Source organism: Hyphomicrobium sp. CS1GBMeth3 (assembly GCF_900117455.1).
Classification (GTDB): domain Bacteria; phylum Pseudomonadota; class Alphaproteobacteria; order Rhizobiales; family Hyphomicrobiaceae; genus Hyphomicrobium_C.
The window spans coordinates 1,118,667-1,228,910 of the sequence record NZ_FPHO01000002.1 but is presented as its reverse complement, the minus strand read 5'-3'; the positions used below and the strand labels follow the sequence as shown (position 1 = coordinate 1,228,910).

The window sequence follows — 110,244 nt, the reverse complement described above, 5'->3', positions numbered from 1 at the left end:
CGAGCCAATCGCTGGTCCCGGGCAAAGGGGCTACCGGCCGTTGAGTAGGTGGGCTGTGCTCCCCGCCGTCTTCAGTGGCCGGCGGTCCGGGGAGGAATGGTTGCGCGGTAGAGCACCCGAGCCTGGGAGTCCAGGAAGGTGACCAGGATTGCGGACGGCGTCATCTTTACAACCATAAAGCCAGGGACGGCTGCGGAGAACGTGGACTCGGCCGAATGTGCAGCGGGGTGCGCTTCGGCTCCCGATCCGCATGTTAAATAGCTAACGCCGTCGACAATGATGTGCTGCAAGTTGTGGTCGTGTCCGTTGACATACGCGGCGACATGATAGCGGTCGAAGAGGGGTTTCAAGGAGGCGATGAGGGCCGGCGTATTGCCGTGAGGTCCTGTGGAGAATACTGGATGATGGCCCACCACGATTTTCCACGTGGCTTTGCTTTCAGCGAGCGCAGCACTCAGCCACGATAGCTGCGTAGCTGCGCTCGGCTCGAAAAGTCGCGTTATGAAGCCGTCGCCTGCCCTCGAGAGGGGAAGCGTATCTAGAAAGAAGAGTTCGACAACGTTGCCACTGCCTAGCACCTCAGTGTGCCGATAATAGTCTGCGGGCATCGACCAACGAGAACTCGCTGCTGAATAGTCCCTCTCCGCGGCAACATTACCCTTGTGATCATGATTCCCGAGAACTGGATACCACGGGCCTTGAAGGGCGTTGTCGACATAGACACTTTCGAAGGCTTTCCTCCACAAGGGGTCTGTCACTCCAGTAACACCCCTGGGGTAGAAGTTGTCTCCAGTCGAGACGACGAACCTAGCTTGATCTCGCCGCGCCGCCATCCCCATTGCGCGCGCGACCTTGCGTTGCCCCTCCGAATGGGCGTGACCCCAATCGCCGACCACAAGAAAAGAAAACGATGCCTCGTCCGGGACGGCCGAGCCGGAGGGTAGCACCGCCGCCGAAGCAGCCGCCAGACCCTTGGCCAGAAGTGCACGTCGTGTCAGCCAAGTATTGATGGGCATAGGGTAAAGCTTTCTCCTGTCTCGCCGCAGGAAGGCCCGCGACGGCTTCACGAGCTAGGTGCGAAGCTTACTTTCGGCCGGCGCCCATGCCCCGCCCAGGGCCGGTATTATCGAGGGCAGTCTTGCACGCAGCCGAGAGCTTATCCTTGTTGGACTCGAGGCAGCCGCGAACGTCACCTCGACCATGCTCCTTGCCAGCGCAGAATTTCGAGATGTCGTCTTTGCACGCAGTGGCGACCAAGCCTTCCTGTGCAATTGCGGTCGTCACCAGGGCTGCCGCACACGCTGCTGCAGCAATCGATCTGACAATGATCCTACGCATGAAGTATCTCCTATGTGGTTGCCTTCCGAGGGCGACGGACCGTCTTTCAAAAAGTGCCCACACGGGCGCGGACTTCCTTCTGTGTGATCAAATCACCTCGGCTTAGAGCAGCTACCGTGTATCAGCGTTGTGGGACCAATCTGCACGAACGACTGCGACGGTGAAAATCAGAGCTCTGTGAATTCAGGCTGACGCACGCCAGCACGGGCAAATAAGCGCAACACGGGCGGCCGGGCTGCGGATGCGATCAGCGAGCACTGCGATCTCCTTCGTTGTCGTTCTCGTTGTCGATCGTGCATGTGTCGTTGGGCGGCGCTGAAGCTGGCCCATGCCCGTTCGTACCTGTTGGTTGCTTCAATCTCTGAAGGAACTCGATCCGCGGGCCGTCCTGCCTCAGCGCCCAAACGGCGATCGCCCATGCGGCGCCAGAGGTGAGCAGCGGCAGGATCAGCGCAGTGAGGGGGAAAGTGCTGCCTGTGATGGTCACGTCGCAGCTCCAGCCGGTTCTGCCTGCTGGGCGCTGCTCTCGACTAGGCGGCCAACCTCTAGGACAGGCTCGAGCCAGTAGGCCATGTGAGGCACCGGCAGAGCCTTGCGGATGGTTTCGAGCAGGAGGGAGGCGTGCCCTCGCGGCATCACGGCTACAAGCACGCCTCGCTCGACGCGACCGCGAACACGCTCGCTGATGCTGGCATGCGAGAAATCAAACCCGTGGCCTTCCGCGTTGAAGGTCGTGAAACCGCCGATCGCCGGATTTGACGACATGATCAGCTCGATGAGGTCGGCTGCAGCGCTTGTTGGATAGACGAGCGTGAGCTTGCAAAGGGATTGGTCCATTGGAGGTTCCGGATTTCGTTGCTGTCCCTGTCGGCACTCAGACCGAAGCGACGGAAGAGGATGGGCAGGAGCAGTAGGGTGAGGGCGGTCGAAGTGACGAGGCCGCCGATGACGACGATCGCAAGCGGGCGCTGGATCTCCGATCCGGGTCCTGTTGCAAACAGGAGCGGCACAAGACCGAACGCGGCAATGCTCGCGGTCATCATCACCGGACGCAGACGCCGGACGGCACCATCAAACACGACTTGCCCGATGGGCATGCCGCTCGCGGCCAACTGGTTGAAGTGGGTGACGAGAACGAGTCCGTTCAGCACCGCGATGCCGAGCAACGCGATGAAGCCGACAGAGGCCGGAACCGACAGATATTCTCCAGAGATCCAGAGCGAGAGGACGCCGCCCACTAACGCGAAAGGCACGTTGGCAAGAATGAGCAGAGATTGCCGGATCGAACGTAGCGTCGCGAACAGAACGCCGAAGATCAGAAGGAGGGCGACGGGAACGACGATCGACAGCCGCGTCGCGGCCCGGCGCTGATTCTCGAACTGCCCGCCCCAGACGAGCCGATAGCCCGGGGGCAGCTCCACTTTCTCAGCGACGACACGCTGAGCGTCCTCGACGAAGCCCACGAGGTCCCGGCCCGTCACATACGCCTGCACGATGGCGAAGCGGGAGGCATTCTCGCGCTCGATCTTGACCGGTCCACTTACACGCTCGAGTTTTGCGATGTCGCCCGCACGCACCACGCCGCCGTCGCCCGCCGCGATCTGGGTCGCCGTGAACGCTTGCGGATCGTCGCGAACATCCTGCGCGCCGCGCACGACGATCTCCGTGCGCCGGCCCGGCTCCGAGACGAGACCGGCAGGCGCCCCTTCGAGCATCGCCCGGAGCTCGTCCTCGACACGCGTGACAGAGAGGCTCGTTCGGCCCGCGGCAAGGCGATCGATATCGATCTGGAGGTATTCGACATTGTCGTTGGCGACAGTCGAGACTTCGGACGCGCCGGCCACCGTCTCAAGCGCGCTTTGGATTTTGCCGGCGAGGTTGGATAGTGTCGGAAGATCGGGGCCGAAGATCTTGATGGCGAGATCGCCCCGTGCGCCGGTCAGCATCTCGGCCGTCCGCATTTCTATCGGCTGGGTGAAGGCGAACTCGACACCAGGCATGTCGGCCATGGCTTGGCGCAACTCATCGACCAGCCATTCTTTGCTCCGCACGCGCCATTGCTCTTTGGGCTTCAAGACGAGGAATGTGTCAGTCTCGTTTAGACCCATAGGGTCGAGGCCCAGTTCGTCCGATCCCACCCGGGCGACGATGCGCTCGACCTCAGGCACCTTCTCCTTCAAGAGCTGTTGGATGCGAAGATCGCCCTCGATGCTGGCCTTGAGATTAATGGAGGGAAGCTTAGTGATCTGCATGATCACGGAGCCTTCGTCCATGGTGGGCATGAACGATTTGCCAACGGCGCCATAGGCGAAGACGACCGCGACGAGGCCGGCAGCGGCCACCAGATACGCCACCGGCGGAAAGGCGAGGCAGGCCTTGAGGAGGGCCTTGTAGCCGCGCGTGAGAAGGCGCATCAGCAGCGGCTCCCCGTGGCTGCCACCGCCTAGGAGATATGAGGACAACACGGGAATGAGCGTGAGCGAAAGAACGAGCGAGCCGCCGAGCGCGAAAATTATGGTGAGAGCGACCGGCGCGAACAACTTGCCCTCAAGGCCCTGGAGCGACAGCAGCGGCAGGAACACGAGGCAGATGATCAGAATGCCCGACGCCACAGGCACCGCCACCTCGCTGGCCGCGCGATAGACGTTGTGTAAGAGGGGGACGTCGTTGGTTCCCGGGTGCTGGAGCCGTTCGACCGTGTTCTCGACGACCACGACCGCGGCATCCACGATAAGCCCGATTGCGATGGCCAGTCCCCCGAGCGACATGAGGTTCGCCGACATGCCGAAAACCTTCATCATAACGAAGGTAACGAGCGCAGCGAACGGCAGCGTCAGCGCGACGACGGAGGCAGCCCGCAGGTTGCCGAGAAAGAGAAGCAGAAGAACCACAACGAGCGCGGTCGCCTCGATCAGCGCCTTGCTCACCGTGCCGACGGCCTTTTCGATCAGGTCCGAGCGGTCGTAGAAGGCGTTGATCCTGACGCCCTCGGGCAAGCTCGACTTGAGCCCCTCGAGGCGTGCGCGCACGGCGGTCACGATCGCGCTGGCATCGGCACCCCGTAAAGAAAGCACCAGCCCCTGTACAGCCTCGCCTTGGCCGTCCATGGTGACGGCGCCATAGCGGGTGAGGCTTCCGATCCGGACGCTCGCAACGTCGCCGAGACGCAGGACCTGCTCGCCCTCTGTTTTGAGAACGATCTGTTCCAGATCCTGCGGCTTTTGGATGGCACCGGCGGTACGCACGACGAGCGCCTTTTCTCCCTCGCTCAGCCGCCCCGCGCCGTCATTGCGGTTGGCCTCGTCGATGGCCTTCAAGATGTCTTCGACGCCGAGGCGGGCACCTGCGAGGGCCTTTGCGTCCGGAATGACCTCGAACGTGCGGACCACGCCGCCGAGCGCATTCACGTCAGCAACGCCAGGGATGGTGCGCAACGCCGGGCGGATGGTCCAGTCGAGCAGACTGCGCCGCTCCTCCAGAGAAAGATCGCCCCCGTCGATGGTGAACATGAAGACATCGGAGAGCGGCGTCGACACCGGTGCGAGGCCACCCGAAATGTTGGCTGGCAACTGGTCCCGCACCCCATTGAGGCGCTCGGCGACCTGCTGGCGCGCCCAATAGATGTCGGTGCCATCCTCGAAGTCGAGTGTGATGTCGGCGATGGCGTACTTGGCGGCCGAACGCAGGATTGTTTGGTTTGGTATGCCAAGCAACTCCATTTCGATGGGGGTTATGACGCGTGTCTCGACCTCCTCCGGCGTCATGCCGGGCGCCTTCAGGATCATCTTCACCTGAACCGGTGAGATGTTGGGAAAGGCGTCGATCGGAATGGAGCGAAAGGCCCACGCGCCGGCCGCAGCAGCGGCCCCGGCTAGCAGCAGCGTGAAGACGCGTTGCGTCAGCGAAAAACTGATGATGCGGTCAAGCATGGGCTATTCCGCCCCCAGCATCTGCTCTAGCTGCGGCAGTCCGCTCGCTGCGACCAAAGCGCCCTCGGGAAAGTGGCCGACTACCGTGGCCGCCGCGGGCGAGCGCCCTGCGACCTCGACCGGAACGAGCGTGAAGCCGGTCTCGTTGCGCACGAACACGCCTTCGACCGCGTTGATACGAGAAACCGCACTCGCGGGCACCGAGCGCGCGCCTGTCACGGCCTTCTGGATGATACTGAGCGTCACCATCTGGCCCGGCAAAAGCCCGCTATCGAGGGGGACGCTGACGATCAGCTTGGCGGAGCGCGTTAGCTTGTCGAGAGAGCCGCCCACCGACACGACTTTGCCCTCGGGGCCGTCCGTCACCTTGATGCGATCGCCCGGCGTAATCCGGCTGACCAAGTGCGCCGGGAGTTGCGCCTCGATCCAGAGTTCATCGTTCGTATCGATAGTTACGGCGGGGGCCATGGTCTCGATCTTGTCGCCGGGCAAAACGCTCGCCTCGACGACGCGTCCTGCCTCGGGTGCGTTGATCGTATAGTTGCCCACATCTGTGCTGCTGATCCCGCCGAGAACCAGCGTGCGTCGATGCTGCTCGATGACGGCCTGGATCTTGCCAACCTGCGCCTCGGCCTCTTCGGCCATTGTGGGGCTCTGGATGTTCTTCTTGGCAAGGTCCCGCCGACGGCGAGCGACGGCTTCGGCAGCCTGAAGCTCGGCTTCTGCCTGAGCCAGGTTTGACGCCGCCTCCAGCAGTTCACGGCTCGAGATTGTCGCGAGGGCCTGCCCCTTGGCTATGCGTTGTCCAGGAAGGACGTGTATCTGGGTGACCGTCCCCCCGAACGGAGCGGCGGCGACAATCCGGGCGTTGAGCGCCGGTACGACCGTTCCAGGCATGAGCGCGATGATCTGCTCTGCCGTCGGAACCGCGGGCTCGATCTTGATTGCCATGCGCTCGATTTGGGTTGGCGAGAGCGCAAGATCGCGCGCCCACACGTGCGAGGTGGCGCCCACCGCGGCAGGGAGCGAGACTGCCGCTGCCAAGATCCATGCTCTGCGCATTCAAAACTCCCGATCCGACCGACAACTTCAGACCGGGGATGTGCGACTCAAAGCTGAATTGGATCTGAACCGGAGCTGCGATCTTCCTTAAACGTTGATCTTTTAAGCGCCGTTTCAGGAGCGTGTGATATCAACTCTCGCAGGAAGGATCGCTAAAGGAGCTCGCCAATTCGCGTTCTGCTCATCGAAGATGACCCCGAAATCGCCAATCGCCTATCCGAAGGACTTGACGCTGCGGGCTTTACTGTCGAGCGGGCCGACAACGGCGCCGATGGCTACGTCATGGGAACTGAGGAACAGTACGACGCCGTTGTGCTCGATCTCGGATTGCCGCAAATGAGCGGGCTTGACGCGCTGCGCAAATGGCGCGCCGGGAGCTTCAAAATGCCGGTCCTCATCCTGACGGCGCGCGGTTCCTGGGCAGAGAAGGTCGACGGGCTCAATGCAGGTGCCGACGACTACATCACCAAGCCCTTCCACATCCCCGAGGTGGTTGCGCGACTCAACGCGCTCATACGGCGCTCCGCCGGCCTCGCAAGCCCTACGCTTACTCACAAAGGGATTACGCTCGATGCGACCGCCGGCAAAGCCATGCTCGACGGCCAGCCGATTGAACTCACGGCCAAGGAGCTGCGCATGCTGAACTACTTCATGCATCGCATCGGCCGGATCGTCTCTCAGGCCGAGCTCACCGAGCATCTCTACAGCCTGGAAGGTACCCGAGAGTCGAACACCATCGAAGTCTACGTCAGCCGTCTCCGCCGAAAATTCGGCGCCGACGTCATCAAGACGATCCGTGGTCTGGGCTATCGGATGGACTAGGCAATGAAAGAACCTGCCAGCCTCCGAAACCGGCTCATCGTTGCCGCCACCGCGTGGATCGCGTTTGGCATGGTTCTCGCGTGGCTGATCCTCTCCAATGTCTTCCGAGTACATGTGACGCAGCAGTTCTACGACGAGCTGTTTGTTCATATCGCCGAGCTGCAGCGGCTGGCGCATGTCGAAAACGGCCGTGCCGTGTTGAGCGCCGACCTGAGCGATCCGCGCTACGATGTCGAGAACTCAGGTTTCTACTGGGAGATCCAGCAGCAGGGCAACGTGCTCGCGCGTTCCCCCTCCATGAAGGCAGCCCCCCTCAAGACCCCTCCCGATGAGCGCTCGGACGTCGGTATCCACACCCATCGTATCGCAGGTCCGACTGGGGAACTGCTCGTAGCTGAGAGCCTCGAATGGAAGGACCCGGGCAAACCACCCGTCCAGTTCATAATCGGGACAGACAAGCGTCACCTCGATGACGTAGTGGCTAGTTTCAATAATGCGCTGTCCTGGTCGCTGACGGGCCTCGGACTGTCCATGGTGGTCGCCGCTGCCTTGTTGATCCTTTACGCGATGAGACCGCTCGGTCAGCTCAATACCTCTCTCTATGACGTGCGCTCCGGAAAATTAAAGCGCATGCCCGGAAGCTTCCCATCCGAAGTGCAGCCTCTTGTCGACAACCTCAACGCGATGCTTTCCTCGGTGACCGAACTCATCCAGAGGGCACGGACGCAGGCGGGGAATATTGCGCACGGCCTAAAGACCCCGCTCGCCATTCTCACCGACGAGGCCTACCGCTTGCAGCAGCAGGGACTTGACACAAGCGCTTGCACGATCCTGGATCAGTGCCGAAAGATGCAGACGCAAATCGACTACCAGACGACGCGTGCGCGTGTGGTCGCAAGCCGCCTATCGCCCGGCGCGGCCGCCGATGTCGGCCGTGTCGCCTCCGATGTCGTGGCGGCCCTGTCACGCATCTACGCACATAGGGGACTGCAGTTCGAGGTGGACGTGTCGGATTCGCTCCACGTTGCTTGCGAGGTGCAAGATCTCCAGGAAATTCTAGGAAATCTGATCGACAACGCCGGCAAGCACGCGAAGTCGCGCGTGCGCGTCGCCGCAGGTGCAGTGGCGGGTAGTTTGATCGACATTTCCATCTCAGACGACGGTCCGGGACTGCCGCCCGAGGCTCACGAGGTCGTGTTCAACGTCGGAGAACGCTGGGACACTCAGAGCGCTGGATCGGGGCTTGGGCTTAGCATCGCCCGCGATCTGGTTACGCTTTATGGCGGAACGATCAACCTCGCTCAGTCTTCTCTTGGCGGGCTTAAGGCATCGATCCACTTGCCTGCGGCCCGTTAGGCCACCTTATGTAATCAGAGGAATCAGCAAGCCCTCTGGGCCACAAGCCGTCCCTCGATCACAGGGCCGTAACCCGTCATCATGCCGGGCCTACCCCAATGTCCATCATTCCCTGACCCATCGCTCCGGGTCTCATCTTTGGCATCTGCTGTTGACCTTGGTCTTGCGCTGACGCCGTCGAGCCGTTCGTTGATGTCCCGACGGAGGCCAGCGAGACAAGTCTCGAAACAAAATGATTTAGCTTCGCTCGCTAAGGGCTTGAAAGATAGGGAACCAATATATTCCGTAAACGAATTAAAAATGTTAGGCCAAATGTTAGTCCCAAAATCGCATCTAACCTATGGAGTTGCGCAACTATTTATAAATGAACGAAGGTCATGGTGGGCGGTACTGGGATTGAACCAGTGACCCCACGCGTGTGAAGCGTGTGCTCTACCGCTGAGCTAACCGCCCGAGACCCTCGGAAGACCGTACCGGCCACCGTCGATGGGTGCGACGCCGGCACCGGATGCCCGCGCAGGCAGCCCTTATGGGGGCGGCTCCCCCGTCATGTCAAGCCGCGACAACCGGCTCCGGCCGGCGCTCTCGTCGCATCCCTTAGTCGCGCGCCGACGCCTTCTCGATCAGGAACCGGTGCACGCCCGAGGCCATGCTCTGCCCCACGAGACGATGCCCGGTCGCCCGGCAGAACGCCTCGAAGTCCTGGACCGCGCCGGGGTCGCTTGCGAGAACCTCCAACACCGCGCCAGGCGCCAATCCGGCAAGGGCTTTCCGCGCCTTGAGCACCGGCAGCGGACACTTGAGGTCGACGACATCGAGCAATGTGACCGGCAGCCCAGCGGCCATGGTGTAGCTTTCTCCTGTATGCGGGAAGCCCGGAGATTACGGCCTTCGATACCGTCCGGCAACGGCTGGTCGAATTGCGCGGCCCGGGGCAGGGGGAGCCCTTGCGCGGCAAACTGGCCGATGCCACCGTTGCGAGCAAAAGCGATTCCGGACCGGATCAGGGAACGGAGAATGCCGGCCACGAGCCGGGACGACGCATGACCAACACCGGGACGACGCGCCGATCGTTTCTGTTTTCATTTGGATTGGATCGCCTTGGGCTCGTAGCGCTCAGGGCTCCATACGTCACGGCCGCGCTGATTGCTCTGTTGACGGCACTGGCGCTGCTCGGCATCTCGAAGCTTCGGGTCGATGACAGTCTGTCCGAGCTGTTCCGCACCGATACCGCTGAATTCCGCAAATACGAAGAGATCGACCGCCGCTTCCCGTCGAGCGAATATGACGTGCTGGTCGTGGTCGAGGGGCGCGCCCTTCTCGCACGCGAGCGTCTCGAGGTGTTCCGCAACGCCGTCATCGAGCTGCAGCTCACTGACGGCGTTGGCGGGCTCGTTTCGATGCTGTCGGCGCGCAACCCGCCCGATGCTAGCGGCTACGCGTCGCCCGTCGTGCCCGACGAGTTGCCGGAGGATCCCGCAGCCTACGCGGACATGATCCACGCGCTGGGCCACAATGACATCGTCAAAGGCAAGTTCCTGTCCGAGGATGGCGACTTGGCGCTGATCGTCATCGCGCTCGACCGCGTCATGGTGGAGGAGCGCACGGCGCGCGCCGTTATCGGCGGCATCAAGGAGGTCGTGGACCGCGAGCTTGCGGGATCGGGGCTGACGGCCAAGCTGACCGGTGCGCCGGTCATGCAACTCGAGATCCGCAACGCGGTGGAGCGCGACCGGCTCGTCTACAACGGCCTCGGCTTCGCCGTCGGATTTGCCATCGCGTATCTCTTCTTCCGCCGCCTGTCGCTGACGGTCATTGCGGTGCTCGGCCCCACCATCGCCATCCTGTGGACGCTCGGCGTGCTCGGCGGTCTCGATTTCCGGCTGAACCTGTTCATCAACGTCATCACGCCTCTGATCCTCGTCTCGGGCTTCTCGGATTCGATGCATCTCGTGATGGCCATCCGCCGCGACATCCTCGCGGGCGTCGACCGCATCGAGGCCGCGCGTAATGCCGTGCGCGATGTGGCGCCCGCCTGCCTGCTGACCGCCATGAATCAGGCCATCGCGCTGGTCTCGTTTGCCTTCGCCGAGTCGGCGCTGATCCGAACCTTCGGCGTGGCGGCGCTGATGGCCGTGTTCATTTCCTACACTGCCGTCGCCGTCGTCGTGCCGACGCTCGCTGCGCTGCTGGTGCGCCGTGCGCCGGCATCTGCAGTCGACCCGCACGTGCGCGAGGAAGGCGGCGTCGGCTTTCTGCAGCGCCTGAGCGACCGTGTCGTCGGCTTTGTCGCTGACCGACCGCTGGCATTCGTAGCCGCCGGCATTCTGGCGGTGCTTCTGACGGGGCACGCCTTCTTCAGCCTGAAGCCCATGTACCGGCTCGCCGATCAGGTGCCCGACAAGGAGCAGGCGCTGGCAGCCACCGGCAGCCTCGACACGAAACTCACCGGCGCCAACCCCGTGCACGTGATGATCGAATGGCCGGCTGCCGTCAAATCGGATGGCGCTGGTCCTCCGCCGATCGGGCTATATGACGTCCGCACCTTGGCCGTGATCGCCGAAGCGCATGAGATCCTGGAGCGGCAGGCCGGGCTCGGCAACGTCTGGTCTCTCGATAGCCTGCGCAAATGGCTTGCCGCCACTGGCGACACGTCCATCGACACCGTGCGCAAATATGTCGGGATCCTGCCTGGGCACCTCGTCCGCCGCTTCATCACGGCCGATGAGACGGCCGTCCTTGTGACGGCGCGCCTGCCCGATATCGATGCGAGCGAGATCCTGCCCGTGGTGCAGAACATCGACCACGCACTTGATGCCGTTCGCACGAAATATCCAGGCTACGAAATCTCGGTCACCGGGCTGCCGGCGATCGCCGCACGCAACTCGGCCACGCTGATCAGCGAGCTGACATGGGGCCTCGTGGGCGACATCTTCCTCGTCTTCATTTTCCTAGGTATCGCGCTGCGCTCTCTGCTGGTCGGCGTGTCGAGCATTCTGCCGTCGCTGTTCCCGATCTTCGTCACCGGCGCCATCCTGTTCTACACGGGGCAGGGTTTGCAGTTCGCTTCCATCGTCGCCATCACGGTAGCGTTCTCGCTTGCCATCGACTCGACGATCCACTTCCTGAACCGCTACCGGCTTGAGGAGCTACGCCTCAGGGACGAGGTCGCGGCCGCCTTTGATGACGAGGCCGACAGTGGAAAATATCGCTTGAGCGCGGCCATTGGCGATGAATCGGAGACCCTTCACGATCCGGCCCGCGAGGCGCTGGCGCGCACGGCCCATCATGTCGGCCCGGCCGTGATCCTGACCACGATCGTTCTGGCACTGGGCCTCGGCGTTACAATGCTGTCGCACCTGCCGTCTCTGCGTCAATTCGGCGAGCTGGCCGCTATCTGCCTGTTCGCTTCTCTCGTTGGCCAACTCGTGATCCTGCCGGCAACTATCGCGCTCTATCGCCATTATTTCCCTGAGCGCGCCGCATCGCGGCAAACAGCAAAACCACAGCTTGTGACGTAAGCCCTGCCGTTGCTTTCGCCACGTCCCAAGCGACGCCGCGAGCGCCAACGGAATGCAAAGGCGGTGCCCGCGTGCTGACGCATTAAGATGGCAGACGCGGACATGCGGAGACAGCAATCGAGGAAACGCTAATGCCCTACGTCGATGGTTTCGTACTTGCCGTTCCTGAGAAAAATCTGGCGGCCTACAAGAAGCTCTCAACCAAGGCGGGAAAGATATGGCGCGAGCACGGCGCCCTCTCCTACGTCGAGTGCGTCGCCGATGATGTGCCCGTCGGCAAGCTGACGTCCTTTCCACGTGCCGTGAAGCTCAAAGAAGGCGAGGTAGTCGTGTTCTCTTGGATTACGTACAAATCCCGCGCGCATCGGGACGCGGTGCTGAAAAAAGTGATGTCCGATGAGCGGCTGAAACCTAGCTTCGAGCAAATGCCGTTCGACAGTAAGCGCATGATCTTCGGTGGGTTTAAAACGCTGCTCGAACTCTAGCAGATTATGCTGGTCACCAGTCCTCGCGCCAGAGCGGATAAGCCATGGCGCCGCGGGGAATGGTGATCTTCCCCGCGCGGTCGATTTCGCCGGAGCCGCCGAGCTCTGCGGCCAGCTTGTTGACGATGTCGACCTTGAGATTGGCGCTCGCTGCCTGTGTGTACTTGATCTGATACTCGAAACGCCCGACGGCCTGACGCACGATCTGGAACTGAAATCGGCCCTGGTCGCCCTTCGGATTGGCCGAGCCAAGGCACCGCCTGCGCAACGCCGCGAGCTTGTCTTCCGTGTACTCGTAAATCGTGCCCGTAAAGGTGAGCGTGACATCCTCGACGTAGGTGCCCTTGAAGCTCGCGTTGAGCAATGTCGCCCATCCTGCGGAAAGACCGAACGTCTTCTGATCACGCACAGCGAACGCCGCGTTGTCGAGGTTTTCCTCGATGCCGTCCTTGTCGAACGGCGCGCGGCACCGCACCACGTTGAGCTTGAGCAGCTTCTCGCCCGTCCGCTGGAAGGTGCGCTTGTCGAAGTGGCCGCGCGCATTGGTTCCCGGCGTATAAGCGGCGAGCGGCGGGCTCATGCGATAGACGTTGAGATTGTCAGCGATGGGATCGGCTTGTGCGCCGAGCGAAGCAACGCAACTAAAACCAAGCGCAAAAGCGCACCGCAGCGCACCACGCATAACACCCCCGCTGAACTCCAAACCGCGGTGGCGATATTAAGCAGCGTGCCGGATACGGAGCAATCGGCAGCAAATGAAATAGAAGCGGTGTGCTGCGCCGGCCACGACACCGCCGCCAGCCCTCCGCCCCTACTTCTCGACGAATGCTTTCTCGATGACGAACTCGCCCGGCTCGCCGAGGCTGCCTTCGCTGAACCCTTGCGCGAGATAGAACGCCTTGAGATCACGCAGCATATCCGGCCCGCCGCAGATCATGACGCGGTCGTGCTCGGCAGCAAGCGGCGGCAGGCCGAGGTCGGCGTAGAACGGCTCCGACACCACGAGATCGGTGATGCGGCCCGTCACCTTGAACGGCTCGCGCGTGACCGTCGGGCTGTAGATTAGCTTCTCGCGGATCGCCTCGCCGATGTATTCGTCGGTCGGAAGTTCGTGCATGATGCGGTCGCCATAGGCGAGCTCCGAGACGAGCCGGCAACCGTGCACAAGAACGACCTTCTCGAAACGTTCATAGAGCGCCGGGTCTCGGATCAGGCTCATGAACGGCGCCAGCCCCGTACCCGTGCCAAGAAGATACAGCACGCGCCCGGGCTTGAGATTGTCGACGATCAGTGTGCCGGTCGGCTTGCGCCCGACGAGGATCTTGTCGCCCTCGCGGATGTGCTGCAGACGCGAGGTCAGCGGTCCGTCCTGCACTTTGATGCTGAGGAACTCGAGGTAATCATCGTAAGAGGCGCTGGCGATGCTGTAGGCGCGTGTCAGCGGCCGCCCTTCGACCTCGAGCCCGATCATGACGAACTGGCCGGAATCGAAGCGCAGGCTGGGGCTGCGCGTCGCGGTGAAGCTGAAGACGGTATCGGTCCAGTGCCTGACGGCGAGCACGGATTCGGTCGTGAAGGCTGTCATGATGACGTGTCCGTTTGCGCAAACTTTCCTAGGCCGCAGCGCCTGAGCGCCGCGGCCGCTCGATCCTTCCGATGGGACAGGTGCCCAGCCCCCTTACTTAGAGGGAAGCAAGGCGGTGCCTTCTGCGGTCAGTTGACGCGTGAAACCTCGACCAGGTTGTCCGAATAGGTCGGCGCCCGGCCGAGCCCGGACCACGCATCCGACGAGATCGAGTTCACCGACCCGTCCGACCTGTTGAGCGAGCGCCAGTAGCCCAATGTGGCAACAATAACGCCGGTGGGCACGTCGTCTGTCACCCGCGCGACACCCTCGAAGCTTCCCCGTGAATTTGCGACCCGTACGGGATCTCCGTGCCGGATGCTCCGCGTCTCGGCATCCGTCGGCGAGATCATCACGAACTGTTCGCCCTGACCTTTGATTTTGTGCGGCTCGTTCGCGTAGCACGAGTTGAGGAAGCCGTGGCTCTTGGGCGTGATGATGTTGAGAGGATACTTCTTGGCAAGTTCGGGGTCCGCTTCCGCCGTCTCGCGCGGCGCGACGTACCCCGGCAGCGGATCGACGGGCGACCCATCCTGCTCACCGTCGTACATGGCGCGGAACGGGCCTGCGACGAAGTTCTTCGTGTCCTCGGGCAGAAGAATTTCCACCTTGCCGGACGGCGTCGGGAAGTTGCCTTCCGCGTGCGGTGCGCGCGTATCGGCGGAGCCGACGTCGATCTTATAGAAGCCGTGCTCCTTGAAGTAGTCCATGCCGATGCCACCCATCTTGGGGTCGTCCCAATTGATGTAAGCGGCACAAAGCTCGCTGTCGGTCATTTTGAAGACGGGGTCGTCGAAGCCCATCTCGGCCGCGAGCAGGCGCCACAGATCGCTCGTCGGCTTGCACTCGCCAGGCGGATCGACGGCCTTCTGATTGTACGTGAGGTAGAATGTGCCCCACGACCACATCATGTCCTCGGCTTCGCCCGCCATCGCGGACGGCAGGATGATGTCGGCATATTTCGCCGTGTCAGTAATGAAGTGTTCGGCGACGACCGTGAACAGGTCCTCCCGCTGCAGCCCCTGGACGATCTTGTTCGTCTCCGGCGACTGGCTGACGGGATTGGTGCAGAACACGAACAGGCTCTTGATCGGCGGATCGAGCTGCATCTCGCCCGTCAGTGCCTGGCCGAGCCTGAGATTGTTCACCACGCGTGTGCCCGGCTTGATGAAGTCCGGCCGCGCCGCCTTCGCCCAATCGACCGGGAAATCCCACAGCGGCAATTGCAGCATGCCGCCGCCGACATGGCGCCATGAGCCCGCGAGAGCCGGCAGCGCATAGATCGCCCGGGAGGCTTGCGCGCCGCCCGCGGAGCGCTCGATGGCGACGCCGATGCGGATCGCAGACGGCTGCGACGTCGCGAACTCGTAAGCGAATGTTTTGATGTCGTCCGCTTTGACGCCCGTGACACGCTCGACGTACTCGGGCGTGAAGTCGGCCGCGCGCGCTTTCAATTCCGCAAAGCCGTGAACATGCTTGTCGACATAATCCTGATCGACCACGCCCTGCTCGATCATCGAATTGATGATGCCGAGCGCGAGCGCGCCGTCCGTGCCGGGCTTCGGCATGATGTGCCAGTCGGCGCCCTTCGCTGTGCGAGACCGATAGGGATCGACCACGACGATCTTCGCGCCGCGCTTTTGCGCCTCGAGAACGAAGGGCCAGTGATGCAAGTTGGTCGAGATCGTATTGCAGGCCCAGATCACGATAAACTTCGAATGCACGAAGCTTTCGGGATCGACGCCGCCTGTCGGCCCATGCGTCATCAGCCACGCCGTCGAGGAGCCAGACGTGCAGAACGTCTTCTCGTTCACCGTCGAGCCGAGCCTGTTGAAGAACGGGTCGCCCGAGTTGATCCCCTGCACGAGGCCCATGTTGCCCAGGTAGCTGTAGGGCATGATCGCCTGCGCGCCGTACTCGCTAATGATTTCGCGCCACTTGTTGCCGATCGTGCGGATCGCCTCGTCCCAGGTAATGCGCTCGAAGGTGTTACCGCCGTTCGGCCCCGTGCCTTTCGCGCCGACCCGGCGCAGCGGATACATCAGCCGGTCCGGATTGGCGTGATGGTCGTGGAAGTCCTTGAGCTTCACGCAGAGACCGCCGCGCGTGAAGGGATGGTTCTTCTTGCCGCGCACTTCGACGAGCTTGCCGTCGCGTACGTGATAGTCCATGGCGCAGGTGTCGGGGCAGTCGTGAGGGCAGGCGCCGTGGAAGGTTTCGGGTTTGATCTGCTCGTTCATAGGTGCGCTCCTCCATCGCGTGGTGTCGTTTGCGAGCCTTTGGTGGCGCACCTCTTCCGCGGCACGCCGGCTTCTGTCTTGTTATTGTGCGACACTCTGACACCGCGAGGGCAAATCATCAACCATATTGTTGAGGGTTTTCGCGGCGGAGGAAACGGCCGGACCGTCTTGGAGGCGAAAAAGCAATGTCGTCCGCGCTATTTCCTCGCCGTTGAGCGCAGCTACGGCGCGCAGGCGCCATCCGTGCGGTGCAGGCCGCCGCGCGGATCTGACACGACCTCGCCGTCGAGGTAGCCGGGCCCAACGGGCACCTTGCCATGCCCGCCCGGAATATCGAGCACGTACGTCGGCATGGCGAGGCCGGAGAGGCGTTGCCGCAGCGCGCGCATCAGCGCCTCACCTTGGGCGAGCGTCGTGCGGAAGTGCGCGGTGCCGGGTGCCAGATCACCATGATGCAAGTAGTACGGCTTGACGCGCGCCTCGACGAAAGCGCGCATCAGCGCGTCCAAGGTCTCGACGTCATCGTTGACGCCCCGCAGCAGCACCGTCTGGCTGACAAGCGGAATGCCCGCGTCGACGAGCCGGCGAATGGCCATGCGCGCTGCCGCGGTCAGCTCGCGCGGATGGTTGGCGTGCAGCGCCACATAGACCGTTTTGGCCGTTGCGCTGAGCGCTTGTGCGAACTCGTTCGTCACACGCTCGGGCGCCACCACCGGCACGCGTGTGTGCCAACGTACGATCTTCACATGCGGGATGGCGTCGAGGGCTTCCGTGATTTCGCGCACGCGCCGCGGGCTCAGGATGAAAGGATCGCCGCCGGTCAGGATCACCTCCCAGATTTCGGCATGCGCGCGGATGTAGTCGAGCGCCGCGTCTATCTCGTCCGCCGTCAGGTTGGCCTCAGCCGCAGGCCCGATCATCTCGCGCCGGAAGCAGAAGCGGCAGTACACCGGACACACGCCGACGATCTTGAGCAGCACCCGATCCGGGTAGCGGTGTACGATGCCTTTGACCGGGCTCTTTACGATGTCGCCGATCGGATCGCCGCGCTCCTCCGGCATCCGGTCGAGCTCGCGCACATCCGGCACGAATTGCCGCGCGATCGGATCGTTGGCATCCTTCGTGTCGATGAGCGCCGCCATCGCCGGCGTGACCGCAACTGCATAGCGCTCGGCAACAGCCGCCACATCCGCCTCTTTCGCGGCAGGCACGAGCCCGGCGTCGACGAGATCGGTCGCGGATTTCAGCGTCTGGCGCAGATGGGTCATGCCGGCGGCCACTGCTCCGTGTCGTGGTCAGGGTGCTGGTAGGAGACGAGGTCGACCAGAAACGGCGCCGCCTCCGGATCGGAGAGCGTGTGCTCCTGCGGCAGCTCGTGGATGTGATCGACGTAGGGAAGCTTGCCTTCCACGCCCCACTGGATCTTAGGCGCAATCTCTTGCGGCTTGTCGAATGCGCCGATCGCGAGCGCAACGCCATCCGGCGCTTCGTACGTGAGCGGCGTGCCGCAGTCCGCGCAGAACCCGCGCTGTGCCGCGTTGGAGGATTGAAATCTCTTCGGCGCGCCGCGCGTCCACACGAGCTTAGCGTCGCGCACCGAGACGAGCGGCGCATAGAAGCCGCCGAATGCTTTCTGGCACATGCGGCAATGGCAGACGGACGCGTCTCCGAGCGGACCCTCGACTCTAAAGCGCACCGCACCGCATTGGCATCCGCCCGTATGAACTTCGCTCATGCTCGTCTCCAGCTCCCGAGCCATGTCTGCGAGGGCAGGGAGTGCGCCTTACTTGCTCTCATCGGCGAGCGGTGTCCAGATCACCTGGTCGACGTTGCTCGCGCCCGACGCCAGCATCACCAGCCGGTCGAAGCCGAGCGCGCAGCCAGAGGCAGGCGGCATCTGACGCAGCGCGGCCAGGAAATCCTCATCCAGCGGATAGCGCTCGCCATAGATGCGCGCTTTCTCATCCATCTCATGCGCGAGCCGGCGGCGCTGCTCCTCTGCATCGGTAAGCTCGCCAAAGCCGTTGGCGAGCTCCACACCCGCTGCATAAAGCTCGAACCGCTCCGCCACCTCGGGCCGGCCGGGAACCCGCCGCGCCAGCGCTGCCTCGGGCGAGGGGTATTCGTAGAGGATTGTCGGCTTTGGGTGCCCGAGCTTCGGTTCGATCCGCTCCACGAGCGCACGCGAAAAGATGTCCGACCAGGTGTCGTCATCCGCCGTGCGGATGCCGGCCGCGTTCGCACGCTGACGTAGAGCGTCCGTATCTGCAACACCATCCGGGCACGTGTCCAACAGTGAGAAACCCGCATGAATGCGAAACGCTTCTTCAAGCGTCAGCCGCTCAGCCACGCCATCGATCGCAACCGCACGATCGCGGAACGTCCAGCGCGTCCGCCCGCCGATCTCGGCCGCGAGCGCGAGCATCGCCAGGCAGTCGTCCCACAGCACGGTGTAGTCCGCGCCGGCGCGATACCATTCGAGCATCGTGAATTCCGGAGCGTGCAGTGCCCCGCGCTCCCGGTTGCGATAGACGGGTGCGAAACAGAAGATCTTCTGCTCGCCCGCTGCGATGAGCTTCTTCATCGCGAACTCGGGCGAGGTGTGGAGATAGAGGCGACGCCGATCGAGCGCTGTCCCGATGCGCTCCGTCGCGAAGGCGTGCAGGTGCGTCTCGTTCCCCGGCGAGACGACGAGCGCACCGGCGTCGATCTCGACGAAGCCCTGCGCCTCGAACCACGCACGGATCGCCGCCTTGATGCGGTTGCGCAGCAGCAGCGCCGGTCGGCGGTCCCGATGGCGGTCCTTGTCCCACCAGGGGGAGGGAGCAGGCATAGATAAATAATCCTCGTAGGCGGAAGTGGAACAGGCACCGAGCGTCATCGCGGCGTTGCGGCTGCACATTAACGAGGTAGCGAGCCGCGGCTCAAGACGGATCATGCGGAGAGGCGCGAAGCCGCTCTTGCGGACGCACCTGCCGCGGGATTAACCTTTTGTGGACTGACGAAGGGGGGCGAGCATGACCGCTGCCGAGGCCGACACGGCGACGCTGGATACGCCGACACTAACCGCTGCCGTCTTCACTTTGGGATTTGCAGTGATCGTCGGTATCGCGCTGAGCTCGGTGCCCGAAGGCGGCACGCTCGGCGGCGCGGCGGACGCATTGAAGAATCTCGCCTATGTGCTGACGGTCCCGGTCTTCGACCTCTCGCGGCGCGTGCTGTCGCGCAGGAAGCTGCGGATCGCCGATGCGCCTAGCTCGCCGGAAACAGGAGGCGCGAACCTGCTCGGCACGGCCTTCGTCACGGCCCTTGTTCTGTTCATCCTGATCGAGCTTTTGAGCTGGCTGACCGGCTTTGGCATGGGAAGCGTGTGCGCGCTCTTCGGTCAGCAGGGACAGATCACCGACTTCGGCCAGTGCCTGACGATTGGTGTCAGCGTCTTCGGCACGGTCTTGATTGCGCCCGTTATGATCGCGCTTGGCGCCAGCGCAGGCTGGATGTGGAAAGGCATGCTGCACGGCGGCCTTCTAACCACGCTGTTAATCTTCGCCGTCGTCGTCGCGGCCTTGTTTGCGCTCGACTTTTTCATCCTATTGCAGCGGGATGCTGGGCAGGCCCAGGCGCTCCAGGATCACTTCAACGCCATCGGCCCGGTGCGTCAGATCGGCCTGCAGGTCGTCATCCTGAGCATCGGCATCCTGCTGGGCTACGGGGTCCGGCGGCTTTGGCAAGGCGTGGCCCGGATCTTCGGTTAGCCTGCACGCCTTCGTTTTTCGTTTGACGGGGTCGGGGCCGCCGCTGCGGCCGTTTCGCCACGCCCGCGTCATCGGCCCTTGGCCTTGCGGGCGATCCAGAGTAAGAGAGCGCCCATATTTCCTGCCCGGACGGACGGATGTATCGCGAGGCGGCCTCAACGGTTGCTGTCGGGCACGGCTGGAATTTATGGGAGAAGACCGTGGTCAAAGTGATCGCTAGCTCGATCCGCAAGGGCAATGTGCTCGATCTCGACGGCAAGCTCGCCGTCGTCATCTCTGCAGAGAACATCCATCCCGGCAAGGGCACGCCGGTGACGCATCTCGAGATGCGCCGCATCTCTGACGGCGTGAAGGTGACCGAGCGCTATCGCACGACCGATCAGGTCGAGCGCGCCTACCTCGAGGAGAAGGATTACAACTACCTCTACGAGGACGAGATGGGCTTCAACTTCATGCAGCCCGAGACCTTCGACCAGATCACGGTCTCGAAGGACGTCGTCGGCGACCAGGCCGTCTGGTTGCAGGAAGGCATGACCTGCTCGGTGTCCCTGTTCGAGGGTAACCCGATCTCCATCGAGTTGCCCGCGCGCGTGATCTTCGAGATCGTCGAGGCGGATCCCGTCGTGAAGGGACAGACGGCGTCGTCGTCCTATAAGCCCGCGAAGCTCGAAAACGGCGCCCGTATCATGGTGCCGCCGCACATCGGTACGGGCACACGCGTCGTCGTCATGACGGCTGACGGCTCCTACGTCGAGCGCGCCAAGGACTGATCCACCTGGTGGCCGGGTGGGCCGGAATACGGCTCCCCACCACCGACGTGTCAGCGCCGGTCGGATGCGGCAAGCTTATGCGCGCTCGGTGCGCCCGTATTCCTCGATATCCCAGCCGTCCTCGTCGTCGTCCGGCCGACGTGCGGAATCGCCGTCCTCGTCGTCGCCATCACCGTAGAGGTTGAAGTTGCGATCATCGTCGGGCTGGGCGCGTTGATCGCTCTGCCCATCGTCGCCATAGCCCTGCGGCTCGTCATCGGACATGGGAACGACTTTGGCTGACGAAGTCATGTCGACGGTGGGATTCTTGCCGTCATCGGCAAGCGCGCCTGCGGCGAACGGGCCTGCCAGCAGCAGCGCGGCAACTAACGCACGAAAAGGCATGACAACCTCCTGAATGGCCCGAGACTTATCTCATGATGAGACCCGAATGGGGCCATGGGAAGGTATGTTGCGCACATCTTGAAAATCCGCCGCAAATCCTTGGCGAAATCAGCTGGTTGTTACGCCGCCATGCGTAGCTAGAACTTGGCCAGCACACCCGGCGCGACCTTGCCGCCAAGCTCGGCATAGAGCTCGGTGACGCGCGGCAGGATCTGCGCTGCCTCCGAAACCACACCGAACCGCACCTCGAGCCCGCGCCGGATGAAGGCCTCGTTGCGCATATGCTCAAGCAGCGCCAGGAAAGGGTCCCAAAAGTTCGCGATGTTGGCAACGACGATCGGCTTGGTGTGCTGGCCGAGCTGCGCCCACGTCAGCTGCTCGACGAGCTCCTCCAGCGTGCCGATGCCGCCAGGTAGCGCGACGAAGGCGTCCGAGCGGTCGAACATCAGCTTCTTGCGCTCGTGCATGTCGGTCGTGACCATAAGGTCCGTGACCTCACGCAGCATATGCTCGCGCTCGACGAGAAACGACGGGATGATGCCGGTGACCTCGCCGCCCGCATCCAGCGCCGCACGCGCAACCTCGCCCATGAGTCCGAGCCCGCCGCCTCCATAGACGAGACGTACGCCGTTCTCGCCGAGCGAACGCCCGAGCGTTCGGGCGGCTTCGGCGTAGGCTGGGCCCTCGCCAGCGCCGGATCCACAATAGACACAGACGCTGCGTACGCCGTGCGCGGGCGCATGGAGAGTGGGCGCCCCGTTCATATGCTGCGGTGCGGTAATCTGCGGACGGCCTTTTTTGCTCATGGACTTGGCGGAAGGTAACGGATCGGATTGTGTGCGCTGCAATGAGTAGTCCTTAGCGGACTTCGAAGGGGAAACTATGACAGGTTTCATGTTTCATTAGATGGGGCCGGGGAGCCATTCTGCCAATGGCGGCTCTCGAAATGGCCTCAGCGGTACGGCGCAACCATATGGCCTGCTTAAGAAAGATCGGGAAGTCGTTTGCTCCGTCGCATGAAAATATTCTAACCTGTAATCGGGATCGCCGGAAACGGCAGGTGGGGTGGGGCGTAAGACAGTGAGCGTTGCGTCGTCGTTTCGAAACGGGCTGCGAAACCCAGCCGCCGCGGTATGTGCATCCGCGCTGCTCATCGTGCCTCTCATGCTGGGCGTCGCGGGGGCCCACGCACAAACGTCTGCTCCAGACAAATCCGAGCGCGTGGCGGGCGACAGCGCGACTGCACCGCCGCCGACAGGTCAATTGCCGTCCGCGGTCACCGATTGGCTTGAGCAGGCCGCTTCCACCTACCAGTCGGACGTCGCGAGCAAGCTGTCCGTGCCGCGCAGCGACGACGCGGGCAAAACAACCGATCCTCTAACGCACGTCATCGAGGCGCTGCGCACCGCCGGCACCGCCACGGCCGGCTACGTCGTCTACTGGATCGAGCGCAGCTACGAGGCGGTCGGCTTCCAACTCCCGGGGTATTCACAGGCCTCCGTCACCGTCCTCGCCGATAAGACCGCTGCGGAAGCGAGAGCGTTTGTCGAGGCGCGCAGCAAGGCCGAGGCGGACTGGCGCGAAGCGGCTGCGCGGGCGGAAGAGGCGGCAGCGGAAGCCGCGCGCGAGGTCGAGAAACGCAAAAGCACTCCTGAGGACGCCGCGGCGGAGGCCGAGCGCAAGCGGGCCGAGGCCCGCAAGGAGGAGCTACGCAAAATCAAGGAGGATCTCGACCGGCGCATTGAGGAGGGCCTGAAGAAGCTCGAGGAGTTGGAGAAGCTCGACAAGACGCGCAAGACCGAAACGACGCGCAAGGCGCTGCAGGCCGACGTTGCCCGCGGCGCCGAGGAAGCCGTGAAAGCAATGGCGGACCAGGCGCGCCGTCTCGCGGCCGAGCGCAAGGCTGCGAGGGAGGTCGAACAAAGCGCCGCCGAAGAAAAGCGGATAGCAGAAGCAAGGGCGGAAGAGGCGCGTAAGGCGGCGGAAGCGGAGGCAGCCCGAAAAGCCGAGGCAGAGCGCAAAGCCGCGGAGGAGAAGCGCAGAACCGAGGCGAAGGCCGAAGAGGCGCGCAAGGCAGCGGAAGTGGAAGCCGCACGCAAGGCCGAAGCGGAGCGGAAGGCGTCGGACGAGAAGCGACTGGCGGACGCCAAGGCCGCCGAGGAGACCAAGGCCGTCGAGGAGAAACGTCTGGCCGAAGCGAAAGCCGAGCAGGACAAGCAGCTGGCCGGAGCAGAGCCGGCATCAAAGCCTGAGCCGAAAGCCGCCGAGACGCCCGAGACAGATGCAAGAGCTGCGGAGAAAACGCAGCCCGCCGAGGCCGAGACGGCCGACAAGCCCTCTGAAGCACGTCCGGACAACGCGCAGCCGCGAGATGCTGCCGCAGCGGTTCAGATCAAGCCGCGCGTAAAGCGTCTCGCGGAGGCAAAGCCGCGCGCTTCTGCATCACGCAAGAATCACCTCGGTGCCAAGCGTAAGGACGCGAAGAAGGTCAAAGCCAACAAGCGCCGCAGCTATGCCGCCGCGAAGCTCCGCGACAGGCCGAAGCGCCAACTGCGGGCCCGAGGCACACGGGTGCACGTTGTAAAGCGCGGCGATACGCTCTGGGATATCTCGCGCCGCTACCTCGGCAAGGGCGCGGATTACAAGAAGATCTACCGCATCAACCGCAAGACCATCCGCAACCCGCACCGCATCTATCCCGGACAAGTCGTGCGCTTGCCGAAGCGCCGTTGAGGTTGCCGCTCAGGCGCGCTAAAGGTCCCGCTGCTCCAACGCGACAATTCTTGCGTATTGAATGCGCAAGGTCGAGCACGCGCACGGGATTTCCGGACAGGGTATGAGGCAAACCAACATCGCGACATCGTCGGCGAGCCGCAGCGAGCGGCCGGATCTGCTCGGCCTTTCGTCTGACGTCAGCCATTGGACGGTCCTGAAAAGCCTGCTGCCGTTCATCTGGCCCGAGGGCCGCCGCGATCTGCGTATCGAGGTGGCGGGCGCGTTCGTCGTGCTCATCGTCGCCAAGCTCGTCACCGTTGCTGTCCCGATCGCCTTCAAGTGGGCGACCGACTGGCTCGCCTCCGATCTTGCTCGTCCCGAAATCGCTGCTGCCAAAGGTCTGGCGCTCGGCATTGCCATGTTGATCGTCGCCTATGGCGTCGGGCGCGTGCTGATGATGGCGCTGAACCAGATTCGAGACGTTCTGTTCACGCGCGTCGGCCAGCACGCCATCCGCGAACTCAACAACCGCACGTTCCGCCACCTGCATAAGCTGTCGCTGCGCTTTCATCTCGAGCGGCGAACCGGCGGTCTCTCGCGCGTCATCGAGCGCGGCACGCGCGGCATCGACCTGATCATACGCATGGGCGTCATGCAGCTCGCGCCAACTATCGTCGAGATGGTGCTCGTTGCCGCCCTGCTGATCTTCTACTTCAATTGGTTCTACGTCCTGATCCTCGTTGCGACCATCGCGGCCTACATGTGGTTCACTTTCTGGGCTTCCGAGCGGCGCATCGCCATCCGCCGCGAGATGAACGAGAGCGACACCGAGGCCAACACCAAGGCCGTCGACAGCCTGTTGAACTACGAAACGGTCAAATATTTCGGCAACGACGAGGCGGAAGCACGTCGCTTCGACGCGTCCATGGCCCGCTACGAGCGCGCCGCCGTCAAGACCTATTACTCGCTCGGCGTCTTGAACTCCGGCCAGGCCGCGATCTTCACCGTCGGCATGACGCTTGTCATGTGGCTTGCCGCGCGCGGCGTCATGGAAGGTACGCACACAGTCGGCGACTTCGTGCTGATCAACGCTGTGATGATCCAGCTCTACCAGCCCCTGAATTTCATGGGCATGGTCTATCGCGAGATCAAGCAGGGCCTTGTCGACCTCGAGACCATGTTCGCGCTTTTGGGCGAGAAGCCGGAGGTCGAGGACAAGCTCGGCGCCAAGCCGCTCATCGTCAGCGAAGGTACGGTGCGCTTCGAGAACGTGTCGTTCTCCTATGACGCTGCACGCCCGATCCTGCACGACATCTCGTTCGAGGTGCCCGCGGGCAAGATGGTGGCCCTCGTCGGCCCGTCGGGCGCCGGCAAGTCCACGATCTCGCGCATCCTGTTCCGCTTCTACGACATCGACGCTGGACGCGTGACCATCGACGGCCAGGACATTCGCGACGTGACGCAGCATTCGCTGCGCCAGGCCATCGGCGTGGTGCCGCAGGACACCGTGCTGTTCAACGACACGATCCTCTACAACATTCGCTACGGCCGCCCCGATGCCACTGACGCCGAAGTGCATGAGGCCGCGCGTCTCGCGCAGATCGACCGCTTCATCGCCGCACTGCCCGAGGGCTATAGGACGATGGTTGGCGAGCGGGGCTTGAAGCTTTCGGGCGGCGAGAAGCAGCGCGTCGCCATTGCACGCACGATCCTCAAGGGGCCGCCGATCCTGATGCTCGACGAGGCGACGAGCGCTCTCGACAGCCACACCGAGAAGGAGATCCAGGACGCGCTTGACGGCGTTGCCGCCAACCGCACGACCCTCGTCATCGCACATCGGCTCTCGACTATCGTGCACGCCGACAGCATCATCGTGCTCGACAAGGGCCGGCTCGTGGAGCAGGGCACGCACGCCGAGCTGATCGCCAAGGGCGGGCTCTACGCCAGCCTCTGGAGCCGTCAGCGCCAAGCCGAGAAGGCCCGCGAGGAGCTGGCCGCCGCGCTCGAAGCAGGCTCCGGCGCCTCGCCCGTCGAGCCGAAGGATGGCGTGCTCGCCGTAGAGGAGCGCCAAGCGAGCGCGCCCGGCGAGCCCCCGCAGTCGTTCTAGGACGCGCCGCTCACCAAGAAAGCTGACGCATGGCCGCGATCGGCGGCGCGGCAATGTCGGTAAAAAGCTCTTTGAGCGCCGCGCTCGTAAGCTCGCCTGAGACGTGTACGCCGCTGGCGATGAATACGCTGTCGAGCCCCGCGGCCGCCGCTCCCTTTATGTCGGTTCGCACGCCGTCGCCGATGCAGAGCACACGTTCGCGCGCGACCGGCGTGCCTCTCAGCGTCTCCAGCATCTCGAAGGCCATGTCGTAGACTGGAAGATACGGCTTGCCCGCATAGGCAACGCTGCCACCGAGCTCCACGTACTCGGCCGCGAGCGCGCCGGCGCAGTAGACGATTTTGTCGCCGCGCTCGACGGTGATGTCCGGATTGGCGCACGTCATCGGCACCTGACGGTCCGCGAGCTCCGCGAGCAGCGTCGCGTAATCATCCGGCGTCTCGATCTCATCGTCGAACAGGCCCGTGCACGAGGCAACATCGGCCTCGCGCGCCGCCCCGACAAGCGTGACGTCGAGCCCCTCGTAAAGGGGGAGGTCGCGCTCCGGGCCAAGGTGAAAGACACGCTGTCCTGCATAGGCGCCAATGAGCGCGCGTGCCGCATCGCCGGAAGTGAGGATCGCGTCCCACGCGAAACGCGGCACGCCGATGCGGTCGAGCTGAGCGGCAACGCTGGCCGCCGGACGCGGTGCGTTGGAGAGCAGAAGCACCGTGCCGCCTGACAGGCGAAAGCGCGTGCAGGCTTCGCAAGCCTCCGTGAACGGCTCGACGCCGTTGTGCATCACGCCCCAGATGTCGGTCAGCCACACCTCACGCCCCGGCGCGAGGTCGGCAATCGAGTTTAGGATGGGGATAGGCTGCGGAGAGGCTTGAGGCGAGGTCATGCCGCCATGCGTACTGGCTCGGCGGCGGGAGGGCAAGCGCCGGCGCCGGCGCTTGCCCGAAGCGATACCTTAAGCCGCGACCGTGGTGCCGCGCGAGGTTCGGCTGTTCACTACGTCGGCGCGGACAGGGCGCGCGCCGCCGAAGAGCTGCCCCTGGCCGAGCAGCACGCCGAAGCCAAACACGCGCGCCAGTTGCTCGTCGTTGTCGATGCGCTCGACCACCAGCGTCAGCCCGTGACGGGCTAGGTGGCGGCACACGTCGCTCGAAGGCAGGAAGCCACTCGGCGCCCTTAGCCCATCGAGGAACACGGCCGCGTCGAGCTTCGCGAACACGAAGCCCTGCTCTGCCAGCGCCTCGAAATCCATGTCGAGGTCGGTGAGGTGCGTGATGGCGAAACGGAAACCGAGTGCGCGCATGTCGGCGAGCGAGTCCCACTCCGGCGTCGAGAAGCCGCGCACGTCGCTCTGCGTGAACGAGAGCACGAGCTGCGAGGCGAGCTGTGCACGCTGATGCAGCGTCTCGGCCAGCTCGCCGAGGAAGTGCTCGTCGGCCACAGACTCGCCGCTGAAGGCCGAGAACACCGAGCCGCCCTTGCCGCGCTCCTCGAGGCGCCGCGCAACCGCTGCTGTCCGCGTCACGCGCACGCCGTCGAACAGCGGAAGTAGGCCGGTGCCGCGCAGATCCGGGCCGTTGGCCGAGACCTCGAGCGGGTTGCCGTCGGCGTCGCGCAGGCGGACGCTGACCTCATAATGGCGTGTCTGCTGGTCCTCAAGGCCGAGGATCGGCTCGAGCGACACGTCGATGCGACCGGCGGAGATGGCATCGGCCATGAGACGCGCGCGCGCATCCGCAGCCGAGCGGGCCTGCTGAGGCGAGGCCCCGCGCACGAACGGCGGCAGCGGCGGCGGCTCGGGCGCGGCCTGCGGAGTGGGCACTGCGACATCCGTCGCGCCGCCGAACGCCGCGCGCATGCTGCCGGCGGTCATGCGCAGCGCGTCGATTGAACGCTCAATCGAGGCTTCGTGCGCAGGAGCACCGGTGGGCTCGGGAAGCGGCGGCGGCACGGCGCCAGCCTTCGCCGGTCCCGTATTCTGCGAGCTCTGGCCCTGCGTGCGGCCCTGCTCGGCGGCGTTGACCTCTTCTAGGAGGCGCTTGATGGCATCCTGGATCACTTCCACGTCGGCCTCGCGCGGAGCCGAAGACTTGGGTGGCGCCGGAGGACGGGCCGCCGGTGCGGCGCCACGCGGCGCTCCCGGGCCGGGCAGCGCCGGCTCGATGGGTGGCGTCGGCGTGGATGCCCGGCCGGCCACGAACGGAGGCAGCTTCTGGCCAACGGCAGGAGGAGGTGCGCCAGCGGGCGGATTGGCGTTCGGCGCCGGGCGGAACGACCAGAGATCCTGCAGGTCCTCCTGCGGCGGAGGTGCCTTGGCTGCACGCGGAGGCGCGCCGGAGGGAAGCGGCGGCGGGGCCGCACGCTCATGATGCGGCGGAGCCGCACGTTCAGGTTGACGCGAAGCAGTCGGCGGCTGAGCGCGTTCGCCCTGCCGCGGGCCGGCCTGCGGCGGATGAGGTGGCATGGGCGGCAGGCCGGGGTTCGGCCGCGTCCCGAACGGTGGCGCCGGAGGAGCCCCTGCGGCGGGTGCCTTGGCTGGAATCGGCGGAGGCATCGGGGAGGCCGCTTTCCTTACGTCCTGCGTGCGCGTGGCCAGAGCCGGGCCAGATGCCCGCGCCTCACGTGCCGTCGCCGGCTTGAGAGCGTTGCGTTCGCGGCGCCAGAGGAACGTATGAACCGTCAGCAGCAAGAGGTATGCTGAAAGCGCCGCCGTTGCGGCCACCGGCCCTGGCATCCCCGCATGCTGGTGCAGTGCAACCGCGCTGGCGGCGGCGACCAAGCCCATGGCCACCACCACGACGGTTTGCGAGGTTGTCTGATTTCGCGTCATCTTCCGCTATTCCCCCAAGTACTTCTGCGAGACGCACAACACCGACTCCGAATCGCTAGGCTGAGAGTCAGCTTGTTCCCCCCGCAAGGCAATGTGAGCGGCCCGCGCTATCACCAGCATTTCGTGAGGCGGCCTGCAGGCTTAGTCGGGAGCGTGGCTGAGATGCATCGGACAGGGTCGCCCGATGGCCACGATAATCACAGGGGAGAGCCGCAAATCGGCCATTGGCGAGCCCCGAGCCCACCCGAATCGGAGCGCCGTTTAGAGGTCGTTAGGCGAATCGGCGTGCTATCGTCATGTCCGGGCCGCCTCACTGTCCGGCGTACCAAGGAGACTTGCCCGATGTTGATGAGCGTGATTGCGCGCCAGTGCGAATCTGTTGCGTTGCCCGAGCTTGCGGGCGCCCGCGTTCTCATGACCGGTCTGACGTCTGCGTTTGGCTTCGACATCGCCCGCACCTTTGCCGACCGCGGTGCGCACCTCATCCTTCAGTCGCCGGAGGAAAGCCCGGAGATGACCGAGCTCGCGGCGGTGCTCGCCGAGAGCCCTGCGGAGATCCGGCTCTACAACACGCCGCTCGAGACGGAGGAGCAGGCTACGCGTCTCGTTCAGTCCGTGGCGCAGGAGGTGGGCGGCTTCGACGCCGTCATCAATCTGGCGCTGGTGCACGCGGAAGCGGTTGGGCGCCTCGAGACGTCGGGCGATGTCGAGACGCTGATCTCCGACACGCTGCGCTTGCCGCTGCGTCTCACCGAGGTCGCCGCCAACCGCATGCGACTGGTGTGGGTCGAGGGCTCGATCCTCAACGTGGTGCGCGTCGAGGAGGCCGCCGGCGGGCGCGCCATGATGTTCGCTGACATCCTGCGGGCCGAGCTTGCTGCGCTGACACGCGGACTGGCAGCTCAGTGGGCAAACGACGGCATTCGCGTCAACGCCGTCGCGCCGCCGTCCTCGATCGCCGCCATGGGCGGAGACGCGCAGGCCTCCGACGCGGATCTTGCAACGGTCGCGCTGGAGCTCGCAAGCAACAAAGGCCGCAGCATCTCGGGTTATATCCTCGACGCTGCGGGTGCTGCACGGACTTGGTGCTGAGGCGAAAGCTTACTGCCCGACCTGAGCCTTGAGCTCTTCGTAGCGCTTCTGCGCCGTGCCGGCCGGCTTGTAGCTCTCGAGCTGATCCTTGTTGGGCAGCTCGTCGCCGGCCACGATGAGCGCGATCATGCCCATCGGATAGTGTGGCATGCATTTGATGCCGTAGACGCCAGGCTTCTCGATCTTGAGCACGATCTCTTCGTTGAGCTTGCCCTTGAACTCTTCAGCGCCTTCCGGCCAAAGCTTCGGGATCGCCTCGGCATTATGTCCCTTGGCTGTCGGGATGAACTTCACCGTGTCACCGACCTTCGCCTTGATGAACCCCGGCTCGAACAGCATGAACTTGCCCTTGCCGTTGGTATTGAGCATCTTGACTTCGTGCTCCTCGGCGGACGCGGGGCTCGCGAATACGGCGGCAAGCAGAAGAGCAGCGGCGGCGCGGCCGAAACGTGAGGTCATGATTCCTCCTTACAGGTTTCTGAAAAATTCTTGATCATGGAAGTATAGAATTAGCGGTGCGCTGTCAAACGCTGTTGTGACGCGCTGTGACGATCCGCGCGCGGCTGCCTCACTGACAACGGTGAATGACGCGTAGGGGCCTGCCGTGTAGTCTTTTGCAAGGACAGTATCGGGAAGGTGCGGCAATGGCAGAGCGGTTGCGCGACCAGATCCGAGCCGCGTGGCAGGCAATGGCGCCGCGTCTCAGGCGTGTGGTCGTACACGGCCTCGTGGCGCTGCGCGCGCTATGGTATCTGATCCGCCCGCCGTTGAGCTTTGCGCTTCAGGTCGTGGCCGCGCTTATCCTCCTCTTCGAGGAGTGGGGCTGGCGGCCACTGGTCCAGGCGCTCGCCTATCTCACGCGCTTTAAGCTCTGGCAGCGGATCGAGCTGTTCATTGCCGGCTTGCCGCCTTATGGCGCGTTGGCCGCGCTCGCATTGCCGACCTCGCTTCTGTTTCCGCTGAAGTTCGTCGCGGTCTATCTCCTCGCCACCGGTCAGGTGGCGGCCGCGAGCCTTCTGTTCATCGGCGCCAAGATCGCGTCCACCGCGCTCATCGCACGCATCTTCCTGCTGACGCGTCCTGCGTTGATGCAGATCGGCTGGTTCAGGACCGCCTATGACATCATCATGCCGTGGAAGGAAGCGCTGTTCGAATGGATCCGCGCGTCGTGGGTCTGGCGTTACGGCCGGATGCTCAAGACACGCGTGCGCATCGAGATCGCGCGCGCATGGATGCGCCTGAAACCGCGGCTCGAGCAGGCGGCTGGCCGCATCCGGCTCGCGCTTGCGCGCGCCATTGGGCGCGCGTAAGGCGGTCGCATGGTCCGCGGGCCTTCTGGGGCGTCTAGGAAGGCAGGCGTGTCACGAACTCATGCCGGCCATAGCCCTGCAGGTAGAGTAGTGCAGTGAGATCGCCGTGCGCGATCACCGCGCCATTGGCGGAAGCACGCGCCTGCGCGGCGAGAACCGGCTTGGCATGGAACGCAACGCCGAGCCCGGCAGCCGCCAGCATCGCGACGTCGTTGGCACCGTCGCCGACGGCCACCACTTGCGAAGCATCGATGCCGCCCTCGTCGATGAGCCGTTGCGTGGTCTCGGCCTTGCCTTGTGGGCCGAGGATGGGCTCGCGCACGAGGCCCATGAGCTGCCCGCCCTCGATTTCGAGCACGTTGGCGTGCACGGCATGGAAGCCGAGCGAAGCCGCGATCCGCTCGGCGAAAACCGTGAAGCCGCCCGAGACCAGCGCCGTCCAGGCTCCGTTCGCGCGCATGGTCGCAAGCAGCGTCTCCGCGCCCGGCGTAAGAGTGACGCGCTCCAGGATCTCCTCGAGCCGGTGCGCCTCGAGCCCCGCAAACAGAGAAACGCGCTGCACGAGCGAGCCTTCGAAATCGAGCTCTCCGCGCATGGCCGCTTCCGTAACGGCAGCGACCTCCGCGCGCCGTCCCGTGAGATCCGCGATCTCGTCGACGAGCTCCTGCTCGATGATCGTGCTTTCCATGTCGGCGACGAGCAGTCGCTTGCGCCGCAGCGCGGCGTTGCCTCTGACGACGTTGACGTCGATCGGCGCCGGGCCGATCGCGGCCTCGATCGCCTCGCGCCGGCTGGTCACGTCATCGGTGGCGAGATCGATGCGCGCTTCCCACGCCTCGCCGGGCGAAAGCCAGCGCGCATCTGCCGGCACACCGCCGAGAACGCTGAGGGCCGCCTCCGTCACGGCGTCGGTGATCGCAGCCGATGCCGGCGCGGCCGTCAGAACGAGCGTGTAGGGATCGTGCATCGAAAATCGGGTACTCGGCAGATAATGCGGAAGGGAGCCGGCTCGGCTAGAAAGCGGGCATGACGTATCCTGCCCCCATACTGATTGCAGGGCCGACGGCCTCGGGCAAGTCTGCGCTCGCTCTGAGCCTTGCCGAGCGCCTCGGTGGTATTGTGATTAACGCCGATGCCATGCAGGTTTATCGCGAGCTGCGCGTCTTGACCGCGCGGCCGAGCGAGGACGATGAGCGCCGTGCGCCGCACCGCCTCTACGGCCACGTGCCAGGGCGAGAGGCCTATTCTGCGGCGCGATATGCAACTGAAGCGCGCGCGACCATCGCCGAAGCCGAAGCGGCGGGCCGCATCCCGATCGTGGTTGGCGGCACAGGCCTTTACTTCAAGGCCTTGGTTGAAGGGCTTTCGCCAGTCCCGTCCATTCCGGAGTCCATTCGCGCACACTGGCGTGCCCGTGCGAGCGAGGAGGGAGCCGCCGCGCTGCACGAGATGCTGAAAGCCCGCGACCCCGAGATGGCGGCGCGCCTCCTGCCGACCGATCCGCAGCGCATCGTGCGCGCGCTCGAAGTCCTTGACGCGACGGGCATCTCGCTCGCGCGGTGGCAGGAGCAGCCGGGCGAGCCGGTCGTCGCCGTGCGCGAGGGGCACGCGATCGTCGTGTCGCCCGAGCGAGACGAACTGCGCCGGCGCTGCGATGCACGCTTCGACGCCATGATGGACGCCGGCGCGCTCGATGAGGTTCGCGCGCTCCTGGACCAGAAATTGAGTCCCGAGCTGCCCGTCATGCGCGCCCTCGGCGTGAAACCCTTGGCCGAGCTTTTGGTGGGGAGGCTGGACTTGGAGGCGGCGGCCGAGGCCGCCAAGGCGGAGACGCGCCAATACGCAAAACGGCAGCTCACCTGGTTGCGCAGAAATATGATTACGTGGAAATGGATAGATACGCAAGAAACGGAAAGTTTTGCCGCAAGTTTAGTAGATTTTATTAAATCTAAAGCTTGACCCTGCATCTTCCGCCCCCTAGGTTCCCGGCTTCCAGACACCCTAGGGAACGGCCGTCCGGCAGTGATGCGCGGGGAGCGGCTAACGCAATTTGTGCGGCATGCGGAGACTTCAATGGCACGGACGATGACGGGCGCCGAAATGGTGATCAAGGCGCTCCAGGATCAGGGCGTCGAGCACGTTTTCGGCTATCCGGGCGGCGCCGTGCTGCCGATCTACGACGAGCTGTTCCAGCAGGATAAGGTGAACCACATCCTGGTCCGCCAGGAGGGCGGTGCACTGCACGCTGCGGAAGGCTATGCGCGTTCGACGGGCAAGGTCGGCGTCGCGCTCGTCACCTCCGGCCCCGGCGCCACTAATGCCGTCACCGGGCTCGCAGATGCGCTCATGGATTCCATCCCACTGGTGTGCATCACCGGCCAGGTGCCGACGCACCTGATCGGCAACGACGCGTTCCAGGAATGCGACACGGTCGGCATTACCCGCCCGTGCACGAAGCACAATTGGCTGGTCAAGAACATCAACGACCTCGCGCGCATCCTGCACGAGGCGTTCTATATCGCCAAAGCCGGCCGCCCTGGCCCGGTCGTGATCGACATCCCGAAGGACGTGCAGTTTTCGACCGGCAACTACGTCGGCCCGTCGAACATCGCGCACAAGACCTATAAGCCGCGCGTCAAGCCGGAGCCGACCGCCGTGCGCGATGCCGTGGAGCTGATGGCCTCCGCCAAGCGCCCCGTATTCTACACCGGCGGCGGTATCATCAATTCGGGCCCCAAGGCCAGCCAGCTGCTGCGCGAGATCGTGCGGCTCTCCGGCTTCCCCATCACCTCAACGCTGATGGGCCTCGGCGCGTATCCTGCGTCCGACAAGCAGTGGCTCGGCATGCTCGGCATGCACGGCACCTATGAGGCCAACATGGCCATGCACGACTGCGACGTGATGATCAACATCGGCGCCCGCTTCGACGACCGCATCACGGGCCGCGTCGATGCCTTCTCGCCGGGCTCGCGCAAGATCCACGTCGATATCGACCCGTCGTCGATCAACAAGAACATTCACGTCGATCTGCCGATCGTCGGCGATTGCGCCTACGTGCTCGAGGAGATGTTGCGCGTCTGGAAAGCCAAGGCGCCGCAACTCGACAAGGCCGCGCTGAAGTCGTGGTGGAAGGACATCGACGGCTGGCGCGCCAGGAAGTCGCTTTCCTACAAGAACTCGACCGACTTCATCATGCCGCAGTATGCATGTCAGCGGCTGAACGAGCTGACCAAGGATCGCGACGTCTACTTCACCACCGAGGTCGGCCAGCATCAGATGTGGGCTGCCCAGTTCCTCCACTTCGAGGAGCCGAACCGCTGGATGACCTCCGGCGGCCTCGGAACGATGGGGTATGGCCTGCCCGCCGCGATCGGCGTGCAGATGGCGCATCCGAAGTCGCTCGTCGTCGATGTGGCAGGCGACGCCTCGATCCTGATGAACATCCAGGAATGCTCGACGGCCGTTCAGTATGATCTGCCGGTGAAGGTGTTCATTTTGAACAACGAGTACATGGGCATGGTGCGTCAGTGGCAGCAGCTGCTGCATGGCAATCGTCTGTCGCACAGCTACACCGAGGCGCTTCCCGACTTCGTGAAGCTCGCCGACGCCTACGGCTGGACCGGCATGCGCTGCGACCACCCCGCTGATCTCGACGACGCCATCCGCGAGATGATCAACACCAAGGGGCCGGTGATTTTCGATTGCCGTGTCGCAAAGCTGGCCAACTGCTTCCCCATGATCCCGTCCGGAAAAGCGCACAACGAGATGCTGCTCGGCGAGGACGTCTCCGACGAGGAGGTGTCGAAGGCGATCGGCAAAGAAGGAAAGGTACTCGTGTGAGGAAAACCGGCCGCCTCCGTTCATCCGCAGTTTCGCTCTCCGCCGCTGCTTTCTGTGCAGCCGGCAGCATGGCAGCGTGGGCAGCGGGCGAGGCGCCGGCGATAGATCAGCCCGAGACGGCCGGCTGGGATCAGGTTGCGAGCATTCGCGGCGCGGCGGAGCGGCTTGGCCGCCTGCATCGCGCGAAGGGCGCCAAGGCGGCCTACGAGCTGATCGACAACTGCTACAAGACCCATAGCCTCTCGTCGAAGTATGGCGAAGGTTTCGAGTCCTGCATCGCGCAAGACTACCTGGAGACGCGCACGTTGGTGCAGGTCTACTCCCGCATGCCGCCAGAGATGCTCGAAAAGCACGGCGTGCCCTCGCCGCAGATGCTGGCCGAGAGCATGGGCAAGCGCATCTCCATGGCGTTCGGCCAGTACAAAAAATCTCAGGCCTACGCCGACAACGTGAAGCGCATCGTCGACGAGCACGGGCTCCCCGTGTTCCTCGCCCTCGTTTTCCCGGAAGCCGTCAAGGCGGTCCAGGACAAGCAAGCGAAAGAGAAAGAAAAGAACGAGCCCCGATGATCAACCCAAACCCACAAACCCATTACGCGGGTCCCGCCTTCAAGCAGGAGGTCGAGACTCGGACGCTGTCCGTGCTCGTCGACAACGAGCCGGGCGTTCTCGCGCGCGTCATCGGGCTGTTCTCTGGCCGCGGCTACAACATCGACAGCTTGACGGTGACCGAGACCGAGCACGAAAAGCACCTGTCTCGCATCACGGTCATCACGCGCGGCACGCCCGCCGTGCTGGCGCAGATCAAGCATCAGCTCGAGCGCCTGGTGCCCGTTCATCGCGTGCGCGATTTGACTTCGGAGGGCGTTTCCCTCGAGCGCGAGCTGGCACTCGTCAAGGTGGTCGGCAAAGGCGACAAGCGCCTCGAAGCGCTGCGCATGGCGGAGATCTTCCGCGCCCAAGTCGTCGACACGTCCACCGAGCATTTCGTCTTCGAGGTCACGGGCAAGCCGAGCAAGATCGAGACCTTCATTAACCTCATGACGGAGTTGGGGATGGTCGAGGTTGCGCGCACCGGCATCGCCGCCATCGGGCGCGGGGCGGCCGCGATGTAACCCCCGAGCCAGAGAGCCTGAAAGCCCTTGTTCTTCAGGCACCGCGCGTCTTCGCCGTTGAAACGGCGCCGATCCGCGGTGTAACGTCCGCCCGCCTTCCGGAAGCGCCCGCTCTTCAGTCCGTCTGGGACGTCGGCCTCGCGCTTTCCACCCACCTTTTAATGTTCAAACCGCAAGAGAGACCGATGCGCGTCTATTACGATCGTGATGCCGACATTAATCTGATCAAGTCGAAGAAGGTTGCTATCGTCGGCTATGGCAGCCAGGGACGTGCCCATGCGCTGAACCTGAAGGATTCCGGCGCCAAGGACATCCGCATCGCGCTGAAGCCCGGCTCCGCGACCGCCCAGAAGGTCGAGGCCGACGGCTTGCGCGTCCTGTCCGTTGCCGAGGCGGCCTCTTGGGCCGACCTCATGATGATGGCGACGCCGGACGAGCTCCAGGCCGACATCTACCGCAACGAGATCGCGCCCAACATCCGGGACGGCGCGGCGGTGGCGTTTGCGCACGGCCTCAACATTCACTTCAACCTGATCGAGCCGAAGTCGACGGTCGACATCATCATGATCGCGCCGAAGGGCCCGGGCCACACCGTTCGCGGCGAGTACCAGAAGGGCGGTGGCGTACCGTGCCTGATCGCGATCCATCAGGATGCTTCGGGCAACGCCCACGATATCGCGCTCTCCTACGCTTCGGGCGTCGGTGGCGGCCGCTCCGGCATCATCGAGACCACGTTCAAGGAAGAGTGCGAAACAGATCTCTTCGGTGAGCAGGCCGTTCTCTGTGGCGGCCTCGTGGAGCTCATTCGTGCCGGCTTCGAGACGCTGGTGGAAGCCGGATACGCCCCCGAGATGGCCTACTTCGAATGCCTGCACGAGGTGAAGCTGATCGTCGACCTCATCTACGAAGGCGGCATCGCCAACATGAACTACTCGATCTCGAACACCGCCGAGTGGGGCGAGTACGTAACCGGCCCGCGCATCATCACCCCCGAGACGAAGGCAGAGATGAAGCGCGTCCTCGCTGACATCCAGACCGGCAAGTTCACGTCCGAGTGGATGCAGGAGTACAAGGCCGGCGCCGCGCGCTTCAAAGGCATTCGCCGCCTGAACGACGCACATCAGATCGAGGAGGTCGGCACCACGCTGCGCGCCATGATGCCCTGGATCTCCAAGAACAAGCTGGTCGACAAGGGCCGCAACTGATCGAGAGCCGCGGACGTTTCGCGGCCTCCCTGCCCGTCACGCAAGCCCGCCCGTTGTTGCGCAAAGTCCGCGCTCTCCGGGCGGGCTTTCGCGTTTCGAGGATCGGCTTCTGGAAAGCCTGGCCGTTTGGGGGCATGCTGACCTTGCGCAAGCAACTAATACGGGGAGTGTAACCATGAAACGCGCAATCATCTCGTTGGGTCTGGCGGCTGTCATGGCTGTCGTTGGCACACTGGCGTTCGATGCCCTGAAGGGTCCCGAGCAGCAGGCTGCGGTTGCCGCCAAACCCGGCCAGAAAACCTGCAAGGCCAAGACCAACGCCGGCAAGCTGAAAACGTGGACCTGCGGCTCGAACCAAGCCTGTTGCGTCAACCGCGCCCTGGATCTCTACGTTTGCGGCTATCCGGGACTCGGTTGCCTCTAAGGCGTCCTGCCGCTCCCCGATATGGGGCTGTCTCGTATCGGGGACGCTTCTTCGCCGGAGGTGCGTTCGGCGTCGCGCCAAGGTGAACATCCCGTTAACGACAAGCCTTTGGTGACCTTAGAAAACCGGAATCTGTTGCCTACCAATTGTGTCAAGCAATTATCAGTTCGGAAACCGTTGACGTGGGACAACAGCCGGCCTCTCTGAAGCCTTCCCAGGCCGGTGTCGCCGACCCAGACGGTCAAGAGCAGCTCGCATACGCCACCATCGGGAGATGACACGGTGAGCGGCAAGAGCACACGCGGCCGGAGCGTTGAGAGCCGGCTCAAGGACGTCGAGCACGAAATTCTTGTCGGGGTTGCATCTGGCGAGAATCTGGCTGACGTCATGAGTTTGATGTGTCGGCGCGCGGAAGAGATCGCGCCGAACGCCATTTGCTCTGTTCTCCGGGTCGACAACGCGAGGCGCCTGCGCCCGCTCGCTGCACCGTCGCTGCCCGACGCCTATTCCCAGAATATCGATGGTATCGAGATTGGCCCTATGGTGGGCTCCTGCGGCAGCGCGGCGTACCATGGCGTCGACGTCGAGGTGGTCAACATCAACACCGATCCGCGCTGGGCGCCCTACAAGCAGCTCGCACAGGCCTTCGGCCTCAAGGCGTGTTGGTCGAGCCCGATCAAATCGCACGATGGCCGGGTGGTTGGCACGTTCGCCTTTTACTCGCGGCGCGCCCGACGCGCGAGCCGCATCGAGCGGCTCATCGTCAGTCGCTGCGTTCATCTTTGCGCCGTCGCCATCGAGCATTGGGAGGCCCAGGGCCGTGTCCGTCAGCTCGCCTATACCGATGCCCTGACCGGCCTCGGCAACCGGGCGCTGCTCGCCGAGCGGTTTCCCGATATCCTCAAGCGTGCAAAGGCGCTCGGTAGCGAGGTTGCGACTTTCTATGCGGACCTCGACGGTTTCCGGAGGCTGAACGCTGAGCGCGGTCACAAGATCGGCGACCAGATCCTCGTTGCCGTCGCCGATCGCATCCGCAGCAATTTTCCGGATGCCGATCTGGTGGCGCGGCTCGGGGCCGATGAGTTTTTCCTCGTGACGACGGGCAGGGCTGCCGAAGGTGACTTCGAGCACACGGCTGAGGCTCTGAGCCGGTCGGTCCGCGAGCCTTACCGTCTGGGTCCGGACACCTTGCTCCACGTCGGCGTAGGCATCGGCATTGCGCGTTTCCCTCTCGACGGCACCGATCTCGACGCACTGATGGGCCGGGCAGATGCGGCCCTGCGCGAGGTGAAGAGCTCGGGCCGGCCTGGCTACGCGTTCTATACGGCCCGCCTGGATGCCGAGACGCGTGCGCGACAGGCATTCGAGCGCGATGTGGCCGCTGCGGTTGGTGCGGGCCAGCTCTCCCTTGTCTTTCAGCCGCAGGCAGATGCCGCGACATGCAAGGTGAAGGGCTTCGAGGCGCTGTTGCGCTGGCAGCATCCGATCCACGGCTTCGTGCCGCCATCCAAGTTCATTCCGGCAGCCGAAAGTTGCGGCGCCATAGAGGAGATCGGCGCCTATGTGTTGCGCCGCGCGCTGGCTGAGGCGGCGCGCTGGCCCTCGCACCTGCGCGTTGCCGTCAACGTTTCGCCGGCGCAGATCGTGCACGCGGATTTTGCCGCGCTCGTCGAGCAGGCGCTGCTCGAAACGGGCGTCGCACCCTGGCGCCTCGAGATAGAGGTCACGGAAGGCCTGTTCATTCGCGACCCGGATGCGGCGCTTGAGACGCTTGAGAAGCTCAAAGGGCAGGGCGTGACCGTCGCGATGGACGACTTCGGAACCGGCTATTCGTCGCTCTCGACGCTTCGGTCGTTTCCGTTCGATCGTATCAAGATCGACCGGAGCTTTATCGTCGACATGGTGAGCAACCACGACGCAGCGGCCATCGTCAACACGATAATGGGGCTCGGCCGCGCCATGGGGCGCATCGTCGTGGCGGAGGGCGTGGAGACGGCAGCGCAACTCAAGCAGCTTCAGGAGCAGGGCTGCAACGAGATCCAGGGCTTCCTGATCGGCAAGCCGATGCCGATCGCGTACTACAAGGACGTCACGACAGCCGAGTATCCCGTGCAGCCACGCACGGCTTCGGTCTCGGCCTTTGGAATGTGAGAGCTGGCCCGCTGTTGCCGAGCCTCAATCCCCGTCCCCGAACGAGGCGACGCGGTTTCTTCCCCTCGACTTGGCGTCATAAAGCTTCGCATCCGCCCGTTGCACGAGATCCTCGCCCGTGTCTCCGGAGCGGTATTCGGCGACGCCAAACGAAGCCGTGAGCTGTCCGATCTTCTGGCTCGTCTCGCGGATCGTGAGCCGCTTGCTTTCGAATTGGAGCCGGATGCGCTCTGCAATCGAGATGGCGACGGTCTGATCGGTCATCGGAAGAATGATGGCGAACTCCTCACCGCCATAGCGGATCACGGTGTCCGCCTCGCGGAGGTTCTGTTCGATGACGCGCGCAAACATCTTGATCAGCTCGTCGCCGATCTGGTGCCCGAAAGCGTCGTTGACGCGCTTGAAGTGGTCGATGTCGCACATGATGAGAGAAAGCGGCTGGGAGCGCTCGTCGCTCTCCTGGATGGCCCTTCCCATCGTGGCGTCGAACTGGCGGCGATTGCCGGTGCCGGTGAGCGGATCCTTGAGCACCACCTGCTGCACATGGTTGAGGCTCGAGCGCAGTGTCAAAATTTGGCTATGCGAGTCCTCGAGACTCAACTTGAGCTGTTCGGAATCGCGCCGCATGCGTTCGTTTTCGGCCACCAGCAGGCTCACGATAACACGCACCTGCTCGGCCTCAGAGAGCCCGGAAAGCCGGGCCTGCGCGTTCGCGAGCGATTTCGCGTAGCTATCGTTCGTTGCAATGTGCGCGCGAATGAGGCCCAGAACCCGCGCCAGTTCCTGCTCAAGATTGCGCCCCGCCCGTACGATTGCAGCTGAGGGGCCGGTGGCTGCGAGGTCGGGAATGAGACGCGCCATTCCAGTCACGCCGAGCGCAAGAATTCCGATCGCCGCGAAGGCAATCAGCCCCAGGCCGAGAAAAGCAACCGCGTTATAGTGCGTCGCGATCACCGTCCCCGAACCATCCGTGTGCGTTGAAGTCAACGTCCGAAGCGGGGCGAGGTTGAGATCGGATGCTATGGCAAGCACCACTAGCGCCGCCGCGACAACGGCTGCGCCGACCCCGAAAATGGTGCGCTGGACAAGGGTCAGGTCTCGAATAGAGATCATGAGGGCACTTTGAGCGACACCCTGCAAGGGCAACAGAGATAGCTAAAAACTATGTCTTATTGGTCCATTCTGACATGTGATAAAATAGACCATAAGTCGTAAGACGAAAATCGTCAGACGACAGCCTGACAATTTAAAACTCAGACAGTGACGAAATTGGTGTCGCTGATCGCGCAGCCAACAGACGTTTCTTCAGGTAGGCTCTAAATCAACGCCGGCACACGCGGACATTGTAAATGTCGGCAGACTAAGTGATTCGCGGTTACGTCGGAAGAAAACTCCATGCGCGGGCGATCCGCAGCCTAAGAGGGAAATATTCTCTTAGGTAGTCGAAGCACGAGCAGGGGAGACAGAGCCTATCGACCACGCGATTGCGCGCTCGAGGCGATCGTTTCCCCAAAACAGCTCGCCGTCGGGAGCAATGAACGTCGGCGCACCGAAAATGCCGAGGTTCGCCGCGTAGTCCGTCTCCGCGCGCAGTCTGTCCTTTACCTCTGTGCGCTGGGCCTCCTCGATATAGAGACGTCCGTCGCCGCCGCAGCGCGCGACGACGCCCTCGATCACGGAAGTCTCCGCGATGGGGTGGCCGCGGGTGAATGCCTCACGAAACACCTCGACGCAATAGTCGCCAATCCAGTCTTGATCCGCGGCGGCAACTGCAACGCGGGCAGCGAGGAGGCTGCTTTGCGGGAAGGGATCCGGCTGCACGAGTGGCAGGTCGAGATCGGCGCAGATGCGCGCAAGATCGCGCCACATGTAGCGCCCCTTGCTCGGATAGATGTTGAACGGAGACGTGTTCCAGCCCTGGGCCTTGAAGATGGCGCCCAGCATGAAGGGGCGAAAGCGGACGGCGACACCGGCCGCGTCCGCGAGCGGCCGAATGCGCTCGGCGGCGGGATACGAATAAGTCGACCCGAAATCGAACCAGAAATCGAGGTGCGACGCGCTCACGGCAATGGACCTCCTTGCAGCTGGGCCACGAGATCGTAGCCGATCGGCAACACGCTCGCGATGAGCAGCAGCGCCATGGCGATGTTGAAAGCACGAATGTGGGCGGGGCTGTCGATGAGCCGGCGCATCAGGTTGCCGAACGCGGCCCACGCACTGAGCGAGGCCAGCGCGACAACGAGGAAAACGCACGCAACCCACGCCAAGCTCGCGGTTGGCGCATCGGGCACCGAGAAGACGGCCGTTGCCGATAGCGCGATAGCCCACGCCTTGGGGTTGACCCACTGAAACAGCGCGCCCGTCACAGCCGAAAGCGGCTCGGCGGCACGCGAGTCCGCAGCCCCGAAGCTTGGCGCGCTACACGCGACCTTCCAGGCCAGCCACAGCATGTACGAGAGGCCAAGCACCTTCGCGGCAGTATGAAAACCAGGACTCGAACGGATGATCGAGCCTAGTCCGATGCCGACTACAATCAACATCAAAGCAAACCCGAGGCTGATGCCCGTCACCAGAGGCAGCGAGCGGGACACGCCATGGTTGAGCCCGGACGTGAGAACGAGCAGGTTGTTGGGACCGGGCGTAATGGAGGCGGCGATTGCGTATCCGACGAGCGAAAGCGAAAGTTCGGGCGGCATCAGGACCACAGCTTGAGGATAAGGTTCGGGCCAGGATAGACGATGGCCCGCAGGCTTTTCATCGGTCGCGAGGGACGTCCCAGAACGGGCGGCTCCATTCGCAGTAGGCGTCGGCGCGGCTCATGCCGATGTCCTTGAGGCCGTGTTCGTCAAGCGACATGAGTTGACGGCGCTCGCGGACCGTACGGAACACGGCTTCTGCCCAGACGAGGGTGCGCAGGAGCCGGCGCGCCGGCCGCGTCGCGATTGTGTCCGAGGGATGCAGTGCGCGGTCCATGATGATGCTCCGGGATTGCGCGGAGCCGTCTCTTAAGGCACATGTTCATATTAGTGAAGCAAATGTAATGCATCAGTCGCATAATAGATCGTTATGATACTTTCATGGCGCGCAACATCGACATCGGGCTCCTGAGAGCCTTCAACGCGGTCGTTGAGACCGGCTCTGTGACCGAAGCCGCCGGGATGTTGAGTCTGACGCAAGCGGCGGTCAGCCAGCAGATCCGCCGCCTTGAGGAGCTGTTCGGCAAGCCGATGTTCGTGCGCAAACAACGCCGGCTTGTGTTGAGCCCCGACGGCGGGCGCCTGTTGCCGTACGCTCAGCGGCTCATCGGGCTCAACGACGAAACCTGGCGCGCCATGGCCGCGCCGGCCTTTGCAGGCGAGGTGCGTCTCGGCGTGCCTTATGACCTCGTCGCCCGCTTCCTGCCCGAGGTGCTGCGCCGCTTCGACAAGCGCTTCCCGAATGTGCGTGTTTCTCTGGTGACGAGCACCTCGCGCCTGCTGCTCGACGCCTTAGGCCGCGGCGAGCTCGATCTCACGCTGACGACGGAGGCCGCCCGCCCCGCGCGCGCCGAAAGTCTGCTCGTGGACCAGCTCGTCTGGGTCGGCGCGGCAGGAGGCGATGCCTATCGGCGAGATCCGCTCCCGGTTTCTCTCGGCGCGGAGACCTGCGCCTTCCGTCCGTATGCACTGGCGGCGCTGGCGAAATGGCATCGCCAGTGGCGGCCCGTGAGCGAGTCTAACAGTCTAGAGCCGATGATCGCGACCCTCGAGGCAGATCTCGCTGTGGCACCGATGCTGTCGTGTGCCGCGCCCGCAAGTCTCGCTCTCTTAAGCGAGGCTGCCGGCCTTCCTAAGTTGCCGACGTGCCACGTGAACCTCTACCTGCCGCGCAACACGCAGAACGACATGGCAACCGAGCTTGCTTCCGTGCTGCGTGAGGAATTTGCATCGGTAAATCGCGGCCGCCGGTCGGCGCGTACCGGTAAAAAAGCGATTTCGTCCGCGGCGACCTGATCCGCGCTGGCATTCGGTGCGTAGGACGACGGAAGCTGATCCAACCCGAGCAACGAGGTCTACGAATGAATTTGAATCTCGCGAACAAGACGGCCCTCGTGACCGCGTCGTCCGGCGGCATCGGCCTCGAGATCGCCCGCGCTCTCGCCGCAGAAGGCGCCCGCGTCGTCATCAACGGACGAACGCAAGCGAGCGTCGACAAGGCGATCGCCGACGTGCGTGCCGGGCTTCCGAATGCGGATCTCGTTCCTCTTGCAACCGACAACGGCACCGCTGAAGGCTGCGCAGCGACGATCGCCGCCGTGCCGTCGGCCGACATCCTCGTCAACAACCTCGGCATCTACGAAGCGGTCGGCTTCTTCGACGAGACGGACGAGGCGTGGCAGCGCCTGTTCGACGTCAACATCATGAGCGGCGTGCGTCTCTCGCGCCATTACCTGCGCGGCATGCTCGACCGCGGCCACGGTCGTGTCGTGTTCATCTCGAGCGAATCCGGCGTCAGCCCGGCGCCCGAGATGGCCCACTACAGCGCGACGAAAACCATGCAGCTGTCGATCGCGCGCTCCCTTGCGGAGCTGACCAAGAACACGAACGTGACGGTGAACTCGGTGCTGCCGGGGCCGACGCGCACGCCCGGCGTCGAGGAATTCATTACGAGCATCTACGGTGGCCTGAGCCTCGCCGAGGCCGAGCGCAAGTTCATCGCGGAGAACCGCCCGTCGTCACTGATCGGCCGCCTGATCGACCCCAAGGAAATCGGCGACGTTGTGGCCTTTGTGGTGTCGGACAACGCTGCGGCCATCAACGGCGCCGCCATCCGCGCCGAAGGCGGCCTCGTTCGCAGCGTTGTCTAACGCTTGTGAGAGTTTCAATCGTTCCCGACGCGAAAACCGCGTCGGGAACGAGCGATCCCGGAATTTGCACGACGGCCATCAAATCGCCGAATAAGGCTGCGAGACGTCGATCGCGACGACGGCACTTGGCTCGCGTGGCCTTGCCAACGATGCGACGCGCTGGTATGAGCCGCATATCTTCAACGCAACCGGGGAGGACAGCATGATCGTCACACGCCTGCGCCTTCACCCGGTTTGGACCGCTCGGCTCTCTTAGCTCAGCCGTCCCGGGTCGCAGCGCGACCTTCGAGCCCACAGGGCAAACCTCAATAAAAATCTGATTTGGACCGCGGACGCCCGGCTGCTCGTGCGTCCGAAGTGTCCCACTTCCGTTGGAGACGGCGCTTCTGCGCCGGCACGAAAATGACAAGCGAGAACCGCACTGGCGGCCGCACGGCGATCAACGCTGTACTGGCCTACACCGCCGGCCATTGGCGCCGGCGCAAGCTCCTCGTCGCCCGCGTTGCGGGCGCGATTTTGCTCGCCACGCTGGCAGACGTGTTCATCCCGTTCTTCTCGGGACGCCTCGTCGACGCGTTGTTGCTCGCCGGCGAGGCGCGCGACGTCGCCCTCACGCGCGCGCTCGAGGCCTTTGGCATCATGGTCGCGCTGGGTGCAGGTATGGTGGCGCTGCGTCACTTCGGCTGGATGGGCGTCATTCCGCTGTCGCTCGGCATGATGTCGGACATCGCGCAGGAAACGTTTGCGCGCGTGCAGCGGTTCTCCACCGACTGGCACGCCAACAGCTTCTCCGGTTCCGTGATGCGCAAGGTCACGCGCGGCATGTGGGCGGTCGATCAGTTGAACGATACGCTTCTGCTGGCGCTCTTGCCGTCGGCGTTCGTGCTCGTCGCCACCACGGTGCTGCTCGCAGTGCAGTGGCCGCTGATGGGCCTGATCGTCGCGATGGGCGCACTTGCCTACGTTACGATGACGGTCTCGCTGGCGGTCTACTACATCGCGCCCGCGTCCAGGCTCTCGAACGCCTGGGATACGCGCATCGGCGGCACGCTCGCAGACGCGCTCGGCAACAACCCCGTCGTCAAGGCCTACGGTGCCGAGGATCGCGAGGACGTGCGCCTTGCGGCGGTCGTGGCGAGATGGCGGCGGCGCAGTGCGCGCACGTGGTTCCGCCACACGCTTGCGGGAACGGGCCAGCACGTCGTGTTGCTGTTCGTCCGCTCGACCCTGGCCGGTGCAGGCCTTTGGCTCTGGTGGGCCGGCAAGGCAACGCCGGGCGACGTGACATACTTGCTGACGACCTACTTCGTCGTGCACGGCTACCTTCGGGACGTCGGCATGCACGTCCACAACCTGCAGCGCTCCATCAACGAGATGGATGAGCTGGTCGAGCTGCACGCCACGCCGATCGGCATCGTCGACCGCGAGGGCGCCAAGCCGATGCGCATCGAGCGCGGCGAGATTCGCTTCGAGGACGTGGTGTTCCATTACGGTGCCCACGCGACGCCGCTCTACGAGGGCTTGTCGGTGACCATCCGTGGCGGCGAGCGCGTCGGCCTCGTCGGTCGCTCGGGCTCGGGGAAGACGACGTTCGTGAAGCTGATCCAGAGGCTATATGACGTCACCGGCGGCCGCATCGTGATCGACGGGCGGGACGTGGCGGCGACGACGCAGCAATCGCTGCGAGCGCAGATCGCCATCGTCCCGCAGGAGCCGATCCTATTCCACCGCACGCTGGCGGAGAACATCGGCTACGGCCGTCCGGGCGCGTCGCAGGCCGAGAACGAGCACGCAGCGCGCCTCGCCAATGCGCACGACTTTATCACGCGCCTGCCGAAGGGCTATCAGACGCTTGTCGGCGAGCGCGGCGTGAAGTTGTCGGGCGGCGAGCGCCAGCGCATCGCGCTCGCGCGCGCGTTCCTGGTCGACGCGCCGATCCTGATCCTGGACGAGGCCACGTCGAGTCTCGACTCGGAGTCGGAGCAGCTGATCCAGGCGGCGATCGAGCGTCTCTTGAAAGGGCGCACGGCGATCGTCATCGCGCACCGCCTGTCCACGGTGCGCGCGCTGGACCGGATCCTGGTGTTCGACAAGGGTCGCATCGTCGAGGACGGACCGCACGGCGAGCTGATCCGTCGCCCGAATGGACGCTACCGGCATCTGTTCGAGCGCCAGTCGGGAGACCTCCGCGCGGCGGAGTAGGGCAATAAAAAGCGGCCCCGGTCGATCTCGACCGAGGCCGCTTCAGGTTGTGGGCCGCTGCTAGTGCAGCGTTTCGGTACGGGTGCCGATGCGCCCCTCGGCGAAATCGAGCATCGCCTGCTTGATCTCGCCGACCGTGTTCATGACGAACGGCCCATGCGCCACCATCTGCTCCTTGATCGGCGCGCCGGAGAGCACCAACACCGTGGCCTCGTTGTTGGACTCGAGCGTGATGCCTCCGCCCGTCCGCGCGAGGTGCACGAGCTGTGCGCCGCGTACGACCGCTTCGTCGTTGACGAGCACGGTCCCGCCCAGCACTGCGAGCGCCACCGTGTGGCCTTCGGGCAGGTTGAGCGTCGTGGTCTTGTCGCGACCGAGCTTGAGATCCCAGATGTTGATCGGCGTGAACGTCTGCGCCGGTCCCTTCTGGCCCTCGTACTCGCCCGCGATGATACGCACACGTCCCGCCCCATCCGCGAGATCGACGGACGGGATGTCGCCCCTGAGCAAGGTCTGGTAGCCGGGAGGGGCTTTCTTGTCCTTGGCCGGCAGGTTGATCCAGAGCTGCACCATCTCGAGCGTCCCGCCCGAGCGGCTGAATGCCTTCGAGTGGAACTCCTCGTGAAGGATGCCTGAGGCCGCCGTCATCCACTGCACGTCGCCGGGACCGATCGTGCCACCGCCGCCGGTCGAGTCGCGATGCGCGAGCTCGCCCTGATAGACGATGGTCACGGTCTCGAAGCCGCGATGCGGATGCTGTCCGACGCCGCGCTGACGATCCGTCGGCGTGAACTCGGCAGGTCCCGCGTAGTCGAGCAGAAGAAAAGGGGAAAGGCCGCTCTCGGGCGAGAGCATCGAGCGCACGGGAAATCCGTCGCCGACCCAGTGGGCCTTCGGGCTGTCGGTTACTCCGAGGATCTTTCTCATCAGGCTGTCTCCTTTCCGGCCGGCCGCAGGCAGCGGCTCGGCCTCGCGTAAGCGCGCGAGATGGGGACGGCTGTCCACCTGAACAAGAGGTTGCGGCAAACGCTCCGTTTCCGCAACGGCACCGATTGCCGATCAATGCATCATGTTTGCTTGCGAGAGGAGGAAGAGGGCGCGTGTTTGACCTTGGGACGATGCACGTCGCGAGCGGGTTTGTCCTCGCGCAGTCCCTTGAACGAGGCGTGCCGCAGAAGCCCATCACCCGTGCGGCTGCGGTACTCGATTTGCGCAACGCGCTCCGGTCGCACCCAGACCACGCCGCGCCGTTGTGCACTCGTCAGAGAGCCTGCAAACGCTGGCGTTGAGGTTTTAAGCGGCTGCAGCGTTTTCCACAGCGAACGTGCGCTGGCGTGCGTGAATCCGGTTCCGACGCGGCCCGCGTAAACGAACTTGCCGCCTTCGAAGGTGCCAAGCGCCAGCGCTCCCACGGCCTTGGCATCGACCGTAGACACGAGATAGCCGCCGATGACGAACTCGTCGGTGAGGATGCATTTGGATTTGAGCCAGTCGCCGTTGCGGCCCGACCGGTAGGGAAGATCGAGCCGCTTGGAGACGATACCCTCGAGCCCGAGCACGCAGGCCTCGTTGAGCACCGTCTGCCCGTCGGTTGTGAGGTGCTCGCTGTAGCGCAGACGCGGCGAGCGCCGCCCGCGAGCCATGAGAGCGTGCAGCAGCTCCTTGCGATCTTTTAGCGGCGCATCGCGGATGTCGACACCGTCGAGATAGAGGAGGTCGAACACGACGAATACCATGTCCTCGGAGCGCCCAGCCTCCAGCGCTTCAACGAGCTTGATGAAGCTTGTTACGCCCTCGCTCGTCTCGACCACCGCTTCGCCATCGATGATCGCGCTCTTGACCTTGAGCGCCGCAAGCGCTTTGGCGATCGAGGGAAAACGTGCCGTCCAGTCGAGCCCGCCGCGCGTCAGAAGCTGCACTGTGCCGTCGCGCACGCGGGCCTGAAGCCGATAGCCGTCGAGCTTGATCTCGTGCACCCAGTTATCGCCGTCTGGAGGCGTGCTCGTGAGCGTCGTGAGACAGGGCGGCACGAACGCCGGCATCGCATCTCGCGGACGGTTCGCGAGCAGCCGGGAGCCGTCGTGCTTGGCCGCTTTTGGCTTCCGTTGAATTTGCTTGTCGGCGGAACTTACGCGGGTCATTCAGCATTCGTCCAAAGCGCGGTTCTGCGCATGCGGGAAAAGGCAAGCCATGCCCATCGTCACCACGGCCATCATGACCTTTGTTATCCTTGTCGCGATCGGCATCATCGTCGGCCTACTGTTCAACCGCAGAGGACGAGGCTGGATCGGCCGCCAGGTCGCTGACGCAACGGGTGCCGGCGATGTCACGTACAGCCTTGTCGGCATCGCAGGCTCGTTCATGGGCTTTCATATCGGCGTGATCCTTGGACTTCTTCCGTCGGTCCTTTTGTATGTAGCGGCCGTTCTCGGCGCCGTTCTGACGATCTTCCTCTGGCGCGGCCGCTGATTATCATCGCTCGTCGACGAGTTTGCGGATCGCGCTCTTGAGCGGCCGCGCCGCCTTGTCGTAATCGGACCAGGCCTTGGTCGATCCGAGCAGGTCCGGCACGGTGCGCAGCGTGAAGCGCATCGGGTCGAGGCCGCGGCGCACCTGTCCCCAGGTCAACGGCATCGCGACCGGCGCACCGGGCCGCGCGCGGGGCGAGAGGGGTGCCACCGCGGTCGCCATGCGGTCATTGCGCAGATAGTCGAGGAAGATCTTCCCGCGCCTGAGCTTCTTAGTCATCGTCGTCAGATAGCGGTTGGGGCTGTCGTGGGCCATCGCCTCACAGACGGCGTGCGCGAACGTCTTTGCCTCGTCCCACCCGAGGGTGTCGCTGCGGCCTGTCTTGAGCGGCACGACCACATGCAACCCTTTGCCCCCCGTGCTCTTGCAGAACGGCACGAGGCCGAGCGCTTCGAGCCGCCCGCGCAACTCGTTGGCCGCCGCGACCACGCCGTCGTAGGCAACGCCAGGGCCGGGATCGAGGTCGAACACGAGGCGCCCCGGCACTGTCGGCTCGTCCGGCGCACAGTTCCAAGGATGAAATTCGAGCGCCGCCGATTGCGCCATCGCGATCAGCCCCTCCACGCTGTCGATCTGCAGATAAGGCTCCCGGTCGCCGGCAATGCGCACGAGCGTCACGTGCTCGGACGTGCCGCGCATGGCATGGCGCTGGAAGAAGGTCTCGCCCTCGATGCCGTCCGGCGCGCGAACGACGGAACAGGGCCGGCCCGCGATGTGCGGCAGCATCCAGTCGCCTACCGCCTCGAGATAGAGCGCGAGGTCGCGCTTCGTTGCGGCAGGCTCTTCCTTGGTGGCGGGCCACAGCACCTTGTCCGGCTTGCTGATCGTGACGCCGAGCACCGGATCCGCGCCGTCCGAGTGCCACACCGCATCCGGCTTGAAGGCATTGGCCTTGCCGAGCATGAACGGCTTCGGTCTCCGGCCTTTGCCAGCAGCGATCTCGGCCATCGTGCGCTCGGAGGCGACCGAGCGGTCGTCTTTCAGGAGCGCATCCTTGTCGCCCGGCTTGGCGTACTCGTCGCGATGCTTGATCAGCAGCCAGTTGGTGCGCTTGCCGCCCACGCGGTCGCTTTTCATGCGCACCAGTACCCAGCTCCCCTTGAGCTTCGTGCCGGCGAGCAGGATCTTGAGGTCACCATCGGCGAGCGCCTTCTTGGCGGGCTTGTCGCCGTCGGGCAGCCAGAACCCGCGGTCCCAGATCATCACCGTCCCGCCGCCGTATTCGCCTTCGGGAATGGTGCCCTCGAAATCGCCGTATTCGAGCGGGTGATCCTCGACCTCGACCGCGAGACGTTTGTCTCTGGGATCGAGCGACGGCCCGCGCGTCACAGCCCACGACTTGAACACGCCATCCAGCTCGAGACGCAGGTCGTAGTGGAGGCGTGTCGCATCATGCTTCTGGATCACGAAGCGAGGATACTCGGCCTCCCGCACGCCGGCCTTGCCGCTCGGCTCTTCGGTCCTCGTGAAGTCACGCTTGGCGCGGTAGGCGGAGAGCTTTTTCGTGGAGCGTGCCATCTCTCGTCAACCCGCGACCCGGGAAAGCGTTTCAATCTCGTGGCCTATGCTCGCTTCTTGGTGCTGCGCGAGGATTTCGCCTTTGACGATGTAGATGTCTTTGTCGGGGTCGCTTTGCCGCCCGCCGCCCCCACGCTCTTCTTCAGCGCCTCCATGAGATCGACGATGTTGCCGCCCTTGGGCCGCTCCTGCTCATGCGCCACTATCTTGCGGCCCTTGAGCTTATCCTGAATCAATGCCTTCAGCGCCGAGGCGTAATGGTCCTCGAACTTGTCGGGTTTGAACGGACCGGATTTCTTCTCGATGAGCTGCACGGCGAGGTCGACCATCTCGCGGTCTGGCTTCGCGCCCGGCACCTCGTCGAAGAAATCCTCGGGCTTTCGAAGCTCGTCCGAATAGCGCAGCATCTCCATGACAAGCCCGTCCTCGAGCGGCGCGATGGCGACCAGCCATTCGCGGCCAGAGATCGTCACCTGCGCAAGCCCCACCTTGCCGGTTTTGCGCAGCGCATCGCGGATGACGACATAGCCCTCGCCTGAAAGCTCGTCCGTCGGCGCGATGAAGTAAGGGCGCTCGAAAAAGCGGTAGTCGATGTCCTTGGCGTCGACGAACTGCACGAGATCGATCGTCTTCTTGCTCTCAAGCTTGACCGCGTCGATTTCCTCGGGATCGAGCGTGACATAAGTGTCCTTATCGACCTCGTAGCCCTTGACGATATCCTTGGTATCGATCTTGCCGATACCCTGAACGACTTTCTCGTAGTTGACGCGCTTGCCCGAGGGCTTGTGGATCTGGCGGAACGTGATGTCCGCCTTGGATTCGACCGCATTGTAGATCTCGACGCCGATCGTGACCAACGACAGTCGGAGAAAGCCTTTCCAATAGGCACGGGCCGCCTTGGGCATGACGCGATACTCACGCTAAACACAGGAATGGGGCAAGAACCGTAGACCAAATAGTCTTGGTCCCGATTTTGCACGAACGCAAGAAGGTACGCGGGAGTTTCGTCGACGCTACGGGATGCGGTTAACGAGACGGGAATGCGGGCGTGCACAACTCCGGATCCCTCGGCGATTGACCCGAAGCGACCGAGTTGAGAGGCTTGCCAAGAAAATGAGGGAAGGGGAGGGGTTGCCATGAAGCCTGCCGACGGAGACGCCACGGGCACGCCAGCGGGGCAGGCCGAGCCATCCTTGCACCGCGTCATGGGGCCCTGGCTCCTGCTGCTGTTCATCGTCGGCGACATCCTCGGCACCGGCATCTATGCCCTGACCGGCAAGGTGGCGAACCTCGTCGGCGGCGCCGTCTGGCTGCCGTTCCTGATGGCCTTCTGCGTGGCCCTTCTCACGGCCTTCAGCTATCTTGAGCTGGTCACCAAATATCCGCGCGCGGCGGGCGCCGCCCTCTATACCCATCGCGCATTCGGCATCCACTTCCTGACGTTTCTCGTCGCCTTCGCGGTCATGTGCTCCGGCATCACGTCGTCCGCGACGGCCTCGCGCGCCTTCGCCGCCAACCTGTCCGATGCCTTCGGGCTCGGCCTCGCCCAAGGCATCGGCATTACGATCATCGGCCTGTTGTTCATGATGGGTATCGCCGTGGTCAATTTCCGCGGCGTCGGTGAGAGCGTGAGGCTCAACGTGCTGCTGACCGTCGTCGAGCTGACCGGCCTTCTAATCATCATCTTCATCGGGCTCTGGGCCATCGGTGGCGGACAGGGCGATGTCTCGCGCATCTTCGAGTTCAAGACCGACGGTGCGGCGGGTGGCGCGGTGTGGGCGGCCATTGCGGCGACGACGCTTGCCTTTTTCGCCATGGTCGGCTTCGAGGACAGCGTCAACATGGCCGAGGAGACAAAGGACCCCGTCCGAACATTTCCGAAGATCCTTCTGCTTGGTCTCCTGATCACGGGCGTGATCTACTTGTTGGTGTCGATCTCGGCGATCACGCTCGTGTCGCCTGAAGAGCTCGGCGAGGGCGAGACGCCGCTGTTGAAGGTCGTGGCCGCCGGCGCACCAAACTTTCCGCTCGGCGTATTCGGCTTCATCACCATGTTCGCGGTGGCCAACAGCGCGCTGATCAACATGCTGATGGCGAGCCGCCTCGTCTACGGCATGAGCCGCGAGCATGTGTTGCCGCCGGTCTTGGGGCGCGTGCACCGAAGCCGGCGCACGCCGTACATTGCCATCGGCTTCACGACGCTCTTAGCATTCGCGCTGATCACCTTCGTCGGTGAAGTTCCCGCGTTGGGTGGAACAACGGCTCTCCTGCTGATCTGCGTTTTCACAGTCGTGAACGTTGCCGTGCTCGTCTTGCGTCGCGATGTCGTTGAGCACACGCACTTTCGCACACCGACGATCGTTCCCGTGCTCGGGGCTGCAACCTGCGCCTTTCTCGCCGGGCCGTGGACGGGCCGCGATCCGGTTCAATATCAGATCGCTGGCGCACTGATTGCGATTGGCGTCGCTCTTTGGGTGGTGACGTTCTACATCAACCGACTGACGGGCGTTACGCCGAGTGAGCCACGGCAGGAGGACCTCGGTGGCCTCGGCCCTCATAACTAACTGAGCCCGGGAAGATAAAATCCTGATGAGGAACTAATTTTCCGAGGTGACGTTGTTTCCGTGTTGCACAAAGAAAAACGAGGAGACGTCCCTATGGCAAACGAGAACCGGAATACCGGTCAGCAAGGCGGCGAGGCTCAGCGGGATCAACAGAACCAACAGAACCAGAATGCCCGCCGCGACCGGCAGCAGCGCAATCCAAACCGGCAGGGTCAAAATCAAAACGAGCTCAATCGCAACCCTCAGCCGGGTGATCTCGAGGACAATCGCTCGGACGAGCAGCGCCAAGCTGCGCAGCACCACCGCGATGAGCAGCGCTGAATTGCTCCAAAGAGACGCCACGCATAAGCAAAGCAGATCTCTTAAATTGACTGCAGGCCGCGCAAGCGGCCTCTTTTTTCGCGGCGCCATCATCTGGATGGGTCACGCAAGAAGCATGTCAGCATCCTGATTTCCCTTCCACTTCCCCTGTCAAGTGCGCGTCTTTGCGGATGTGGCAAGGGTTGACCTGCCACGGACGAGCTTGCAGCATGCGCCCGGGTGATCAGGGAGATCTGAGAAATATCGAGGAACACAGATTTTTTGCTGGACTACTGGAAGCGGCGGCCCTCCCTGAAGATTGCGGCCGGTCAGTCCGCAAGGCTGGCTGTGCGCTACGGGCTGGTCGCCGGCGGCATTGCTTTGCTCGCAATAACGCTGCTCGGACCGCTCGTCACATCTTTGATCGATGATTGGTCGCGCCGCGATGTGGAGATGCGCGCGTCGCTCGTCTTCAATTCCATCGGCGAAACCTTGGCCTCGATGCTCGCCAACGGCCAGGATGCCGAGATCAAGACGCTTTTCGAGCGCGTGGCGACCTCTGATCCACGGGTCGTGGCCGTCGGTATCTGCCGCCGCGGCGATGGCAAGCCGGACTTTGCAACCCAGTTGATGCCACCCACGATCTCATGCAGCGAGATCGCGCGCTCCGACGCGGACAGCTATTCGACGGTCATCGTAGCCGGGCGGCGCATGCAGGTCGGTGCCTTCCCGATCTCGGCGCAAAAAACGCCGCTGGGCCATTTCATCATCATGCAGGATCTGACCTTCGCCGAGCACCGCGGCGAGGAGGCGCGCAACTACCTGACGCTCATGCTGGGTGGCATCATCCTCGCCAGCGGCGCGTTGGCCATCGGCCTCGTGCTCTATCTGATCCGTAATTGGACGCGGCGGTTCAGCCAGGCAGTCGCCACCGCCACACGGCGAGGGCCTGCTGCGGGCCTCCCCGCAAGCTTCGGTCCGCTCGACCGCGAGGTGCGTCAGGTGCTGCGCCAGCTCGAGATGACGCAGAGCACCATCGACCGCGCTCAGGCCAACTGGAGCAAGTCGACGCTACGCGACATCATGATGGCCGAGCTGCCTGGAGTGGAGGTTCTGGTCGTCGCCAATCGCGAGCCGTACATCCACAACCACACGGAGCACGGCGTCGAGGTGCAGACTCCGGCAAGCGGCCTTGTGTCGGCCGTCGAGCCGGTGATGCGCGCGTGTGGCGGCACGTGGATCGCGCATGGCAGCGGCACCGCCGACCGGGAAACGGTCGATGCCGACGACCGCATCGGCGTGCCGCCGAGCAATCCCCAATACACCCTTCGCCGTATCTGGATCACCGAGGAGGAGCAGGACGGATATTACTACGGCCTCTCCAACGAGGGCCTTTGGCCGCTCTGCCACATCGCTTTCACGCGCCCCGTATTCCGCGAATCCGATTGGCGTACCTACCGCGCGGTGAACGAGCGCTTTGCGGACGCCGTAGCCAAGGAGGCGCGCACAGCGTCTCCCATCGTGCTGATCCAGGACTACCACTTCGCGCTGCTGCCGCGCATGGTGCGTGAGCGCCTGCCAGAGGCGACGATCATCACCTTCTGGCACATTCCGTGGCCGAACTCGGAAACCTTCGGAATCTTCCCGTGGAAGGAGGAGATCATCCACGGCCTGCTTGGCTCCACCATCATCGGTTTCCACACGCAGTTCCACTGCAACAATTTCCTCGAGACCGTAGATCGCTTCGTCGAGAGTCGCATCGACCGTGAGCAGGAATCTGTGATCCTCAAGGGGCACGAGACGTTCGTTCGCCCATATCCGATTTCGATCGACTGGCCGCCGGCCGCGCTCGAGAACCAGAAGCCGATCGCCGAATGCCGCGAGGCAGTGCGCAAGCGCCTGGGTCTGCCGCCCGATACTAAGATCGCCGTCGGCATCGAGCGTTTCGATTACACCAAGGGCGTGCTAGACCGCATCCGCGCCGTCGACACGCTGCTCGAGCAGCATCCCGAGTGGCGCGGAAAGCTCGTGTTGGTGCAGGCCGCGGCGCCCACCCGCAGCAAACTGACAAATTACAAAGGCCTGCAGGACGAGGCCCTGCAGCTCGCGGAAGAGATCAACGCCAAGTATGCGGACGCGTCGCCGGCGCCCATCCGGTTGATGATCCGCCACCATACGCCGGCCGAGGTCTTCGAGCTGTTCCGCGCTGCCGACGTTTGTATTGTCTCGAGCCTGCACGATGGCATGAACCTCGTTGCCAAAGAGTTCATCGCCGCCCGAGACGACGAGCGTGGCGTACTTGTTCTGTCGCATTTCGCAGGCGCCTCGCGCGAGTTGGCGGAAGCGTTGATCATCAATCCGTACGATGCCCATGCGACGGGAGAAGCGCTACACGCGGCGCTCATCATGCCCGATGCGGAGCAGCACGAGCGCATGCGCCTGATGCGCGACTACGTCAGCTCGCGCAATGTGTACCGCTGGGCGGGCCAGATGCTGCTCGACGCGAGCCGACTGCGCAAAAAGCAGCGCATTCTCGAGGTGGCGACGCTGAGCTCCGCTGGCGTCGAGTCCTGAGCTGTCTCTCAGGGCGAAGCCAGCACCTCGGCGATGTGCTGACGCGCGGTGTCGATCTGCAGAGCGCCGATATGCAACCCAGCCTTCGTGCGCCGCCAGAGCACGTCGTCGGGCGTGCGCGCCCATTCCGCATCGCGCAGATAAATGACCTCGCGCGCCGTGAGTTCGCTGCCGATGGCTGCCCCGAGATCGGCGTCTTCCGCAGCATCGCCGATCACCTCGTCCGCGCGCGTCCCGTAACGGCGGGCAAGGCCCTGCAGGGTTTCGCGCGCAATCGCCGGATGCCGACGCACGAGATCTTCGCAGTAGCCCGCAAAATCGCTCCCGCCGAAGGCCCCGCCGGGGAGGGGCGCAGCTGCGGTCCAAGGAGGACCCATGCCCGGAAAGAACGCGGCCAGCCGATCGAGCGCCGCTTCGGCGAGGCGGCGAAACGTCGTGATCTTGCCGCCGATGACATTGAGCAATGGCGGCCCGTCGTCGATCTCGTCGAGATCGAGACGGTAGTCGCGCGAAATGGCGGACGCGCTTCGCGCCCCGTCCTCAACCAACGGACGCACGCCCGCAAAGCGCCACACGACGTCGGCGCGCGAGGGTGGATGCGCAAAGAACCGCGCTGTCGCCGCCAGCAGGTAGTCTGTCTCCGCCTCGCTCGCGACAAAGCCGTCGGCAGCCGAGCCGACGGAAACCTCGGTCGTGCCGATCAGCGTGAAGCGCTCCTCGAACGGCAGCACGAACACGATGCGCCCGTCGTCGTTTTGCAGCAGATAGGCATCGTCCGCCCCCGCGATCCGCGGCACCACGATATGCGCGCCCCGCACCAGCCTCAGGGCCGGCGCGGTTGCATCGCCCGCAAGCCGCGCGACCTCGGTGCACCACGGTCCCGCAGCGTTGACGAGCACGCGCGCGGCGATGCTCGTCGGGCCCGCGGCGGTATCGGAAGTAACCTCCCAAAGCCCCTCGCGCCGCGTGGCCCGTGTCACGGGCGCGCGCGTGACGATGCGGGCACCACGCGCGGCCGCGTCGACTGCGAGCAGCACGACAAGCCGCGCGTCGTCGACGGCACAATCGTAGTAGGAGAAGCCGGCCGCGATTGTGGGCGTCAGCGGGCGCCCGGCGGGGTCGCGCTTGAGATCGACGGCTGCCGATCCCGGAACCCGCCGTCGCGCAGCTAGGTGATCGTAGAGGAAAAGTCCGAGCCGCGTCAGCGCGCGGGGACGCATTCCCGTCGTGTGCGGAATGATAAAGCGCAACGGGTGAATGAGATGCGGCGCACGCGCCAGTAGCACTTCTCGTTCGAGAAGCGCCTCCCGGACGAGCCGGAATTCGCCGTGCTCGAGATAGCGCAATCCTCCGTGGATCAGCTTCGAGCTGGCGGACGACGTGCCTTCCGCAAGATCCCCCCGTTCGAACAGCACGACCTTGAGGCCACGCCCCGCGGCGTCTGCAGCAATGCCGGTGCCGTTGATGCCACCCCCGACGATGGCCAAGTCGTAGGGCTCACCGCCCATCTAGCGTCTCTGCTCCCCGGGCTCGCGTGCGTGGTATGGCGACAGCCGGCCGGATCGCTGAATCGCCGCCGACATGATACCGAGGAGCGGACACAACCGCGACGGCGCCGGATAGGGGAGTGCCGTCATCACGCAAAGGCATCACGGGAAGCCATAATGAGATATGCAATTCAAGCGGTTGCGGCCCTGCTGGCCCTGACAGGCGTCGGCCTGACGCTGGCGCCGGCCGAGGGCCTGCCGCCACTCAGGACCGGGGACATCGTTTTCCAGAAGACCATTACCAACGCCAGCGACGCCATCATGTTGGCGTCCGATACTCAATATACGCACGTCGGTATTGTCGAGGTGGACAAGCGCGGACGCCAGCTCGTAATCGAGGCCGTGGGGCCGGTGCAGGCCGTCCCGCTCGAGGATTGGGTCGGGAAGGGCGAGGGCAACAAGATCACCGTGAAGCGCCTCAAGGACCTGGACGACGCGCAAGCCAAGCAAGCGGTTGCCAATGCGCGCCGCTATCTCGGCCGACCCTACGATCATTTTTTCTACGAAAGCCGCGACCAGATCTATTGCAGCGAGTTGGTCTATCTCGCGTTCAAGGACGGCCCCGGCATTACTGTCGGTCGCGAGGAGAAGGTGCGTGATCTTAACATCGACACCGGTGCGGCGCAGAAGCTCATCCGGCAGAGGTGGAAGGCACACCCACTTTGCAAGGCCAAGTCCGCGAAGTCGTTCGACGCCTGCTATGACCTCATTCTGGAGCAGACGCTCGTCACGCCCGCCAGCATCGCGCGCGACCCGCGGATGGAACTCGTCTTCACGAGCTTTGGGTCGGACGCGGAGTAAGACGTTTTCAGAGAGAGACGCCCGGCAGCGGCGGCGGCATTCTGGCTGCCGGTCCGCGGCCGAGCACGGCCGCAACCAAGCGCTCTTTGTTGCGCTCGCCGTTGCGAGCCGCAATGAAAAGGCGCCGCGCCATCAGCTCGATCGGCATGTTGGTATCAGCCTCGGCAACCGCCTGATCGAGCACCGTTCTGAAAACCCTGAGATCGTCAGCCGTATATCCCGAAACATCCATAGCGTGCACTCCTCGACGGGGCAGCGAGCCACCGGAAAATCGTGTTGGCAGTAGAACTTTGGCGCCGTACCTCTTACGGATCGTTAACGCCCGTTGGCCCGGTCCGTTCCCGCCCCGTCCGTTCCAACCCTGAGCCGGCCTTCGGGGAACCTCCCGCAGTGGTCCTCCTTTCTAGAAGGAGAGCCCAAAGGGAGATGACTGATGCAGACGGAAGACCCAAAGACGCGTCCGCGGCCCGAAAATGCCGGGCCGGAGGAAACCGCTCACGAGCGCCGCTCGATCATGCGTGTGGCTGCAGTCGGCGCCATTACGCTGCTGGTGTTCTTGGTCGGATACTTCGTGGCCTTCGGGCCGCTGGAGGAGCACGAGAGCGCCTATCCGCCAGCGGGCCGCAACCTCGAACTGGAGCGCAAGGCGGCTCCGCACCCACAACCCAACACGCCCTAGCACCGCGCGTTAGTACCAGCGCCACGGCGCGTGAGCAGCATGCACCTCCTACGCGCGCTGCTCGAAGAGCATGGTGATTGCAAGCGCAACCGCGACGCCCGCCTGTACGCAAACGAGGAGGAAAGCGAGTCTGGCAACGCCGTGCTCGGCCGAAAGCAGCGCGTGTAGCGCAGGGTTCCAATGTGCCAGAACGAGCGCCCCGCACACGCCCGCAAGGGTACCGGTCGCAAGCGAGCCGGCCAGCGTGCGAACGAGCCGGGGGTATGTCGGGTGGTCCGTGGAGGGGCGAGCCACGGCACCGACGCTAGAAGCTGACGACGCCGAACAGCATCAGAATGAGGACGATGCTGAGCGGCACGCCGAGAAGCCAGAGAATGAGGGGCATGATCAAACCTCTTATTGTTGTTGAGCAATCGAAAGAAGGAAGGCCGCGGTGGCGGCCTTCGGAACTCAATCGCTGGTTTTGTACTCAGGGGCCGTTTCGAGTTTGGCTTTATCCGCGTTGGATTTCAGGAGAACGTTTCCATCACCGTCGCCCGTGAGCTCAAGCTCATTGAACGGCAGCAGCACGTCCTTTTCCCCGATGCCGAGGAAGCCGCCGACCTCGACGACAACCGACACGATCTTGCCTGTATCGTCGACGAGCAGATCCTCAATCTCGCCAAGCTCCTCGCCTTCCGGGCTGCGGATCTTCGTGTCCATCAGCCTATCGGCGCTCCACGGCCCGGCTTGAGTCGCGGCCGGCTGCTGAGCCTTTTCGATACGTTCGGCGGCCGGCTCGTTTTTCACCTGCGGAGGCGACGTCTGCTCTGGTGCCTGGGCGAACGCGCCCGACGCGAGAAGCGCGGAAACGGACAGTGTCGTGAGCAGTGCTCGCATTGTCTTTCGACTCCTTGTTTTGGGCGTTTGTGTAAGAACCGCTGCGTCGCCAGACAGGTTCCGCGTTGCGTTGCGTTTGGTGCACGCCGCTCGTTAATCGTTCGCGGGCGTCCGCGTGCTTTGTTTGAGTGACTCTTTGAGCGTCACGGGCCGGTGATGTTTCTTGAGAAGGTCGCGAAACGCCTCGTCGGCCAGCTCCTGGAAATCCTGCATGCGGTCCTGGGCGAGTAGTGTTAGCGCCCGCAGAACGTCGGGCTCGAATGCAATCAATTTGCGCGAGTTGCGCGTTTCTTCGCTCGGGAAGCGATCTCGCTTTTTCGCTTTGCCCATGTCTCGCCAGCCTCATGAGGTGCCTGGCCGTTGATGGATAACGCGTTCGGGCGGGGGCGGGTTCAGAAACGCCGATCAGTAACCAGGCAATCTGTATGCGGCGCAGCAAGACAAGAGAAGATCGGGGAACTTTCCTTCGCCCCCATGCTTTCGCGTCCATGGAGGAGATTGTCCGAAAAGCACGCGCTTTTGCGGTCGAGGCGCACGGTGCTCAACGCCGCAAATATGAGGACGTGCCCTACGTCGTCCACTTGGACCGTGTCGTAGCGCTCCTCGAGGAACACGGCTTCAATGCGCCCCCGCTGCTGGCGGCGGCCTACCTGCACGACGTCGTCGAGGATACGAGTGCGACCATGCACGACGTGTTCGATGCGTTCGGCCCGGATGTCGCCGAGCTGGTCTACTGGCTGACGGACGCCGAGCAGGGCAATCGCAGGATCCGCAAGATCATGTCGGCCTGGCGCCTGTCTCGGGCGCCGATCGAGGCCAAGCTGATCAAGCTCGCCGACTTTGCCGATAACACGCCATCGATCGTCGAGCGCGACCCGGCGTTCGCCAAGGTCTACCTCGCCGAGAAGCGGTACATCCTGGACGAGATGGCCCGTGTGGAAGGGACGCGCTTCAGCGACAGCCTGCTTTTCAAGGTTGCCGAAAGCGGCATCCGGGCAAGCAGACCGAAAACCCTGGCTCAAACCACGGAGGAGTGATGTCGCCAAATAACGAAAAGGACCCTCGGTCGCCCGTGTTCAGGCAGCGATTGATCGCGGGCGGTGTATTCGCCGTGTTCCTCGTGACGGCGGTGATGGTGTTCCTCGCAGGTCGGCCAGATCCGCAGTCCGGCGAAAGCCTGCCCAATGCCGCGCCGCAAGCGACCGAAGGCATGGCGCGTTGACGAGCACGCCCGGCTCGTCCACGCGTCGAGCACAGCAGAAAGGAAGAGCCATGAAGCATCTGCCCAAAGACATGGTGGACTGTATCGATATCTGCACCCGGTGCGCGACCACGTGCCTGACAACGGCGATGAACCACTGCCTCGAGGTGGGCGGCAAACACGTCGAGCGACGGCACTTCTCGTTGATGATCGCCTGCGCCGAGACATGCCGTGCAGCGGCGGCCGTGATGATGACGGGCGTTGCGGAGCACCGGGAGGTGTGCCGGTCATGCGCGGCGATCTGCAAGGCCTGCGCTGAGAGCTGTGCCGAGGTTGGCGACATGGACGACTGCGTCGCCGTCTGTCGGGAGTGTGCCGACAGCTGCCGGCGCATGGGCGGCGCGACGGCGCGGGCGGCTTGAGGCTGGCGGACTTTTAAGGCGCTTCCTCGTCCGTGCCGGCAGCCAGCGCCTTGTCCTCATCCACCTTCGCCAAAAGCTCGGTCAGCCTGGAGACGCGCCCTGCCGGCAGGGCCTTTCCTGTATTGAACAGTGGTTCGTCGTTGGCAATCCAGGCTTGCGCTTCGCCAAGTTCCTCGGCCGTCACGCCCATGCCGACGATTTCGGCGACAGTTGCGTCGTCGGCATCACCGAGAGCCTTGAGGATCTGATCGCGGGTGAGAAGAGGGGTGCGCGTCATGGGTTCGCTCCGCTACGGTTGTGCTGCGTCGGTCCAGAGCGCCACGAAAGGCGGGCCACAAGACGCGGCGGATGCAGGAAAAACTCAAGCACGGCTGGCATGTTCCCGAGGGGAACGCCTAGGCGGACCCCTCCGGAAAAGGCCGAGCTGTGGCCTCTGGCCGCCAGTGATCGGCGCAGCCTTAACATCCGACTGGACAAGGGAGTTGGCTGGTGTTAGACGAACCGGCGTTGGGGCCCTAGAGCACTCGTTCGGGGCCCCTTCGCCGTCTTTGCGCGATTTTCAGCGTCGACGCCGCGGCGAGGGTGATTAGCTCAGTTGGTAGAGCAGCTGACTCTTAATCAGCGGGTCGAAGGTTCGAATCCTTCATCACCCACCAATAATTTCAAAGAGTTATCTGGATTTTCGTTGCGCAGAATGCTGTCCCGGCCGGTGGCGCAACAGCGGGCGGCCTCTGTCTTTATCGTGCCCAACAACCATCTCAACGATACCGCCGCACCCGGTCTCGGTATTCGTCGCGGGTTATGGCAGCCTGTAGTGAGGTGATAATTACCCTGGCTCGACCTCTGGAGGCATCGAATGGCCGATGATGAAGCCCTAGCCGAACTCGACCGCCGCATCGCAATCATACGCGACAATCTTCGGACTCTTATCGAGCAAGCTGCCGCTTACTCCGGAGCGGCCGACGAAGGCCGCGCAGCGGACCGTATCGCCGAGCAGCAGCGTCGCCTCGACGACCTCGAGAAAGAGAGAGCCGAGCTGGTCGGGAAGGATTAGGCGACACGAGCGCCCAACTGCGCGCCCGCTATTTGCCGCTGAGCTTGTCCTTGCCGAGCTTGCAGACGATCGATTCTGGAAACTGGCAGTCGTCGCCAAGCTTGGTGAAGGCGATGTGCTCGTAGCTCGCCACGATCGGCTTGCCCGGATAGGTGAAGGGGCCGAGCCAGTCGTCGAGCTGCGCGCTGCCGCTCCAGATGCTGATGATGATTTTGCCTGGAGTCGTCGGGTACTCCTCACCTGCCGTTTGCGTCACCTCGCGCAGCAGCTTGCCGTTCGCGTACCAGGTCAGGCGATCGGGGGTCCAGTGCACCGCGAAGTCGTTGGAGCCGGCTCGGGGGTCGAAATCGAGCGGCACAGACTGGATGCGCCCACCGTTACCTTTGGCGTGATAGCTGGCGTCGACGGACTTCTCCCGCGCAGCGATGAACTCGAAGTCGATCTCGTCGTGCGGCTGATTGTGAGAAGGCCCGGTGTAGGTGAAGAATGCCGACACGACACCCGAGTGAGCCGGTGCCGCCTTCATGCGCACCTCATAGGTGCCAAAGCCGAAAAAGGCTGTCGATTGCAGCTCGCCGCACGAATAAGGGCGATCGCCGCGAGGCGTGTCGGTAAGGCTCAGCTCGATCTTTTTGTCGACCAGGCGAACATTGTCGGTCGCCCAGACGCAGCTCTGGTGGCTTCCGTTCGACCAGCCATCGGAGATGTACCAGCGCTCCCTGTCGAGGGTGTCAAAGGGTTCGAAGAATGAACCGTCGTCGGCGAACGTCGGCGAGAGCAGCAGCAGCCAAAACGGCAGAGCCAGAAAACGCATAACGGATCTCCTACCCATGACCAGGTGCGCTATCGGCGGACGATCGCCGCGGCAACAAACATCACTTGCCAAAGGCTATGGTTCGCAAGGAGCGGATTTTGAACCGGACACTGAATGATCACCTGTATCGTGATGAGAAGGGGCCATATCTCGATCGGATCCGTCGCATGCAGCAGCCGGCGTATGCTGCGCACGGCGGCGACGAAGATGCCCATGATAAGCAGCACCGGACCGATCACTCCGAAGGCCACGGCCGCTTCCAGAAAGTTGTTGTGAAAGAACGTGATCTTCTGGCCGAAGGCGTCACGGATCTGCAGCATGCCTGCGGGAGGATCGACCCAGTAGGCATTAAAGCCGAACCCGAGCCATGGCTTGGCGTCCATTGCCTGCTGCGCCATATCCCAGAGCAACGTCCGCCCGGTCAGGCTGCGTTCCTTTCCAAACGAGGCCAGCAGGGCACCTATGGGATCGGCACCGAAGTAGGTGACCGCCACATAGGTCCCGGTACCGACAACGGCGACCAGGATCAGGGACAGGCCGACAAGCAGGCTGAACACCGTCCGGCTGCGGATAAGAGCATAAGCAAAGGGCAGCGGGCTCAGCGTCAGCATCACGGACAACATTGGCGTTGCCGAGCGGGTGAGGACGATAAGCACCAAGCCAAGCACGGCAGCCGACGCCGTGAGCAGCCGCCAGCGTCCTTGCAGGAAGAGACACGATGCGCTGATCACCAGGAGAACCATGGCATCGCCCATCACATTCTTTGTCGGAAAGCCGCCGCGCCAATTGCCCACAAAGTCGATACCCCGCGCGGGAGGCAGCAGCGCCGCGGCGACCGCGAGCAGAGCCGCGAGAAACATCCCGAAGAAGACGACGACGACGAGCTGCTCCAAGCGAAACTGAATGCACAGCAGGAAGGCGACCAGAACCGTCATCAAGAGCTGGATGCCGAAGTAGAAGCTGGCACCGGGTGCGACTGACCAAGCGGCCGAGACCATGGCAAAGACCGGCCAGCTCATGAAGACCAGATTGGCCAGGGCCAGATTGATGAACTGGGACTGGTACCGAAAAAATAGGAAGGCGCAGATGAAGTCGGCGAGCAGCCACGCATAGCGTTCCGCGTCGCTGGACGTGTACTGCCAGGCCGCCATGCTGATTGCGAAGAAGAACAGGACCCAAACCGCCTGCCCGACGAGAGCGATGTCTGCGTTCAGGGGCTTCGCGGGCAGCCGGCCTGCGCTATCGTCTGTCATGGAGCCGGCAGTCATTTGGCTTGCTCGCTGTTAAGCCATCGGCCTGTGGTGCCCGAACCCGCCACACCGATTGCGCATAATGCTATGAGCTGGTTACGTGAAGCTTGGCCCAAGCCGGCTCTCACGCGGAACTCCAAATATAGCTAATGCCATTGTGAGTACACCCTTCGTTGCCGAGGTTACGCTTACGACGTCGATTGATCGTAGAGATTGTCCCAATATCGGGTCGCCGATACGGAATCGAAATACTTGGCCGCCGTCTGAACGGCTGATTTCCGCATCATGGACAGTTTCGGCCGATCATTGATCAGGCTTTCCAGGCTGGCATAGGTCTCGCTGGCGAGGCGTTCGACTTCATCCTCGAATAGCCGTTCAAACGATGACGTACCGCGCTGGTCGGACGAGGAGTGCACCCAGTCTCCGAACTCATCGAGTTCCAGGTCGAACAGGATCGCATTGTCCAAGTGGCTGAGAAACTCGGGTAGGGCCCCTTGGCGTGTCGCAATGACTGGCGTCCCTGCCGCGAGCGATTCAATGGCACTGTACCCGAAGGTGTCCGAGAACGTCGTGAGCAGGGAGAAATCGGACGACCCCAGGAGCGCCTGTACGTCGTCGTTGGCGAGCCCACGGTGCAGTGTCACGTTGGGCAGCTCGAACAATTTGAAGTAGCGCTCGAAGAAGCCGGTCCTGAGCGGGTCCGTCCAGCTCGGAGTGCCCGCCTCCAGCTTAGACACGATCGTGACTTCGAGCGGAAAACCGCGCTCTTGTGCGATGTGAGCAAGGCGCACGGCGACACAGCCGCCCTTTCGACCGAAATGGTTGCCCACAAAGGTGATCTTGAGTGGCCCTTCACTGCGCTGCAGGACCTCTTTGCCCGTTAGGTTGGGCAATACGACATTCGGATAGCGAACTTCCAGCTTGCTCGCCAACTCGTCGAACTCGTCACTTCCAGAGTGGAAGTGCAGGAATGTCTCTTTCGCCCGCTCGGAGATCGCCACGATCCGTTTGCACCGCCGCGACGCGAGCCTTCGCCGGAGCAGGCGGTAGTACGTCGTCTGTTCGAGGTTGAAGGCGCGCGGCAAATGAGATTCAAAACCGATGACGAAAGGACGGAAATCGACCGGGATTCTGTTGAAGGCGTGGATGAGATCAAATTTTTCCCAGGGCAGCGCGGCATAGAGGGTCATACCCTCCAGCTTGGGAGCGACCTTGTTAAGCGGCAAGAATGATCGCCGTACGATACGGTTCCGGGAATGACGCGGACTGTTAAAGGTCCAGGGATAGCGCGTGGGGGAAAGGACGGTGAGCGGCCGCTCCTTCGTCTTGGTGAGCATCGTCGTTCGCCTCTAGCCCCGGAAACAAGTTAAAAGTGCGCCGGTCGGCACCCGCAACGCGGAGCACGCTGGCCTAAAATTTTAGCCGAAATGCTTTTTACGAGAGTAAAAATTTCGATGGTTGAAGGATTGTTGATTAACGGCGCAATTGATCTACCCCCGATCAATTACGTCATAGGACAGAGGTATTCTCCGGAAGAAGTGCGAGCAGCCAACAAATGAATGAGGCTGCCGTGCATTGCGTGCGCATAATCCGCTCAGCGCTATACGGGAACGGGGCTTATTCGTAGAGATGGTCGCGCGGGTTAATAATCGTGCCTTTTATGCTAATTTTGTGGGCATAGGGCACAAGGAATGGGTCCTTTCCTCCAGCAAGGCAGCGAACCAATAATCGAGCAAGCTCGGGCGTGGTGTAATATCCATCCGATATCGGATTGTCAAAATTGTCCGCGCACGCATCTTTGGGATGAGTGCCGGCGAGGACGCCAAAACGGTCCTGCACAAAGAACAGCGGATCGTCGTCGAATGACTTGTTGCGCGACAGCGTTGGGCCGTGATCGCCGAAGGCCAAAATAATCGCCGACGGATCCAGCTGCTTGATGGCGCTCAAGATCCTGTCCAGGTTTGCCACGGCTTGATTGCTGGCCTTGAGATATCGGGGCCGAAAATCCTCGTACTCGCTTTCTGACCCAGTCCAACCCTTCGAAGGTGTGTGGACCGGTCGCGCCGTGTGGGCGATGACAAGCTGAGGCGTGGCTTTGCTGGCAGCGGCAACGATGGTCGAGTGAATTTGATCGATGGGATCGGCAGGCTTCACTGGGTCGGGGAACCATCCCGCTCGAATGCCACAGGCATTCCAAAAAACATAGGGAGCGACCTTGGGCGGTAAAAATCCGCGATCGCACGGAGAGAAGTCTTTTGCCAAAATATAGCGGTCCACATGCGGCCCCTTTATGGGTGCGATGTAAGAGCTCCTATAGTGCGCAGTGATTTCGTAGCCGTTGTGCTTGAAGATCTGGAGCAGTGGACTGGGCTTGGTGCCCGCAAAAAGATGTCCCTTTCCGAGCGTTTCAGACACGGCTGCCGCGTAATCGGCATCCATCGCCAGCAGGGCGTGCCACGCCTGCCGCGTCGCCATACCCTCCGAGAACGTGTTGGGAAAGACCCTGAATCCCCTCTCGTGAAACGCCTTTGGCAGAGGAGCGTCGGCCAATCCGAGATAACGCTGAAGGGTTGCGGCCGGCGCGGCAGACTCGAATCCGATCAGATACACGTTCGGCTTGGTGGTGAACTCCACCAGCTTGATTTTCGGAGACGCCGTGGTGCCGAAAGTGTGGCTCGGCGCATCCTGTGCCTGCGCGAGCCGCGGTGCATCGCGCTCCGCCAGAATTGCACCGGCGACATTTATAGCGATGAAGGCGGCGATGACGCCCGAGGTCGCATAGAACAGCCGCCGCGAGCGAGCGACGAATAAGAACAATGCCGTGAGCGCGGCCATTCCGAGAATGAGCGCAAGCACCTTGAGCACGCGAGGTAGGTCGGCGAACTGTTCGATAAGGACGAGATGCATGCTCCAGGCGTTGGCGACGCTGAATGCTGCGCCAAACGCCAGGGTGACATTCCTGTTTCCGATGAAATAGCCGAGCAGAAGGAGCGCGGCGATCTGCATAGCCAGGGCTCGTGTGAGCGCCGTTCCAAACGCGAAGTAGTCCAGAGCGTAAACCGGCTCTTCGAGACCGGAGAGAGTCGTCGTTGCCCAATTGAGCGTGAGCAGGGCGAGAAGCATACAGCCGACAAGTGCGGGCGACAAAGATCGCTTCGACGAGTCCATTGGCCCCCCTGGCTGAGGACATGGGGAATACCCCATAGTCATTACTCGATATCGGACCGAGTGGCATCGTGCTGCGCATCCGTTTTGGTGAGCCGCTCACATGTTTTGCCGGAGGCTAGAGCAAGCCCCTCCAGCTCGAGACTTTGTCGCTAAGATAAGCTGCCGCCTAAATGAACGAGGAAGCGCGCATATCCCTTCCGGGATTCCAGAGGACGCGTTTGCGCCAAATGATCGTCGATCATTTCCCGAAAATCTTCGCACGAGCGAAGGGCAGCGGGGGTATCCCCCGTGCAGCGGGCCGTATGGTTGAGCTGAGAAGGCGAGAGCCCTCGGTTTTTTACGCCAAGAGCTCTCCTGGTCCTACGCGTCGATCTCTCGAGCCTCGGACCTATCGGACCAATGATTGTGTCGCAAAAGGGTTCCATCCAAACTGGAAAACCCTAGGATTGAGTTTCCTCAATCGTCTTGATCCGAGCCGGCCTCTCCTGACGAGGCTCCGGTCGTGGCGGAGCCTTCGCTGACTGAGCCGACTTTACCGTGCCAATCGGCGGGACCTTTCACGACGGGCTTGCCTTGGAAGTCACCGTCGTCGCCGGGCTCGCGATTTTGGGCCTGCTGCTCGAGCATCTCTTTGTTTTCGTCCCAGATCTTGGATTCTCCGGCGCTTTGAGCCTCCTGCGCATGCACTGGATAGACCGCCATCATGGAGGCGATCGCGATGCTAGCGAAAAGCTTGGTCATCAGCTTCCTCCTTATTCAGTTGATCTGCAATTAAGACAAAAATGCATGAGCAGTTTCTATGTTCCCACCTGTACTGCGTTGATAAGCCTGCAATCTGCACCCGAGGGAGATGTCCTGTAGTAGGAGTTCCTTGGCACGATGCACGTGCATGCGTGTTACATTTCAAAACTCAGTAGGTTGAGGAATTCCGGGTGCAAGACCGAAAGACGTTCGAGCAATTCTGGCGAGAGTATCTTGAGGCCCACCGACATCCTGTAACCCGGGTCGTTCACATCGTAGGGACAGCCGCGGCATTGGCGTGCATCGGCCTCTCCGTTGCGACGCTAGATCCGATTTTTCTGATTGCAGGCATCGTTCTGGCTTACGGTGCCGCATGGGCTAGCCACGCTCTGGTCGAAGGCAACGCGCCAAAGACCTTTTCTCATCCGGTTTGGTCACTGCGCGCCGATCTCCGCATGCTACGGCTGGCCGTGCTCGGTCGGCTTCAAGCTGAAATGACCAAACACACCGCCCATCAGACACGCGCGCAAGATTAGCACCGCAGAATCTGCAGCGCTACTCGACGTTCAGAAAGCCCTGGGGGTTGCGGTATCCCGGGTCGAACCCGTCGGGGCACGCTGAAGCGCTGCCCCGACGGAGGGATCTGATCACACGGCTTGCTCGGCCTTGGCGGTCTTCTGCCGCTTGAGCAACAGTTTGTTGAGCGCCGCGACGTAGGCACGTGCCGAGGCCACCATGGTGTCCGTATCGGCACCGCGGCCCGTAACCACGCGGCCGTCCTCGGCGAGCCGCACCGAAACCTCGGCCTGAGCGTCGGTCCCCTCGGTCACGGCGTGCACCTGGTAGAGCTCGAGCTTGGCCGTGTGCGGAACCAGCATGTGGATTGCGGCGAAGATCGCATCCACCGGACCGTTGCCGTTGGCGTGCACCGTCTTCTGAGTGCCGTCGATATCGAGCGTCAGCGTCGCCGACTGCGGCCCACCCGTACCGGCGATCACTTGCAGCGCCACCACCTTCATGCGGTCGTGCGCGTGCGCGATGCCCTCGTCGACCAGCGCCTCGATATCCTCGTCGTAGACGTGCTTCTTACGGTCCGCGAGCGCCTTGAAGCGGTTGAAGGCATCCTCAAATGCGTTCTCGCCGAGCTCGTAGCCGAGCTCCTTGAGTTTGGTTCGGAACGCGTTGCGGCCCGAGTGCTTGCCCATGACCAGCGAGGTCTTGCCGACACCGACCGATTCCGGCGTCATGATCTCGTAGGTCTGCTGATGCTTGAGGATGCCGTCCTGGTGGATGCCGCTTTCGTGCGCGAAGGCATTCCGCCCGACGATGGCCTTGTTGTACTGCACGGGGAAGTTCGTCACAGCAGAGACGAGCTTGGAAGCCCGCGCCAGCATCGTCGACTCGATGCCGCTGTGGTAGGGCAGCACGTCCCCGCGCGTCTTGATCGCCATGACGATCTCTTCCAGCGCCGCGTTGCCGGCCCGCTCGCCAATGCCGTTGATCGTGCATTCGATCTGCCGCGCGCCCGCGCCGAGCGCCGCTAGCGAGTTGGCGACCGCGAGGCCGAGATCGTTGTGGCAGTGCGTGGAGAAGACAGCCTTGTCGGCATCCGGCACGCGCTCGCGCACGGCGCGGAACATCGCCGCATACTCCTCGGGCGTTGCGTAGCCGACGGTATCGGGCAGGTTGATCGTCGTCGCGCCGGCGCGGATCGCCGCCTCCACGCACTGGCAGAGGTAGTCGATGCCAGTGCGCGTTGCGTCCATCGCGCTCCATTCTACGTCTTCGACGAGATTGCGCGCCCGAGCAACGGTCGCAGTGATGATCTCCAGCACCTCGGCCTCGCTCTTACGCATCTGATGCGCGAGGTGGATCGGAGAGGTCGAGACGAACGTGTGAATGCGCGGCTTTTGAGCATGGCGCACGGCTTCGCCGGCCCGGTCGATGTCGGCGTTGATGGCGCGCGCAAGACCGGCGACCGTCGCCCGCTTCACGCGCTTGGCGATGGCCGTGACCGCCTCGAAGTCACCCTCGGAGGCGATGGGAAACCCGGCCTCGATGATGTCGACGCCCATCTGGTCGAGGCAGTCGGCGACCTCGAGCTTCTCCTCGTAGGTCATGGTAGCGCCGGGGCACTGCTCGCCGTCGCGCAAGGTGGTGTCGAAAATGACGACGCGGTCGCCGTCGTGGCCTGCGGTGGTCATGGAACGTGTCCTTCCTCGGTGGCCAGCCCGTCTCAGCGGTCGCCGGCAGAGATCCTATCAGCCTGCATCGTGGATCCCCTGAGCACCTGCCCGGCGGCGGTCGCCGAGCCCCCGGTTCTCAGGGGCTGATAAGGAGGAGGGTCAGGAGCAGCGGCGCGCGACGCCGGCCGGGCCCGAACGCGGAAGCGCGGGCCTGAGTCTGTCCGAAGCTGGTCGCCATGTGGCGCATGAAGCGCGTCTCACCGGTGCAAATCGCTTGTAAGCGCCACAATAAGCCAAGAAAGTTCACGAATTGCAAGGGGGCGGCGGGCATGCTGCGCCTCCCATATCGTCGCAAACGCCGCCGTCGCATGGTGAACGAAGTGCCAAAAAGGTCGACCACGCGACGGCTCATCACCGGTCTGGCCGCCGTTCTCGCCCTTTATCTTCTGACGGCTTACGCGGTCCTTCCCGCCCTCTGGTACGATTACGAGCACCAGCCGGGGCTCGCCGGCCGCACGATGGTGACCGCCACGGCGCAAGGCATTCCGGGCGACCCCTTGAACGTCGGCGTCGTCGGCTCGAAGGCGCAGGTCGTCTATGCCTTCACGCTCGCGGGCTGGAAGCCGGCCGACGCGATAACCCTGCGCTCGAGCGTCGAGATCGGCCTCAGCGTCGTCCTGGACCGCCCCTATTCGGACGCGCCCGTCAGCAGTCTCTATCTGGACGGGCGCCGCCAGGATCTGGCGTTCGAACTTCCGGTCGGCGCGAGCGCGGACCGCCGTCACCACGTACGCCTCTGGCATATCCTGGACAAAGGCGTCGAAAGCCACGGCGTCTGGCTCGGCGCCGCGAGCTTCGACCGCAGCGCAGGCTTGAGCCACGACACCTTGCAGATCACCCACCATATCGATCCGGACCTTGACCACGACCGTGACTTCGTCATCGCCTCCCTGTCAAAAATGGGAGCCGTCTCACAGACGTACCAGGTGACGGGCACCGGCCCGACGTTGAACGGGCGAAACGGGGAAGGCGATCCCTACTACACCGACGGCGAGATCACGATCGCGGTCCTCGATCCCACGCTCGATCCAAAGGCGCCGCCGGCCAAAGCCGTCACACCGGAGCAGAAGATCTCCACAACTCAAGCGATAAAGCACCGCATCTGGAAGGTGGTGCTCATGGTGGCCCGTAGGGTCGGATGGGTACCGCAGCGCGGCCAGGAGTGAGCGCAGATCCGCTTGGTGGGCTGCTGCCAGAAAATGTTATGACCTCGGTGTCGGGTAAACAGGGGCAAATCCGTCTTCAATCCGGGAAGGCGTCGCCTTCCGAAGGAGCGACAGCATTGAAAGGAGCCCCGCCATGGCTGCCACAGCCCGTGCGAAAGCCAAAAAGACGGAACCGGATACGTTCGGCGCGGAAAAGCAGAGCCCAGCTAGGTATATGCGCACGGTGACGCCGCATCTCGTGTGCGCCGGGGCGGCCAAGGCCATTGAATTTTACAAAAAGGCCTTTGGCGCCGAGGAGATGATGCGGCTCGAAGGGCCGGACGGCAAGCTCTGGCACGGCTGCGTCCGCATCGGCGATTCCCTCGTCATGCTGGTCGACGAGGCGCCGGACTGGGGCTCGCTCGGACCCAAGGCGCTTAAGGGAACGCCGGTCACCATCCATCTCAACGTGCCCGACGTCGACTCCTTCGTCGAGCGCGCCGTGACGGCAGGCGCGACGGTCGTGATGCCCGTGGACGATGCTTTCTGGGGCGACCGCTATGGCCAGGTCGAGGATCCGTTCGGCCACCGCTGGTCCGTCGCGACGCACGTCAAGGACATGACGCTGGAGGAAATCAAGGCCGCCATGCCCGACATGTCCGGGTGCGGGACTAAGGGATAGGCGTCACCGGCCAATGCCATTTCGCACTTCGGCGGGGACGATGTTCTCGCCGAAGTGTCGCGATAGGTGTGTGATGAGCCCGCGCATGATGTTGCGCCGGTGCTCGGGCACGTGGAAATGACGCGCGGAGACATTGTAGAGATACATAATGATCCACGATGCGCGTTCTGCGTCGTAGGAGGAAAATACAGCCGCAATATCCGGCGGCAAGTCCACGTCGGGAGAGGCCAGAAATATCCCGACTTTGATCCGGATGTGCGGATTGAGGGCGTAGAGCTCCGATGCGATGGCATCGACCGCTGCGCGATCGTTATCGGCCAGCGCCGCAGTCGATTTTAGAATCTTGAGATAGATGAAGAACTCTGAGCCCGGCTCGGAAAGCTCGATAGCCTTGTCGTAGAGAAGGTGCGCTTTGGCGAACTCGCCTTCGGCCATGCGCATTTGCGCGCGCGTCGAGAAAGCGGCGGCAAAGGCCGTGCTCTTTTCGAACGCCTCGTCCGCGAGGCGACTGGCCAAATCGAAATTGCCGCGCCCGATGAAGAACAAAAGTTTGGCCGCTCCGAGCACGAGCAGAGAGTTGTCCTGGATCGCGGGCAAGCTGTTGAAAACCAGTGTTTCGATTTCTGTTTCCGCGGCGCGCCATTCATCCGGGGAGTGGAGGCGCTGGAGCAGTCCGACGTAGAGAGCGAACCCCTGCATGATGGCCAGCATGGGGTCGTGCGGATCGTTTGCCCGGGCACGCTCGATCTGTTCCTGCGCCTTTTGCCAACTCTCGGGTGTGCGCGAGAGAAGCAAGGCCGCATCGTGCATGCGCAGTTCGAGCGGCGTATCCGTCGCCGCCACGTGGGAGGCGAGAGGAAGCGCCTGGTGCGCCCAGATGGCATCCTTGATGTGTGTTGCCAGGGCGCACACGTCGTCCGCAGCAGCAGGACTAAAAACGGCGCGGAACGCCTTCAGAATTTGGCCGGTCCCGCCATCGCGCAGAACGAACGCGCCGTGCAGGAGGTCTCCATCCGCATGCAGGCTCGCATCGACTGAGTAGGATGTCTCACCTAACGCCGCATCGGCCGACCAGTCCGGCTTGAGAACGACGGCGTGCTTGTTTTCCATTAAGCGAGCGAGCGTCTGGGTGATGTCCGACAGCACTGGATTCGCGCGCTGAGCTGTCTCCGCGTGGCGCAGCCCGTGACATGGCCCGATCACGACGAACGCGTCGACACTCTCGTCCGATTTGGCGATCCAGACGTAACCCTCCCCATACTGCGTGGCGATGAAGCGAGGGGCGCGCGCGCTATCGCCGAGCTTGGTGCGCAGCCGATTGACGAGAAAGTCGACATTCCGGTCGGAGATGTCCGAGTCGGCGTGTGTGATAGCATCGAGGATGTGGCCGCGGCTGAGCAGTCTCTCGGGATTGTCCATGAACAGGTTGAGCAGGGCGCGCTCGTTGCGCGTAAATCTGAGCCGCTCGCTGTTGCCTCGCTCGGCAAAGAGGAGCGTTGCGTCGAAAACCAGATCTCCGTAACGCCGCTGCCCCATGCCGTTCGCCCCTGCAAGCCGTCCAGGCATTGTTCACCGTGAGACGGTCACAGCCCTCCTTTCAAATACTCTGACAACAATCGTTTTCCAATCTCCGACAAGCCGCGTGGCGGCATCTTCATGGTGCGGAATATACGTCGGGGAAAAGGTTAATGGAGAGAAGATCCGTGGGCGCCATATGCGCCGCCGTAGTGTGGATGAGCAGCCAGTTTCTGCCTGCACGCGCCGATATCCCTATCCCTGTCGACGTAGAACTGGTGATCGCGGCCGACGCGTCGATCTCCATGGATTCGGAAGAGAAGTGGCTGCAACACCAGGGTTTCGCTGAAGCCTTCCGGCATCCTGACGTCATCCGCGCCATCGAGGGCGGTGCCATGGGCCGCATCGCGGTCACGTATCTCGAATGGGGCGGCGACAGGCGACATCGGATCGCCGTGCCTTGGATGCTGATAGATGGCGAGGCGAGCGCGGCACGCTTTGCGCGGAAGCTGGAACAGGTTCGGCCGGCACGCATCAAACGCGGCACGTCGATCAGCAGTGCGCTTTTGAGGTCGCACGAGCTGCTGGCGCAAAGCGGCTTTTTCGGCACCCGCCGCATCGTCAACCTATCAAGCGATGGGGTGAACAATAAGGGGCCCGACCTGGCGCATGTGCGCGCGGGTCTCGTTGGCGATGGCGTAACCATCAACGGCTTGCCGATCGTCTATAAAGGATTGCTCGACGGTGTGGTCGACGGACCGGAACGGGAACCCGATCCACGAACCTTGATCGACTATTTCGAGCGCGACGTGATCGGCGGCCCGCACGCTTTTGTCGAGCCAGTCATTGCCCTCGAGAATTATGCCAGTGCAATTCGCCGGAAGCTTGTGCGCGAGATCGGCCTGCCGCTCTACGCCAATCTGACCGGCGAGAAGCGGAGAGGGACAGCGCCGGACTAGACCTCGAGCGTTCCTTCCGAGACGCGCACGGCGGAGCCGCCGATGCGGACAGTTGTTAGCTTGCCGCTCGCGACGACGAGCGTCAGCACGATCTGGCTCGGCCGCCCCATCTCGTAGCCTTGCTCGATGACGCGCCGGTGCGTGCCGTCGGGCAGGGCATCGAACTGGTGCACGATCCCGGCGAGCCCGACCGCGGCCGACCCTGTCGCCGGGTCTTCCGGAATGCCGACCTGCGGCGCGAACATGCGCACGTGGAAGGCGCTACTCGTGTGCGCGCACTGGCGGGTATAGACGTAGACGCCCGAGACGCCTTGTTGCTCGAACGCGCGCTCCCAGTGCGCCCCGTTGATGCGCGCCCGCCCGATGGCCTCAAGCGACGTCACCGGCACGAAGGCGAAGGTGTTGCCGGCCGCGAAGCAGACCGGGGCGTGGTTTTCGAAGCCGACCTCGCTCGGGATGAGGCCAAGGCCCGCGGCCACGACATCGTCGGGCGGCAGCACACCAGCTTCTGCCGGCAGCTTCGGTGCGTCGAATTCGGCGAACGCCGCTGCGCCGGCCCTGACGCGCGCACCGACGCGCACGGTGCCGATGCGCTGTTCGAGTACGATCAGCGCGTCCTTCTCGCCGTTGTGCGCTGGCGCATTGAGCTCGGCGAGCAGCACGGCCGTGCCGATGGTCGGATGCCCGGCGAAGGCGATCTCGCTGCGAGGCGTGAAGATGCGCATCCTGGCCGAGTGCGCCGGGCGCGTCGGTGTCTGGATAAAAACCGTCTCGGAGAGATTGAACTCGCGCGCGATGGCCTGCATCTGGTCATCGCTCAAGCCGTCGGCCTCTGGAACGACTGCGAGTGGATTGCCGCCGAAGCGCTGTTCGGTGAACACATCGAGCGTATGAAACTTGAGTGCCATGAAGCCTCCCCGTTGAAGCGGGCGCACTCTGCCCTATCCGATGTTCAGCTCCAAGCGGTGCGCGAGCCTTTAGGAGGGAATTTTTAGACCTGCAAGTGCGTAACCAGCGCCCGGGCATAAGGCGGCATCGGAACATCGTCCAGGGTTGAGCCTGGAACGGCAAGCAGGAACGCCGCAATCTCGCTGTCGGCATCCGACGCGATGTGGCGCTGAGCTTCCAGGAGGAGCTTGGCACCCGGAAGCTCCGACCGGAATGTCACGGCGATCGACAGCACCGGGCCCGCAACGGTGATCACATAGCCGCCGGCGCGCTCGATCGTGGGTGCGGTGAGGCCGGTTTCCTCCACGATCTCCCGTGCCGCGCTGGCCTCGATGTCGACCGAGCCATCCGCCGCGACGTCGCTGTCATCGACGAAACCGGCAGGCGGATAGCAGAGCCCGCCATTTAGATTTCCGGCGCGCTGGCGCCCGAGCAGCACACTTCCCTCGGCCGAGAGGATGAGGCCGCAGCCGAACGCATCCATGACGCTGGCATCGCGCAAGCCGGTCTCCCGCCAGTAGAGGAAGCTCCTGAAGTCGGATCGCAGGAAGCGCCCCCGCAGCACGCCATCCTCGGCCAGTGCATAGTCGGCCAGCACCAGGACGGGGCCGTTGAAAAACGCCGGAGATTGCCGGACGCGCCGGTCCCAGTGAGCCGCGATCTCGTCCTTATGCTGGTCCGCGAACGGCCACCTTTCGTCCGAAAGGCGAAGATCGAGCGCCGTTGCGGTGAACACCCGTGTTTCGTCTGGTCGCCACATTCGGGCCTCCGGGTGCGGGAAGCGGCAGCCGCGGAAACCACGATCGGCCTTAGGCTCCCTCCAGCCATAACAATGACATAAGATGCGCGGATTGGCTCGTCGACCAGGGGCACATCGTTCGGCGTTTCATGACACAGGGGCGGACAGACGGCGATGCGGCAGCAGTTCGCGCCGGTGAGCGATCGTGGAGCCGCTGCGGAGCATTCGGCGCCGTGCTGGTGGGGTTTGCCCTCACGCTGCTGCTGTCCGCGTGCGCGAGCATCGATCGCCTGCCCGCGGTGCCTCTCGCGCTCGCTTCCGAGATCAAGCCGCTCGACGTTCCCTACGCCCGCTTCTATGCGGATGGCGATCCGGCCGTGTTCCGCGCGCTCGCCTATGAAATGGTCTCCAAAGGGCAGGCGCATCGTGAGCGGACGGGCGCCAATAGCAAGAAGGTGAAGCCGACGAACTTTCTCGCCATCTCCGGCGGCGGAGATGACGGAGCGTTCGGTGCCGGGCTCCTCGTCGGATGGACCGCGCGCGGCGACCGGCCGGAGTTCGCGGTCGTCACCGGCATCAGCACCGGCGCGTTGTCGGCTCCGTTTGCGTTCCTGGGGCCTGAGTACGACGAACAGCTGAAGCGGGTCTACACCGAGACCAGCCCGGACATGATCTACAGCACGGAGCCGATCCTCGCCATTTTGTCCGGCGACGCCATCACGGACACTACGCCGCTGAAGAAACTGATCGCGAGTTACGTTGACGACGCCATGGTCCGGCGTTTCGCGGAGGAGTACGACAAAGGCCGTCTGCTCCTGATCGCCACCACGAACCTCGACCAGGCGCGCTCGATCATCTGGAACGTCGGCGCTATCGCCAAGAGCACCGACCCGCGGGCGCGCGAGCTGATCGTCGAGGTGCTGCGCGCCTCGGCCTCGATTCCGGGCGCATTCCCTCCGGTGATGCTCGACGTCACGGTCGATGGCAATCGCTACGAGGAGATGCACGTCGACGGCGGTGCCATGGCGCAGGTGTTTCTCTATCCGCCCTCCCTGAGGCTGAAGACGGTCGATCGCGTGCGGCCGGGACACAAGGACGTCGCCTACATCATTCGCAACGGGCGCTTGTTCCGCGCCGAGACGTCGGTCAAGCGCCAGACGCTGGCCATCGCTGGCCAGGCCATCTCGACTATGACGGCGGCCAACGCCGTTAACGACCTCTACCGCATCTATCTGACGGCACAGCGCGACGGCGTCGATTTCAATCTCGCCTACCTCGAGGACGAGTTTACAGAGCCCTACAAAGGCCCCTTCGACAAAACGTACATGAACAAGCTATTCGATTACGGCTATAGCAAGGGCGCGGAGGGCTACGCGTGGCGCAAGCTGCCGCCCGGCTATGAGCGATAAAAGTATCTTTCCAACAAGAAGCACACCGATGAGGGCGTTGCGCGGCGCATTGTCCAATCGCCGCCGGACGCCTGGAGCGTCAACGTCTGGTCTGGCCTTCCATCAAAGTGAGGCATCATGAGCAGCGACGCGGTGGCGGTAGACCGCCTGTATTTCGAGGATCTGGTCGTTGGCTGGCGCATCACAACGGCCTCGGTCCGGATCGACGCCGCCGCGATCAAGGAGTTCGCGGCGAGCTTTGATCCGCAACCCTTTCATCTCGACGAGGCGGCGGCCACGGAGAGCTTCTTTGGCGGCCTGGTCGCCAGCGGCTGGCACACGGCGGCACTGACCATGCGCCTGCTCGTGACCAGCGGCCTGCCGATCGCGGGCGGCGTCATCGGCGCCGGCGGAGAGATCACGTGGCCGCGCGCGACCCGACCTGGCGATGAGCTGACAGTCGATTGCGAAGTCATCGCGGCGACGCCATCGCGCTCGCGGCCTGAGCGCGGCATGGTCACCATTCGCAGTGAGACGCGGAACCAGAAGGGAGAGGTCGTGCAGGTCATGACCGCGCGCTTGGTTGTCCCGCGCCGGCCTGCAGCCACAGGCGTTACACCATAGCATCAGTGCCACTTATGGGCGGCCACGGAAAATACGATTGGCTGGGCGCGGGGCGGCTGGGATAAGTTGCCCGCATAAAAGAACGTGGATCGGAAGATCCGCCTCAACCCAAGGAGAGTTCCATGAAGACCTGGACCAAGCCCGCTGTTCGTGAGCAGGAAGTCGGCCTCGAGGTAACCTCGTATCTGCCGGCTGAGATCGACATCATCTAAGCTTCAGGACCATGATCGCATCAGTCTGATGCGTGAATCGTCAGTTCGAGATTTCTCGATCACACTCTGCATAGATCGTACGGCGGTCGCTCTTCGCGACCGCCGCTTTGTTTTGCGTCACGCCTTGGGTGTGAAGCTGCAGAACACCTTCTTGACCGGCGTCATGCTGCTCCAGCCCGCAACGGCGCCCTTCGGCACGAAGCACGTGTCGCCCGCCGAAAACGTCTCTTCGCGTCCGGCACCGTCCGACAGCGTCACCGTGCCTTCGAGGATGTGCATCAGCTCATGACGTGGCGAAGGAACCGCCTTGCGCTCATAAGGCGCGGCCGCCCAGATCCCCGCGGTGAGCTGACCTGTGAGATCCGTGAAGGCGACCGCTTCGTGGCACGTCGGTGCCGCGCCGAGGAGCAGCGAGGAGGCCGGGCCCTCCGTCGGCGTCAGAGCCGCACCGAAATCGATCTTGCGTGCATGCAGGGCGTCAGGTTGCGTCGCAACAAGACCGGAGGAGTCGTCGTGTATGGCAAAGAACTTCTTAAGATCGCCGGCCTGTCGCCACGCGCAGATGGTGCCCTTGGGAATGAAAAAGGCTTCTCCCGCCATCACTTCGAGCGTGCTGCCGTCTGCATGATCGATCGTGACCGAGCCCTCGAGCAGGATCATCACTTCGTTCGTTGACCACGGCCCTATGCGGGCTGTCACCGGAGAGCATGCCCAGAAGCCGACGGTTAGACCGGATGTCGCATCGTCGTGCCATAAGCGGCCGTATTGCTGCCCCGTTCCGGCGACCAAATCCTCCTGGGGCCATGGACCCCAGTCCTCGAGCTCATCCGCGAAGGGAGTCGAGAGACGAACAAAACCTGTCATTGAGAGCGTGTCCTATGAAGTGCGCGGCGCTTTCGTCGCCAGCGTGAAGTGCGACATTTCCGCGACGGCGCGAGCGCGTATTTCGCAGTGCATCATAGGGTTTGGCAACATGGAGGCTCATGCACTTGTGAAAAATATATCATCGAATTTCACTTTGCGTTGTGCGCCGGCGGGTATCTACTGGCCACACGACGAGGGGACACGAAAGTGAAAGGTGAAACGCGCAACGGCTGAAGCGCAACCGGGGGGAACCGGCATGGCATGAAACCGTTCATGCCGGGCAACTGAGAGATGAAGCGCAACCGGAGTAGTCGCCTCATGAACCACTCAGCAGCTCCTTCCAAGACAGTGTCGCCCAAGACATCGTCAGTCACTTATCTCTACATGAAGGACCGCACGGCCGAGCAGGCTCCTATCCGCTACCCCTGGACAGAGGAACTCGAGCGCCGTCGCAGGGCAGTCGCCCGTTGGAGAGGCAACGAAGCTGGCCTCAAAGAACAGATGATGCGCGAATAGCGCACGCGCGCAGCGAGACCGCTGCACGCACAAGCCCATTTTTCCAAGGTTCTCGCAACGAAAGCTTAGACCACAGCCACCTCAATGGTGGCTGTGGTTGTGTTGTTCGCCTTTGTCGCTCTTGCCGGCGCCGAGCCCACGCACAGGCAACGTGACGGAACCGGTCGCTCCGCTCTTGAACGTGAGCGTCACGGTGATGCGCTCACCCTCTACGAGACGCTCTTTGAGGTTCATGAACATCAGATGATTGCCGCCGGGCTTGAGCTCCACGCTGCCGCCCGCTGGAATCTCAACCCCGTCGGCGAGGCGCCGCATGCGCATCACACCTTCGCTCATGCTCATCTCGTGGATCTCGCCCCGCTCTGCGACGGCCGTCTCGACACCAACCAAAGTGTCGGCGTCGCCGCCCGTGTTGCGGATCGTGAGATAGCCGGCGCCGACCTTCGCGCCTTCCGCTGTCGCGCGCGTCCACGCGCCTTCGATGGCGAGCGAACCGATCGTTGCGGCGCCATCGCTCGCGGCCTCGCCATGCTTGTTGTGCCCATGCGCATGCCCATTGCCGTGCGCGTGGTGGTGGTCGTGTCCGTGCGCCGCGTCATTGCCACCGTCCGCGATTTTCAGCACGGCTGCGGGCGCGTTGAGATCGTGCGGATCACCCCCCGCGCCAGGAATCTCGACCCACCGCTCTGCGCCGTTTGCGCACTCCTGCACGACCTTGAAATAGAGCGCGGCATCTTTCAGCTCGCGAGCAATGAAGCCCGAGGCAACGAACTCGTCATAGTGGTCGTCAGGCAGCTCGCCGCCCGACCATTCGATCTGCTTCACGCCTTCTTTGAGCGGGCCGTGATAGTAGCCGTACTCCTGCGCGTAGGCGCCGCGTTCGGTCTTGATCGTCCAGCCCGGCTTCGGCATCGGCTTGACCCCGATGAAGCCCTCGGGGATTTCGACGCGCACCGTATGCGTCGCCTCTCCCTTGCAGCCGTGCGGCACCTTGAAAACCGCTTTGTAGGATTTTCCACGCGGCGCCTCCCGTTGTTCCAGGTTGACGTGTGCGTGGGCCGGCCAGCACGCGAGCATCAGTATCGCCGTCCAGCCGAGATGATTGAGTGTGAGGGTCATGGGTACGCTTCCGAGTTTTCTAGTGATGGGGGTGATGACGCTCGCCGGCTGGGGCTTGGTGCTCCGGACCATCTCCGGAGATGACACCCTCGAACAGCGAGAACATCGCGCGCCGCTCGACCGAAACCTTAGCCTCAGCGGCCTTCAGGTCTTGCGCGATCTTTTCTGCATCCTGTCCGGGTACACCAGCTTCCGCAAGCCAGTTGGCTTCACGCAGCGGGTCGCCGCTGCAAAGAACGACAGACCATCCAGCTTTACCGCGCCTGAGCAAAGCGCGTCCACCGTGCGAGCCTTGCGTCCAGCTGGCGACCGCGTGGTCTCCCGAAATTACGACCGGGTCGGTTTCGACCTTGCTGTCGGGTTTGTCCCATGTGGCGCCGATAAGGGCGCGGATCTGGTCTGCGTCATTGGCCGCCAATGCGGGAGGCGGGGAGTGGATGGCGCAAGAAAGCGCCATCCACGCACACGCACTCAGCGTCGCAACAAGTCGGGAGCAAGGCGCGAGAGGCCGAATGCGCATGTTGCTCACCATTTGACCTGCACGCCGCCATAGATCGCGCGGCCGGTTCCAGGTTCGAACATCAAAGCGTCGCTGCCATTCATATCGGCTGCGATGCTCGTACTTGCGATATAGGCCTCGTCCGACAGGTTGCGACCCTCAAGATAGGCTGTGATCGGCCCGCCGTTGTCGAAGCCGATCTTCGCACCCCAGATGGCGTAGGCGTCGGTCTCAAACGAATTCGCACTGTCGACGTAATAGGCTTCCGGAACCCACTCGACGTTCGGCCCGAAATAGATGCCGCTCGGATGCTTGTAGAGCAGCTCGGCCCGCAGGAAATGCCGCGGCGCGCCAGGCAGCTCGTTATTGCCCCATTCCGCATCGCCATCGTAGCGGAAATCGCTGAACGTGTAGGCTGCGTGTAGCCAGACCTTATCGGGATCTGGGCCCCTCGCGAACAAGGATTTCAACACGGCGGCGCCGAAGCCGAGTTCGACGCCCTGATGGATCGTCTTGTCGGCATTTCCAACTTGGCAGGTGCTCGGGTTGGTGTTCGTTGTGAAGCACAATAACTCGTTGTCGATGTTGGCGCGGTAGAGCGCGAAATCCCACCGGAAATCGTCCGTGCCGCCGCGCGTGCCGATCTCGTAGGTTGTGGCCCTTTGCGGCTTCAGTTCGAAGAAGGGAATATTGATGCTGCCACCAACGACGCTCTCACCAAAGCTCGGCACCTCGGCGCTGCGCGAGATATTTCCGAACACCTGCCAAGTGCGCGTGACATCCCACACGACGCCGCCCTTCGGACTCCACAAATTGAACTCAGTTTCTCCGGGCGTGGCTCCAAAATCCACGTCGCGCTTGCGTGTGGCGTGTAAGAATTGTGTGCCCGCAACAAGCGCCACCTGCGGGGTCACATAGAAGTGGTTCTCGAAGTAGGCGCTGAGGTTGTGTGATGTGTCTTTCGTAGCGACCGTCTCGTCGCCCTTCTGTCCCGCGAGGTTCTGGTACTGCCGTACGTCAACGCTTCCATTGTGCAGGTTCACGCCCGCGATCAGCCGGTTCGCGAAACCGCCAATGCGGCTTTCATCCGTGATACGTGCAAAGCCGCCATAGTCGTCATAGCGGTTGTCCAGCCACTGGAAGATCGGATGCATGAGGTGGCGGTCGACGTTGAACGCGCCGACCTCCAGCACGGTGCCCGGCATGAGCCGAATCGCCGTCTTGTTGGCGATACGCACCGTCTCGATGTTGCGCTGGTAGTCGCCTGTGATGTTTCCAGGATTGGCCGTCTCGGGAGATGTGAGCGCCACGCGCTTCGTCACGCTGCCCGGAATGCGCTGATCGACGTCGTTCGCATTGACATAGAACCGCGTCTCGACGTTTTCGCTGAGGCGATAGCCCACGTTCATGGACCCGCGCACGCTCTCGCCGTCGCTGTGGTCGCGGAAGCCGTCGGCTTCTTGCCAGGTGCCAGTCATGAAGTAGTCGACCGGCCCTGACACGGCCCCCGAGCTCACCGCCAGCTTGCGGAAGCCGAAGCTGCCGATATCGACACGCGCCCCGAAGAGATCCGCGTCGTATCCGGTCGGCATGACGAAGTTGATCGCCCCGCCGAGCGCGTTGGCCCCGAAGCGCAGCGCATTGGCGCCTTTGAAGACCTCGATGTAGCGGTAGGCGGTCGGGTCGATCTCTTGGAAGTCGCCATAGCCGTCCGCCGTGTTGATCGGAATGCCGTCCATGTACAACTGGATGCCGCGCAAGTGGAAGTTGCGCGACAGGCTCGATCCGCGGATCGAGATGCGGCTGTCCTCGCCCCACTTCGGTTGCACGAAAACGCCCGGCACATAGTCGAGCGCATCCTTGATCGTGACCGCAGGCGTCGACGTCTTGTACGCCGTGTCCGGCACCACCTCGACGGCACCCGGCGTGCGATCGATGTCCACGGTGGCTTCTGCCGTCGTCGGCACGGACAGGCTGCCGGAGCGGTCGCCAGGGGAGGGCGCGCCAGCGTTGCTATCGGTCGCGACGGCAGCAGGTGCAACAGGCTGCGGCGCGGGCGCGGCTTTCGTCTGTGGCTTAGCTTTCGCCTTGAGCTGAGGCGTTGTCGTGGTGACGTTGACCTCTGGCAGCTCGACGGGCGCCTCTTGCGCCGAAGCTGCCGACGACAGCACGGCGGTTAACGCCAGCAACGAGACGGCGAAGCACGCATGATGCGTGGTGCGGGTTGCCCGGGGCGAGCCCAAGGGCCTGAGAAAGAGTGACATGACTTGGAATCCGCATTGAATCTGAAGCGAGCGCCACGCGTGCTTCCGACTCCGGACAGCAACGCACGGCCACCAAAACGAATGCTAATCAGATCAACGCGGACGGAGGCCCGCGGGCGGACGTCGCCCCGGGCTTCGGAGTTTCAGCAAAGAGCGCGGCCGCCAGCGTGTAGGTGACGGCTGCATACTCGGCTTCGCCAGAAAGGCTATATGGCGTCGCATAGGTCAGCGCCGCAGCGCCGCCTGAGGCAAAGGGGCAAAGGCCGTTGTCGACGGACTGGGATTTCGGCTGTGGGGTCGTCCCATCCTCGTCGACGGTGATGTGCTTGAGCCCCGTGCTCGTACAGATCACGATCTCGAATGCGCCACCATCGGCTGCTTCGGCCGACTGCACCATGTAGCCCACCGGCAGCAGGCTGCGCAGAGCCAGCACGGCGAGCAGAAGCACGGTGATGTACGGGCGAATGCGCACGCGCGATCCCTGGCTCGAGACGACGAGCACGCACGGTAAGGGCGGCCGTCATAGTTTGCAACACTGCACGGACACTCGGGCGCAGGCGAAGCGCACCGAAGCGTGCCCGAAACATCACACAGGAGGGCGCATTAGGTAGATTACGGGCCCTGGCGGCGCGGCGCTTGGCGAGGTTATGATGGCAGCCGGATGATCTGGGCAACCGAGAACAACAACATGAGATCACGGATTGCAGCCGCCCCGTGGGGTTGGCTTGTCACCGCCTTCGTCGCAACCGCCGCTATCGGAATGGCAGCTCACGCCCAATCGACGGATCTCCCGGCGGAGGTCGATACGGCCCTGATCGTCTCGGTCGATGTGTCGAACTCCGTCGACGAGGAGCGCTATCGGCTGCAGATGGAAGGCATCGCCAAGGCGCTCGAGGATCCCGAGGTGCTGAAGGCAATTCTCAACGGCCCGCAGGGTGGCATCCTGTTTTCGATGGTCACGTGGGCGGACAAGCCGAAGCTGGCGCTCGCGTGGCAGCGGATAGCGAGCGCCGCGGACGCGGCTGCCGTTGCCGCCAAGGTACGCGCCCTGCCACGTCAGACGGGGGAGTTCACCTGCGTCTCGGGCATGCTGCGCTCTATTTCGGATAAGGTTGTCCCCCAGATTCCGGCGAAGGCGCTGCGCATTGTCCTCGACGTCTCGGGCGACGGCCGCGAAAACTGCAATCCCAATGAGCCGCCCGCCACCGTGCGCGACGAGCTGGCCGCCACGGGCGTGACCGTGAACGGGCTTCCGATCCTCGAGGGCGACGAAGGCCCGATCCTGGAGGACTGGTATCGCGAGAACGTCATGGGCGGGCCGGGATCGTTCATCCTGCCGGCGCACGGCTTCAACGATTTCGGCCGCGCCATTCGCCAGAAGTTCATGATCGAGATCAGCGGCAAGCAGCCCTCCTTTAAGGAGGCAGCAGTCCGCCGCTGACTTACACCCCGGGGCGCCAGCTCAGGTATCGTTGAGCGATGCGGGCTGGCACTTCCAGCGCTTGATGCGCCACTGCGGGTGCTCCTCGTTCCACTTCGCAAAGTAGGGAGGCGCGGCCATCGCGCAGCGCATGCTGTCCATCTCGATCTCTGTGTCGAGCGGAATCTTGAAGTCGCGACAATGGCTTGGATCGGCAATCAGGCAGGCCGAAAGAATGATGCTGAGCATGGGGCGTCTCTCCGCGTTCCGGACGTCGAACGCGCCCGGTTACGCCCCATAGGTAATCAGACTTCCGAGGGCTTTGCAGCCACGATCACGCGGTGAGCAGGATCTCGCCCTTGCCGATGGTCGCCATGTCGCCCGCGAGCTTGCGCACTTTGCCCGGCAACGCGCTGGGCGCCAGCGGGCCGAGCACGTCGGCGACGTAGCGCGAGATGATGCGCAGGATCACCGGATCGATGCGCCCGCAATCGGCGAACGTCGGCAGGACCTCGTCGACCGACGGCCCGATCAGCGTGCCGCGGCGGAGAAGCGGGCCAGGGTGCGGACCGAAGCCTGCCTCGGTCCAAAGCGTGCCGCCCACCATGCGCGAGCCGGCCGCCGCGCCGAACTTGCCTTTTGTGATGACCGTGCCGCGCCGCATGCGCTCACCGGCGCGTTCGCCGACATTGCCGTCCACGAGCACAGTGCCGCCGAGCAGCCCGAACTTGTCGCCGGGCCGCGCGCCACCGAGAAAGTCGCCGACCGAGCCCTTGACATGGATGACGCCACCCTTGGCCGTCGAGGCCAGGAACACGCCCGCATCGCCCGCGATATCGAGGCACCCGCCCGTCATGCCGCGTCCGGCGTAGCCGCCGACCGACCCTTCGACCGTGATCGTGCCGCCGTCGAGGCCGGCGCCGACGTAGTCGATCAGCGACGAGCCGCCCGAAATGACGATCATCGCATCGCCCGGCGTCCCGCTGACCGCGAAGACGTCGCCGACGCGCGGGGCGTGCAAGCCGTCGCCGAGCACGAGGTTCTCGATCTCGCTGACAGAAAGAGAAGCAAGACTGCTCGGAATCAAAGCGCTGAGATCGATGACGCTCGTCGGAGCCTGCCGCAGTTTGAAGCTCAGTGCGCTCATGGCAGCAGCTCCTTGAGGTGATAGTGGTGCTGACCCAGCTTGCCGCCGTAGTTGCCCGCAGAGACACGCGTGACGCCCTTTGCGGCGCCCGTTTCGATGATTGTCTTGAGCCCGGCGCGCATGGCGTCCGCAACGGCCTTCGAGGTGAGGCCGTCGATGACGATCTCGAGCACGGCGATGGTATCCGGGCTGCACTCGGTTTTGACCGCGCCCTTGAGCGTCGGACAGAACGCATCGTTGGTGGAGGCGATGGCGCCCTTGTACTTCGAGCCCACCTTGGAGCCCGAGCGCACAATGCCGCCCGGGAATGGCGTGATCACGTCGTCGACCTTGGCGATCGCCGCGACCGCCGCTTCGGTGGCCTCGAGAAGTCCCGCGCGATCACGCCCGAGGATGAGAAGGTTGCCGCCGCCGACCCCCTCGGTGGTGAAGCCGCACTTGTCCTCGATCACGAACTCGCCGTCCATCACGGGCACGCGCCAGAACCGGCGTTTGCCGAGCTTCTTGGCCGTCTGCCAGCCATCGCCGAAGAAGCGCGGGCCGGCGGCAAGCGCCATCGTCGTCGGGCTTTCGAGGCCGTTGTAGCAGGCCGAGCCGGGGCTCGTCAGAACGCATTGGCCAACGCGATTGACGAGCTGCGGCTTGAGCGCATCCGGCGAGAAGCCGAAAATGAGCACGCGCACGCCGGGCCGCCCGTCAGGCGTCTCCTCGGGGCTGAGCTCGCGGTCGATTCCACACTCGGCGCCGCAGCCGATCACGGAGGTTCCAAACCCGGTCATCACCTCGGCGGAGATGCGGGCCCACTTCAGCGTGTCGGCGGTGATCACGAGCCCGAGCCCGCTCATGCCGAACGCCTCGGCGAAGGTGTCGTCGATAACGACGCCGTTGATGGTCGTGGCGCTCATGGTCAGGAGGTCCTCGGTCCGCAGGGCTGCACGATCACGCATCCGCATTCGCCGCCGGTATGACCGCAGTTGCTGTCGACGATCTCCTGCTCGGAGACGCGGAAGTTGTCGAGCCGCACCGTATGGTACTGCTCGAAGTACTCGCGCAAGGTCTTCTCGATGCCGGGGTCATAGTCGGGCCGCGCCACGTGCGTCGCGCCGGCCACCACCTTGACCACCTGGCCGTTCTTCACGATCAGCTCGCCGCTCTTGAACACGAACAGCGGCGTCTGGAACATGGCCTCGCGGTCGGCATTGTCCTCGTAGATCGTGATGTCGGCGATGGCGCCCGCGCCGAGATGTCCGCGGTCGCGCAAGCCGAGGCTTCGGGCCGGTCCCGCGCGCGTCATGATGGCGATGTCGTAGAGCGTGTACTCGCGATCAAGCGACTTCAGGATCGTCGCCGCCTGCGCCGCGGGATGCAGCTTCTCAAGCATCTCGTTGCGGAACGTGCGGTCCATGAGCAGCCGGATCAGGTGCGGATAGAAGTAGAACGGCGCGCCGTTCGGGTGGTCGGTGGTCAGGAAGATCCGCCACGGGTCGTTGACGAGCAGGAACAGCTCGAGGCCGATGCACCACTGCAGCGCATTGACGTAGCTCTTGTCGCGATACTTCATCGGCACCACGCCGCAGCCCGCATCGCACTCGATGTCCATCACAACCCACTTCTTCGGGTCGGCGGACTTCGTGTTGCCGTACTGGCGCATGCTGTCGCCGGACGCTGTGCACGTCTGCCCGAACAGGATCTGGCCGATGTCGATCGAGACGTTGCTGTGCTGGTTCAAGAGCTCGGCGATCTGCGGCGCGCCGGAGGAGAACTTCATATCCCCTTCCGTGCCGTAGCTGTGGAACTGGATGTGCGTCAGATGCATCGGCAGGCCTTCCGCGGCGCGGATCGTGGCCAGCGTGGAGTTCATGCTGCCCGGGACGCCGAGGTTGCAGCCGTGGATGTGGATCGGGTGCGGAACGCCGAGTTCCTTCATCCCGCGTGCGAGCGTCAGGATGATGTCGCGCGGCGTCAGACCGTAGAACTCGTGCTTCTCGTCGAGGTCGAGCTGGCGCTGGTTGAACTTGAAGGCGCTGATGCCGCCTGGGTTCACGATCTTGACCGCCAGCGCCTGCGAGGCGTGCATCGTCCAGGCGATGTAGTCCTTGATGAAGGAGAAGTCCTTCTTCTGCGAGAGCGCGCGCAGGAAGAAGTCGTCGCTGCCGAGCATCACGAACGCGCCCTTGTCGATCATGGGCGTATCGCCCATCTCGAGGTGCGCCTGCCGCGCGTTGGCGGGCAGCATCGCCGGCTCGAAGGCGGCCGTGTATCCCATCTCGGCGTAGCGGTAGCCTGCAGTCATCGTCGAGGGCACGGCGTGGCCGCAGCCCGAGCGCAAAAGATCGGTGCGCGCCACCTCATGACCATAGTGGTCCTCCGGCAGCATCGTGCGGCCGATGGTGACCTTGCCGCCGCCGATGTGGCTGTGCGGATCGATAGCGCCCGCCATGACAACGCGGCCGTTGAGCGTGTACTCGGCATCGATACGCGTTCCGGGCCCCGGCGAGGCGACGATGCGCCCGTCCTTGACGTAGATGTCCCGCACCTCGCCGTTGACCCCATTCGCGGGGTCATAGACGGTTCCGCCGGTGAACTTGATCAGCATTCTCTTTGGTCCTCGAGGCGGGAACGAAACTAGAGCGCGAGCTCGATGGCGCCCAGGATGTCGGCGGCCTTCGGTAGGTCCGATCGTCCTAAGTTGCGCAAGGGCAGCGAAACAACGTTGTCGACGCGGATGATGCGCCCAGCGTGATCCGCGCCCGGCGTTCCGATCGGAATGAACACCTTGGGCGTTCCCGCAAGCTTGAGGCCGGGGGTGCCCAGCACGATTGTCGGCAGCTTGGTGGCCGGCGGGCCGAGATCCGGCGAGAACGAGGCCAGCCAGACTAAAAGGTCGCCCTCGCCCGCACCCAGCATGCGTGGAATGGCGTAGCGCAGGAAATCGTAGTCCGGCTTCCCGCTCGCAAACGAGACCCGCAGCGGAAAACCGCTCTGCCACGATCCGACTGCTCCGGCCGAGATGCCGCCCTCGTTGCCGCCGAGCGACAGACCTGCAGCGCGGCCTTTGACATTGAGGTCCTTCACGAGATCGGAAATCGTGCTGACGATGAGGTCCGCGTTCGGGAAGTCGAGACTGGGCGGGGCCCAGACGAACACGGGATAGGCGGCCTTCTGGCAGCGCTCGGCCAACGCCTTCACATCCGCGAGCGGCACACCCGCGACCGTCTCGACCGCCAGTGGCGCACCGCGAATCTCAGCGGCGAGCGCGGCGGCGACCTCACCGATGCGGTCGAGTTCACAGGGAAGTGTGATCACCTCGCCGATGCGCGGCCCCTTTGCGCCGGACTGGTCGAGCCCCTTTCCGACGAAGACGATGGTGCGCTTGGCCGGCGTGTCAGAGAACAGTGACTGCTCGACGTTCACGATGCGCTCGAAGAAGCGCGGGTGCAGCTTATGGACGTCGGAGGCGAGGATAATGAAAATGTCTGCCCGGTTGCGGGCTTCCGTCAGCGTGGTGGTGATCCAGCCGCGCGTCTGCAGCACCCGGAAGTTACGGTATTGGGCTTCGGAGAGTGCGTGGTCCACGACGCCGCCGCTCTTGTCGGCCAGCGCCAGCACGGCGCGGATGCCGTCGACATCGGTGCCGAGACCGCCGTAAAGCGGCAGAGACGATTGTCGGATGAGATCGGTTGCCGCCTGGATGGCGGTGGCGAGATCTACGTCGTGGCCATCGACCTGAGGCTTCGCCCCGTCGACCTTGCGCTCGAAGCCGGCCACGGCTTTGTCGCAGCCGTTCTTGGTGACGCGCAGCCCGGTCTCGTCTTTGGCGAGCTCGAGATCGTCACAAACGAGACCGCAGAACGGGCAGGCGACGTCGGTGATCGCGTTGGACTTGGGCGGCGTGCCCGGGCTTGAGGTCCAATTCGGCATAGTGGGGGGTCTCGTAATTTGATTTGGCGCGGAACAAAAGCATGGACGGGCCGGCAAAACAACAGCCGAAGATGGTGCGCCGCAGGGTGGCGAATAGGCGCATCGATTGCGTGTGTTGCCAACCTTCCCTATTGTCCCGCGCCAGCTGCAAAATGCGGCACGTAAAGCCAAGGAATCCCTGGAGGACTGCTGATGGTTAGATGGTTTGCTTCACTGCTGGCGCTGGTGGCTTTGATGCCGGCCGCCGCCGACGCGCACGGCCCGACTCGCCAGAAGGTGTCGGAGACGGTCGAGATCAACGCTCCCGCCGACAAAGTGTGGGAGGTCGTCGGCAATTTCCAGGACATGAGCTGGCATCCAGCTTTCGTTAAGACCGAGGGCACCGGCGGCAACGACGTTGGAGCCACTCGCACTCTTACGGTCGCGAGCGGCGGACAGATCTTCGAGAAGCTCAGCAAGTACGACGCAGCCAAGAAGAGCCTCGCTTATGAGATCACCGAGGTGGATGTGAAGGTGGTCCCGGTGACCAACTACTCCGCCCACATCACGGTTACGCCTGACGGGGACAAGTCCAAGGTGGAGTGGCGCAGCGCCTTCTACCGCGGCTTCGTGAACAACGACCCCCCGCCAGAGCTCTCGGATGAGGCCGCCGTGAAAGCCATCACCGATGTGTTCCAGACCGGCCTCGCCGCCCTCAAAAAGAAGCTGGAAGGCGGCTGATGCCGCTGAGCCTGCGCTGGACAGTGCAGGAATGCCAAGTGCGGCGAGCGTCGCCGTACTTGGCATCTCTTATGTTGGCAGTCGGGCTATGGGCGGGAGCGTTCGCGAGCGCTGTGGCTGAAACGCAAGCGATTCGCGAGGCCTTCGTCACCAACCAGACCGGGGACACACTCTCGGTTGTCGATCTCGCGACCGGAGCGGCTGTCGAGGAGATCAAGGTTGGCGGCAAGCCGGCCGGCGTTGCCATGGCCCCGGACGGCGGCTTCGCCTATCTGACCTCGCCGGAGAGCAAGGAGCTGGTCGTGGTCGATGCCGGCCAGCGGAAAGTCGTCTCCCGCTTTAAGGTCGGGGAGGGGCCGCTCGGCATCGCCGCGCACCCCTCGGACGGCCGCGTGTTCGTGGCCGACTGGTACGCCCACAAGCTGTTCGCCGTGGATCCCCGCACCGGCAAGGTAATTGCCAGCGTCGACGTCGGTCAGTCGCCGTCCGGCGTTGCCGTCACGGCGGACGGAGCGTCGATCCTCACAGCCGACCGTGACAGCAACGAGGTCTCGCTGATCGACGCCGCCACGCTGCAACGCATGTCCTCCATCGCCGTCGGCCAGCGCCCGTTCGGGGTCACCGTCGATGACCAGGGGCGGCGCGCTTACACGGCCAACGTCGCGAGCGACGACGTGAGCGTGATCGATATTGCAGCGGGCAAGGTCGTGGGGACGGTAAAGGTCGGCCGGCGCCCCTATGCGGTGGCTCTGGCGGGCGGACGCGGCTTCGTCACCGACCAGTATGCAGCCACAGTGACCGTCTTCGACCTCGAGACGCTTGCGGTCGTGAAGACGATCGACGTCGGCGAGTACCCCGAGGGCATCGAGGCCGATCCCACCGGCCGTGCTGTCTACGTGGCCTGCTGGGAAGCCAACACGCTCGAGCGAATTGATACGGCAACTCTTGAGGTCACGGCCCGCATCGATGTCGGCGACGGCCCCCGGGCCTTCGGCCGCTTCCTGCGCTAACGCCACCCGACCCAAACGGCAGCATACGCCCGGAATCTCTCCCTTTTTTTGCCTGTCCGCGCCGGTCCTTGCCGAGAATTCATGTTCGGGAGATTGCCCGGCGGCGGGGTCCGAGGTTAGAAGACTTCCCGAGAAGGCTGCTAGAATGGCGCCCCGTAGGAGGAAAACGAACTATGTTGAGGTTCATTCGCGCGTCCGTCGCGCTGGGCTTGGTGTTGTTGCCGGCTGCAGCAAGCGCCGCAAGCGAGCACAAGGCGGCGCCAATTCTCTTCGAGAGCCGCCAGCTCGATCTCATCAGCAAGGGTGAGGAAGTCACCTACCGTTTCGAGAAGACGGGGTCTGACGAGCGTCTCGTTGGCAAGAACTACGCGGACGACATCCGCCTCGGCGTCGCCAATGTTGGCGGCAAAGGTGAGCGGGACGTGGTCTTCAAGGTATTCACGGGCGATCAGGCGCGCGATCCGCAGAACTGGCCCGACCTCACAATTAATCCGCTCTTTATCTGGTATCTCGACCGCACAGTCGGCACCTTTAACTCGCTGGCGGGCGGAAGCCAGATGTACCTCAAGCACAAGATCCGCGAGGCTTTGGGCAGTGCCACAGCCGAGGAGGTAAAGGCCGATTACAACGGACAATCCGTCGACGCCTACAAGGTCACCATCGCGCCCTTCGCCGAGGACGTGAGCGCGTCGAAGATGCAGGGCTTTCACAAATCGACCTTCACCATTGTCGTAAGCAACCAGGTGCCGGGTTATTTCGTTCACCTCCAGTCGAACTTCGTGAGCACTCAGGCCGCCGGACCTGAGCTCAAGGAAGAGATCAAGGTCGTTGGACTGGCAGGAGAGAAATCGCAATGAACAAGCTGACAAAGCTGCTCGCGCTTGCAGGGTTGGCGGTAGCGGTGGCCGGTGCTGCGGCGTTCGGCGAGGAATGCCCCGACACCAAGACGCAACCGCAGCTCATCAACGACTATCCGACCAATGTGCGCGGCGATTACATCTACGGCTGCATGATGGTCAACGGGCAGACGCGCGACGTGCTCGATAAGTGCGCCTGCTCGATCGACGTGATCGCGTCAGTGCTGCCGTACAAGGAATATGAGGAAGCCGAGACCATCATGGCGGTACGCCAGCGTGGCGGTGAGAGCGTCGCCTATATGTACGCGCCGCCGATGCTCGAGAAGGTGAAAAACCTGAAGCGCGCGCAGGTCGAAGGCGAGGTTCGCTGCTTCTGATCGCGACACCCGCCCGCTGCGGACATTGCTGAAATATAAAAGGGCGCCTCTCACGAAGCGCCCTTTTCCTTGAGCCGGAATTGCGCCAGCGCGGCTTTACGCGCCTTTCGGGCTGGCGTGACCTTTGAAGACTTTGCCGTCCGTATCCTCGGCCGTGACCTCAAGCGTCTCGTCGCCGCCTCCGGCGTACGTGAAGCGGATGTACGGATCCTCCGACAGCGAAATGCCGCCCTCGACGCGGAAGATGCGCTCACCGCCGCGCGAAACGTCGATGACGCGAAGGAACTTGGCGGGGATGTAAAAGCCCGTCGCCTGGTTGAGCTGCAGGCCGGAATACTGCGGATGGCGGATTTTGATCTGTCCCTCGCGACGCGCATCCGCCGTCGCGGGAAGATGCTTGATCTGCATCCGGCCGGCTTCGGCAAGCGCCGCATCGGTATCTTTGAGCGCTGGCGCAGAGCAGCCGCCGGCGGCTTTCACGAAACGCGTCGCCATCAGCAGCTTGCCGTCATTCGTTTCCACGATGGCGCGAATGTTCGAGTACATGTCGACGCGCACGCGCATTTCGATCACGCGCTCCCCGTCGCCGGCCGCCGGACCGAACAGGAACTCGGCCGCCAGGGGTGCCGGGTTCTTGTCGATGACGAGCGCGAGCTTCTTGGCCGATTTCGCCGTGGCAGCAGGGATGCGAATAGTCAGCGGAACGAGAGCCGCGTCCTCGGCGCGATAGGGGGCCTCGAGAGCCACGGCCGACGCGTCCTCGGTCACCGTTCGCCCGCCGAAAAGATCCTGCTCCAGGGCTGGCCAGACATCGTCTTCGGCTGCAGTCAGCGGGCCAGCCAAGCCAAGGACCAGCAGGCCACCGAGTGCAAGACCAGTGAAACCAATGGGGCGCAGCGAATTGCCGAGCCTCCGCCAGACGGAACGCATCGAGCGTCTCCTTTTTCTTTCCGGCTGTTTTTGTGTGCCTCGTCGAGGAGTGCCGGCAAAGCCATCGACGGGTCCGAAGCACATATTATATACGCCGCGACGCCCAATCAGGCATTGTTTCCCGCCCCGCGTTGCCGAATGTGCCGGATTTAGGCGTTTGCGACGATAGACTTCCGCCAAGGTACCGAGGCCCATGCAAGGCCTTGAGGACGTGGCAATCTTCGCCCGCACGCGAACGCCGGAAACATCAAAGCGCGATATTAAGCGTCGCGGGCATTAGTCTCGTTGAATACGGGAAAAATAACCAGAGATTCAAGCGGCTAGGGAGGGAACTCTGCCAAAATGATAAAATTTTTGGGGCAAAAATTATTCACAAAACGAAGAGAAACACAAGGGGACTGCATCACATCTTGCCAGGGAAAAAATCTAGGCGTGCGGCGCAGCAATTTGCATTGCGACGCAAAAAACATCGATAGAATGGCCCTAAAAAAGGGTCAGAATGCTTGTCCTATCGGTGAGATAAGAAAAATGGTCTCACGGATTGTCTTGCAGACCTCACGAGAAAGTGTCTAAAAGGGAGCCACGGTAGCGATGGCTTCAGGGATACTCTCAGTGCAAGAGGTTCCCAATCGTAAGTCAGCGGAAAACAAGGGAAAAATCCCGACAAACCGTATTAGGGCTGTGACACGCTGTCGTTCGCTGCCGCTTGCAAGCGTGGCAAGAACTTTAAGGAGGAAGCGCGATGCGCAGAAGTGCACTCGCATGCGGGCTGCTCGCTACTGCCGCTCTGAGTTCGCCGGTTTTGGCGAACGAGGACGTCATGAAGGCGACGTCAGATCCGAACAACTGGGCAATGCAGCAGGGTCAGTACTCTGGCTGGCGTTACTCGGAACTCGACCAAGTCAACACCTCGAACGTCAAGGACCTCAAGGTTGCTTGGCAGTTCTCGACCGGCGTTCTTCGCGGTCACGAGGGCTCGCCCATCGTTGTTGGCGACCGGATGTACTTGAACTCCGCGTTCCCAAACAACGTGTTCGCCCTCGACATCTCGGACCCGTCGGGCCCGAAGATCCTTTGGAAGTACTCTCCGAAGCAGGACCCCTCCGTTATCCCGGTCATGTGCTGCGACACGGTCAACCGTGGCGTGCAGATCGCTGGTGATACGCTGGTCCTCGGCCAGGCCGACACCACGCTCGTCGCTCTGGACGCCGCGACTGGCAAGGAGAAGTGGAAAGCCGTCAACGGCGATCCCAAGAAGGGTGAGACCCACACGGGCTTCGTCATCATCATCAAAGACAAGGTCATCATGGGCACCTCCGGCGCCGAGTTCGGCGTCCGCTGCCACGTGACGGCTTACAACCTGGCCGATGGCAAGCGCGCTTGGCGCGCCTACTCCATGGGTCCGGATGCCGACATCCTCGTCGATCCTGAGAAGACCCTGTCGCTCGGCAAGCCGGTCGGCAAGGACTCCTCGCTTAAGACCTGGACCGGTGACCAGTGGAAGATCGGTGGCGGTTCGACCTGGGGCTATGCCTCTTACGATCCGGAAGCCGACCTCCTCTACTACGGCACGGGCAACCCCTCGACCTGGAACCCGGCTCAGCGCGCTGGACCGGACGGCAAGCAGATCGACCAGAAGTGGTCGATGACCCTGTTCGCTCGTAACCCCGACACCGGCATCGCTACGTGGGCCTATCAGATGACCCCGTTCGATGAGTGGGACTATGACGGCGTCAACGAGTCGATCCTCACGACGCAGACCTTCGACGGCCAGGAGCGCAAGGTTCTGACGCACTTCGATCGTAACGGCTTCGGCTATACGCTCGATCGTCTGAACGGCGAGCTGCTCGTCGCGCAGCCCTACGACGAGGATCTGAACTGGTCGACCGGCGTCGAGATGGACAAGTCGAAGCCCAACTACGGTCGTCCGACCGTCGTGGCTGAGAAGTCCACCTTCCTCAACGGTCCGGACGTCAACACGAAGAACGTCTGCCCCGCCGCTCTCGGCTTCAAGGATCAGCAGCCTGCAGCTTACTCGCCGCAGACCAACCTGTTCTATGTGCCGGTCAACAACGTCTGCATGGACTACGAGCCGTTCAAGGTTTCGTACACGCCGGGTCAGCCGTACGTTGGCGCGACGCTGTCGATGTTCCCGCCTGAGGGCAAGACGAACTCTGGCCACTTCACGATTTGGGACGGCGTTGCTGGTAAGATCGTTCACCAGCATGACGAGCCCTTCTCGGTTTGGTCGGGCGTCCTGACCACGGCTGGCGGTCTCGCTTGCCACGGCACTCTTGAAGGCTACTTCAAGTGCCGCGACGCGAAGGACGGTGCTGAGCTCTTCAAGCATCGCCTGCCTTCGGGCTCGATCGGCAACGCTATGACCTACGCGGTCGGCGGTAAGCAGTACATCGGCATCTTCTCGGGTGTTGGTGGCTGGGCCGGCATCGGTCTCGCCGCTGGTCTCGATAAGCCGACCGACGGCCTCGGCGCCGTGGGCAACTACGCTGGCCTGAAGGCTTACACCGACCTCGGTGGCACCTTCACGGTCTACGCACTGCCCTAATAGGGTTAGCAAGAAAGCCTGAGCCGGCGCGGGGAAACCCGCGCCGGTTTATTGCGTGAAAGTAATCTTCAATGTGGGTTGTCCGAGCAATCGCTCGTCACCAACTTTTGAAGATTGAGCGGGAACGAATGACTGAATTGTGAGGTCAAAGTTCCCACTATGCGGTTGTGGTTTCGGTTCGCCGAACGTTATGGGAAGAGCATTGAGGAACAGGGGACGCGCGTGAAAAGGTTGAAAACTGGACTACTTGCCGTGAGCTGCTTCAGCGTGGCGGTTGCATTGAGCTTCTCGGCTGCTATGGCGGCACAGGACCCGCCTCCGGCGGAGGCTCCGCCGGCTGACGTCGGCACCGGCAAAGAGCCCCCTCCGACCGAAGTAACCGACGAAGAAAAGGCCAAGGCCGCTAAGGCGCTCGAGCTTGCCAAGTCCGGCAAGAAAGAGCTCGTCGACGGAAAATGGCAGCTGGAGGACGGCACGCCGACCTACAACATCGTCAAGGAAGGCGACGCCATTAAGCAGGTCGACTGGTACACCTATTCCGGCTGGCGCCGTTACCACGCCGAGTGCCACGTCTGTCACGGTCCGAACGCTGAAGGCTCGACCTTCGCTCCCGCGCTGGCGGATTCGCTGAAGACCATGACCTACGAGAAGTTCCTCCAGGTCGTTTCGAGCGGCCAGCGCCGTGACGTTGGCGGCACCTTGTTCATCATGCCGGCGCTCGGCGATAACAAGAACGTCATGTGCTACATCGACGATCTCTACGTGTACATCAAAGCGCGCGCCTCCGGAGATCTTCCTGGCGGTCGTTTGAGCCCTGACCAGCGGGCCGAAAAGCCCAAGGAGGCTCGCGAGTACGAGGACTCCTGCCTCGGTGACTAAGGCGTAGCCGGCAGTTTCGGCGGCTGCCTCTGGATAAGAGAGAAAAAACGATGAGAACGCGCGCCGTATTCGTAACTGCTCTTATGAGCCTCGTAGCCGCCTCGAGCGGTGCCGAGGCCGCTGAAGGCCATCTCGCGGACGCGGTGAACCGTCAGGTTCTCCGCGTCTGCGCCACCCCGTCAAATCTCCCGTATTCGAACGAGAAGGGCGAGGGCTTCGAGAACAAGATCGCAGAGGTCTTTGCCAAGGACCTCAAGCGTCCTCTCGAATACACGTGGTTCCCGCAGGGTTTGGGGTTTGTCCGCAAGACGCTGACGGAAAAGCGCTGTGACCTGATCATGGGCACGGTGCAAGCCGACGAGTACACGCTCAACACCAACCACTACTATCGCACCACCTACGCACTGGTGACGAAGCCGGGTTCGGGCCTTGAGGACGTGACCTCGATCCTGGATCCCAAGCTCAAGGGCAAGAAAGTCGGCATCCAGGCGGGCTCGCCGGCGGCGGACTACGTGGCGAAAGCCGGTCTCATGCCGACCGCGAAATCCTTTCTCTTCATCGTCGACACGCGCTACCAGAACCCCATGCAGGACATGATCAACGACGTGCGCTCCGGCGAGATCGATGTTGGCGTTCTATGGGGTCCCCACGCCGGCTTCTATGCCAAGCAGGGTGGAGAGCCCCTGAACGTTGCGCCAGTCCTGGAGGTGAAGCGAGAGGGCCTTCCGAGGCTCGAGTACCGCATCACCATGGGCGTGCGCGCCAACGAGACGGCATGGAAGCACGAGATCAACAATCTCATCGCCAAGCATCAGGGTGAGATCGACAAGATCCTGCTCGACTACGGTGTGCCGTTGATCGACGAGGACAACAAGTTGATCACCGAGCCGCGCTACCCCAAGGGTACGAACTAGCGGACTTCCGGAAAATCGGGATTGGGTTTTCCGAGAGACACGAGACACACAGCACAGGGCCTTTCCGCACAGCGACTGGTGCGGAAAGGCCCTGATCGTTTGCACGGCGCGCAAGACGTGTCAGTCTGCTCCGGTGCTATTCTGGATGAGCGGGAAGCGTAATCAAGCGAATGAGACGCGCAATTTGCAGGCTTGGTCAGGCGGCCGCGCTGGCCTTCTATCTGGCTGCCAGCGGAGCAACGGCGATCGATGCGGGCGCCGTGCCCGAGCCGGAGGGCTATCGCACGGACGATTACCGATCGCCGGTCCCGAAGACACTCACCGGCGCCCGCGTAATTGGGGCCGACGAAGCCGAGGCGCTGCTCAAGGCGCGAGAGGCGGTGTTTATCGACGTCTTCCCGCGCGCTCCCAAGCCGCCAAATCTTCCTGCCGGCACCGTCTGGCGCGATCCGACCCACATGACGATTGAAGGCGCCCACTGGCTGCCGAACGTCGGCTACGGCGTGCTCTCGCCGGAGTTCGAAACGTACTTCAAATCTCGCCTCGAGCAACTCACGGACGGCGACGGGGTCCGGCCCGTGGTGTTCTTCTGCCTCAAGGACTGCTGGATGTCCTGGAACGCCGGCAAGCGCGCGCTGGAGTGGGGCTATAAGAACGTGATCTGGTTTTCCGAGGGGACTGACGCCTGGCAAGAGGCCGGCTTCGACCTCGTGAAGGCAACACCGGTTCCCTGATCCCGGAGCCTATGCGGCAAGCGCGCGATCGGTGATCTCGCGCAGGCCGCTCTAGCTCGTCATGTTGTTGCGGATCGCGCGCGTCACGGCGTAGAGATGCTCTTCGATCAGCACCGGGATTTCGCACGCCAGCGGGATGTTCGTCTGCCGCTCCTGGAAGATGCGCTGCGCCCAGTTGAATTTCTCACGCGCGTCGGCGAGGTTCGGCGGGTCTTCCGTAGAGCCCGACGGAACCTTTTTCTCGAGCTCGACAATGGCCGTGCTCTGGCGCTCAAGCTCCTTGGCGCGCTCTTTCTGCGACTTCTGATACTTTTCGATGCCGCTCATCACGCTACGCCGCTGACCGGCGACCTTATCGAACAGGCCTGCAAACAGCAGCGTCAGCTTCTCGTCGCGCTTGTCCTCAGGCTGGTCCTTGGCGAATTTCTGGATCGCCGCCTCCGCGTCGTCGAGCGAGATGCGCCGGCTTGCCAGCAGCTCAATGAGATCAGGAATCCCCGGCTCGCGGAACCAGCCCTTCACCCCTTCGATCGGGGGCCCATCCCAGATCTGCGCTGCGGAAATCGACTCGACTTTGCGCTGCACGCAGGGCCAGTCGGTGGTCATGTCGATCGGAGGCGGCGTGGCCTCCGCTTCGCCCTCGATCGTCGTTTGGGGCGCGCCGCCACCCGCGCCGGGGCCGGCATGAAGCGCGCTTGCTCCGAGCACGAGGCACGAAAGGAAGATCGGCAAGGAAAGGCGTTGAGCGGTACTGGTCATGTTTCTTCTCGCATTATCCAGGTTCGCCGAATGCGTTGCTTGATCCCGTCGGCTAGCTCGCGCCACCCGGCCCGCCACGGCGGGAAATCAAGCCTTTGGAGGGGTTATAAGCATAGACCGCGGCCCCAAGGAAGAGCACCGTATACGCCGCAACGACGTAAAGATTGGTGAGATCCACCGAGCCGTCGGGAAGACGAGCCCCCACCTGCCCATAGAGGGCGAAGCGGATCAGCTCGACCGCATACGTGAAGGGGTTGAACAGGCAGATGTCGTGGAGCAGCGGACTGCTCTCGCGGATGCGCCACAGCGGATAGAGCGCCGACGAGGCGAAGAACATCGGGAAGATGACGAAGTTCATGACGCCCGCGAAGTTCTCGAGCTGCTTGATCACCGAGGAGATGAAGAGCGACAGCGAGCCGAGCATCAATCCCGAGAGCAGGAGGGCAGGCAAAACCGTGAAGTAATTCATCGTCGGCGGCGGTAGGCGCCAATAATAGACCGCACCGGCGAGGGCCGCGATCTCGATCACCGTCGCGCCAATGATGGCCCGGCGAATGAAGCGCTCCGAGAAGAGATCCGTCGCTGCATTGAACATCAACAGCACGATAAGCAGCGCCGGTACCGCAAGCAGCGCCCAATGCGCCGTTGCGGGCATGTCGGCTTCCCAGAAGTAGAAGATGGCGAGGAAGACGTAGGACTGGATCGCCGCCACCGCGACGCCGCCGATCAGCTTCGACAGAAGCAGGAAGGAACGCGGGAAGGGGCTGACGAGCAGCGTGCGCATGGCGCCGGTCTCGCGATCGTAAACCATCGAGAGAGACGACTGCATGGCGTTGAACAAGAGGATCATGCCGAGCAGGCCCGGCACGATATACACCTCGTAGAGCACGTAGGTTTCGTACGGCGGGATGATCGAGACGCCGAGCACCTGGCGGAAACCGGCTGCGAAGATGAACAGCCAGACTAGCGGCCGAACGAGCGCCGAGAAGAAACGCTCGCGCTGATGCAGAAAGCGCAGCACCTCGCGCCAGACGATGCCGCGGAAGCAGTAGAAGTAGGCGAGCAGGCCCAGCCGGCGCGGCGCGGCGTCGGCACCCGAAGTCGATTGTGGCGTAGCATCGGAGTGCACGATATCGACGTTCATGCGGCCTCCTCTTCGGCCGATGCGGGCCCTGTGAGAATACGAAACGCGTCGCGAGGCGTGATGGCTCCCGTCTCAGCCAGAAATCCGGGCAGATGGCCCGAGAACAGCACCTTGCCCTTGTGCAACACGAAGATCAGGTCGGTCTCGGCGATCTCGTCGATGAGGTGCGTGGCCCAAAGCACGCCAAGCCCTTGTCGCTGCACGAGCCCGCGCACGATGCCGATAACGCTTTCGCGCGAGCCGATGTCGAGGCCGACCGTCGGTTCGTCGAGCAGCAGACAGCCGGGCTTATGGAGAAGCGAGCGGGCGATTTCGACGCGCCGCGCCTGGCCGCCCGAAAGGTTTCGCACTTTGTCATGGGCACGGTCAGCGAGCCCGACCGTCGTGAGTGCGTCCGCGGCCCGTCGCTTCGCCTCTCGCGTGCCGATGCCATGCAGGGCCGCGTGATAAAGCAGGTTTTGCTGCAGCGACAGATCGCCGTCGAGCGTCTTCGATTGGAACACGACGCCGAGCCGTTGCAAGGCTGCACCCGGCCGGCGGCGAACATCGTTGCCGAGGATACGGATCTCTCCGGAGACGTTGTCGTAGAGACGCGTGACCAGCGAGAACAGCGTCGACTTGCCCGCGCCGTTGAGGCCGAGCAGAACGCCGAACGTTCCGCGCGGCACGGTCAGCGAAACGTTGTCGAGCACGCGCTTCTCGCCAAAGCTATGGCTCACGCCTTCGACAACGAGTGCGTCAGGGTGCGAATTTTCGGTGGCGTCGCTCACTGTCCGGTCAAATCCTTTTCGTCGAGATCGCGGCGGCTGGAGGTCCATCGTTGAAGAAGCGCGGCCCGACTATCGCGCACTCGCCTTTGCCAGTCGACTTGCACTTGGGGGAGCAAGCTTTCCCAATGACGATGGAATAGTCCCAAACTACGCTCCGGCGAGCAGCCGCCATGATCCTCTCCGAGATTTACCGTCGGGCAAGGCGGAGGCGCCGGCTCCGCCTCCCAGCTTAGAACGGGGCTGAAACCACACCCCAGGGATAACGCCCGACTTTGATCGATTTCGTCACGCGCAGCGATTCAACGTCGATGACGGAGACGTCGTTCGAAGTGCCGTTGGTGGTGAATAGGAGCTTCTCATCGGGCGTAAAGCCGAGGTTCCAGACACGCTGCCCGACCAGAAGATACTTCTCCACCTCGCGCGTCTCCACGTTGACGACCGCTACGCGATTGGCCGGCCCAAGTGCGACGAAGGCCCTCTTGCCGTCTTTCGTGATGCGCACGCCCACGGGCTGGATGGCATCCTTGTTGATGCCCTGGATCTCGAACGTTACCTTGCCCAGAACCTTGCGCGTGTCCGTCTCGATAACGGTCACCGTGCCACCGATCTCGGCGCTGACCCACACTTGCTTGCCGTCCGGCGTGAACTCGGCAACGCGTGGCCGGTTGTCGACCAGCACGTTGTCGATGTTCTTGAAGCTGTGCGCATCGATGAAGTGCGCCATGTTGGTCGTTTCGGACGTGTTGACGAGGATCTTCCCGTCCGGGCTCATGCCCATACCCTCCGGCTCGACGCCGACCGGAACGTCCGTGATGATCGTGCCCTTGAAGATGTCGACGACGGTGACGAGGTTGTCGTCCTCGTTCGACACGTAAAGCGGGTTGCCGGAGATGTGCAGGATCGGAAGCTCGGGATCGGGGCCCGACGGCAGATCCTTGATGTGCTCGAAGGTCTCGGTGCTGAACACCTGCATCTTGTTATCGTCGCTGGCGCACACGATCACCCACTTGCCTTCGTTGGCAAGGATGATGCCCCGTGGACGCATCCCCGTATTGATGGTGTGGATCACCTCGAGCTTCTCGCTGTCGATGACCGAGATCGTGTTTTCCTTTTCGTTCGAGACGAACACCCGATAGGCTGAGGCGCTCGAAGCGCTCATTGCCAGCAGGGAAGCGGCCAAAGCAATTGCGAGGCCATGCCGTTGTCTTGTCACGTCGAAGCTCCTTGGTCGTTCGCTCGAGTTCTTTTTTAGTTAGTTTTTATAGGCTGTGCACTTGCTCTCAGGCTGGTCCGTTCCCAGTGTGTCGAGCTCGGTTAACTGGTGAAGGAAACCTGGTTGAGGCGATACCGTGACGTGAAGCTTGTCGGTCGCCACGATAATGGGCTGGCGAAGCTGTCCATTCCAGGTGCGGTAGGTGACCTTCTGACCCTTGAAGGCCGCAAGCTCGAATTCGGGTGAGCGCATATAGCCGATGAGCGTCTTGGTATCGGCCGTGTTCTTGCGTGTCGCGGCCTCGCCCACGGAGCGTACTGCTGCCCAGGCATTATAGTCGAGCGGCCGCATATTGCGCTTGGCGAGTCTCTTGAAGCGGTTTTGAAACTGCGTGCCGCCCCAGAGCTCGGTGGCCGGATGCCAGGGCGTTGCAAACAGGCCCGCTGTGCCGACCACCGGCCGCGAGATCCAAGTCCGATAAGGGAAATAGTCGCCGAACAGCTCGCCTTCGTCTGCAACGACGACGACGTCATGCTCAGGGAGTCCCTGCATGAAGCTCGGTATCTGCTGCTGGATCTGCTCGAAGCCGCCATCGGCCCGCCGACTGCCGGGATCATAGTCAAACACACGCTCATCGACGATCTTGTGCCCGAAGCGCTTCGCGGTGCGCCTGATGGCATCGGCGTAAAGCTTGTCCTCCGGTGTTTGACCGACGACGAGCACCCAGTTGCGCCACTGCTTCCATGCCAGGTATTGACCGAGTGCGTCGGTCAGCATGGTGCGCGACGGCGCCGTGTGCTTGACATTGACCCGGCACTCTTCTTCGCGCAGCACCTCGTCCGGCGCTGAGGTGTTGAACACCAAGGCGTCTTTGGCCTTCAGCGCATCGGCGATCTTGAGCAAGGTCTGCGGGCTGGCATCGACGACAACAAACGGAACGCCGCCGTCAACGCGCTTCGTGATCTCCGAAACGAGCTCATCGGGGTTCGCGCTGTCGAATGTGTCCAGACTGAATTCCTGTTTCAGGAAGCGCCCAGTAGTATTGTTATCCGAGATCGCGAGTTTCGCGCCGGCAACGCCGTCGTCGTCCGGCGGAATGTCGAGTAGCGACAGGGGCGGCAGGCGATCCTCGCGAATTTCCCTCGCCATCAGTAGTCGGATCTTCAGCATTGCCTCATCGCCCGCGGCAAGGGCGTTCGCCGGTGCGGCAGGGGGCGCTGCCGGTGCGGGCGCGCCCTCGCCGGCAATTGCGGTCAGAGGCAGGGCAATCCCTACGGTTAGCGCGGCAAGAAGGGAAGTTTCCCTAAGGAAAACACCACGCAGGCGACAAAAAACAGACCGGGCGGGCCGAGATGCCGGCCCAGTTGAGAAGCTCATAGCGTTTCCTCCCGGTGGACGGTCCTAGCAGCGCCAAGACCGAGCCGGTATATTGTAACATCTTCCCTGGGAACATCGCATCGAATTGCCAATTGTCAAGTTCGTGGCAGGCGGCCCTCTCGCTTTTGTTACAGCCCGTGAGGGCGGCCTTCCGGGACATTGCACTTGCAAATCGCTATCTATCGAACACACGTTATACAGTAAGCAAAAACAGGTTCGGGAGGATGGCAGGACCACATGAAGAAAAGTCGAGTGGCGGCTTGGCTTGCAGCGGTTTTGGCACTGGTGGCGGCGGCTCCAAGCATCGCCACTGCTGCGCCGAAGTTGGCAATCTTCCCGATCGATATGTCGATGCCGCGTTCCGAGGAAGATTTTTTCCGGGGCGTGTCGGGACCAAATCCCGACGAGCAGAAGCGCTTGAGTTTGGCCCGCGATGAGCTGGAAAAGCGGTTCGCCGAGAGCGGACGCTATGAAATCGTCGATCTCACACCCATTTCCGAAGAGATAAAGGCTGCCCAGCCGATCTTCGAATGCAATGGATGCGAGGTGGACCTCGCCGCAAAGGCCAAGGCCGATCTTGTCATGACCGCGCTCATCGACAAGATCTCGGAAACGCACCTGAGCCTGACGGTTGCGATTATCGACGTGGCTGAGAGCAAGCTCGTGAACAATGCGAGCGTTCTCATCCAGGGCAACACAGATGAATCTTGGCTGCACGGCGTCCGCTGGCTGGTGAGGAACCGGCTGCTGACGAAGGACGAGTCCAAATGATCGATCGCCGTCAGCTTCTGGCCACAACGGGCGCAGCCGTTGTTGCGGCCTCCGTGCCGATCGCGCCCGTCCGTGCTGGCAAGGCTCCGCTGCGCTTGGCATCCGTGAAGTATGGCTCGCTATCCTGGGTCATCGAAACAATTCGCGCGCTTGAACTTGAGAAGAAGGCCGGCTTGCAGTTCGAGGTCGTCGAGGTGGCCTCCAATCAGGCAGGTCCTATCGCGCTTTTGGCCGGTGGTGCGGACGTCATCGTGTCCGACTGGACATGGGCGATGCGTCAGCGCGCGCTTGGAGAGAAGCTGAAGTTTTCGCCCTATTCCTCGGCACTTGGTTCGCTTGTCGTGCCGGCGGACAGCGCCATCAAGGACATCGGCGGGCTCGAAGGGCGGACGCTGGGCGTCGCCGGCTCGGCTATCGACAAGAGCTGGCTCCTGCTTCGCGCCTATTCCAAGAAAGCGCTTGGACGCGACATGGCCCAGTACGCGCGCCCGACGTTCGGTGCCGCGCCGCTCCTCGCCGAGGAGATCCGCTCCGGCCGCGTCGACGCTGTTCTCAATTTCTGGACCTATTCTGCTCGCCTCACGGGCAGCGGGTTCCACGAGATTCTGACCGTCAGCGAAATCATGAAGAACTTGGGCATTGACCCGGTGCCCGCGCTCGTGGGCTTCATCTGGAAGGAAGACTACGAAGCCTCCAATGGCGCGGAGGTCGCGACGCTGCTCAAGATCGTGGGCGAGGCAAATGCGGTGCTCGCGAAAGATGACGCGGCGTGGGAGCGTCTGCGCCCGCTCGTGAAGCCCGCGACTGACGAGGAGTTCCTCGCCATCATCGCCGCCTATCGTTCCGGCATTCCAAACCCCTGGGGACCGGCCGAGCTTGCTTCGGCGCAGAAGCTCATGGAGGTGCTGGTTGCCGCGGGTGACGCGGAGTTGATGGGCCACGGCACCGAATTCGATGCGAAGCTGTTCCACGATGCAGCGATATAGCCCAGCAGTCCGCGCCAGTTCCGATCAACCCTGGCATATCCGTGTCGCCTGGGGCGTCGGATCGATCTTGGCCTTCCTGTTGTTCTGGGAGGTGCTGGCGCTCGTCATCCAACATAGGCATCTGCCCGCCCCGACCGTTGTCTTCGCGGCCATGGGTCGCGAGTTCGCGAGCGGCGAGTTGATGTATCACATCGGCATGACGCTCTTCCGCGTCGCCATCGCCTTCATCTTCGCCATGTCCATCGGCTCGGCGATCGGCATTGTCATGGGTCGCAACGGGCGCATAGATCAGTTCTTCGACAGCTGGCTTGTCCTGTTCCTGAACCTGCCCGCACTCGTCATCATCATCCTGTGCTACGTGTGGTTCGGCCGCACAGAGGCTGCGGCAATCATAGCCGTTGCCGTGAACAAGCTGCCGAACGTCGCCGTAACCGTGCGCGAGGGCGCGCGCGCGCTGTCACGCGATCTCGCCGAGATGGCGCACATGTACCGCTTCGGCTGGTGGAAGACGCTTCGCCATGTCACGCTGCCGCAGCTCTCGCCATATTTCCTTGCGTCCGCCCGCACCGGCCTGTCGCTGGTCTGGAAGATCGTGCTCGTCGTCGAGCTGCTGGGCCGTTCCGATGGCGTGGGCTTCCAGCTCGGCACCTATTTCCACATGTTCGACGTCTCCATGATCCTGGCCTATGCGCTGGCCTTTATCGCCGTCGTCCAATTGATCGAGTTCGGTATTTTGCAGCCGATCGCGGCACGGGTGAACCGATGGCGGAGGTAGCAGAGCGCGCGAGCGGCACCGCGACTGGGGGCCTCAAGGTCCGCGTCGCGAAGAAGGTGTTCCCCGCCGTCGGCGATCGTCCCGCGCAGTCTGTGCTGAAGGATATTGCGATCGACATCGATCCGCGCTCGTTCGTCGTCATCACGGGGCCATCGGGCTGCGGCAAGTCCACGCTTCTGAATATCATCGCGGGTCTCGACAGCGACTACGAGGGCGAGATCGTGCTCGGAGGGCCGGACACGAAGCTCGGCTATGTTTTCCAGTCGCCGCGCCTTCTGCCCTGGCGCACCGTCTACGAGAACATTGCGCTTGCGCTGCCCGACGGCGATCCTCGTCATGCGCGCATCGACGAGATGCTGCGACAGGTTGGCCTCGAGGGCTTTGCGTCGCAGTATCCGGAGAGGCTCTCGCTCGGCATGCAGCGCCGCGCGGCGCTGGCCCGCGGCTTCATCACCGAGCCCGATGTGCTGTTGATGGACGAGCCCTTCGTTTCGCTCGACGATCCGACGGCCCAATCTCTGCGCGAGCTTCTGATCGGCCTCTGGAACAGGCGTCCGACCACGGTGATCTTCATTACCCATGATCGCACCGAGGCGGTCATGCTGGGCACCCGTATCTTGCGCATGTCGGGCGCAAATGCGACTATCAGCCAGGATGAGGCCGTGCGCCTCTCGCCCTCCGAGCGGACCGACCGGGACGCCGTGCTGGCTGAGCAAAGGCGCATCTTCCACGAGGCGTGAGCCCCCCGACATGACGACCGGCACTACGATGGGGACGCATCGGTTCGTCCGCCTTTTGGCAAGCGTGACGTCCGAGGGCGAAGCGCGCCTGGCGTTCCAAGGCGGCGCCGACATCATCGATTGCAAAAATCCGTCCGCGGGCGCGCTGGGTGCGCTGCCGCACGCAGATGTGGCGCGCATTCGTGCCGCGGTCCCGCGCCATGTGCCTATTAGCGCCACCATCGGTGATCTTGCCGCCGAGCCGGAGCCCGTCCTTGAGGCGGCGCGCGCCATGGCCGCCACCGGCTGCGACATCGTCAAGGTCGGTTTGTTTCCGGACGGCGACGCTCATGCAACTATCCGGCATCTGGGGCACCACATCGCCGGGCAGACGGCGCTCGTTGCTGTGCTGATGGCAGATGCTGCACTCGATCTCTCGTTGGTGTCGGCGCTGGGCGAAGCAGGTTTCTCCGGCGTGATGCTCGACACCGCGCATAAGGACGGCCGCACACTGCTCGATCATTGCGATCGCGCGACACTCAGCGCCTTCATCACGGAAGCGCACAACGTTAGTTTGTATGCCGGGCTCGCCGGTTCGCTGCGCCTTGCTCAGATTTCGGAGCTGCTCGCACTCGCGCCGGATGTGCTGGGCTTTCGCGGCGCCCTCTGCCGCGGCGCAAGCCGCACGGACACGCTCGAGGCATCCGCGCTCGCAGCCGTTCGCCGCGCCATTCCGCGCGCTGGTGAGGCGGATGAGCATCGCACACCAACGCAATTAGAGCTGGAAGCCACGTCATGAGCACGGCGACGACCACGCGCCCCGGCGATGCGCCTTCGACCGCGAAGGCAGGAGCCGACTACGGCCACGATTGCATCTTCATCAAGGACTGGGTAATCGACTGCAATATCGGCGTTTATGCCGAGGAGAAGGGCGTCACGCAGAGGGTGCGTCTCAGCGTTGACGCGTATTTGGCGCCGCACGTGCGCGCTGCGCGCGACGACATGGATACGGTTCCCTCCTACACCGACATCATCGACGCCGTGAACGCGATCACCGCCAGCGGCCACATCAATCTGATCGAGACCTTTGCCGAAGCCATCGCCGAGCAGTGCCTCGCCGACACACGCATAGACGCGCTTCGGGTCCGTATCGAGAAGCTCGAGCGCGGACCGGTGCGCGGCGTCGAGATCTTCCGAGCCCGTGGAGGCGCGCTCCCGTGACGCCGGTCGTCCTCAAACTGGGGGGCAGTCTGGTGGAGAGCGGGCGCTTGCGCACGCTCTTGGCTCTCGTGGCCAGGGCGCGCCGCGCCGTCGTCGTGGTGCCGGGAGGTGGCGTGTTCGCAGACGCCGTGCGCGACACGCAGCGCGCTCTCGG

The 110,244-nt window shown here is 63.2% G+C and carries 111 protein-coding genes and 2 tRNA genes (1 of these 113 cut by a window edge); 53 read left to right on the top strand and 60 right to left on the bottom strand.

Annotation, left to right across the window (positions count from 1 at the left end; all coding sequences use genetic code 11):
* Positions 1–71: 71 nt before the first annotated feature.
* The 6 genes from CS1GBM3_RS05990 to CS1GBM3_RS05965 form a co-directional block, all read right to left on the bottom strand.
* Positions 72–1,016, bottom strand: coding sequence for a purple acid phosphatase family protein (locus CS1GBM3_RS05990; protein WP_072392674.1), 945 nt, complete (start codon positions 1,014–1,016; stop codon positions 72–74).
* Positions 1,017–1,083: 67 nt separating this feature from the next.
* Positions 1,084–1,338: a cysteine rich repeat-containing protein gene (locus CS1GBM3_RS05985; RefSeq protein ID WP_072392671.1), complete on the bottom strand. Its 255-nt coding sequence runs from the start codon at positions 1,336–1,338 to the stop codon at positions 1,084–1,086.
* 247 nt (positions 1,339–1,585) lie between these two features.
* Complete coding sequence (locus tag CS1GBM3_RS05980) at positions 1,586–1,825, bottom strand: hypothetical protein (protein ID WP_072392668.1); 240 nt, start codon at positions 1,823–1,825, stop codon at positions 1,586–1,588.
* Complete coding sequence (locus CS1GBM3_RS05975) at positions 1,822–2,175, bottom strand: DUF3240 family protein (RefSeq protein ID WP_072392666.1); 354 nt, start codon at positions 2,173–2,175, stop codon at positions 1,822–1,824. Before CS1GBM3_RS05975 ends, CS1GBM3_RS05980 begins: the two co-directional genes overlap by 4 nt.
* Complete coding sequence (locus tag CS1GBM3_RS05970) at positions 2,106–5,267, bottom strand: efflux RND transporter permease subunit (protein WP_072392663.1); 3,162 nt, start codon at positions 5,265–5,267, stop codon at positions 2,106–2,108. The genes CS1GBM3_RS05975 and CS1GBM3_RS05970 overlap by 70 nt, the downstream gene beginning before the upstream one ends.
* A 3-nt stretch (positions 5,268–5,270) precedes the next feature.
* On the bottom strand, positions 5,271–6,329 hold the full coding sequence (locus tag CS1GBM3_RS05965) for an efflux RND transporter periplasmic adaptor subunit (protein ID WP_072392660.1): 1,059 nt from the start codon (positions 6,327–6,329) through the stop codon (positions 5,271–5,273).
* A 168-nt stretch (positions 6,330–6,497) separates the two neighbouring features.
* On the opposite strand from CS1GBM3_RS05965, the gene CS1GBM3_RS05960 reads away from it, so the two are divergent.
* Together CS1GBM3_RS05960 and CS1GBM3_RS05955 are read left to right on the top strand one after the other, a co-directional pair.
* On the top strand, positions 6,498–7,151 hold the full coding sequence (locus CS1GBM3_RS05960) for a response regulator transcription factor (RefSeq protein ID WP_072392657.1): 654 nt from the start codon (positions 6,498–6,500) through the stop codon (positions 7,149–7,151).
* 3 nt (positions 7,152–7,154) lie between these two features.
* Positions 7,155–8,507 carry an ATP-binding protein gene (locus tag CS1GBM3_RS05955; protein WP_072392654.1) on the top strand — a complete coding sequence of 451 codons (1,353 nt, stop codon included), beginning with the start codon at positions 7,155–7,157 and terminating at the stop codon, positions 8,505–8,507.
* A gap of 378 nt (positions 8,508–8,885) precedes the next feature.
* On the opposite strand, the gene CS1GBM3_RS05950 is transcribed toward CS1GBM3_RS05955, so the two are convergent.
* Positions 8,886–8,960: transfer RNA gene (locus CS1GBM3_RS05950), tRNA-Val, on the bottom strand.
* Between the two features lie 144 nt (positions 8,961–9,104).
* Positions 9,105–9,353: a sulfurtransferase TusA family protein gene (locus CS1GBM3_RS05945; RefSeq protein WP_072392651.1), complete on the bottom strand. Its 249-nt coding sequence runs from the start codon at positions 9,351–9,353 to the stop codon at positions 9,105–9,107.
* 101 nt (positions 9,354–9,454) lie between these two features.
* On the opposite strand from CS1GBM3_RS05945, the gene CS1GBM3_RS05940 reads away from it, so the two are divergent.
* Both CS1GBM3_RS05940 and CS1GBM3_RS05935 read left to right on the top strand, forming a co-directional pair.
* Positions 9,455–12,028 carry an efflux RND transporter permease subunit gene (locus CS1GBM3_RS05940; RefSeq protein WP_244534559.1) on the top strand — a complete coding sequence of 858 codons (2,574 nt, stop codon included), beginning with the start codon at positions 9,455–9,457 and terminating at the stop codon, positions 12,026–12,028.
* A 131-nt stretch (positions 12,029–12,159) separates the two neighbouring features.
* Positions 12,160–12,513 (top strand): DUF1428 domain-containing protein, encoded by a 354-nt coding sequence (locus CS1GBM3_RS05935; RefSeq protein ID WP_072392649.1) that lies wholly within the window; start codon positions 12,160–12,162, stop codon positions 12,511–12,513.
* A gap of 13 nt (positions 12,514–12,526) precedes the next feature.
* On the opposite strand, the gene CS1GBM3_RS05930 is transcribed toward CS1GBM3_RS05935, so the two are convergent.
* The 6 genes from CS1GBM3_RS05930 to epmA form a co-directional block, all read right to left on the bottom strand.
* On the bottom strand, positions 12,527–13,195 hold the full coding sequence (locus tag CS1GBM3_RS05930) for a hypothetical protein (protein ID WP_072392646.1): 669 nt from the start codon (positions 13,193–13,195) through the stop codon (positions 12,527–12,529).
* A gap of 129 nt (positions 13,196–13,324) precedes the next feature.
* Positions 13,325–14,098 carry a ferredoxin--NADP reductase gene (locus CS1GBM3_RS05925; protein ID WP_072392643.1) on the bottom strand — a complete coding sequence of 258 codons (774 nt, stop codon included), beginning with the start codon at positions 14,096–14,098 and terminating at the stop codon, positions 13,325–13,327.
* A 128-nt stretch (positions 14,099–14,226) separates the two neighbouring features.
* A complete protein-coding gene (locus tag CS1GBM3_RS05920) occupies positions 14,227–16,377 on the bottom strand; it encodes a molybdopterin-containing oxidoreductase family protein (RefSeq protein ID WP_072392640.1) in 2,151 nt (716 codons plus the stop codon).
* 221 nt (positions 16,378–16,598) lie between these two features.
* Positions 16,599–17,645: a lysine-2,3-aminomutase-like protein gene (locus CS1GBM3_RS05915; protein WP_072393773.1), complete on the bottom strand. Its 1,047-nt coding sequence runs from the start codon at positions 17,643–17,645 to the stop codon at positions 16,599–16,601.
* Positions 17,642–18,112, bottom strand: a complete 471-nt coding sequence (locus CS1GBM3_RS05910) for a GFA family protein (RefSeq protein WP_139247807.1) — start codon at positions 18,110–18,112, stop codon at positions 17,642–17,644. Before CS1GBM3_RS05910 ends, CS1GBM3_RS05915 begins: the two co-directional genes overlap by 4 nt.
* A 48-nt stretch (positions 18,113–18,160) precedes the next feature.
* Positions 18,161–19,210: an EF-P lysine aminoacylase EpmA gene (gene epmA / locus CS1GBM3_RS05905; RefSeq protein ID WP_072392634.1), complete on the bottom strand. Its 1,050-nt coding sequence runs from the start codon at positions 19,208–19,210 to the stop codon at positions 18,161–18,163.
* 184 nt (positions 19,211–19,394) lie between these two features.
* Between epmA and CS1GBM3_RS05900 the strand changes: the two genes are divergently transcribed.
* Positions 19,395–20,132, top strand: a complete 738-nt coding sequence (locus tag CS1GBM3_RS05900; protein ID WP_072392631.1) for a hypothetical protein — start codon at positions 19,395–19,397, stop codon at positions 20,130–20,132.
* A gap of 200 nt (positions 20,133–20,332) precedes the next feature.
* On the top strand, positions 20,333–20,902 hold the full coding sequence (efp, locus tag CS1GBM3_RS05895) for an elongation factor P (RefSeq protein ID WP_072393770.1): 570 nt from the start codon (positions 20,333–20,335) through the stop codon (positions 20,900–20,902).
* A 75-nt stretch (positions 20,903–20,977) separates the two neighbouring features.
* Here efp and CS1GBM3_RS05890 read toward each other — a convergent pair whose 3' ends face one another.
* Both CS1GBM3_RS05890 and CS1GBM3_RS05885 read right to left on the bottom strand, forming a co-directional pair.
* Positions 20,978–21,286, bottom strand: a complete 309-nt coding sequence (locus CS1GBM3_RS05890) for a hypothetical protein (protein WP_072392628.1) — start codon at positions 21,284–21,286, stop codon at positions 20,978–20,980.
* 137 nt (positions 21,287–21,423) lie between these two features.
* The gene (locus tag CS1GBM3_RS05885; RefSeq protein ID WP_072393768.1) at positions 21,424–22,050 is read right to left on the bottom strand and encodes an LOG family protein; all 627 of its coding nucleotides are present in this window, start codon (positions 22,048–22,050) and stop codon (positions 21,424–21,426) included.
* Positions 22,051–22,450: 400 nt separating this feature from the next.
* Between CS1GBM3_RS05885 and CS1GBM3_RS05880 the strand changes: the two genes are divergently transcribed.
* Together CS1GBM3_RS05880 and CS1GBM3_RS05875 are read left to right on the top strand one after the other, a co-directional pair.
* Positions 22,451–24,019, top strand: a complete 1,569-nt coding sequence (locus CS1GBM3_RS05880; RefSeq protein ID WP_139247806.1) for a LysM peptidoglycan-binding domain-containing protein — start codon at positions 22,451–22,453, stop codon at positions 24,017–24,019.
* Between the two features lie 103 nt (positions 24,020–24,122).
* On the top strand, positions 24,123–26,108 hold the full coding sequence (locus CS1GBM3_RS05875; protein WP_083567274.1) for an ABCB family ABC transporter ATP-binding protein/permease: 1,986 nt from the start codon (positions 24,123–24,125) through the stop codon (positions 26,106–26,108).
* Between the two features lie 10 nt (positions 26,109–26,118).
* Here the strand turns inward: CS1GBM3_RS05875 and CS1GBM3_RS05870 are convergent, their stop codons facing one another.
* Together CS1GBM3_RS05870 and CS1GBM3_RS20230 are read right to left on the bottom strand one after the other, a co-directional pair.
* Positions 26,119–26,991, bottom strand: a complete 873-nt coding sequence (locus CS1GBM3_RS05870; protein ID WP_072392622.1) for a TIGR01459 family HAD-type hydrolase — start codon at positions 26,989–26,991, stop codon at positions 26,119–26,121.
* Between the two features lie 69 nt (positions 26,992–27,060).
* A complete protein-coding gene (locus tag CS1GBM3_RS20230) occupies positions 27,061–28,935 on the bottom strand; it encodes an EAL domain-containing protein (RefSeq protein ID WP_072392619.1) in 1,875 nt (624 codons plus the stop codon).
* A 348-nt stretch (positions 28,936–29,283) separates the two neighbouring features.
* Here CS1GBM3_RS20230 and CS1GBM3_RS19750 point away from each other — a divergent pair, with 348 nt between their 5' ends.
* Positions 29,284–30,027, top strand: coding sequence for an SDR family NAD(P)-dependent oxidoreductase (locus CS1GBM3_RS19750; RefSeq protein ID WP_072393765.1), 744 nt, complete (start codon positions 29,284–29,286; stop codon positions 30,025–30,027).
* Positions 30,028–30,036: 9 nt separating this feature from the next.
* Here the strand turns inward: CS1GBM3_RS19750 and CS1GBM3_RS05855 are convergent, their stop codons facing one another.
* Positions 30,037–30,486 carry a pseudoazurin gene (locus tag CS1GBM3_RS05855; RefSeq protein ID WP_072392616.1) on the bottom strand — a complete coding sequence of 150 codons (450 nt, stop codon included), beginning with the start codon at positions 30,484–30,486 and terminating at the stop codon, positions 30,037–30,039.
* 185 nt (positions 30,487–30,671) lie between these two features.
* On the opposite strand from CS1GBM3_RS05855, the gene CS1GBM3_RS05850 reads away from it, so the two are divergent.
* A complete protein-coding gene (locus CS1GBM3_RS05850; protein WP_072392613.1) occupies positions 30,672–31,337 on the top strand; it encodes a hypothetical protein in 666 nt (221 codons plus the stop codon).
* Between the two features lie 34 nt (positions 31,338–31,371).
* On the opposite strand, the gene serB is transcribed toward CS1GBM3_RS05850, so the two are convergent.
* Positions 31,372–32,304, bottom strand: a complete 933-nt coding sequence (serB, locus tag CS1GBM3_RS05845) for a phosphoserine phosphatase SerB (RefSeq protein WP_072392610.1) — start codon at positions 32,302–32,304, stop codon at positions 31,372–31,374.
* 59 nt (positions 32,305–32,363) lie between these two features.
* Here serB and miaA point away from each other — a divergent pair, with 59 nt between their 5' ends.
* The 7 genes from miaA to CS1GBM3_RS05810 all read left to right on the top strand — a co-directional run bounded on the left by miaA (position 32,364) and on the right by CS1GBM3_RS05810 (position 40,071).
* On the top strand, positions 32,364–33,296 hold the full coding sequence (gene miaA, locus CS1GBM3_RS05840) for a tRNA (adenosine(37)-N6)-dimethylallyltransferase MiaA (protein WP_072392607.1): 933 nt from the start codon (positions 32,364–32,366) through the stop codon (positions 33,294–33,296).
* Positions 33,297–33,410: 114 nt separating this feature from the next.
* The gene (locus CS1GBM3_RS05835; protein WP_072392605.1) at positions 33,411–35,177 is read left to right on the top strand and encodes an acetolactate synthase 3 large subunit; all 1,767 of its coding nucleotides are present in this window, start codon (positions 33,411–33,413) and stop codon (positions 35,175–35,177) included.
* Positions 35,178–35,245: 68 nt separating this feature from the next.
* Positions 35,246–35,746: a hypothetical protein gene (locus CS1GBM3_RS05830; protein ID WP_072392602.1), complete on the top strand. Its 501-nt coding sequence runs from the start codon at positions 35,246–35,248 to the stop codon at positions 35,744–35,746.
* Entirely contained in the window at positions 35,743–36,291 is a 549-nt protein-coding gene (gene ilvN / locus CS1GBM3_RS05825; RefSeq protein ID WP_072392599.1) for an acetolactate synthase small subunit, read from the top strand. Before CS1GBM3_RS05830 ends, ilvN begins: the two co-directional genes overlap by 4 nt.
* 185 nt (positions 36,292–36,476) lie before the next feature.
* Positions 36,477–37,496 (top strand): ketol-acid reductoisomerase, encoded by a 1,020-nt coding sequence (gene ilvC, locus CS1GBM3_RS05820; protein ID WP_072392597.1) that lies wholly within the window; start codon positions 36,477–36,479, stop codon positions 37,494–37,496.
* Between the two features lie 175 nt (positions 37,497–37,671).
* Complete coding sequence (locus CS1GBM3_RS05815; RefSeq protein ID WP_072392594.1) at positions 37,672–37,920, top strand: hypothetical protein; 249 nt, start codon at positions 37,672–37,674, stop codon at positions 37,918–37,920.
* A gap of 282 nt (positions 37,921–38,202) precedes the next feature.
* Positions 38,203–40,071 carry a putative bifunctional diguanylate cyclase/phosphodiesterase gene (locus CS1GBM3_RS05810; protein ID WP_072392591.1) on the top strand — a complete coding sequence of 623 codons (1,869 nt, stop codon included), beginning with the start codon at positions 38,203–38,205 and terminating at the stop codon, positions 40,069–40,071.
* 24 nt (positions 40,072–40,095) lie between these two features.
* On the opposite strand, the gene CS1GBM3_RS05805 is transcribed toward CS1GBM3_RS05810, so the two are convergent.
* The 4 genes from CS1GBM3_RS05805 to CS1GBM3_RS05790 all read right to left on the bottom strand — a co-directional run bounded on the left by CS1GBM3_RS05805 (position 40,096) and on the right by CS1GBM3_RS05790 (position 43,044).
* Positions 40,096–41,184 (bottom strand): GGDEF domain-containing protein, encoded by a 1,089-nt coding sequence (locus CS1GBM3_RS05805; protein WP_083567133.1) that lies wholly within the window; start codon positions 41,182–41,184, stop codon positions 40,096–40,098.
* A gap of 321 nt (positions 41,185–41,505) precedes the next feature.
* Positions 41,506–42,135 (bottom strand): 2-hydroxychromene-2-carboxylate isomerase, encoded by a 630-nt coding sequence (locus tag CS1GBM3_RS05800; RefSeq protein ID WP_072392588.1) that lies wholly within the window; start codon positions 42,133–42,135, stop codon positions 41,506–41,508.
* Positions 42,132–42,767, bottom strand: coding sequence for a LysE family translocator (locus CS1GBM3_RS05795; RefSeq protein ID WP_072392585.1), 636 nt, complete (start codon positions 42,765–42,767; stop codon positions 42,132–42,134). Before CS1GBM3_RS05795 ends, CS1GBM3_RS05800 begins: the two co-directional genes overlap by 4 nt.
* A gap of 58 nt (positions 42,768–42,825) precedes the next feature.
* Complete coding sequence (locus tag CS1GBM3_RS05790) at positions 42,826–43,044, bottom strand: DUF1127 domain-containing protein (protein WP_072392582.1); 219 nt, start codon at positions 43,042–43,044, stop codon at positions 42,826–42,828.
* A 104-nt stretch (positions 43,045–43,148) separates the two neighbouring features.
* On the opposite strand from CS1GBM3_RS05790, the gene CS1GBM3_RS05785 reads away from it, so the two are divergent.
* From CS1GBM3_RS05785 to CS1GBM3_RS05775, 3 genes are all read left to right on the top strand, one after another.
* Positions 43,149–44,063: a LysR family transcriptional regulator gene (locus CS1GBM3_RS05785; protein WP_072392579.1), complete on the top strand. Its 915-nt coding sequence runs from the start codon at positions 43,149–43,151 to the stop codon at positions 44,061–44,063.
* A 65-nt stretch (positions 44,064–44,128) separates the two neighbouring features.
* Complete coding sequence (locus CS1GBM3_RS05780; RefSeq protein ID WP_072392576.1) at positions 44,129–44,917, top strand: SDR family NAD(P)-dependent oxidoreductase; 789 nt, start codon at positions 44,129–44,131, stop codon at positions 44,915–44,917.
* 402 nt (positions 44,918–45,319) lie between these two features.
* Positions 45,320–47,119 carry an ABC transporter ATP-binding protein gene (locus CS1GBM3_RS05775; protein ID WP_072392574.1) on the top strand — a complete coding sequence of 600 codons (1,800 nt, stop codon included), beginning with the start codon at positions 45,320–45,322 and terminating at the stop codon, positions 47,117–47,119.
* A 60-nt stretch (positions 47,120–47,179) separates the two neighbouring features.
* On the opposite strand, the gene CS1GBM3_RS05770 is transcribed toward CS1GBM3_RS05775, so the two are convergent.
* Together CS1GBM3_RS05770 and ligD (CS1GBM3_RS05765) are read right to left on the bottom strand one after the other, a co-directional pair.
* A complete protein-coding gene (locus CS1GBM3_RS05770) occupies positions 47,180–48,046 on the bottom strand; it encodes a pirin family protein (protein ID WP_072393760.1) in 867 nt (288 codons plus the stop codon).
* Positions 48,047–48,186: 140 nt separating this feature from the next.
* Positions 48,187–49,260, bottom strand: coding sequence for a non-homologous end-joining DNA ligase (gene ligD / locus CS1GBM3_RS05765; RefSeq protein ID WP_072392571.1), 1,074 nt, complete (start codon positions 49,258–49,260; stop codon positions 48,187–48,189).
* A gap of 49 nt (positions 49,261–49,309) precedes the next feature.
* Here ligD (CS1GBM3_RS05765) and CS1GBM3_RS05760 point away from each other — a divergent pair, with 49 nt between their 5' ends.
* The gene (locus CS1GBM3_RS05760) at positions 49,310–49,588 is read left to right on the top strand and encodes a transglycosylase (RefSeq protein ID WP_072392568.1); all 279 of its coding nucleotides are present in this window, start codon (positions 49,310–49,312) and stop codon (positions 49,586–49,588) included.
* Between the two features lie 3 nt (positions 49,589–49,591).
* On the opposite strand, the gene ligD (CS1GBM3_RS05755) is transcribed toward CS1GBM3_RS05760, so the two are convergent.
* Both ligD (CS1GBM3_RS05755) and CS1GBM3_RS05750 read right to left on the bottom strand, forming a co-directional pair.
* Positions 49,592–51,166 carry a non-homologous end-joining DNA ligase gene (gene ligD / locus CS1GBM3_RS05755; RefSeq protein ID WP_072392565.1) on the bottom strand — a complete coding sequence of 525 codons (1,575 nt, stop codon included), beginning with the start codon at positions 51,164–51,166 and terminating at the stop codon, positions 49,592–49,594.
* Between the two features lie 44 nt (positions 51,167–51,210).
* Entirely contained in the window at positions 51,211–52,071 is an 861-nt protein-coding gene (locus tag CS1GBM3_RS05750) for a non-homologous end joining protein Ku (protein ID WP_072392562.1), read from the bottom strand.
* Between the two features lie 231 nt (positions 52,072–52,302).
* Here CS1GBM3_RS05750 and CS1GBM3_RS05745 point away from each other — a divergent pair, with 231 nt between their 5' ends.
* On the top strand, positions 52,303–53,730 hold the full coding sequence (locus CS1GBM3_RS05745) for an APC family permease (RefSeq protein WP_072392559.1): 1,428 nt from the start codon (positions 52,303–52,305) through the stop codon (positions 53,728–53,730).
* Between the two features lie 33 nt (positions 53,731–53,763).
* On the opposite strand, the gene CS1GBM3_RS19920 is transcribed toward CS1GBM3_RS05745, so the two are convergent.
* Positions 53,764–54,144, bottom strand: a complete 381-nt coding sequence (locus CS1GBM3_RS19920) for a hypothetical protein (protein ID WP_210186198.1) — start codon at positions 54,142–54,144, stop codon at positions 53,764–53,766.
* Positions 54,145–54,312: 168 nt separating this feature from the next.
* On the opposite strand from CS1GBM3_RS19920, the gene CS1GBM3_RS05735 reads away from it, so the two are divergent.
* Positions 54,313–56,604, top strand: a complete 2,292-nt coding sequence (locus CS1GBM3_RS05735; RefSeq protein ID WP_348533602.1) for an alpha,alpha-trehalose-phosphate synthase (UDP-forming) — start codon at positions 54,313–54,315, stop codon at positions 56,602–56,604.
* 8 nt (positions 56,605–56,612) lie between these two features.
* Here CS1GBM3_RS05735 and glpD read toward each other — a convergent pair whose 3' ends face one another.
* Positions 56,613–58,112, bottom strand: a complete 1,500-nt coding sequence (glpD, locus tag CS1GBM3_RS05730) for a glycerol-3-phosphate dehydrogenase (RefSeq protein ID WP_072392554.1) — start codon at positions 58,110–58,112, stop codon at positions 56,613–56,615.
* Positions 58,113–58,268: 156 nt separating this feature from the next.
* On the opposite strand from glpD, the gene CS1GBM3_RS05725 reads away from it, so the two are divergent.
* Positions 58,269–58,952 (top strand): YiiX/YebB-like N1pC/P60 family cysteine hydrolase, encoded by a 684-nt coding sequence (locus CS1GBM3_RS05725; RefSeq protein WP_072392552.1) that lies wholly within the window; start codon positions 58,269–58,271, stop codon positions 58,950–58,952.
* Between the two features lie 7 nt (positions 58,953–58,959).
* Here the strand turns inward: CS1GBM3_RS05725 and CS1GBM3_RS05720 are convergent, their stop codons facing one another.
* Positions 58,960–59,184 (bottom strand): hypothetical protein, encoded by a 225-nt coding sequence (locus CS1GBM3_RS05720; RefSeq protein ID WP_072392550.1) that lies wholly within the window; start codon positions 59,182–59,184, stop codon positions 58,960–58,962.
* Positions 59,185–59,385: 201 nt separating this feature from the next.
* Here CS1GBM3_RS05720 and CS1GBM3_RS05715 point away from each other — a divergent pair, with 201 nt between their 5' ends.
* On the top strand, positions 59,386–59,631 hold the full coding sequence (locus tag CS1GBM3_RS05715) for a hypothetical protein (RefSeq protein WP_072392548.1): 246 nt from the start codon (positions 59,386–59,388) through the stop codon (positions 59,629–59,631).
* Between the two features lie 48 nt (positions 59,632–59,679).
* On the opposite strand, the gene CS1GBM3_RS19465 is transcribed toward CS1GBM3_RS05715, so the two are convergent.
* The 3 genes from CS1GBM3_RS19465 to CS1GBM3_RS05705 all read right to left on the bottom strand — a co-directional run bounded on the left by CS1GBM3_RS19465 (position 59,680) and on the right by CS1GBM3_RS05705 (position 60,840).
* Positions 59,680–59,925, bottom strand: a complete 246-nt coding sequence (locus tag CS1GBM3_RS19465; RefSeq protein WP_139247804.1) for a hypothetical protein — start codon at positions 59,923–59,925, stop codon at positions 59,680–59,682.
* A 156-nt stretch (positions 59,926–60,081) separates the two neighbouring features.
* Complete coding sequence (locus tag CS1GBM3_RS05710; protein ID WP_072392546.1) at positions 60,082–60,510, bottom strand: PRC-barrel domain-containing protein; 429 nt, start codon at positions 60,508–60,510, stop codon at positions 60,082–60,084.
* 93 nt (positions 60,511–60,603) lie between these two features.
* Positions 60,604–60,840, bottom strand: coding sequence for a hypothetical protein (locus CS1GBM3_RS05705; protein ID WP_072392543.1), 237 nt, complete (start codon positions 60,838–60,840; stop codon positions 60,604–60,606).
* A gap of 158 nt (positions 60,841–60,998) precedes the next feature.
* On the opposite strand from CS1GBM3_RS05705, the gene CS1GBM3_RS05700 reads away from it, so the two are divergent.
* From CS1GBM3_RS05700 to CS1GBM3_RS05690, 3 genes are read left to right on the top strand one after another with little or no spacing between them, the layout of a single operon-like run.
* A complete protein-coding gene (locus CS1GBM3_RS05700) occupies positions 60,999–61,547 on the top strand; it encodes an HD domain-containing protein (protein WP_072392540.1) in 549 nt (182 codons plus the stop codon).
* Positions 61,547–61,732, top strand: a complete 186-nt coding sequence (locus tag CS1GBM3_RS05695; protein ID WP_072392537.1) for a hypothetical protein — start codon at positions 61,547–61,549, stop codon at positions 61,730–61,732. The genes CS1GBM3_RS05700 and CS1GBM3_RS05695 overlap by 1 nt, the downstream gene beginning before the upstream one ends.
* Positions 61,733–61,782: 50 nt before the next feature.
* Positions 61,783–62,133, top strand: a complete 351-nt coding sequence (locus tag CS1GBM3_RS05690; RefSeq protein ID WP_072392534.1) for a four-helix bundle copper-binding protein — start codon at positions 61,783–61,785, stop codon at positions 62,131–62,133.
* Positions 62,134–62,146: 13 nt separating this feature from the next.
* Here CS1GBM3_RS05690 and CS1GBM3_RS05685 read toward each other — a convergent pair whose 3' ends face one another.
* Positions 62,147–62,410: a hypothetical protein gene (locus CS1GBM3_RS05685; RefSeq protein WP_072392531.1), complete on the bottom strand. Its 264-nt coding sequence runs from the start codon at positions 62,408–62,410 to the stop codon at positions 62,147–62,149.
* 303 nt (positions 62,411–62,713) lie between these two features.
* On the opposite strand from CS1GBM3_RS05685, the gene CS1GBM3_RS05680 reads away from it, so the two are divergent.
* Positions 62,714–62,789: transfer RNA gene (locus CS1GBM3_RS05680), tRNA-Lys, on the top strand.
* A 200-nt stretch (positions 62,790–62,989) separates the two neighbouring features.
* Positions 62,990–63,187: a hypothetical protein gene (locus tag CS1GBM3_RS05675; protein WP_072392528.1), complete on the top strand. Its 198-nt coding sequence runs from the start codon at positions 62,990–62,992 to the stop codon at positions 63,185–63,187.
* A 28-nt stretch (positions 63,188–63,215) separates the two neighbouring features.
* On the opposite strand, the gene CS1GBM3_RS05670 is transcribed toward CS1GBM3_RS05675, so the two are convergent.
* The 6 genes from CS1GBM3_RS05670 to CS1GBM3_RS05640 form a co-directional block, all read right to left on the bottom strand.
* Positions 63,216–64,001: a family 16 glycosylhydrolase gene (locus tag CS1GBM3_RS05670; RefSeq protein ID WP_072392525.1), complete on the bottom strand. Its 786-nt coding sequence runs from the start codon at positions 63,999–64,001 to the stop codon at positions 63,216–63,218.
* 29 nt (positions 64,002–64,030) lie between these two features.
* Positions 64,031–65,254, bottom strand: coding sequence for an O-antigen ligase family protein (locus tag CS1GBM3_RS05665; RefSeq protein WP_171946428.1), 1,224 nt, complete (start codon positions 65,252–65,254; stop codon positions 64,031–64,033).
* A gap of 185 nt (positions 65,255–65,439) precedes the next feature.
* Positions 65,440–66,588 carry a glycosyltransferase family 4 protein gene (locus tag CS1GBM3_RS05660; RefSeq protein WP_072392520.1) on the bottom strand — a complete coding sequence of 383 codons (1,149 nt, stop codon included), beginning with the start codon at positions 66,586–66,588 and terminating at the stop codon, positions 65,440–65,442.
* A 280-nt stretch (positions 66,589–66,868) separates the two neighbouring features.
* Positions 66,869–68,419 (bottom strand): hypothetical protein, encoded by a 1,551-nt coding sequence (locus CS1GBM3_RS05655; RefSeq protein ID WP_139247803.1) that lies wholly within the window; start codon positions 68,417–68,419, stop codon positions 66,869–66,871.
* Between the two features lie 456 nt (positions 68,420–68,875).
* Positions 68,876–69,160: a hypothetical protein gene (locus CS1GBM3_RS05650; RefSeq protein ID WP_072392514.1), complete on the bottom strand. Its 285-nt coding sequence runs from the start codon at positions 69,158–69,160 to the stop codon at positions 68,876–68,878.
* A 647-nt stretch (positions 69,161–69,807) separates the two neighbouring features.
* Entirely contained in the window at positions 69,808–71,364 is a 1,557-nt protein-coding gene (locus CS1GBM3_RS05640; RefSeq protein ID WP_072392508.1) for a 2-isopropylmalate synthase, read from the bottom strand.
* A 311-nt stretch (positions 71,365–71,675) separates the two neighbouring features.
* Between CS1GBM3_RS05640 and CS1GBM3_RS05630 the strand changes: the two genes are divergently transcribed.
* A complete protein-coding gene (locus CS1GBM3_RS05630) occupies positions 71,676–72,572 on the top strand; it encodes an LssY C-terminal domain-containing protein (RefSeq protein ID WP_348533601.1) in 897 nt (298 codons plus the stop codon).
* A 214-nt stretch (positions 72,573–72,786) separates the two neighbouring features.
* The gene (locus CS1GBM3_RS05625; protein WP_072393751.1) at positions 72,787–73,233 is read left to right on the top strand and encodes a VOC family protein; all 447 of its coding nucleotides are present in this window, start codon (positions 72,787–72,789) and stop codon (positions 73,231–73,233) included.
* A 3-nt stretch (positions 73,234–73,236) separates the two neighbouring features.
* On the opposite strand, the gene CS1GBM3_RS05620 is transcribed toward CS1GBM3_RS05625, so the two are convergent.
* A complete protein-coding gene (locus CS1GBM3_RS05620) occupies positions 73,237–74,769 on the bottom strand; it encodes a winged helix-turn-helix domain-containing protein (RefSeq protein ID WP_072392502.1) in 1,533 nt (510 codons plus the stop codon).
* Between the two features lie 152 nt (positions 74,770–74,921).
* On the opposite strand from CS1GBM3_RS05620, the gene CS1GBM3_RS05615 reads away from it, so the two are divergent.
* Positions 74,922–75,707 carry a DUF1194 domain-containing protein gene (locus CS1GBM3_RS05615; RefSeq protein ID WP_072392499.1) on the top strand — a complete coding sequence of 262 codons (786 nt, stop codon included), beginning with the start codon at positions 74,922–74,924 and terminating at the stop codon, positions 75,705–75,707.
* On the opposite strand, the gene CS1GBM3_RS05610 is transcribed toward CS1GBM3_RS05615, so the two are convergent.
* Together CS1GBM3_RS05610 and CS1GBM3_RS05605 are read right to left on the bottom strand one after the other, a co-directional pair.
* Positions 75,704–76,615 (bottom strand): PhzF family phenazine biosynthesis protein, encoded by a 912-nt coding sequence (locus CS1GBM3_RS05610; protein WP_072392496.1) that lies wholly within the window; start codon positions 76,613–76,615, stop codon positions 75,704–75,706. The two genes, CS1GBM3_RS05615 and CS1GBM3_RS05610, sit on opposite strands and share 4 nt — an antisense overlap.
* An 83-nt stretch (positions 76,616–76,698) precedes the next feature.
* Positions 76,699–77,415 carry an NUDIX hydrolase gene (locus tag CS1GBM3_RS05605; RefSeq protein WP_072392493.1) on the bottom strand — a complete coding sequence of 239 codons (717 nt, stop codon included), beginning with the start codon at positions 77,413–77,415 and terminating at the stop codon, positions 76,699–76,701.
* A gap of 128 nt (positions 77,416–77,543) precedes the next feature.
* Between CS1GBM3_RS05605 and CS1GBM3_RS05600 the strand changes: the two genes are divergently transcribed.
* The 3 genes from CS1GBM3_RS05600 (at position 77,544) to pqqA (ending at position 79,618) form a co-directional block, all read left to right on the top strand.
* Positions 77,544–78,803 carry a patatin-like phospholipase family protein gene (locus CS1GBM3_RS05600; RefSeq protein ID WP_083567123.1) on the top strand — a complete coding sequence of 420 codons (1,260 nt, stop codon included), beginning with the start codon at positions 77,544–77,546 and terminating at the stop codon, positions 78,801–78,803.
* A gap of 117 nt (positions 78,804–78,920) precedes the next feature.
* Positions 78,921–79,406, top strand: coding sequence for a MaoC family dehydratase (locus CS1GBM3_RS05595; RefSeq protein ID WP_072392490.1), 486 nt, complete (start codon positions 78,921–78,923; stop codon positions 79,404–79,406).
* 122 nt (positions 79,407–79,528) lie between these two features.
* On the top strand, positions 79,529–79,618 hold the full coding sequence (gene pqqA, locus CS1GBM3_RS05590) for a pyrroloquinoline quinone precursor peptide PqqA (RefSeq protein WP_020086280.1): 90 nt from the start codon (positions 79,529–79,531) through the stop codon (positions 79,616–79,618).
* A 117-nt stretch (positions 79,619–79,735) separates the two neighbouring features.
* Here the strand turns inward: pqqA and CS1GBM3_RS05585 are convergent, their stop codons facing one another.
* Complete coding sequence (locus CS1GBM3_RS05585; RefSeq protein WP_072392487.1) at positions 79,736–80,482, bottom strand: cupin domain-containing protein; 747 nt, start codon at positions 80,480–80,482, stop codon at positions 79,736–79,738.
* Between the two features lie 318 nt (positions 80,483–80,800).
* On the opposite strand from CS1GBM3_RS05585, the gene CS1GBM3_RS19460 reads away from it, so the two are divergent.
* On the top strand, positions 80,801–80,998 hold the full coding sequence (locus CS1GBM3_RS19460) for a hypothetical protein (protein ID WP_139247802.1): 198 nt from the start codon (positions 80,801–80,803) through the stop codon (positions 80,996–80,998).
* An 81-nt stretch (positions 80,999–81,079) separates the two neighbouring features.
* Here the strand turns inward: CS1GBM3_RS19460 and CS1GBM3_RS05580 are convergent, their stop codons facing one another.
* The 4 genes from CS1GBM3_RS05580 to CS1GBM3_RS05565 all read right to left on the bottom strand — a co-directional run bounded on the left by CS1GBM3_RS05580 (position 81,080) and on the right by CS1GBM3_RS05565 (position 85,352).
* On the bottom strand, positions 81,080–82,117 hold the full coding sequence (locus CS1GBM3_RS05580) for a DUF1775 domain-containing protein (protein WP_072392484.1): 1,038 nt from the start codon (positions 82,115–82,117) through the stop codon (positions 81,080–81,082).
* A 19-nt stretch (positions 82,118–82,136) separates the two neighbouring features.
* Complete coding sequence (locus tag CS1GBM3_RS05575; RefSeq protein ID WP_072392481.1) at positions 82,137–82,574, bottom strand: copper uptake system-associated protein; 438 nt, start codon at positions 82,572–82,574, stop codon at positions 82,137–82,139.
* Positions 82,575–82,642: 68 nt separating this feature from the next.
* Positions 82,643–84,880, bottom strand: coding sequence for a TonB-dependent receptor family protein (locus CS1GBM3_RS05570; RefSeq protein WP_083567119.1), 2,238 nt, complete (start codon positions 84,878–84,880; stop codon positions 82,643–82,645).
* Between the two features lie 88 nt (positions 84,881–84,968).
* Positions 84,969–85,352, bottom strand: a complete 384-nt coding sequence (locus tag CS1GBM3_RS05565; protein WP_083567270.1) for a DUF2946 family protein — start codon at positions 85,350–85,352, stop codon at positions 84,969–84,971.
* 288 nt (positions 85,353–85,640) lie between these two features.
* On the opposite strand from CS1GBM3_RS05565, the gene CS1GBM3_RS05560 reads away from it, so the two are divergent.
* On the top strand, positions 85,641–86,321 hold the full coding sequence (locus CS1GBM3_RS05560; protein WP_139247832.1) for a DUF1194 domain-containing protein: 681 nt from the start codon (positions 85,641–85,643) through the stop codon (positions 86,319–86,321).
* Between the two features lie 21 nt (positions 86,322–86,342).
* Here the strand turns inward: CS1GBM3_RS05560 and CS1GBM3_RS05555 are convergent, their stop codons facing one another.
* The 5 genes from CS1GBM3_RS05555 to CS1GBM3_RS05535 all read right to left on the bottom strand — a co-directional run bounded on the left by CS1GBM3_RS05555 (position 86,343) and on the right by CS1GBM3_RS05535 (position 91,368).
* Positions 86,343–86,549, bottom strand: coding sequence for a hypothetical protein (locus tag CS1GBM3_RS05555; protein WP_072392478.1), 207 nt, complete (start codon positions 86,547–86,549; stop codon positions 86,343–86,345).
* Positions 86,550–86,634: 85 nt separating this feature from the next.
* Entirely contained in the window at positions 86,635–87,447 is an 813-nt protein-coding gene (locus tag CS1GBM3_RS05550; protein ID WP_072392475.1) for a formylmethanofuran dehydrogenase subunit C, read from the bottom strand.
* Positions 87,444–88,352 (bottom strand): formylmethanofuran--tetrahydromethanopterin N-formyltransferase, encoded by a 909-nt coding sequence (gene fhcD, locus CS1GBM3_RS05545; RefSeq protein ID WP_072392472.1) that lies wholly within the window; start codon positions 88,350–88,352, stop codon positions 87,444–87,446. The genes CS1GBM3_RS05550 and fhcD overlap by 4 nt, the downstream gene beginning before the upstream one ends.
* Positions 88,353–88,354: 2 nt before the next feature.
* Positions 88,355–90,043 (bottom strand): formylmethanofuran dehydrogenase subunit A, encoded by a 1,689-nt coding sequence (locus CS1GBM3_RS05540; protein ID WP_072392469.1) that lies wholly within the window; start codon positions 90,041–90,043, stop codon positions 88,355–88,357.
* A 29-nt stretch (positions 90,044–90,072) separates the two neighbouring features.
* Entirely contained in the window at positions 90,073–91,368 is a 1,296-nt protein-coding gene (locus tag CS1GBM3_RS05535; RefSeq protein WP_072392466.1) for a formylmethanofuran dehydrogenase, read from the bottom strand.
* A 192-nt stretch (positions 91,369–91,560) separates the two neighbouring features.
* Here CS1GBM3_RS05535 and CS1GBM3_RS05530 point away from each other — a divergent pair, with 192 nt between their 5' ends.
* From CS1GBM3_RS05530 to CS1GBM3_RS05515, 4 genes are all read left to right on the top strand, one after another.
* Positions 91,561–92,088: an SRPBCC family protein gene (locus CS1GBM3_RS05530; RefSeq protein ID WP_072392464.1), complete on the top strand. Its 528-nt coding sequence runs from the start codon at positions 91,561–91,563 to the stop codon at positions 92,086–92,088.
* A 71-nt stretch (positions 92,089–92,159) separates the two neighbouring features.
* Positions 92,160–93,098 (top strand): YVTN family beta-propeller repeat protein, encoded by a 939-nt coding sequence (locus CS1GBM3_RS05525; RefSeq protein ID WP_072392462.1) that lies wholly within the window; start codon positions 92,160–92,162, stop codon positions 93,096–93,098.
* A 173-nt stretch (positions 93,099–93,271) separates the two neighbouring features.
* A complete protein-coding gene (locus CS1GBM3_RS05520; RefSeq protein ID WP_072392460.1) occupies positions 93,272–93,955 on the top strand; it encodes a hypothetical protein in 684 nt (227 codons plus the stop codon).
* Positions 93,952–94,332 (top strand): hypothetical protein, encoded by a 381-nt coding sequence (locus CS1GBM3_RS05515; protein ID WP_072392458.1) that lies wholly within the window; start codon positions 93,952–93,954, stop codon positions 94,330–94,332. Before CS1GBM3_RS05520 ends, CS1GBM3_RS05515 begins: the two co-directional genes overlap by 4 nt.
* 96 nt (positions 94,333–94,428) lie before the next feature.
* On the opposite strand, the gene CS1GBM3_RS05510 is transcribed toward CS1GBM3_RS05515, so the two are convergent.
* Complete coding sequence (locus CS1GBM3_RS05510) at positions 94,429–95,262, bottom strand: quinoprotein dehydrogenase-associated SoxYZ-like carrier (protein ID WP_072392456.1); 834 nt, start codon at positions 95,260–95,262, stop codon at positions 94,429–94,431.
* Positions 95,263–96,004: 742 nt separating this feature from the next.
* On the opposite strand from CS1GBM3_RS05510, the gene CS1GBM3_RS05505 reads away from it, so the two are divergent.
* The 4 genes from CS1GBM3_RS05505 to CS1GBM3_RS05490 all read left to right on the top strand — a co-directional run bounded on the left by CS1GBM3_RS05505 (position 96,005) and on the right by CS1GBM3_RS05490 (position 100,355).
* Positions 96,005–97,828, top strand: a complete 1,824-nt coding sequence (locus CS1GBM3_RS05505; RefSeq protein ID WP_072392454.1) for a methanol/ethanol family PQQ-dependent dehydrogenase — start codon at positions 96,005–96,007, stop codon at positions 97,826–97,828.
* A gap of 222 nt (positions 97,829–98,050) precedes the next feature.
* Positions 98,051–98,707: a c-type cytochrome, methanol metabolism-related gene (locus tag CS1GBM3_RS05500; protein ID WP_244534557.1), complete on the top strand. Its 657-nt coding sequence runs from the start codon at positions 98,051–98,053 to the stop codon at positions 98,705–98,707.
* A gap of 50 nt (positions 98,708–98,757) precedes the next feature.
* Positions 98,758–99,621 (top strand): substrate-binding domain-containing protein, encoded by an 864-nt coding sequence (locus CS1GBM3_RS05495; RefSeq protein WP_072392452.1) that lies wholly within the window; start codon positions 98,758–98,760, stop codon positions 99,619–99,621.
* A gap of 170 nt (positions 99,622–99,791) precedes the next feature.
* Positions 99,792–100,355, top strand: a complete 564-nt coding sequence (locus tag CS1GBM3_RS05490; RefSeq protein ID WP_083567118.1) for a PQQ-dependent catabolism-associated CXXCW motif protein — start codon at positions 99,792–99,794, stop codon at positions 100,353–100,355.
* A 51-nt stretch (positions 100,356–100,406) separates the two neighbouring features.
* Here the strand turns inward: CS1GBM3_RS05490 and CS1GBM3_RS05485 are convergent, their stop codons facing one another.
* The 5 genes from CS1GBM3_RS05485 to CS1GBM3_RS05465 all read right to left on the bottom strand — a co-directional run bounded on the left by CS1GBM3_RS05485 (position 100,407) and on the right by CS1GBM3_RS05465 (position 105,411).
* Entirely contained in the window at positions 100,407–101,114 is a 708-nt protein-coding gene (locus tag CS1GBM3_RS05485) for a hypothetical protein (protein ID WP_072392450.1), read from the bottom strand.
* Positions 101,115–101,166: 52 nt separating this feature from the next.
* Positions 101,167–102,258, bottom strand: a complete 1,092-nt coding sequence (locus CS1GBM3_RS05480) for an ABC transporter permease (protein WP_072392448.1) — start codon at positions 102,256–102,258, stop codon at positions 101,167–101,169.
* A complete protein-coding gene (locus tag CS1GBM3_RS05475; protein WP_072392446.1) occupies positions 102,255–103,028 on the bottom strand; it encodes an ABC transporter ATP-binding protein in 774 nt (257 codons plus the stop codon). The genes CS1GBM3_RS05480 and CS1GBM3_RS05475 overlap by 4 nt, the downstream gene beginning before the upstream one ends.
* Positions 103,029–103,257: 229 nt before the next feature.
* On the bottom strand, positions 103,258–104,187 hold the full coding sequence (locus CS1GBM3_RS05470) for a PQQ-dependent catabolism-associated beta-propeller protein (protein ID WP_083567113.1): 930 nt from the start codon (positions 104,185–104,187) through the stop codon (positions 103,258–103,260).
* 93 nt (positions 104,188–104,280) lie between these two features.
* A complete protein-coding gene (locus CS1GBM3_RS05465) occupies positions 104,281–105,411 on the bottom strand; it encodes an ABC transporter substrate-binding protein (protein WP_139247800.1) in 1,131 nt (376 codons plus the stop codon).
* 444 nt (positions 105,412–105,855) lie between these two features.
* Here CS1GBM3_RS05465 and CS1GBM3_RS05460 point away from each other — a divergent pair, with 444 nt between their 5' ends.
* The 7 genes in view from CS1GBM3_RS05460 to CS1GBM3_RS05430 are tightly spaced (at most 10 nt apart) and all read left to right on the top strand, a layout consistent with a single transcriptional unit that may run on beyond the window.
* Positions 105,856–106,389 (top strand): DUF3280 domain-containing protein, encoded by a 534-nt coding sequence (locus tag CS1GBM3_RS05460; protein ID WP_072392440.1) that lies wholly within the window; start codon positions 105,856–105,858, stop codon positions 106,387–106,389.
* Positions 106,386–107,375 carry an ABC transporter substrate-binding protein gene (locus tag CS1GBM3_RS05455; RefSeq protein ID WP_072392437.1) on the top strand — a complete coding sequence of 330 codons (990 nt, stop codon included), beginning with the start codon at positions 106,386–106,388 and terminating at the stop codon, positions 107,373–107,375. The genes CS1GBM3_RS05460 and CS1GBM3_RS05455 overlap by 4 nt, the downstream gene beginning before the upstream one ends.
* Entirely contained in the window at positions 107,362–108,150 is a 789-nt protein-coding gene (locus CS1GBM3_RS05450) for an ABC transporter permease (RefSeq protein WP_083567108.1), read from the top strand. The genes CS1GBM3_RS05455 and CS1GBM3_RS05450 overlap by 14 nt, the downstream gene beginning before the upstream one ends.
* The gene (locus tag CS1GBM3_RS05445) at positions 108,138–108,890 is read left to right on the top strand and encodes an ABC transporter ATP-binding protein (RefSeq protein WP_072392434.1); all 753 of its coding nucleotides are present in this window, start codon (positions 108,138–108,140) and stop codon (positions 108,888–108,890) included. Before CS1GBM3_RS05450 ends, CS1GBM3_RS05445 begins: the two co-directional genes overlap by 13 nt.
* A 10-nt stretch (positions 108,891–108,900) precedes the next feature.
* A complete protein-coding gene (locus tag CS1GBM3_RS05440) occupies positions 108,901–109,668 on the top strand; it encodes a (5-formylfuran-3-yl)methyl phosphate synthase (RefSeq protein WP_083567103.1) in 768 nt (255 codons plus the stop codon).
* Entirely contained in the window at positions 109,665–110,090 is a 426-nt protein-coding gene (locus tag CS1GBM3_RS05435; RefSeq protein ID WP_072392431.1) for a dihydroneopterin aldolase, read from the top strand. The genes CS1GBM3_RS05440 and CS1GBM3_RS05435 overlap by 4 nt, the downstream gene beginning before the upstream one ends.
* Positions 110,087–110,244, top strand: partial view of an amino acid kinase family protein gene (locus CS1GBM3_RS05430; RefSeq protein WP_072392428.1) — the 5' portion only. 523 nt of this gene lie beyond the right edge of the window; only the first 158 of its 681 coding nucleotides appear in the window; it begins with the start codon at positions 110,087–110,089; its stop codon lies off the right edge, out of view. Before CS1GBM3_RS05435 ends, CS1GBM3_RS05430 begins: the two co-directional genes overlap by 4 nt.

Coding starts and splice junctions, on each gene's coding strand:
- CS1GBM3_RS05570 (WP_083567119.1), bottom strand. CDS start 84,880: ATGTCACTCTTTCTCAGGCCCTTGGGCTCGCCCCGGGCAACCCGCACC.
- CS1GBM3_RS05540 (WP_072392469.1), bottom strand. CDS start 90,043: ATGCTGATCAAGTTCACCGGCGGAACCGTCTATGACCCCGCGAATGGG.
- CS1GBM3_RS05885 (WP_072393768.1), bottom strand. CDS start 22,050: ATGAACGGGGCGCCCACTCTCCATGCGCCCGCGCACGGCGTACGCAGC.
- ligD (WP_072392571.1), bottom strand. CDS start 49,260: ATGACCCGCGTAAGTTCCGCCGACAAGCAAATTCAACGGAAGCCAAAA.
- CS1GBM3_RS05560 (WP_139247832.1), top strand. CDS start 85,641: ATGGCAGCTCACGCCCAATCGACGGATCTCCCGGCGGAGGTCGATACG.
- CS1GBM3_RS05930 (WP_072392646.1), bottom strand. CDS start 13,195: ATGCGTGGTGCGCTGCGGTGCGCTTTTGCGCTTGGTTTTAGTTGCGTT.
- CS1GBM3_RS05880 (WP_139247806.1), top strand. CDS start 22,451: ATGCTGGGCGTCGCGGGGGCCCACGCACAAACGTCTGCTCCAGACAAA.
- CS1GBM3_RS05520 (WP_072392460.1), top strand. CDS start 93,272: ATGTTGAGGTTCATTCGCGCGTCCGTCGCGCTGGGCTTGGTGTTGTTG.
- CS1GBM3_RS05965 (WP_072392660.1), bottom strand. CDS start 6,329: ATGCGCAGAGCATGGATCTTGGCAGCGGCAGTCTCGCTCCCTGCCGCG.
- CS1GBM3_RS05440 (WP_083567103.1), top strand. CDS start 108,901: ATGACGACCGGCACTACGATGGGGACGCATCGGTTCGTCCGCCTTTTG.
- CS1GBM3_RS05850 (WP_072392613.1), top strand. CDS start 30,672: ATGGCAGAGCGGTTGCGCGACCAGATCCGAGCCGCGTGGCAGGCAATG.
- CS1GBM3_RS05805 (WP_083567133.1), bottom strand. CDS start 41,184: ATGATCTCTATTCGAGACCTGACCCTTGTCCAGCGCACCATTTTCGGG.
- CS1GBM3_RS05835 (WP_072392605.1), top strand. CDS start 33,411: ATGGCACGGACGATGACGGGCGCCGAAATGGTGATCAAGGCGCTCCAG.
- CS1GBM3_RS05655 (WP_139247803.1), bottom strand. CDS start 68,419: ATGGACTCGTCGAAGCGATCTTTGTCGCCCGCACTTGTCGGCTGTATG.
- CS1GBM3_RS05435 (WP_072392431.1), top strand. CDS start 109,665: ATGAGCACGGCGACGACCACGCGCCCCGGCGATGCGCCTTCGACCGCG.
- CS1GBM3_RS05445 (WP_072392434.1), top strand. CDS start 108,138: ATGGCGGAGGTAGCAGAGCGCGCGAGCGGCACCGCGACTGGGGGCCTC.
- CS1GBM3_RS05510 (WP_072392456.1), bottom strand. CDS start 95,262: ATGCGTTCCGTCTGGCGGAGGCTCGGCAATTCGCTGCGCCCCATTGGT.
- CS1GBM3_RS05490 (WP_083567118.1), top strand. CDS start 99,792: ATGAGACGCGCAATTTGCAGGCTTGGTCAGGCGGCCGCGCTGGCCTTC.
- CS1GBM3_RS05720 (WP_072392550.1), bottom strand. CDS start 59,184: ATGGATGTTTCGGGATATACGGCTGACGATCTCAGGGTTTTCAGAACG.
- CS1GBM3_RS05630 (WP_348533601.1), top strand. CDS start 71,676: ATGCTGCGCCTCCCATATCGTCGCAAACGCCGCCGTCGCATGGTGAAC.
- CS1GBM3_RS05725 (WP_072392552.1), top strand. CDS start 58,269: ATGAGATATGCAATTCAAGCGGTTGCGGCCCTGCTGGCCCTGACAGGC.
- CS1GBM3_RS19750 (WP_072393765.1), top strand. CDS start 29,284: ATGAGCGTGATTGCGCGCCAGTGCGAATCTGTTGCGTTGCCCGAGCTT.
- CS1GBM3_RS05920 (WP_072392640.1), bottom strand. CDS start 16,377: ATGAACGAGCAGATCAAACCCGAAACCTTCCACGGCGCCTGCCCTCAC.
- CS1GBM3_RS05650 (WP_072392514.1), bottom strand. CDS start 69,160: ATGACCAAGCTTTTCGCTAGCATCGCGATCGCCTCCATGATGGCGGTC.
- CS1GBM3_RS05945 (WP_072392651.1), bottom strand. CDS start 9,353: ATGGCCGCTGGGCTGCCGGTCACATTGCTCGATGTCGTCGACCTCAAG.
- CS1GBM3_RS05910 (WP_139247807.1), bottom strand. CDS start 18,112: ATGAGCGAAGTTCATACGGGCGGATGCCAATGCGGTGCGGTGCGCTTT.
- CS1GBM3_RS05855 (WP_072392616.1), bottom strand. CDS start 30,486: ATGACCTCACGTTTCGGCCGCGCCGCCGCTGCTCTTCTGCTTGCCGCC.
- serB (WP_072392610.1), bottom strand. CDS start 32,304: ATGCACGATCCCTACACGCTCGTTCTGACGGCCGCGCCGGCATCGGCT.
- CS1GBM3_RS05870 (WP_072392622.1), bottom strand. CDS start 26,991: ATGACCTCGCCTCAAGCCTCTCCGCAGCCTATCCCCATCCTAAACTCG.
- CS1GBM3_RS05620 (WP_072392502.1), bottom strand. CDS start 74,769: ATGGGGCAGCGGCGTTACGGAGATCTGGTTTTCGACGCAACGCTCCTC.
- CS1GBM3_RS05775 (WP_072392574.1), top strand. CDS start 45,320: ATGACAAGCGAGAACCGCACTGGCGGCCGCACGGCGATCAACGCTGTA.
- CS1GBM3_RS05505 (WP_072392454.1), top strand. CDS start 96,005: ATGCGCAGAAGTGCACTCGCATGCGGGCTGCTCGCTACTGCCGCTCTG.
- ilvN (WP_072392599.1), top strand. CDS start 35,743: ATGATCAACCCAAACCCACAAACCCATTACGCGGGTCCCGCCTTCAAG.
- CS1GBM3_RS05985 (WP_072392671.1), bottom strand. CDS start 1,338: ATGCGTAGGATCATTGTCAGATCGATTGCTGCAGCAGCGTGTGCGGCA.
- CS1GBM3_RS05770 (WP_072393760.1), bottom strand. CDS start 48,046: ATGAGAAAGATCCTCGGAGTAACCGACAGCCCGAAGGCCCACTGGGTC.
- pqqA (WP_020086280.1), top strand. CDS start 79,529: ATGAAGACCTGGACCAAGCCCGCTGTTCGTGAGCAGGAAGTCGGCCTC.
- CS1GBM3_RS05605 (WP_072392493.1), bottom strand. CDS start 77,415: ATGTGGCGACCAGACGAAACACGGGTGTTCACCGCAACGGCGCTCGAT.
- CS1GBM3_RS05915 (WP_072393773.1), bottom strand. CDS start 17,645: ATGACCCATCTGCGCCAGACGCTGAAATCCGCGACCGATCTCGTCGAC.
- CS1GBM3_RS05975 (WP_072392666.1), bottom strand. CDS start 2,175: ATGGACCAATCCCTTTGCAAGCTCACGCTCGTCTATCCAACAAGCGCT.
- CS1GBM3_RS05585 (WP_072392487.1), bottom strand. CDS start 80,482: ATGACAGGTTTTGTTCGTCTCTCGACTCCCTTCGCGGATGAGCTCGAG.
- CS1GBM3_RS05535 (WP_072392466.1), bottom strand. CDS start 91,368: ATGCCGAATTGGACCTCAAGCCCGGGCACGCCGCCCAAGTCCAACGCG.
- CS1GBM3_RS05485 (WP_072392450.1), bottom strand. CDS start 101,114: ATGACCAGTACCGCTCAACGCCTTTCCTTGCCGATCTTCCTTTCGTGC.
- miaA (WP_072392607.1), top strand. CDS start 32,364: ATGACGTATCCTGCCCCCATACTGATTGCAGGGCCGACGGCCTCGGGC.
- CS1GBM3_RS05555 (WP_072392478.1), bottom strand. CDS start 86,549: ATGCTCAGCATCATTCTTTCGGCCTGCCTGATTGCCGATCCAAGCCAT.
- CS1GBM3_RS05665 (WP_171946428.1), bottom strand. CDS start 65,254: ATGACAGACGATAGCGCAGGCCGGCTGCCCGCGAAGCCCCTGAACGCA.
- CS1GBM3_RS05815 (WP_072392594.1), top strand. CDS start 37,672: ATGAAACGCGCAATCATCTCGTTGGGTCTGGCGGCTGTCATGGCTGTC.
- CS1GBM3_RS05460 (WP_072392440.1), top strand. CDS start 105,856: ATGAAGAAAAGTCGAGTGGCGGCTTGGCTTGCAGCGGTTTTGGCACTG.
- CS1GBM3_RS05595 (WP_072392490.1), top strand. CDS start 78,921: ATGAGCAGCGACGCGGTGGCGGTAGACCGCCTGTATTTCGAGGATCTG.
- CS1GBM3_RS19920 (WP_210186198.1), bottom strand. CDS start 54,144: ATGATGGCGCCGCGAAAAAAGAGGCCGCTTGCGCGGCCTGCAGTCAAT.
- CS1GBM3_RS05610 (WP_072392496.1), bottom strand. CDS start 76,615: ATGGCACTCAAGTTTCATACGCTCGATGTGTTCACCGAACAGCGCTTC.
- CS1GBM3_RS05780 (WP_072392576.1), top strand. CDS start 44,129: ATGAATTTGAATCTCGCGAACAAGACGGCCCTCGTGACCGCGTCGTCC.
- CS1GBM3_RS05990 (WP_072392674.1), bottom strand. CDS start 1,016: ATGCCCATCAATACTTGGCTGACACGACGTGCACTTCTGGCCAAGGGT.
- CS1GBM3_RS20230 (WP_072392619.1), bottom strand. CDS start 28,935: ATGACGCGAAATCAGACAACCTCGCAAACCGTCGTGGTGGTGGCCATG.
- CS1GBM3_RS05700 (WP_072392540.1), top strand. CDS start 60,999: ATGGAGGAGATTGTCCGAAAAGCACGCGCTTTTGCGGTCGAGGCGCAC.
- CS1GBM3_RS05690 (WP_072392534.1), top strand. CDS start 61,783: ATGAAGCATCTGCCCAAAGACATGGTGGACTGTATCGATATCTGCACC.
- CS1GBM3_RS05675 (WP_072392528.1), top strand. CDS start 62,990: ATGGCCGATGATGAAGCCCTAGCCGAACTCGACCGCCGCATCGCAATC.
- CS1GBM3_RS05660 (WP_072392520.1), bottom strand. CDS start 66,588: ATGCTCACCAAGACGAAGGAGCGGCCGCTCACCGTCCTTTCCCCCACG.
- CS1GBM3_RS05900 (WP_072392631.1), top strand. CDS start 19,395: ATGACCGCTGCCGAGGCCGACACGGCGACGCTGGATACGCCGACACTA.
- CS1GBM3_RS05670 (WP_072392525.1), bottom strand. CDS start 64,001: ATGCGTTTTCTGGCTCTGCCGTTTTGGCTGCTGCTGCTCTCGCCGACG.
- fhcD (WP_072392472.1), bottom strand. CDS start 88,352: ATGAGCGCCACGACCATCAACGGCGTCGTTATCGACGACACCTTCGCC.
- CS1GBM3_RS19460 (WP_139247802.1), top strand. CDS start 80,801: ATGAACCACTCAGCAGCTCCTTCCAAGACAGTGTCGCCCAAGACATCG.
- glpD (WP_072392554.1), bottom strand. CDS start 58,112: ATGGGCGGTGAGCCCTACGACTTGGCCATCGTCGGGGGTGGCATCAAC.
- CS1GBM3_RS05450 (WP_083567108.1), top strand. CDS start 107,362: ATGCAGCGATATAGCCCAGCAGTCCGCGCCAGTTCCGATCAACCCTGG.
- CS1GBM3_RS05790 (WP_072392582.1), bottom strand. CDS start 43,044: ATGGACCGCGCACTGCATCCCTCGGACACAATCGCGACGCGGCCGGCG.
- CS1GBM3_RS05470 (WP_083567113.1), bottom strand. CDS start 104,187: ATGAGCGCTTCGAGCGCCTCAGCCTATCGGGTGTTCGTCTCGAACGAA.
- ilvC (WP_072392597.1), top strand. CDS start 36,477: ATGCGCGTCTATTACGATCGTGATGCCGACATTAATCTGATCAAGTCG.
- CS1GBM3_RS05580 (WP_072392484.1), bottom strand. CDS start 82,117: ATGACCCTCACACTCAATCATCTCGGCTGGACGGCGATACTGATGCTC.
- CS1GBM3_RS05795 (WP_072392585.1), bottom strand. CDS start 42,767: ATGCCGCCCGAACTTTCGCTTTCGCTCGTCGGATACGCAATCGCCGCC.
- CS1GBM3_RS05600 (WP_083567123.1), top strand. CDS start 77,544: ATGACACAGGGGCGGACAGACGGCGATGCGGCAGCAGTTCGCGCCGGT.
- ligD (WP_072392565.1), bottom strand. CDS start 51,166: ATGGCACGCTCCACGAAAAAGCTCTCCGCCTACCGCGCCAAGCGTGAC.
- CS1GBM3_RS05525 (WP_072392462.1), top strand. CDS start 92,160: ATGTTGGCAGTCGGGCTATGGGCGGGAGCGTTCGCGAGCGCTGTGGCT.
- CS1GBM3_RS05970 (WP_072392663.1), bottom strand. CDS start 5,267: ATGCTTGACCGCATCATCAGTTTTTCGCTGACGCAACGCGTCTTCACG.
- CS1GBM3_RS05830 (WP_072392602.1), top strand. CDS start 35,246: ATGGCAGCGTGGGCAGCGGGCGAGGCGCCGGCGATAGATCAGCCCGAG.
- CS1GBM3_RS05640 (WP_072392508.1), bottom strand. CDS start 71,364: ATGACCACCGCAGGCCACGACGGCGACCGCGTCGTCATTTTCGACACC.
- CS1GBM3_RS05925 (WP_072392643.1), bottom strand. CDS start 14,098: ATGACAGCCTTCACGACCGAATCCGTGCTCGCCGTCAGGCACTGGACC.
- CS1GBM3_RS05480 (WP_072392448.1), bottom strand. CDS start 102,258: ATGAACGTCGATATCGTGCACTCCGATGCTACGCCACAATCGACTTCG.
- CS1GBM3_RS05715 (WP_072392548.1), top strand. CDS start 59,386: ATGCAGACGGAAGACCCAAAGACGCGTCCGCGGCCCGAAAATGCCGGG.
- CS1GBM3_RS05625 (WP_072393751.1), top strand. CDS start 72,787: ATGCGCACGGTGACGCCGCATCTCGTGTGCGCCGGGGCGGCCAAGGCC.
- CS1GBM3_RS05530 (WP_072392464.1), top strand. CDS start 91,561: ATGGTTAGATGGTTTGCTTCACTGCTGGCGCTGGTGGCTTTGATGCCG.
- CS1GBM3_RS05955 (WP_072392654.1), top strand. CDS start 7,155: ATGAAAGAACCTGCCAGCCTCCGAAACCGGCTCATCGTTGCCGCCACC.
- CS1GBM3_RS05875 (WP_083567274.1), top strand. CDS start 24,123: ATGAGGCAAACCAACATCGCGACATCGTCGGCGAGCCGCAGCGAGCGG.
- CS1GBM3_RS05760 (WP_072392568.1), top strand. CDS start 49,310: ATGCCCATCGTCACCACGGCCATCATGACCTTTGTTATCCTTGTCGCG.
- CS1GBM3_RS05745 (WP_072392559.1), top strand. CDS start 52,303: ATGAAGCCTGCCGACGGAGACGCCACGGGCACGCCAGCGGGGCAGGCC.
- CS1GBM3_RS05695 (WP_072392537.1), top strand. CDS start 61,547: ATGTCGCCAAATAACGAAAAGGACCCTCGGTCGCCCGTGTTCAGGCAG.
- CS1GBM3_RS05685 (WP_072392531.1), bottom strand. CDS start 62,410: ATGACGCGCACCCCTCTTCTCACCCGCGATCAGATCCTCAAGGCTCTC.
- CS1GBM3_RS05890 (WP_072392628.1), bottom strand. CDS start 21,286: ATGCCTTTTCGTGCGTTAGTTGCCGCGCTGCTGCTGGCAGGCCCGTTC.
- CS1GBM3_RS05785 (WP_072392579.1), top strand. CDS start 43,149: ATGGCGCGCAACATCGACATCGGGCTCCTGAGAGCCTTCAACGCGGTC.
- CS1GBM3_RS05495 (WP_072392452.1), top strand. CDS start 98,758: ATGAGAACGCGCGCCGTATTCGTAACTGCTCTTATGAGCCTCGTAGCC.
- CS1GBM3_RS05705 (WP_072392543.1), bottom strand. CDS start 60,840: ATGGGCAAAGCGAAAAAGCGAGATCGCTTCCCGAGCGAAGAAACGCGC.
- CS1GBM3_RS05575 (WP_072392481.1), bottom strand. CDS start 82,574: ATGGCGCTTTCTTGCGCCATCCACTCCCCGCCTCCCGCATTGGCGGCC.
- CS1GBM3_RS05515 (WP_072392458.1), top strand. CDS start 93,952: ATGAACAAGCTGACAAAGCTGCTCGCGCTTGCAGGGTTGGCGGTAGCG.
- CS1GBM3_RS05455 (WP_072392437.1), top strand. CDS start 106,386: ATGATCGATCGCCGTCAGCTTCTGGCCACAACGGGCGCAGCCGTTGTT.
- CS1GBM3_RS05615 (WP_072392499.1), top strand. CDS start 74,922: ATGGAGAGAAGATCCGTGGGCGCCATATGCGCCGCCGTAGTGTGGATG.
- CS1GBM3_RS05550 (WP_072392475.1), bottom strand. CDS start 87,447: ATGAGCGCACTGAGCTTCAAACTGCGGCAGGCTCCGACGAGCGTCATC.
- CS1GBM3_RS05465 (WP_139247800.1), bottom strand. CDS start 105,411: ATGCTGAAGATCCGACTACTGATGGCGAGGGAAATTCGCGAGGATCGC.
- epmA (WP_072392634.1), bottom strand. CDS start 19,210: ATGCCTGCTCCCTCCCCCTGGTGGGACAAGGACCGCCATCGGGACCGC.
- CS1GBM3_RS05750 (WP_072392562.1), bottom strand. CDS start 52,071: ATGCCCAAGGCGGCCCGTGCCTATTGGAAAGGCTTTCTCCGACTGTCG.
- CS1GBM3_RS05710 (WP_072392546.1), bottom strand. CDS start 60,510: ATGCGAGCACTGCTCACGACACTGTCCGTTTCCGCGCTTCTCGCGTCG.
- CS1GBM3_RS05935 (WP_072392649.1), top strand. CDS start 12,160: ATGCCCTACGTCGATGGTTTCGTACTTGCCGTTCCTGAGAAAAATCTG.